99 protein-coding genes, 1 tRNA gene and 5 pseudogenes (1 of these 105 only partly in view) are annotated in these 111594 nt (G+C 70.1%); 48 read left to right on the top strand and 57 right to left on the bottom strand.

Features of this window, described 5'->3' with window-relative positions:
- From ACZ3H8_RS21885 to ACZ3H8_RS21875, 3 genes are all read right to left on the bottom strand, one after another.
- Positions 1–189, bottom strand: partial view of an SCO1664 family protein gene (locus ACZ3H8_RS21885; RefSeq protein WP_467404267.1) — the 5' end (the start) only. Its footprint begins 630 nt before the window's first position; only the first 189 of its 819 coding nucleotides appear in the window; it begins with the start codon at positions 187–189; its stop codon lies off the left edge, out of view.
- Positions 153–743: a DUF3090 domain-containing protein gene (locus ACZ3H8_RS21880; RefSeq protein ID WP_307664468.1), complete on the bottom strand. Its 591-nt coding sequence runs from the start codon at positions 741–743 to the stop codon at positions 153–155. The genes ACZ3H8_RS21885 and ACZ3H8_RS21880 overlap by 37 nt, the downstream gene beginning before the upstream one ends.
- Before the next feature lie 106 nt (positions 744–849).
- On the bottom strand, positions 850–1548 hold the full coding sequence (locus ACZ3H8_RS21875) for a histidine phosphatase family protein (protein ID WP_467404266.1): 699 nt from the start codon (positions 1546–1548) through the stop codon (positions 850–852).
- 59 nt (positions 1549–1607) lie between these two features.
- On the opposite strand from ACZ3H8_RS21875, the gene corA reads away from it, so the two are divergent.
- Positions 1608–2600 carry a magnesium/cobalt transporter CorA gene (gene corA, locus ACZ3H8_RS21870; protein ID WP_467404264.1) on the top strand — a complete coding sequence of 331 codons (993 nt, stop codon included), beginning with the start codon at positions 1608–1610 and terminating at the stop codon, positions 2598–2600.
- 15 nt (positions 2601–2615) lie between these two features.
- Here corA and ACZ3H8_RS21865 read toward each other — a convergent pair whose 3' ends face one another.
- Both ACZ3H8_RS21865 and ACZ3H8_RS21860 read right to left on the bottom strand, forming a co-directional pair.
- Complete coding sequence (locus tag ACZ3H8_RS21865; protein WP_467404778.1) at positions 2616–3401, bottom strand: ferritin-like domain-containing protein; 786 nt, start codon at positions 3399–3401, stop codon at positions 2616–2618.
- 266 nt (positions 3402–3667) lie between these two features.
- Positions 3668–4717, bottom strand: a complete 1050-nt coding sequence (locus ACZ3H8_RS21860) for an LLM class F420-dependent oxidoreductase (protein ID WP_467404262.1) — start codon at positions 4715–4717, stop codon at positions 3668–3670.
- A 130-nt stretch (positions 4718–4847) separates the two neighbouring features.
- On the opposite strand from ACZ3H8_RS21860, the gene ACZ3H8_RS21855 reads away from it, so the two are divergent.
- Both ACZ3H8_RS21855 and ACZ3H8_RS21850 read left to right on the top strand, forming a co-directional pair.
- A complete protein-coding gene (locus ACZ3H8_RS21855; RefSeq protein WP_467404261.1) occupies positions 4848–5831 on the top strand; it encodes an aldo/keto reductase in 984 nt (327 codons plus the stop codon).
- Positions 5828–8044, top strand: a complete 2217-nt coding sequence (locus ACZ3H8_RS21850; protein ID WP_467404258.1) for a helix-hairpin-helix domain-containing protein — start codon at positions 5828–5830, stop codon at positions 8042–8044. The genes ACZ3H8_RS21855 and ACZ3H8_RS21850 overlap by 4 nt, the downstream gene beginning before the upstream one ends.
- Positions 8045–8200: 156 nt before the next feature.
- Here the strand turns inward: ACZ3H8_RS21850 and ACZ3H8_RS21845 are convergent, their stop codons facing one another.
- Entirely contained in the window at positions 8201–8863 is a 663-nt protein-coding gene (locus ACZ3H8_RS21845; RefSeq protein ID WP_356230099.1) for a hypothetical protein, read from the bottom strand.
- A 47-nt stretch (positions 8864–8910) separates the two neighbouring features.
- Between ACZ3H8_RS21845 and ACZ3H8_RS21840 the strand changes: the two genes are divergently transcribed.
- Positions 8911–9099 carry a DUF5703 family protein gene (locus ACZ3H8_RS21840; RefSeq protein ID WP_005319466.1) on the top strand — a complete coding sequence of 63 codons (189 nt, stop codon included), beginning with the start codon at positions 8911–8913 and terminating at the stop codon, positions 9097–9099.
- Positions 9100–9218: 119 nt separating this feature from the next.
- Here the strand turns inward: ACZ3H8_RS21840 and ACZ3H8_RS21835 are convergent, their stop codons facing one another.
- The 3 genes from ACZ3H8_RS21835 to ACZ3H8_RS21825 all read right to left on the bottom strand — a co-directional run bounded on the left by ACZ3H8_RS21835 (position 9219) and on the right by ACZ3H8_RS21825 (position 12095).
- Complete coding sequence (locus ACZ3H8_RS21835; RefSeq protein WP_467404257.1) at positions 9219–10217, bottom strand: chaplin; 999 nt, start codon at positions 10215–10217, stop codon at positions 9219–9221.
- 143 nt (positions 10218–10360) lie between these two features.
- Positions 10361–10594, bottom strand: a complete 234-nt coding sequence (locus ACZ3H8_RS21830) for a chaplin (protein WP_467404254.1) — start codon at positions 10592–10594, stop codon at positions 10361–10363.
- A 166-nt stretch (positions 10595–10760) separates the two neighbouring features.
- Positions 10761–12095 (bottom strand): M20/M25/M40 family metallo-hydrolase, encoded by a 1335-nt coding sequence (locus ACZ3H8_RS21825; protein ID WP_467404252.1) that lies wholly within the window; start codon positions 12093–12095, stop codon positions 10761–10763.
- Between the two features lie 185 nt (positions 12096–12280).
- On the opposite strand from ACZ3H8_RS21825, the gene ACZ3H8_RS21820 reads away from it, so the two are divergent.
- Positions 12281–12368 (top strand) — tRNA-Leu (locus ACZ3H8_RS21820).
- A gap of 244 nt (positions 12369–12612) precedes the next feature.
- Positions 12613–13563: an RluA family pseudouridine synthase gene (locus ACZ3H8_RS21815; RefSeq protein ID WP_467404250.1), complete on the top strand. Its 951-nt coding sequence runs from the start codon at positions 12613–12615 to the stop codon at positions 13561–13563.
- A 19-nt stretch (positions 13564–13582) separates the two neighbouring features.
- Here the strand turns inward: ACZ3H8_RS21815 and ACZ3H8_RS21810 are convergent, their stop codons facing one another.
- Positions 13583–15046, bottom strand: coding sequence for an amino acid permease (locus tag ACZ3H8_RS21810; protein WP_467404248.1), 1464 nt, complete (start codon positions 15044–15046; stop codon positions 13583–13585).
- 223 nt (positions 15047–15269) lie between these two features.
- Entirely contained in the window at positions 15270–15971 is a 702-nt protein-coding gene (locus ACZ3H8_RS21805; RefSeq protein WP_307664454.1) for a FadR/GntR family transcriptional regulator, read from the bottom strand.
- Positions 15972–16114: 143 nt separating this feature from the next.
- Between ACZ3H8_RS21805 and ACZ3H8_RS21800 the strand changes: the two genes are divergently transcribed.
- Complete coding sequence (locus tag ACZ3H8_RS21800; RefSeq protein ID WP_467404246.1) at positions 16115–16630, top strand: gluconokinase; 516 nt, start codon at positions 16115–16117, stop codon at positions 16628–16630.
- Positions 16631–16644: 14 nt separating this feature from the next.
- Positions 16645–18042, top strand: coding sequence for a GntT/GntP/DsdX family permease (locus ACZ3H8_RS21795; protein WP_467404243.1), 1398 nt, complete (start codon positions 16645–16647; stop codon positions 18040–18042).
- A gap of 44 nt (positions 18043–18086) precedes the next feature.
- Here ACZ3H8_RS21795 and ACZ3H8_RS21790 read toward each other — a convergent pair whose 3' ends face one another.
- Together ACZ3H8_RS21790 and ACZ3H8_RS21785 are read right to left on the bottom strand one after the other, a co-directional pair.
- On the bottom strand, positions 18087–18749 hold the full coding sequence (locus ACZ3H8_RS21790) for a cytochrome b/b6 domain-containing protein (protein ID WP_467404242.1): 663 nt from the start codon (positions 18747–18749) through the stop codon (positions 18087–18089).
- On the bottom strand, positions 18691–19356 hold the full coding sequence (locus ACZ3H8_RS21785) for a molybdopterin-dependent oxidoreductase (RefSeq protein WP_467404777.1): 666 nt from the start codon (positions 19354–19356) through the stop codon (positions 18691–18693). Before ACZ3H8_RS21785 ends, ACZ3H8_RS21790 begins: the two co-directional genes overlap by 59 nt.
- Positions 19357–19501: 145 nt before the next feature.
- On the opposite strand from ACZ3H8_RS21785, the gene ACZ3H8_RS21780 reads away from it, so the two are divergent.
- A complete protein-coding gene (locus ACZ3H8_RS21780) occupies positions 19502–19924 on the top strand; it encodes an ASCH domain-containing protein (protein ID WP_467404240.1) in 423 nt (140 codons plus the stop codon).
- Between the two features lie 53 nt (positions 19925–19977).
- On the opposite strand, the gene ACZ3H8_RS21775 is transcribed toward ACZ3H8_RS21780, so the two are convergent.
- On the bottom strand, positions 19978–21633 hold the full coding sequence (locus ACZ3H8_RS21775; RefSeq protein WP_467404237.1) for an FAD-binding dehydrogenase: 1656 nt from the start codon (positions 21631–21633) through the stop codon (positions 19978–19980).
- A 97-nt stretch (positions 21634–21730) separates the two neighbouring features.
- Here ACZ3H8_RS21775 and ACZ3H8_RS21770 point away from each other — a divergent pair, with 97 nt between their 5' ends.
- The 7 genes from ACZ3H8_RS21770 (at position 21731) to ACZ3H8_RS21740 (ending at position 26831) form a co-directional block, all read left to right on the top strand.
- The gene (locus ACZ3H8_RS21770; protein ID WP_467404236.1) at positions 21731–22240 is read left to right on the top strand and encodes an NUDIX hydrolase; all 510 of its coding nucleotides are present in this window, start codon (positions 21731–21733) and stop codon (positions 22238–22240) included.
- A 48-nt stretch (positions 22241–22288) separates the two neighbouring features.
- A complete protein-coding gene (locus ACZ3H8_RS21765; RefSeq protein WP_307664447.1) occupies positions 22289–22687 on the top strand; it encodes a YidH family protein in 399 nt (132 codons plus the stop codon).
- Positions 22684–23001, top strand: coding sequence for a DUF202 domain-containing protein (locus ACZ3H8_RS21760; RefSeq protein WP_467404233.1), 318 nt, complete (start codon positions 22684–22686; stop codon positions 22999–23001). Before ACZ3H8_RS21765 ends, ACZ3H8_RS21760 begins: the two co-directional genes overlap by 4 nt.
- A gap of 71 nt (positions 23002–23072) precedes the next feature.
- Positions 23073–23369 (top strand): hypothetical protein, encoded by a 297-nt coding sequence (locus tag ACZ3H8_RS21755; protein ID WP_467404231.1) that lies wholly within the window; start codon positions 23073–23075, stop codon positions 23367–23369.
- Between the two features lie 95 nt (positions 23370–23464).
- Positions 23465–24376: an MBL fold metallo-hydrolase gene (locus ACZ3H8_RS21750; protein ID WP_467404229.1), complete on the top strand. Its 912-nt coding sequence runs from the start codon at positions 23465–23467 to the stop codon at positions 24374–24376.
- Between the two features lie 209 nt (positions 24377–24585).
- Positions 24586–25608 (top strand): phosphotransferase family protein, encoded by a 1023-nt coding sequence (locus ACZ3H8_RS21745; protein WP_467404227.1) that lies wholly within the window; start codon positions 24586–24588, stop codon positions 25606–25608.
- An 8-nt stretch (positions 25609–25616) separates the two neighbouring features.
- Entirely contained in the window at positions 25617–26831 is a 1215-nt protein-coding gene (locus tag ACZ3H8_RS21740) for an acyl-CoA dehydrogenase family protein (protein WP_467404224.1), read from the top strand.
- Positions 26832–26948: 117 nt separating this feature from the next.
- Here the strand turns inward: ACZ3H8_RS21740 and ACZ3H8_RS21735 are convergent, their stop codons facing one another.
- The 3 genes from ACZ3H8_RS21735 to ACZ3H8_RS21725 are packed head-to-tail and all read right to left on the bottom strand — an operon-like array spanning position 26949 to position 29988.
- Complete coding sequence (locus ACZ3H8_RS21735) at positions 26949–27542, bottom strand: TetR/AcrR family transcriptional regulator (RefSeq protein ID WP_307664441.1); 594 nt, start codon at positions 27540–27542, stop codon at positions 26949–26951.
- A 32-nt stretch (positions 27543–27574) separates the two neighbouring features.
- The gene (locus ACZ3H8_RS21730) at positions 27575–29245 is read right to left on the bottom strand and encodes a class I adenylate-forming enzyme family protein (RefSeq protein ID WP_467404222.1); all 1671 of its coding nucleotides are present in this window, start codon (positions 29243–29245) and stop codon (positions 27575–27577) included.
- On the bottom strand, positions 29224–29988 hold the full coding sequence (locus tag ACZ3H8_RS21725) for an SDR family oxidoreductase (RefSeq protein ID WP_467404219.1): 765 nt from the start codon (positions 29986–29988) through the stop codon (positions 29224–29226). Before ACZ3H8_RS21725 ends, ACZ3H8_RS21730 begins: the two co-directional genes overlap by 22 nt.
- A 203-nt stretch (positions 29989–30191) precedes the next feature.
- Between ACZ3H8_RS21725 and ACZ3H8_RS21720 the strand changes: the two genes are divergently transcribed.
- Both ACZ3H8_RS21720 and ACZ3H8_RS21715 read left to right on the top strand, forming a co-directional pair.
- Entirely contained in the window at positions 30192–31460 is a 1269-nt protein-coding gene (locus tag ACZ3H8_RS21720; protein ID WP_467404217.1) for an exo-beta-N-acetylmuramidase NamZ family protein, read from the top strand.
- A 178-nt stretch (positions 31461–31638) separates the two neighbouring features.
- A complete protein-coding gene (locus ACZ3H8_RS21715; RefSeq protein WP_467404214.1) occupies positions 31639–32946 on the top strand; it encodes a serine-threonine protein kinase in 1308 nt (435 codons plus the stop codon).
- Between the two features lie 458 nt (positions 32947–33404).
- Here ACZ3H8_RS21715 and ACZ3H8_RS21710 read toward each other — a convergent pair.
- Positions 33405–34614 (bottom strand): annotated as a pseudogene (locus ACZ3H8_RS21710) (penicillin acylase family protein); the annotation flags it as partial.
- Between the two features lie 312 nt (positions 34615–34926).
- Between ACZ3H8_RS21710 and ACZ3H8_RS21705 the strand changes: the two are divergent.
- From ACZ3H8_RS21705 to ACZ3H8_RS21695, 3 genes are all read left to right on the top strand, one after another.
- Positions 34927–35538 carry a hypothetical protein gene (locus tag ACZ3H8_RS21705; protein WP_307664437.1) on the top strand — a complete coding sequence of 204 codons (612 nt, stop codon included), beginning with the start codon at positions 34927–34929 and terminating at the stop codon, positions 35536–35538.
- Positions 35539–35643: 105 nt separating this feature from the next.
- Complete coding sequence (locus tag ACZ3H8_RS21700; RefSeq protein ID WP_467404774.1) at positions 35644–36405, top strand: 3-keto-5-aminohexanoate cleavage protein; 762 nt, start codon at positions 35644–35646, stop codon at positions 36403–36405.
- Positions 36406–36419: 14 nt separating this feature from the next.
- Positions 36420–37490, top strand: a complete 1071-nt coding sequence (locus ACZ3H8_RS21695) for an RNA ligase (ATP) (protein WP_467404212.1) — start codon at positions 36420–36422, stop codon at positions 37488–37490.
- A gap of 165 nt (positions 37491–37655) precedes the next feature.
- On the opposite strand, the gene soxR is transcribed toward ACZ3H8_RS21695, so the two are convergent.
- On the bottom strand, positions 37656–38135 hold the full coding sequence (gene soxR, locus ACZ3H8_RS21690; RefSeq protein ID WP_467404209.1) for a redox-sensitive transcriptional activator SoxR: 480 nt from the start codon (positions 38133–38135) through the stop codon (positions 37656–37658).
- A gap of 175 nt (positions 38136–38310) precedes the next feature.
- On the opposite strand from soxR, the gene ACZ3H8_RS21685 reads away from it, so the two are divergent.
- Entirely contained in the window at positions 38311–38772 is a 462-nt protein-coding gene (locus ACZ3H8_RS21685; protein ID WP_398989432.1) for a MaoC family dehydratase, read from the top strand.
- On the opposite strand, the gene ACZ3H8_RS21680 is transcribed toward ACZ3H8_RS21685, so the two are convergent.
- The 3 genes from ACZ3H8_RS21680 to ACZ3H8_RS21670 form a co-directional block, all read right to left on the bottom strand.
- Entirely contained in the window at positions 38760–39386 is a 627-nt protein-coding gene (locus ACZ3H8_RS21680) for a TetR/AcrR family transcriptional regulator (RefSeq protein ID WP_467404206.1), read from the bottom strand. The two genes, ACZ3H8_RS21685 and ACZ3H8_RS21680, sit on opposite strands and share 13 nt — an antisense overlap.
- 82 nt (positions 39387–39468) lie before the next feature.
- Positions 39469–39756, bottom strand: a complete 288-nt coding sequence (locus tag ACZ3H8_RS21675; protein ID WP_307664432.1) for a YiaA/YiaB family inner membrane protein — start codon at positions 39754–39756, stop codon at positions 39469–39471.
- A 93-nt stretch (positions 39757–39849) separates the two neighbouring features.
- Positions 39850–41001 (bottom strand): acyl-CoA dehydrogenase family protein, encoded by a 1152-nt coding sequence (locus ACZ3H8_RS21670; RefSeq protein ID WP_467404204.1) that lies wholly within the window; start codon positions 40999–41001, stop codon positions 39850–39852.
- A gap of 62 nt (positions 41002–41063) precedes the next feature.
- On the opposite strand from ACZ3H8_RS21670, the gene ACZ3H8_RS21665 reads away from it, so the two are divergent.
- The 3 genes from ACZ3H8_RS21665 (at position 41064) to ACZ3H8_RS21655 (ending at position 43521) form a co-directional block, all read left to right on the top strand.
- The gene (locus ACZ3H8_RS21665; protein ID WP_467404202.1) at positions 41064–41708 is read left to right on the top strand and encodes a TetR/AcrR family transcriptional regulator; all 645 of its coding nucleotides are present in this window, start codon (positions 41064–41066) and stop codon (positions 41706–41708) included.
- Between the two features lie 71 nt (positions 41709–41779).
- Positions 41780–42475: an ArsR/SmtB family transcription factor gene (locus ACZ3H8_RS21660; protein ID WP_467404201.1), complete on the top strand. Its 696-nt coding sequence runs from the start codon at positions 41780–41782 to the stop codon at positions 42473–42475.
- 32 nt (positions 42476–42507) lie between these two features.
- The gene (locus ACZ3H8_RS21655; RefSeq protein ID WP_467404199.1) at positions 42508–43521 is read left to right on the top strand and encodes a DMT family transporter; all 1014 of its coding nucleotides are present in this window, start codon (positions 42508–42510) and stop codon (positions 43519–43521) included.
- On the opposite strand, the gene ACZ3H8_RS21650 is transcribed toward ACZ3H8_RS21655, so the two are convergent.
- The 10 genes and pseudogenes from ACZ3H8_RS21650 to ACZ3H8_RS21605 all read right to left on the bottom strand — a co-directional run bounded on the left by ACZ3H8_RS21650 (position 43512) and on the right by ACZ3H8_RS21605 (position 56927).
- On the bottom strand, positions 43512–44582 hold the full coding sequence (locus ACZ3H8_RS21650; RefSeq protein ID WP_467404197.1) for an isopenicillin N synthase family dioxygenase: 1071 nt from the start codon (positions 44580–44582) through the stop codon (positions 43512–43514). The genes ACZ3H8_RS21655 and ACZ3H8_RS21650 overlap by 10 nt on opposite strands.
- Before the next feature lie 100 nt (positions 44583–44682).
- On the bottom strand, positions 44683–46023 hold the full coding sequence (locus ACZ3H8_RS21645; RefSeq protein WP_467404195.1) for an MFS transporter: 1341 nt from the start codon (positions 46021–46023) through the stop codon (positions 44683–44685).
- Positions 46024–46468: 445 nt separating this feature from the next.
- Entirely contained in the window at positions 46469–47548 is a 1080-nt protein-coding gene (locus tag ACZ3H8_RS21640; protein WP_467404194.1) for a Zn-dependent alcohol dehydrogenase, read from the bottom strand.
- A gap of 19 nt (positions 47549–47567) precedes the next feature.
- The gene (locus ACZ3H8_RS21635) at positions 47568–48962 is read right to left on the bottom strand and encodes an aldehyde dehydrogenase family protein (protein ID WP_467404191.1); all 1395 of its coding nucleotides are present in this window, start codon (positions 48960–48962) and stop codon (positions 47568–47570) included.
- Between the two features lie 95 nt (positions 48963–49057).
- Entirely contained in the window at positions 49058–50404 is a 1347-nt protein-coding gene (locus tag ACZ3H8_RS21630) for an ABC transporter ATP-binding protein (protein ID WP_467404188.1), read from the bottom strand.
- Positions 50405–50458: 54 nt separating this feature from the next.
- Positions 50459–51084, bottom strand: a pseudogene (locus tag ACZ3H8_RS21625) (hypothetical protein).
- Positions 51085–51149: 65 nt separating this feature from the next.
- Complete coding sequence (locus ACZ3H8_RS21620; protein ID WP_467404185.1) at positions 51150–52547, bottom strand: CitMHS family transporter; 1398 nt, start codon at positions 52545–52547, stop codon at positions 51150–51152.
- A 120-nt stretch (positions 52548–52667) separates the two neighbouring features.
- Positions 52668–54881, bottom strand: a complete 2214-nt coding sequence (locus ACZ3H8_RS21615) for a molybdopterin oxidoreductase family protein (protein WP_467404773.1) — start codon at positions 54879–54881, stop codon at positions 52668–52670.
- A 159-nt stretch (positions 54882–55040) separates the two neighbouring features.
- Positions 55041–55907 (bottom strand): annotated as a pseudogene (locus ACZ3H8_RS21610) (sodium:proton antiporter); the annotation flags it as partial.
- A gap of 405 nt (positions 55908–56312) precedes the next feature.
- Positions 56313–56927, bottom strand: a complete 615-nt coding sequence (locus ACZ3H8_RS21605) for a TetR/AcrR family transcriptional regulator (RefSeq protein WP_356229572.1) — start codon at positions 56925–56927, stop codon at positions 56313–56315.
- Between the two features lie 82 nt (positions 56928–57009).
- Here ACZ3H8_RS21605 and hmgA point away from each other — a divergent pair, with 82 nt between their 5' ends.
- The 3 genes from hmgA (at position 57010) to ACZ3H8_RS21590 (ending at position 60426) form a co-directional block, all read left to right on the top strand.
- A complete protein-coding gene (gene hmgA / locus ACZ3H8_RS21600) occupies positions 57010–58353 on the top strand; it encodes a homogentisate 1,2-dioxygenase (RefSeq protein WP_467404183.1) in 1344 nt (447 codons plus the stop codon).
- Positions 58354–58366: 13 nt separating this feature from the next.
- On the top strand, positions 58367–59116 hold the full coding sequence (locus ACZ3H8_RS21595) for a GntR family transcriptional regulator (RefSeq protein ID WP_467404181.1): 750 nt from the start codon (positions 58367–58369) through the stop codon (positions 59114–59116).
- Positions 59117–59265: 149 nt separating this feature from the next.
- Positions 59266–60426 (top strand): type ISP restriction/modification enzyme, encoded by a 1161-nt coding sequence (locus ACZ3H8_RS21590; RefSeq protein WP_467404179.1) that lies wholly within the window; start codon positions 59266–59268, stop codon positions 60424–60426.
- Here ACZ3H8_RS21590 and ACZ3H8_RS21585 read toward each other — a convergent pair.
- Positions 60408–62024: a N,N-dimethylformamidase beta subunit family domain-containing protein gene (locus ACZ3H8_RS21585; protein ID WP_467404177.1), complete on the bottom strand. Its 1617-nt coding sequence runs from the start codon at positions 62022–62024 to the stop codon at positions 60408–60410. The two genes, ACZ3H8_RS21590 and ACZ3H8_RS21585, sit on opposite strands and share 19 nt — an antisense overlap.
- A 168-nt stretch (positions 62025–62192) precedes the next feature.
- Here ACZ3H8_RS21585 and ACZ3H8_RS21580 point away from each other — a divergent pair, with 168 nt between their 5' ends.
- A complete protein-coding gene (locus tag ACZ3H8_RS21580; protein WP_467404175.1) occupies positions 62193–63386 on the top strand; it encodes a CaiB/BaiF CoA transferase family protein in 1194 nt (397 codons plus the stop codon).
- Between the two features lie 36 nt (positions 63387–63422).
- On the opposite strand, the gene ACZ3H8_RS21575 is transcribed toward ACZ3H8_RS21580, so the two are convergent.
- The gene (locus ACZ3H8_RS21575) at positions 63423–63686 is read right to left on the bottom strand and encodes a hypothetical protein (protein WP_398989394.1); all 264 of its coding nucleotides are present in this window, start codon (positions 63684–63686) and stop codon (positions 63423–63425) included.
- Between the two features lie 258 nt (positions 63687–63944).
- Here ACZ3H8_RS21575 and ACZ3H8_RS21570 point away from each other — a divergent pair, with 258 nt between their 5' ends.
- The 4 genes from ACZ3H8_RS21570 to ACZ3H8_RS21555 are packed head-to-tail and all read left to right on the top strand — an operon-like array spanning position 63945 to position 70157.
- Positions 63945–65480: a DUF4331 domain-containing protein gene (locus ACZ3H8_RS21570; protein ID WP_467404173.1), complete on the top strand. Its 1536-nt coding sequence runs from the start codon at positions 63945–63947 to the stop codon at positions 65478–65480.
- A 49-nt stretch (positions 65481–65529) separates the two neighbouring features.
- On the top strand, positions 65530–66882 hold the full coding sequence (locus ACZ3H8_RS21565) for a tetratricopeptide repeat protein (protein WP_467404170.1): 1353 nt from the start codon (positions 65530–65532) through the stop codon (positions 66880–66882).
- A complete protein-coding gene (locus ACZ3H8_RS21560; RefSeq protein WP_467404168.1) occupies positions 66879–68408 on the top strand; it encodes a HoxN/HupN/NixA family nickel/cobalt transporter in 1530 nt (509 codons plus the stop codon). Before ACZ3H8_RS21565 ends, ACZ3H8_RS21560 begins: the two co-directional genes overlap by 4 nt.
- Positions 68409–68450: 42 nt before the next feature.
- Positions 68451–70157, top strand: a complete 1707-nt coding sequence (locus tag ACZ3H8_RS21555; RefSeq protein ID WP_467404166.1) for a serine/threonine-protein kinase — start codon at positions 68451–68453, stop codon at positions 70155–70157.
- Here ACZ3H8_RS21555 and ACZ3H8_RS21550 read toward each other — a convergent pair.
- Complete coding sequence (locus ACZ3H8_RS21550; protein ID WP_467404163.1) at positions 70141–70950, bottom strand: SGNH/GDSL hydrolase family protein; 810 nt, start codon at positions 70948–70950, stop codon at positions 70141–70143. The two genes, ACZ3H8_RS21555 and ACZ3H8_RS21550, sit on opposite strands and share 17 nt — an antisense overlap.
- A gap of 170 nt (positions 70951–71120) precedes the next feature.
- Here ACZ3H8_RS21550 and ACZ3H8_RS21545 point away from each other — a divergent pair, with 170 nt between their 5' ends.
- From ACZ3H8_RS21545 to ACZ3H8_RS21525, 5 genes are all read left to right on the top strand, one after another.
- Entirely contained in the window at positions 71121–71564 is a 444-nt protein-coding gene (locus tag ACZ3H8_RS21545) for a hypothetical protein (RefSeq protein ID WP_467404161.1), read from the top strand.
- A 360-nt stretch (positions 71565–71924) separates the two neighbouring features.
- On the top strand, positions 71925–72854 hold the full coding sequence (locus ACZ3H8_RS21540; RefSeq protein ID WP_467404159.1) for a glycosyltransferase family 2 protein: 930 nt from the start codon (positions 71925–71927) through the stop codon (positions 72852–72854).
- Entirely contained in the window at positions 72851–73885 is a 1035-nt protein-coding gene (locus ACZ3H8_RS21535; RefSeq protein WP_467404157.1) for a glycosyltransferase family 2 protein, read from the top strand. Before ACZ3H8_RS21540 ends, ACZ3H8_RS21535 begins: the two co-directional genes overlap by 4 nt.
- Before the next feature lie 20 nt (positions 73886–73905).
- Entirely contained in the window at positions 73906–74682 is a 777-nt protein-coding gene (locus ACZ3H8_RS21530; protein WP_467404770.1) for a polysaccharide deacetylase family protein, read from the top strand.
- Between the two features lie 80 nt (positions 74683–74762).
- Positions 74763–75857 (top strand): DUF5925 domain-containing protein, encoded by a 1095-nt coding sequence (locus ACZ3H8_RS21525; protein WP_467404156.1) that lies wholly within the window; start codon positions 74763–74765, stop codon positions 75855–75857.
- A gap of 79 nt (positions 75858–75936) precedes the next feature.
- On the opposite strand, the gene ACZ3H8_RS21520 is transcribed toward ACZ3H8_RS21525, so the two are convergent.
- The gene (locus ACZ3H8_RS21520) at positions 75937–76311 is read right to left on the bottom strand and encodes a GntR family transcriptional regulator (protein ID WP_356229546.1); all 375 of its coding nucleotides are present in this window, start codon (positions 76309–76311) and stop codon (positions 75937–75939) included.
- Positions 76312–76393: 82 nt separating this feature from the next.
- Here ACZ3H8_RS21520 and ACZ3H8_RS21515 point away from each other — a divergent pair, with 82 nt between their 5' ends.
- Complete coding sequence (locus ACZ3H8_RS21515; protein ID WP_467404152.1) at positions 76394–77323, top strand: GNAT family N-acetyltransferase; 930 nt, start codon at positions 76394–76396, stop codon at positions 77321–77323.
- A complete protein-coding gene (locus tag ACZ3H8_RS21510) occupies positions 77304–77795 on the top strand; it encodes a ribonuclease FAU-1 family protein (RefSeq protein WP_467404150.1) in 492 nt (163 codons plus the stop codon). Before ACZ3H8_RS21515 ends, ACZ3H8_RS21510 begins: the two co-directional genes overlap by 20 nt.
- Before the next feature lie 24 nt (positions 77796–77819).
- Here ACZ3H8_RS21510 and ACZ3H8_RS21505 read toward each other — a convergent pair.
- From ACZ3H8_RS21505 to ACZ3H8_RS21490, 4 genes and pseudogenes are all read right to left on the bottom strand, one after another.
- A pseudogene (locus tag ACZ3H8_RS21505) lies at positions 77820–78004 on the bottom strand (GNAT family N-acetyltransferase); the annotation flags it as partial.
- Between the two features lie 47 nt (positions 78005–78051).
- Positions 78052–79548, bottom strand: a complete 1497-nt coding sequence (locus tag ACZ3H8_RS21500; RefSeq protein ID WP_467404148.1) for a tripartite tricarboxylate transporter permease — start codon at positions 79546–79548, stop codon at positions 78052–78054.
- 3 nt (positions 79549–79551) lie between these two features.
- Positions 79552–80097: a tripartite tricarboxylate transporter TctB family protein gene (locus ACZ3H8_RS21495; protein WP_307664400.1), complete on the bottom strand. Its 546-nt coding sequence runs from the start codon at positions 80095–80097 to the stop codon at positions 79552–79554.
- Positions 80094–81077: a Bug family tripartite tricarboxylate transporter substrate binding protein gene (locus ACZ3H8_RS21490; RefSeq protein ID WP_467404145.1), complete on the bottom strand. Its 984-nt coding sequence runs from the start codon at positions 81075–81077 to the stop codon at positions 80094–80096. The genes ACZ3H8_RS21495 and ACZ3H8_RS21490 overlap by 4 nt, the downstream gene beginning before the upstream one ends.
- Before the next feature lie 140 nt (positions 81078–81217).
- On the opposite strand from ACZ3H8_RS21490, the gene ACZ3H8_RS21485 reads away from it, so the two are divergent.
- Together ACZ3H8_RS21485 and ACZ3H8_RS21480 are read left to right on the top strand one after the other, a co-directional pair.
- Positions 81218–81895 (top strand): response regulator, encoded by a 678-nt coding sequence (locus ACZ3H8_RS21485; RefSeq protein WP_398989746.1) that lies wholly within the window; start codon positions 81218–81220, stop codon positions 81893–81895.
- A gap of 111 nt (positions 81896–82006) precedes the next feature.
- Positions 82007–82480 (top strand): hypothetical protein, encoded by a 474-nt coding sequence (locus ACZ3H8_RS21480; RefSeq protein WP_467404143.1) that lies wholly within the window; start codon positions 82007–82009, stop codon positions 82478–82480.
- Positions 82481–82528: 48 nt separating this feature from the next.
- Here the strand turns inward: ACZ3H8_RS21480 and ACZ3H8_RS21475 are convergent, their stop codons facing one another.
- A complete protein-coding gene (locus ACZ3H8_RS21475) occupies positions 82529–83335 on the bottom strand; it encodes a class I SAM-dependent methyltransferase (RefSeq protein ID WP_467404141.1) in 807 nt (268 codons plus the stop codon).
- A 529-nt stretch (positions 83336–83864) separates the two neighbouring features.
- Between ACZ3H8_RS21475 and ACZ3H8_RS21470 the strand changes: the two genes are divergently transcribed.
- Positions 83865–84827 (top strand): DUF6454 family protein, encoded by a 963-nt coding sequence (locus tag ACZ3H8_RS21470; RefSeq protein ID WP_467404140.1) that lies wholly within the window; start codon positions 83865–83867, stop codon positions 84825–84827.
- Between the two features lie 578 nt (positions 84828–85405).
- Positions 85406–86341: a nitroreductase/quinone reductase family protein gene (locus ACZ3H8_RS21465; protein WP_467404137.1), complete on the top strand. Its 936-nt coding sequence runs from the start codon at positions 85406–85408 to the stop codon at positions 86339–86341.
- Between the two features lie 140 nt (positions 86342–86481).
- On the opposite strand, the gene ACZ3H8_RS21460 is transcribed toward ACZ3H8_RS21465, so the two are convergent.
- Entirely contained in the window at positions 86482–86787 is a 306-nt protein-coding gene (locus ACZ3H8_RS21460) for a hypothetical protein (RefSeq protein ID WP_467404135.1), read from the bottom strand.
- A 50-nt stretch (positions 86788–86837) separates the two neighbouring features.
- Positions 86838–87506, bottom strand: a complete 669-nt coding sequence (locus tag ACZ3H8_RS21455) for a DJ-1/PfpI family protein (RefSeq protein WP_467404768.1) — start codon at positions 87504–87506, stop codon at positions 86838–86840.
- 211 nt (positions 87507–87717) lie between these two features.
- Between ACZ3H8_RS21455 and ACZ3H8_RS21450 the strand changes: the two are divergent.
- Positions 87718–87874: pseudogene (locus ACZ3H8_RS21450) on the top strand (AraC family transcriptional regulator); the annotation flags it as partial.
- A gap of 209 nt (positions 87875–88083) precedes the next feature.
- Complete coding sequence (locus ACZ3H8_RS21445) at positions 88084–89094, top strand: lytic polysaccharide monooxygenase auxiliary activity family 9 protein (protein WP_467404132.1); 1011 nt, start codon at positions 88084–88086, stop codon at positions 89092–89094.
- A gap of 69 nt (positions 89095–89163) precedes the next feature.
- Here the strand turns inward: ACZ3H8_RS21445 and ACZ3H8_RS21440 are convergent, their stop codons facing one another.
- From ACZ3H8_RS21440 to ACZ3H8_RS21410, 7 genes are all read right to left on the bottom strand, one after another.
- Positions 89164–90021: an esterase/lipase family protein gene (locus ACZ3H8_RS21440; RefSeq protein WP_467404129.1), complete on the bottom strand. Its 858-nt coding sequence runs from the start codon at positions 90019–90021 to the stop codon at positions 89164–89166.
- Positions 90022–90349: 328 nt separating this feature from the next.
- The gene (locus tag ACZ3H8_RS21435; protein ID WP_467404126.1) at positions 90350–90946 is read right to left on the bottom strand and encodes a DUF6461 domain-containing protein; all 597 of its coding nucleotides are present in this window, start codon (positions 90944–90946) and stop codon (positions 90350–90352) included.
- An 83-nt stretch (positions 90947–91029) separates the two neighbouring features.
- A complete protein-coding gene (locus ACZ3H8_RS21430; RefSeq protein WP_467404124.1) occupies positions 91030–92640 on the bottom strand; it encodes a NucA/NucB deoxyribonuclease domain-containing protein in 1611 nt (536 codons plus the stop codon).
- Positions 92641–92972: 332 nt separating this feature from the next.
- Positions 92973–93953 (bottom strand): DNA polymerase Y family protein, encoded by a 981-nt coding sequence (locus tag ACZ3H8_RS21425; RefSeq protein ID WP_467404121.1) that lies wholly within the window; start codon positions 93951–93953, stop codon positions 92973–92975.
- Positions 93950–97429: a DNA polymerase III subunit alpha gene (locus ACZ3H8_RS21420; protein WP_467404119.1), complete on the bottom strand. Its 3480-nt coding sequence runs from the start codon at positions 97427–97429 to the stop codon at positions 93950–93952. Before ACZ3H8_RS21420 ends, ACZ3H8_RS21425 begins: the two co-directional genes overlap by 4 nt.
- Before the next feature lie 222 nt (positions 97430–97651).
- A complete protein-coding gene (locus ACZ3H8_RS21415; RefSeq protein ID WP_467404766.1) occupies positions 97652–98737 on the bottom strand; it encodes a S1 family peptidase in 1086 nt (361 codons plus the stop codon).
- 222 nt (positions 98738–98959) lie between these two features.
- Entirely contained in the window at positions 98960–99772 is an 813-nt protein-coding gene (locus ACZ3H8_RS21410; protein WP_467404118.1) for a slipin family protein, read from the bottom strand.
- A 186-nt stretch (positions 99773–99958) separates the two neighbouring features.
- Between ACZ3H8_RS21410 and ACZ3H8_RS21405 the strand changes: the two genes are divergently transcribed.
- A complete protein-coding gene (locus ACZ3H8_RS21405) occupies positions 99959–100813 on the top strand; it encodes an alpha/beta fold hydrolase (protein ID WP_398989742.1) in 855 nt (284 codons plus the stop codon).
- 159 nt (positions 100814–100972) lie between these two features.
- Here ACZ3H8_RS21405 and fxsT read toward each other — a convergent pair whose 3' ends face one another.
- The 5 genes from fxsT to fxsA all read right to left on the bottom strand — a co-directional run bounded on the left by fxsT (position 100973) and on the right by fxsA (position 109501).
- On the bottom strand, positions 100973–104914 hold the full coding sequence (gene fxsT / locus ACZ3H8_RS21400; RefSeq protein ID WP_467404115.1) for an FxSxx-COOH system tetratricopeptide repeat protein: 3942 nt from the start codon (positions 104912–104914) through the stop codon (positions 100973–100975).
- Entirely contained in the window at positions 104898–106238 is a 1341-nt protein-coding gene (locus tag ACZ3H8_RS21395; protein WP_398989336.1) for a TIR-like protein FxsC, read from the bottom strand. The genes fxsT and ACZ3H8_RS21395 overlap by 17 nt, the downstream gene beginning before the upstream one ends.
- 112 nt (positions 106239–106350) lie before the next feature.
- Positions 106351–107061, bottom strand: coding sequence for an AAC(3) family N-acetyltransferase (locus tag ACZ3H8_RS21390; protein WP_467404764.1), 711 nt, complete (start codon positions 107059–107061; stop codon positions 106351–106353).
- Between the two features lie 58 nt (positions 107062–107119).
- Positions 107120–109327, bottom strand: a complete 2208-nt coding sequence (fxsBH, locus tag ACZ3H8_RS21385) for a radical SAM/SPASM protein FxsBH, inactivated beta-hydroxylase extension form (RefSeq protein WP_467404111.1) — start codon at positions 109325–109327, stop codon at positions 107120–107122.
- Between the two features lie 9 nt (positions 109328–109336).
- Positions 109337–109501, bottom strand: coding sequence for an FxSxx-COOH cyclophane-containing RiPP peptide (gene fxsA, locus ACZ3H8_RS21380; RefSeq protein ID WP_389193415.1), 165 nt, complete (start codon positions 109499–109501; stop codon positions 109337–109339).
- A 231-nt stretch (positions 109502–109732) separates the two neighbouring features.
- On the opposite strand from fxsA, the gene ACZ3H8_RS21375 reads away from it, so the two are divergent.
- Positions 109733–110635 (top strand): DUF4231 domain-containing protein, encoded by a 903-nt coding sequence (locus ACZ3H8_RS21375; RefSeq protein WP_467404108.1) that lies wholly within the window; start codon positions 109733–109735, stop codon positions 110633–110635.
- 7 nt (positions 110636–110642) lie between these two features.
- Here ACZ3H8_RS21375 and ACZ3H8_RS21370 read toward each other — a convergent pair whose 3' ends face one another.
- Complete coding sequence (locus ACZ3H8_RS21370) at positions 110643–111128, bottom strand: hypothetical protein (RefSeq protein ID WP_467404107.1); 486 nt, start codon at positions 111126–111128, stop codon at positions 110643–110645.
- A 128-nt stretch (positions 111129–111256) separates the two neighbouring features.
- A partial coding sequence (locus ACZ3H8_RS21365; RefSeq protein ID WP_467404105.1) for a S1 family peptidase occupies positions 111257–111594 on the bottom strand: 338 nt, incomplete at its 5' end.

The raw sequence follows: 111594 nt of genomic DNA, 5'->3' as shown, positions 1-111594 counted from the left end.
GTCCCACAGCGGCCGCTCACCGGCGACCGGCTTGTAGACGCAGTGGGCCTGCTCACCCTCGTACGAGACGGAGCAGTACAGGACCGCGTTGGACGCCTCGCGGACCCGTCCGCGCACGGTGAGCTCGCCCTTGGCGAGGAGATCCCGCGCCGTCAGGCTCCGCGGCGGTATCCGTTCTGGCGCGGGCATACGTGTCCTTCCGGATCGAGCGGCAGGCTGCACAGCGGGCACGGCGGCCGGCCGGCGTTCACCACGTCCAGCGCGCGCTTGGCAAAGGCCCTCGCCTGCGCCCCGGACAGCCGGACGCGCAGCATCGGCGGGCCGTTCTCCTCGTCCTGCAGCAGCCGTTCCTCGGCCTCCGCGAGGTCCTCCTCGGAGTCCGCGTCCAGCTCCACCAGCGCCTGAGCCTCGACGATCATGCGCTGTTCCTCGCCGTCCCACGCCAGCGCCATCGTGCCGACCCGGAACTCCTCCTCGACCGGAGCGTCCAGCGGTGCGGTGTCCGCGACGTCGGCGGGCGCGACGGCCGGCACCGGCGCGTTGCCCCCGGTACGGCGCACGACCTCGTCCAGCAGCTCGTCGATCCGCTCGGCGAGCGCGGCCACCTGGGTCTTCTCCAGGGCTACGCTGGTGACGCGCCCTGCGGCCGAAGCCTGCAGGAAGAACGTACGGCGTCCAGGCAGCCCGACCGTGCCGGCCACGAAACGGTCCGGCGGGTCGTAGAGGAACACCTGACGGGACACGTTCTGTCTCCCTCGGGATCGTGGGGTCGGTCGGTATCGGCTGCTGTGGACGACTGTCGAGCGGGCATACGGGTTTTCAGCCCGTCCACCCTACTGCGGGGAGCGATCACGGGGCGCCCGCGCCGCCCCCGACGACCGCGGCCCCGCCACCGTCGTTCCCGCCACCGTTCCCGCGCGGCGCGAGCGAGCCGAAGTCCCCGGTGTCACCGAGGCGCAGAAGAAATGGACGGGTGCGGGTGTAGCGGATCGCGGTCACGGAGCACGGCTCCACATGAACCCGCTGGAAGAGATCGAGATGCATGCCGAGCGCGTCCGCCACCAGGGACTTGATGATGTCGCCGTGCGAGCACATCACATACACCGCGTCCTCGCCGTGCGCCGCGTCGATGCGCGCGTTCCATTCGCGTACGGCGTCGACGGCGCGCGCCTGCATGGCCCGCATCGACTCGCCGCCGGGGAACGCCGCCGCGGACGGGTGCTGCTGCACGACCTCCATGAGCGGCTCGTCCGCGAGCTCGGCGAGCTTGCGCCCCGACCAGTCGCCGTAGTGACACTCGCCGATCCGCTCGTCCGTCTGCAGTTCAAGACCGGGCCGGGCGTCCAGCAGCGGCTGCATGGTCTGCAGACAGCGCTCCAGGGGGCTGCTGACGACGGCGGCGACCGGCACATCGGCGAGCCGCTCGGGCAGCGCGGCCGCCTGCGCGGCGCCGCGCTCGTCGAGAAAGACGCCAGGGGTCCAGCCGGCGAGCACCCCCGCGGTGTTGGCGGTGGAGCGTCCGTGGCGTACGAGGATCAGCGTGGCCATGACCGTCAGCCTAGGCGGACCCGCGCACGAGGGTGCGCCGGGGCCGTATGCAAGGAAGAATGCACGCCGTGATCGTGGACTGTGCCATCTACCGCGAGGGGCGCCGCACCAAAGGCCCCGCCGACTTCTCCGATGCCCTGGACGAGGCTCGGGCGACCGGCGACGCCTTTCTCTGGATCGGTCTTTACGAGCCGACGGAGAAGGAGTTCGATCACGTCTCGGCGGAGTTCGGGCTGCATCCGCTGGCGGTGGAGGACGCCCTCAACGCACACCAGCGCCCCAAGCTCGAGGTGTACGACGACTCGCTGTTCGTGGTTCTCAAGCCGGTGGTGTACGAGCCGGAGAGCGACGCCGTCACCACTGACGAGCTGATGGTCTTCATCGGCGACTCGTTCGTGGTGACGGTCCGGCACGGTGAGGGCGCGCCGCTCGCGGCGGTGCGCCGACGGCTCGAAGCCGAGCCCGAGGTCCTCAAGCACGGCCCCACTGCGGTTCTGTACGCCATCAGTGACGCGGTCGTCGACCACTACATCGATGTCGCCGCCGAGCTCCAGGCGGACCTGGAGGAGCTGGAGACCGATGTCTTCGCACCCGCCGGCGGCGACGCACGCCACAGCGCGGCGCGGATCTACACCTTCAAGCGGCAGGTTCTGGAGTTCCGCCGCGCCGCCGGGCCGCTGGCGGCTCCGATGGCCCGTCTTGCGAGCGCGGGCGTGCCGTTCGTCCATGAGCATGCGCAGCCGTTCTTCCGCGACGTCAGCGACCATCTGACACGAGCGAACGAGCAGGTCGAGGGGTTGGACCGGCTGCTGTCGGACGTCCTGTCCGCCCATCTCGCACAGATGGGCGTGCGGCAGAACGACGACCTGCGCAAGATCTCGGCGTGGGCGGCCATGGTCGCGGTCCCCACCATGGTCGCGGGGATCTACGGCATGAACTTCGAGCACATGCCGGAGCTGCGGTGGGTGTGGGCGTATCCGGCGGTGGTGCTGCTGATGGCCGGGGCGGTGTACGGCCTGTTCCGGCTGTTCAAGCGCCGCGGCTGGCTGTAGGCGCCCCCACCGCTCTCAGAAGGCGGGAGCGGCGGCGGGAGGCCCGTCGAGGGCGCCCCGGCGCTCGGGCATCTTCAGGCTGACCATCCGGTGCCAGCCGCCGAACCGTTCGTACGCGTACATGGCGTGGATGCCCGCGGCCAGCGTCGCGGACTTGGCCTTGGGCCAGTGCAGCAGCCGTCCCATGTGGTCCATCACAGCGAGGCTCACATCGCGGTAGACCTTGATCTCGGCGAGGGCGCTCTCGCGCAGGACCCGCTGGATCGTACGGCCGTGCCCGGCGGCGGCCAGCCGCAGCAACTCCTCGTGGCAGTAAGCCAGGTGGTTGTCCTCGTCGTTGCAGATCATGGTGATGGCCCTGCCCAGTTCGGGATGGTTCCCGAAGTACTTCACGAGCATGTCCATCTGGTCGGCGGCCCGCTGCTCGGTGACCCTGCTGTGCGAGAGGTAGACGACGATGTCCCCCTCGGTCAGCGGCTCGTCGCGGCGCAGCTTCTCGTGGGTGAGTCCGATGCCCTGCTTTTCGAGCAGCATCGTGTAGTCGGTCTCGGGCGGGACGGGGACGGGTGCCAGTCCGCGCTTCTTGAGCAGCGCGTCGAAGAGCCGTCCGTGCTTGTCCTCGTCGGCGCCGTGCCGGGTGATCTTGGGAGCGAGGGCGCGCATGCTCTCGGGCACCAGGGCGGCGATACGGCCGTTCTCCCAGCCACCCTGCGCCTCACCGCTGGCCGCGATGGAGCAGAAGAGCTGGAAGGCATCGTCGCTGTCGACGATTTCCTGGAAGAGACTCCGGGCCGAGAGCATCACTGCCACCTCCATGAAGACATCCGCAGAAGACATCCGCAAAGAACGAGTCAAATGCGCTATGGGAGGCGAGGCAACAGGTAGGTCGCACAACTCCGCCGAATGGAGGACGGCGACGCGGGTGCCGGCCGTAACCGGAGCCCGCATTTGGGCGTTGTGATGCATGACGGCCGTGGCGGGGAAGACCCCCGAGCCCCCACCACGGCCGCAGCCTTGCCCCCTTGTGAACGGGGGCTTCAGCGCAGGCAGGCCGTTCAGCGGCCGCGTTACGCGAGCCCGGCGCGCTCCAGGGCCGTCGTGCCCGCCCGCAGGGCGGTCAGCCGCTCGTCGAGCGTGAATCCGGCCGGGGCGAGGGTCAGCGTGGTGACGCCGGCCGCGGCGTACGCCGCCATCCGCTCGGCGATCCGCTCCACCGGGCCCAGCAGCGTCGTCTGGTCGATCAGCTGGTGCGGGACCGCGGCGGCCGCGCCCTCCTTGTCGCCGGACAGGTACTTGTCCTGGATCTCGGCGGCTTCCTTCTCATAACCCATGCGCTGCGCAAGCTGGTTGTAGAAGTTCTGCTTGCGGCTGCCCATGCCGCCGACGTACAGCGCGGTGTACGGACGGAACATGTCGGCAAGACCGCCCACGTCCTCGCCGACAGCGAGCGGCAGCGTCGGACAGACGTCGAAGCCCTCCATCGTCTTTCCGGCCTTCTCGCGGCCCGCCCGCAAATACTTGATCGCGGTGTCCTCGAGGTGGTCCGCGGACGGGAAGATCAGCAGCGCGCCGTCGGCGATCTCGCCGGTCTGCTCCAGGTTCTTGGGGCCGATCGCGGCGATGTACAGCGGGATGTGCTCGCGCTGCGGGTGGACGGTGAGCTTGATCGGCTTGCCCGGGCCTTCCGGCAGCGGGAGCGTCCAGTGCTCGCCCTCGTACGACAGGCGCTCGCGGGCCATCGCTTTGCGGACGATCTCGACGTACTCGCGGGTGCGGGAGAGCGGCTTGTCGAACTTGACGCCGTACCAGCCCTCGGAGACCTGCGGGCCCGAGACGCCGAGGCCGAGGCGGAAGCGGCCGCCGGAGAGGGAGTCCAGGGTGGCGGCGGTCATCGCGGTCATCGCGGGCTGGCGGGCCGGGATCTGCATGATCGCGGAGCCGACGTCGATGCGCTCGGTCTGGGCAGCGACCCAGGTGAGCACGGTGGGGGCGTCGGAGCCGTACGCCTCGGCGGCCCAGCAGACGTCGTAGCCGAGCTTGTCAGCCTCCTTGGCGACCGCGAGATTGTCGCCGTCCATCCCCGCGCCCCAGTAGCCGAGGTTGATGCCGAGCCGCATAACCGCTCCCTCTTACTGATCAGTAACGTCCCTGTTCCGGGGACTCTAGCGCGGGTTCCGGCGATCCGTCAGGGGGAGGTTGTCCACAGGCTCTCTCAGGGTGGGCCCGTGGCCAGTAATCTCAGCGCCCATGGAGCAGAGGCAACTCGGCCGTACCGGCCTGCGCGTGTCCCGGATCGGGCTCGGCACCCTCACATGGGGCCGGGACACCGATGAGCACGACGCTGCCGACCAGCTGAAGGCGTTCTGGGACGCGGGCGGGACGCTGGTCGACACCGCTGATGTGTACGGCGGTGGGGATGCCGAGTATCTGCTGGGCCAGCTCGTCGAGCGGCTCGTCCCACGGCGCGATCTGGTCATCGCGACGAAGGCGGGCAGCGTGCCCGACCCGGACCGGCGCTTCGACGGCTCGCGCGGGCATCTCCTCGCCGCGCTGGACGCGTCGCTGGAGCGGCTCGGGACGGATTACGTCGACCTGTGGCAGGTGCACGCCTTCGATCCGGACACTCCGCTGGAGGAGACGCTCCAGGCGCTGGACATAGCGGTGAGCAGCGGGCGGGCGCGGTACGCGGGCGTGTCGAACTTCTGCGGCTGGCAGCTGGCGAAGGCCGCGACCTGGCAGCTGGCCTCGCCGGGCGTGCGGACGCGGCTGGCCAGTACGCAGATGGAGTACTCACTGCTGCAGCGGGGGGTCGAGCGGGAAGTGCTGCCCGCCGCCCTGGACCTGGGGGTCGGGCTGCTGCCGTCGTCGCCGCTCGGCCGCGGGGTGCTGACCGGGAAGTACCGGCATGCGACTCCGGCGGACTCGCGGGGTGCGTCGGAGCAGCTGGCGCCCTTCGTGGAGCCGTACCTCGACGAGGCGGCGAGCAGCATCGTGGACGCGGTGACGACGGCGGCGGACGGACTGGCGGCTACGGCACTTCAGGTGGCGCTGGCGTGGGTGCGGGACCGGCCGGGGGTGGTGGCCCCGATCGTCGGAGCGCGCAATGCGCAGCAGCTCACGGCCGCATTGTCAGTGGAGGCGCTTAGTCTTCCTGACGAGATCTGCCAGGCGCTCGACGATGTGTCGGCGCCCGTGCACCGATATCCCGACCAGGACTGGAGCACGCTGTGACTGCGCCTTCCGAGGGGACGCCGCCCCCAACAGCCGCTGAGGGGCAGGCCGAACCCCCGGCCGAGGACCGCGCCCCCGCGGACGAGGCCGCTGCCCCGGCACCGGAGGCCGCCGAGCCGGACGCGCCCGAGGCCACGGACCAGGCCACCGCGGAGCCAGACACCGGGGACCAGGACACCGCGGACGCAGATACCGCGGACTCTGCCGACGAGGCCGCTGCTGGTGCAGAGGGCACCGAGAAGGCGGGCGAGCTCTCCGAGGCCGAGGCCGAGCTTGCCGCGCAGCGAGAGCTGCGGGCCCGGATCGAGCAGCGCAAGGCCGAGAAGGCGGGGTCCATCGAGGCCGGCACCAAGCTGAGCGGGACGGCCGCCGATCTGCTCGCTGCGGTACGGGCCGTGGAGAGCGGCGAGAAGTCCGGCACCGCGTTCTTCGACTCTCCGCCTCCCTCCGCTGGGGGGACCCCCACCGCGCCCACCCCGAGGCGGCCCGCGGCGGCCGAGCCGGTGCGGCCGCGGCCTCCGGAGCCCGCGCGGGCACCCGTGGCGACCGCGCCGGAGACCGTCACAGCCGTACGGGCCGTGCTCACCGAGGGCGGTGCGCCCGAAGCGCTGGCGCCGCAGGTGGCGGACGCGCTCGGGGAGCGGGCCGCGGACTTCCTGCGCCAGGACCCGTGGCAGCTGCTGTCCGTGCCCGGCGTCCGGCCCGAACAGGCCGACGGCTTCGCCCGGGCGCTGCTCGGCGCGGAGTGCGGCCCGGGCGACGAGCGCCGGACGGCGGCCCTGGTCACCTGGCAGTTGGAGCGCGCTGCGCTCCAGGGCCACACCGCGCTGGAGTCGTCCGCGGTGCGCGGGGCGCTGGCCGAGCGGTCGGTGCCCGATCCGGACGAGGCACTGCAGCAGGCCATCGCAGACGGCGCGGTGCTGGTGTTCCAGGACGGCATAGAGGAAGAGACGGCGGACGGCGAGGAGCCCGGGCAGCCTGCCGTACCGGTGCTGCTGGGGCTCGACCGGTACGCCCTCGCGGAGGAAAGCCTCGCGGACGGCCTGGCGCGGCTGGCCAAGACCGGTGCCGACGCCAGGTGGGAGGCGGCCAAGCCCACCGAGCTGGTCCGCGCGGTCGCGGCGTGTGGCCTGGTGGCGCACAGCGGCGGCGAGGCGGCGCGCGCCGAGCCGGTCGCGCTGGCCGATGCCGCCGGTGCGCTCGGGCTGCGCGCGGTCGTCGCGGTCCACAGCGAGAACGGCCGCCGGCGGCTCGGCTCCGAAGCGGTCACCGTCAGCGGGCTGCTCTCCGGCGCGGAGGGACCGGGCAGAGACGGGGACGGTGCGTTCGCGCTCGACCTCCTGGTCGTGCTGGACGCGCCGCAGCTGGACGTGGAGAGCGCCGCGATGCTGGTCGAGTCGATGCCGGACGGCAGTCGGCTGCTGCTGAGCGGCGACCCCGGTGTCCTCGGCTCGGCGGGCGCGGGCCGGGTATTCGCGGATGTGCTGGCCGCCAGGGTCTGCCCGCAGATCGCCTCCCGTACGCCGGACTCCGGTCCGATCGGAGAGCTGGTCTCAGGCATCGGCATCGGCGAACTGACCCAGGTGGAGGCGCCCGGCAAGGAGGTCGTCATCGTCCCGGTGCGGGACGCGGGCGAGGCGGTCCACCGTGCGGTGCAGCTCGTCGCCGACTCCGTGCCGCGGGCCATCGGGGTGCCGCCCGAGCAGACCCAGGTGATCACGGTGGGGCACGGCGGATCCGCGGGCACCCGCGCCCTCAACGCGGCGCTCAAGCAGCGGCTCAACCCCGGCCCGGGCCGGTTCGGCGGCTTCGACCCGGGCGACCGGGTCGCGTACGCCCCGGCGCTCGGCCGGACGCTGCCCGGGACCGTCGTCTCGGCGGACGCGGAGGGCCTCCACATCGACTGTGAGGGCACGCCCGTCGTCGTACCGCAGGAGCGCGTCGAATCGGCGGTGCGCCACGGCTGGGCGCTCACTGCACACCAGGCCACGGGAATGCGCTGGCCCGCGGCGGTCGTGGTGCTGCCAGGTGACGCGGCTCAGGGGCTGAGCCGGCCGTGGGTCTACACCGCGTTCAGCCGCGGCGAGCGCCATCTGTCCGTGGTGCACGGCGTCGACCAGGCGCTGCCGCGAGCCGTGGCGGAGATCCCGTCCCAGGACCGCACGACGCGCCTGCGGACGCTGCTCGAGGGGCTGCTCGCCTCGACACCGTGACCGAGGGCGCCGTGACCGAGGGCGCCGTGACCGAGGGCGCCGTGACCGAGGGCGCCGTGACCGAGGGCGCCGTGACCGAGGGCGCCGTGCCGACGACATGCGACAGGCCCCCGTCGCTCGGACGTGACAGGGGCCCGCGCTACGGAGCGAGTGCTGTCAGGACTCCGCTTCCTCGTCGAGGTCGTCCAGATCCTCGCTCAGCTCGTCCTCGTCGAAGACCGAGCTGACGTCGAAGCGGCACACGATCCGCTGCGGATCCGCCTGGTCGAACGGCGTGCTCAGCCACTCGCCCGGCTCCGGGATTTCGTCCGTTGCCGACACCCACAGCGTGGAGTCGCCCTCCTCCAGGCCGAACTCCTTGTGCCGGGAGGCGATTTCATCCGGTTCGTACTCCCCGAAGAGCACCCCGAGCGCGGCGTGCACACTCGTGCCGACCACCGGGGCATTCTCCGGGCGGTCGTCCTCAGGGTCCACGTCGGCGATGCGTTGTGCCTGCGCCAGCAGCCGCTGCGGCTCGACCACCGCGTAGTCCCGGCGGATCAGCACGCTGAGCGCGTTCGGCTCCTCGGGGCCCGCGTACGGCGGCAGCGAGTCGTCCGCGCCCGGGATCTCGAAGGGGGTCACCTCGTCATAGCGGTCGTAAAGGCGCTCGTCGTACGCCTCCGCCGCCGAGGCAAGGCTGTTGAACGCGGCATAGACAGCCGGGTCGTCCTCGCCCGTGCGGTTCTCGACCGCCGCGAGGTGACGGTCCAGTGCGGCTTTGACCGCCTCGGCGGCGGCACGTACCTCGGCAGCGGTGGGCTGCGCAGCATCAGACATAGTGCAGACGCTATCCGTACAGGGGCTCTGCCCGCACAATAGATGCGATGCCGGAATACGAATTTGTCGACGTGTACGTACCGCGCGGGGTCTCCCGCAAGGAAGCGACCCGTCTGCTGACCGACCATGCCGAGTACGGACACTGGGAGTTGGACCGACTGAGTTTGCATCGGGACGGCAGCCGCAGGGTGCGGCTGCGCCGACGCATCATCCGTCAGGTGCGCGCCACCTGGTGAGCGAGTAAATGGGACGGAGCGAGCCCCGCTACTGCGGGACCCGCTCCGTTTTATCCACTTTCGTACCGCTCAGCACCGCCCCGCGAGCCACACAGCCTCGTTCAGCGGTGACCGCGCGGTTACGCCCTGGCGCGGCCGCGGCGGTACAGCACCGCGCCCGCCAGCAGCAGACCCGCGCCCGCCGGGATCAGCGTGTCGAGCGGACCCGATCCGGTCTGCGCGAGCTCGTCGGTAGTCCCGGGCGAGGTGCCCGTCTGGGCACCGGGGGTGTTCGGAGCGACCGGCTCCGGGGCGCTGGGGGTAGTGGGCTCGGTCGGCTGAGCGGGAGTCTCGGGCTGACCCGGGGTGACCGGGGTGACCGGCGGCGTGACCGGGTTACCGGGCGGGGTGACCGGGGTGCCGGGCGGGGTGACCGGGGTGCCGGGCGGCGTAACCGGGGTGCCGGGCGGCGTAACCGGAGGGCCAGGCGGCGTAACCGGGGGTCCCGGCGGCGTCTCGGTCCCGGGCGTCGTGCCGTTACCGCAGTCGTTGCCCGAGACCGCGTTGCCGAGGCCGCCGATGGTGACGGCGTTCCCGCAGGCGTTCACGGGGACATGGACCGGCGCCTGGATGAGGTTGCCGGAGGCGATGCCGGGAGAGGCGCTGGTGACCCCGCCGGCCTGGGCTCCGGTGCCGGGCGAGCCGCCGTCCGACGTGTTGCCGCATTCGTTGCCGCTGGCGGGGTTGAGCAGCCCGACCACATTCACGGTGTTCCCGCAGGCGTTCACGGGGACATGGACCGGCGCCTGGATGGTGTTGCCGGAGGCGATGCCGGGAGAGTCACTGGTCTCCCCGTCGGCCTGGGCTCCGCCGCCCGGCGAGCCATTGTCGGATCCGGACGTGTTGGCGCATTCGTTGCCGCCGGCGGGGTTGAGCAGCCCGACCACATTCACGGTGTTCCCGCACGCATTGACGGGGATATGCACGGGGAGCTGGACCGAATTCCCGGACGCGATGCCCGGTGAATTCGACGCGTTTCCGGTCGCACCGGCATCCGCGTACGCATAGCTGCCGCCGAGGGCGAGTACGCCGCCCGCGGCCGCCATGGTGATCAGGCCCTTGCGAGTGACCTGTCGCATAGGTTGGTTCCTTGCCTTCACGCTTCAGGAAAACCTCCGGACTCGTGCCCGGAGGCGGAATACCCGGCGGTCCCGGAGTGCATGGCGCGCACTCCGGGACCGCCCGGGTTCAAACCCGAACCCTTGCGGGCCGAGTCACAACATCACGAGTTCTCGCAGGTGTTGCCGAAGGTGGGGTTCAGCAGCCCGATCACGGAGACCGTGTTGCCACACGCGTTCACCGGCACGTGGATGGGCGCCTGGATGACGTTGCCGGAGAGCACGCCGGGGGAGTTCACAGCGGCACCCTGGGCACCCGCGTCGGCCATGGCAACGCCCGCACCCGCGAGCACCAGACCGCCAGCGGCAGCCGCAGCAGCGACGACCTTCTTGATCATTGTTCCTCCTTGTTGGCAATGCGGTCCCAGCCGCGGACCGCATCACCTGTAACGAGGAGGAGTGAGGGGGGCTACGAGGCGATGGCCCCTTTCACCCTTTTCAGTCAAGTACGCACACACTGACGATTATTGGAGTTTCGTCTCAGCACACTTCACCCGGCGCGGCTCAGCACCGGTCCAGGAATCGGTCAAGCACCCGTACACCGAACTTCAGCCCGTCGACCGGCACTCGCTCATCCACCCCGTGGAACATTCCCGCGAAGTCCAGCTCCGGCGGCAGCTTGAGCGGCGCGAAGCCGAAGCAGCGGATGCCCAGGTCGTCGAAGGACTTGGCGTCGGTGCCGCCGGAGAGCATGTACGGCACGGCCCGGGCGATCGGGTCCTCCGCCTTGAGCGCGATCTGCATCGCGTCGACGAGGTCACCGTCGAAGCTGGTCTCCAGGGCCTTGTCGCCGTGCACGTCCTCCCGCTTGACGCGCGGGCCGAGCAGCCGGTCGAGGTCGGCCAGGAACTCGTCCTCGTACCCGGGCAGGAAGCGCCCGTCGACGTGCGCGGTCGCCTGCCCGGGGATGACGTTCACCTTGTAGCCGGCGCCGAGCATGGTGGGGGCCGCGGAGTTGCGCAGGGTCGCGCCGATCATCTTCGCGATTCCGCCGAGCTTGGCGAGCGTGGCGTCCATGTCCTCCGGGTCCAGCGGCGTGCCGAGCGCATCGGAGAGCTCGTCCAGGAAGTGCCGTACGGTCTTGGTCATCCTGACCGGCCACTTGTGGCGGCCGAGACGGCCGACTGCCTCGCAGAGCTCGGTGATGGCGTTGTCGTTGTTGGTCATCGAGCCGTGCCCTGCGGTGCCGTCGACGGTGAGGCGCATCCAGTGCATGCCCTTCTGCGCCGTCTCGACGAGATAGAGCCGCAGGTTCTCGTTGACGGTGAAGGAGAAGCCGCCGACCTCGCCGATGGCCTCGGTGACGCCCTCGAAGAGGTTCGGGTGCTTGTCGACCAGATGCCGCGCGCCGTACGTGCCGCCGGCCTCCTCGTCGGCGAGGAAGGCCAGCACGATGTCGCGAGGGGGCTTTCGGCCGGTGCGCAGCCTGTCGCGTACGACCGCGAGGGTCATCGCGTCCATGTCCTTCATGTCGACGGCGCCCCGGCCCCACACGCAGCCGTCCGCGATCTCGCCGGAGAAGGGGTGATGCGTCCAGTCGTCGGCGTTCGCCGGTACGACGTCGGTGTGCCCATGGATGAGCAGCGCGGGCCTGGACGGGTCTTCCCCCTCGATCCGGGCGACGGTGGATGCGCGTCCCTTGTGGGATTCGAAGATCTGCGGTTCGAGCCCGACCTCGGCGAGCTTCTCCGCGACGTACTCCGCGGCGGCCCGCTCCCCCGGACCCGAGTGGTCGCCGTAGTTGCTCGTGTCGATCCGGATCAGCTCACGACAGAGGTCGACGACCTCGTCCTCGCCCGTCACGGGCTTGGACTTGTCTGCCCTGTTCGACTCGCTCACGCTGTTCCTCCCGCTGTCGCTGCTGGTGGTTCCTGCTCATCCTCCCGCGAGCGGGCCCCGGACCCCAAGGGCGACTGTCCGCCGTCATACGGCCGTCACACGGACCGGGCCGTGATCGGGCACAGCCGAATGTTTGCTATGGTTTTCCACGTCGGAACGGCCTACGGCCGCGAGACATACACCTGGTCCGGGTGGCGGAATGGCAGACGCGCTAGCTTGAGGTGCTAGTGCCCTTTATCGGGCGTGGGGGTTCAAGTCCCCCCTCGGACACCAGCAAGATCCCCACTGATTCCCGTGGGGATCTTTTTGTAGCCCTGGGTGCCATGCGTCTCCAGTACGCGCGTGGCCAGGCGCAGCCGAAGCGGGCCGCCCGCTCCTGCGGCCACCAGCATTGATGAAGTGCCGCGCCCCGGCGCCGACGGGCTTCCGGCGCGTGAAGGCGGCGATGCTGGTCACCGACGTCACCCCCGGCCCCCGTTCCGCAGACATCCGATGCAGTGGGCATACAGTCACGTCGGTGAGACGCAGACGCAAGGCCCCGCCCGCGCCGCTCCCCCAGCGCGACGGCATCGACCCGGTGCGGCTGCGGCTGCCCGCCGATCCGGAGGGCGTGTGGAAGACGGTGTACGACCATCTCGCCGCGCGGTACGCCGACGCCATCGGGGCGGAGCAGGTCGACGCCATGTTCCGGGAGGGGCGCATCGTCTCCGCGGACGGTCCGGTCGCCGCCGACGAGCCCTACACCGCGGGGCGGTATCTCTGGTTCCACCGGGACTTCGCGCCCGAGGAGCGCGTCCCCTTCGAGGTCGGGATCGTCCACCGGGACGAGCGTCTGGTGATCGCGGACAAGCCCCACTTCCTCGCCACCACCCCGCGCGGCCGGCACATCACCGAGACGGCGCTGGCCCGGCTGCGCCGCGATCTGGAGCTGCCCGAGTTGCAGCCCGCGCACCGGCTGGACCGGCTGACCGCGGGGCTCGCGCTCTTTGTCGTACGCCCTGCGGACCGGGGCGCGTACCAGACGCTGTTCCGGGACCGGCTGGTGCGCAAGGAGTACGAGGCGGTGGCGGCGTACGACCCGGCGCTCGCCCTGCCCGTGACCGTACGCAGCAGGATCGTGAAGGAGCGCGGGGTGATGGCCGCCCGCGAGGAGCCGGGCGAGCCGAACAGCGAGAGCCGGATCGAACTCCTTGAGCACCGGGCCGGGTTCGGCCGGTACCGGCTGCTGCCGGCCACCGGCCGAACCCATCAGCTGCGGGTCCACATGAACAGCCTGGGGCTGCCGCTCCTGAACGACCCGGTCTATCCGGTCGTCCAGGAGCCCGGGCCCGACGACTACTCCCGTCCTCTTCAACTCCTCGCGAAAGTACTGGAGTTCACCGATCCGGTGACGGGAGAGCCGTATCGCTTCGAGAGCCGGCTGCGGCTGGCTCAGTGGCCCGGACGCCCGGCGGAGCCGCCAGTTTGATGCGGCCCACTCCTCCCACTCAGGCGTCCTGGCGCTCCGCCGCGAGAGCGTTCACCCGGCCGCGTACGACGAACCAGCCGCCGACCAGCGCCGCCGCGATCAGCGGCAGGCACATCACGGTCGTACGGCCTACGCCGCCGCCCCACCACATCAGGAAGGCCACGGAGGCGAGGAAGAACAGCGTGACGATCTGGGTGTACGGGGCCCAGGGCAGCCGGTACGAGGGGCGGGTGACCCGGCCGTCCTGCGAGCGGTGCCAGAACAGCAGCGAACAGAGCATGATCATGCCCCAGGTGCCGAGGATGCCGATCGAGGCGAAGTTCAGCACGATCTCGAAGGCCTGGCCGGGCATGAGGTAGTTGAGCCCGACGCCCAGCACTCCGAAGCCGGCGGTCAGCAGGATGCCGCCGTAGGGCACCTGGCCCTTGTTCATCCGGCCGGTGAACTTGGGCGCGGAGCCCGACAATGCCATGGAGCGCAGGATGCGGCCGGTGGAGTACAGCCCGGAGTTCAGGCTGGACAGGGCCGCGGTCAGCACCACGAGGTTCATCACGCCGGCCGCGCCCGGGACGCCGAGCTTGTCCATGACGGTGACGAAGGGGCTCTGGTCCCCGGAGTACGCCGTGTACGGGAGGATCAGCGCGAGCAGCACCACGGAGCCGACGTAGAACAGACCGACGCGCCACATGATCGAGTTGATCGCCTTGGGCATGATCTTCTCGGGGTTCTGGGTCTCGCCCGCCGTGACGCCGCACAGCTCGACGGAGGCGTACGCGAAGACGACACCCTGGATCACCAGCAGCATCGGCAGCATGCCCATCGGGAAGATGCCGCCGTTGTCAGTGATGGTGGAGAAGCCGGGGGTGTGACCGTCGACCGGGTGCTGGGTGACCACCAGGTAGATGCCGACGAGCATGAAGGCGACCAGCGCGGCGACCTTGATGATCGCGAACCAGAACTCCATCTCGCCGAAGTACTTCACCGAGATGAGGTTGGCGGTCAGGACGACCGCGAGCGCGATCAGCGCGAGGACCCACTGCGGGATGTCGCTGAACATCGCCCAGAAGTGGGCGTACGTGGCGGCCGCTGTGATGTCGGCGATCGCGGTGGTCGACCAGTTGAGGAAGTAGAGCCAGCCGGCCGCGAAGGCGCCCTTCTCGCCCATGAACTCACGCGCGTACGAGACGAAGGCGCCCGAGGACGGCCGGTAGAGGACCAGCTCGCCGAGCGCACGCACGACGAAGAATGCGAAGACGCCGCAGACGGCGTAGGCAATGGCGAGGGAGGGGCCCGCGCCCGCCATCCGGCCACCGGCGCCGAGGAACAGGCCGGTGCCTATCGCCCCGCCGATCGCGATCATGTTGATGTGGCGGGACTTGAGGTCCTTGCTGTAGCCGGCGTCGCCGGCGTCCACGTGGGGGGAGTTCGTCGCCGGTGCCCCGGCGGCGAGCGTGTCGGCCGCAGTCGTGGTGCGGTCAGTCATGGAGCTGTTCGCCTTCGTGAGGGGACGGTGGTCGGTCCCGGCCATAAGCCGGAGGGGGGTCGTCACCGTGGCATGGCCCGACGGCACATAATCAGGGCAACCCTGCGATTTTGGCAGTGGCCAACGTCACGCAGGGATAGATCTGAGGTGTTTCAGAGGTTACGGCGCAGTAAACCAAGGTCACGCCGGGACTCCCACTCAGGGTTCCGCGCCCGCCGGATTCTCAGGGCGCCAGTACGTCCAGCTCCGCGAGCGCCCCGACGGCGATCTGGCGGGTGATCTCCTCGGCCCGTGCGGCGTCCCCCTCGCGGACCGCCTCGGCCACCTGGACATGCAGGGTCACGGCCGCCGGATCGGGGTCGTCGAACATCACCTGGTGGTGCGTACGGCCCGCGAGGACCTCGGCCACCACATCGCCGAGGCGCGCGAACATCTCATTGCCCGAGGCGTTGAGCACCACGCGGTGGAAGGCGATGTCGTGCTCCAGATATCCCTCGAGCTGGTGTCCGCGCGAGGTGGCGACCATCCCCAGGGCGCACTCGGTGAGTTCGGCGCACTGCTCGGGGGTGGCATTGCGGGCGGCCAGCCCTGCCGCGACCGGCTCGATCGCGGAGCGGAGCACGGTGAGGGAGCGCAGCTGGCGCGGGCGGTCGGCACCGGCCAGCCGCCAGCGGATGACGCGCGGGTCGTAGACGTTCCACTCCTCGGTGGGGCGCACGGTCACGCCGACCCGGCGCCGGGACTCCACGAGGTGCATCGACTCGAGGACACGGACCACTTCGCGGACGACGGTGCGCGAGACGTCGAAGCGCTGTGCCACCTCGTCGGTGCGCAGAACGCTGCCCTGCGGGTACGCGCCCGCGGTGATCGCGAGACCGAGGGTGTCCAGCACATGCGTATGAAGCCCCTGGCCCTCTGTGGTCATGGGGCAAGAGTACGGGGCACGGTTCGGGAACAAAAAGTATGACGTTTATATCTCTACTTCTTGAATACGTCATACCTAATGGGCTTCAGTAGCGCGACGGCCGGAAGTCGACACCGATGTCGACGAAGACAGCGAGGTACGTAATGAGCACCCCCCACGTCGTCGTGGTGATGGGCGTGGCAGGCACCGGCAAGACCACGATCGGTCCCCTGCTCGCCGCCGCACTGGGCGTCCCGTACGCCGAGGGCGACGATTTCCATCCCCCGGCGAACATCGCCAAGATGTCCGCCGGAATCCCGCTCGACGACGCGGACCGGTGGCCATGGCTCGACGCCATAGGGCAGTGGGCGCACGGCCGGGCGGGCCTCGGCGGAGTGGTCTCCAGCTCCGCGCTCAAGCGGAGCTACCGCGACCGGCTGCGGGCCGCCGCACCGGAGGCCGTCTTCCTCCACCTCACCGGCGACCGCGCGCTCATCGAGCAGCGGATGTCGGAGCGCAAGGGCCACTTCATGCCCCCCGCGCTGCTGGACTCGCAGTTCGCCACGCTGCAGTCGCTGGGCGACGACGAGGCGGGCGTCGCCGTCGACGTGTCCGGCACCCCCGAAGAAATCACCGAACGGGCCGCCGCCGCGCTGCGCCGGCTCGACAGCGCTCGATAGCCAAGGAAGCCACCGTGACCAGTCTCAGCGTCGAGACGCTGGCAGCGGACGCCACCGAAACGATCACTTCGGCCGGCAACGCGCAGTCGGGCATAGCCGTTCTCGCGGGCATTGCCGTCATCGTCCTGCTCATAACCAAGTTCAAGGTCCACGCCTTCCTGGCGCTGACCATCGGCTCACTGGCGCTCGGCGTGTTCGCCGGCGCCCCGCTGGACAAGACCATCGTCAGCTTCACCACGGGTCTCGGCACCACGGTCGCCGGTGTGGGCGTGCTGATCGCGCTCGGTGCGATCCTCGGCAAACTGCTCGCCGACTCGGGCGGCGCGGACGAGATCGTCGACACGATCCTCGCCAAGGCCGGCGGGCGCGCGATGCCCTGGGCGATGGTGCTGATCGCCTCGGTGATCGGGCTTCCGCTCTTCTTCGAGGTCGGCATCGTGCTGCTGATCCCGGTGGTGCTGCTCGTCGCCAAGCGCGGCAACTACTCCCTGATGCGGATCGGCATCCCGGCGCTGGCCGGCCTCTCCGTGATGCACGGGCTGGTTCCGCCGCACCCCGGACCGCTGGTGGCGATCGACGCCATCGGTGCCAACCTCGGCGTCACGCTGGCGCTGGGTGTGCTGGTCGCCATCCCGACCGTGATCATCGCGGGTCCGGTCTTCTCGCGGTACGCCGCGCGCTGGGTGGACATCCCGGCGCCCGAGAAGATGATCCCCACCCGGCGCTCCGAGGACCTGGACCGGCGTCCCGGCTTCGGCGCGACCGTGGCCACCGTGCTGCTGCCCGTCGTCCTGATGCTGGTCAAGGCGCTCGTGGAGATCGTCGTCGACGACCCCGAGAGCGGCATCCAGCGCGTCACCGACGTCATCGGCTCCCCGCTCATCGCAATGCTCGCCGCGGTGATCGTCGGCATGTTCACGCTGGGCCGCGCGGCCGGCTTCACCAAGGACCGGATCTCCTCGACCGTCGAGAAGTCGCTCGCCCCGATCGCGGGCATCCTGCTGATCGTCGGCGCCGGCGGCGGCTTCAAGACGACCCTGATCGACGTCGGCGTGGGCCAGATGATCCTGGACATCTCCAAGGACTGGGCGATTCCGACGATGCTGCTGGCCTGGCTGATCGCGGTGGCCATCCGCCTCGCGACCGGCTCGGCGACCGTGGCGACGATCTCCGCAGCCGGACTTGTCGCGCCGCTCGCGGCCGACATGTCGACCTCGCACGCGGCCCTGCTGGTGCTGGCGATCGGCGCGGGCTCGCTCTTCTTCAGCCATGTCAACGACGCCGGGTTCTGGCTGGTGAAGGAGTACTTCGGGATGACGGTCGGCCAGACGATCAAGACCTGGTCGGTGATGGAGACCATCATCTCGGTCGTCGGCATCGGCTTCGTCCTGCTGCTGTCGCTCGTCCTGTAGCTACCGGGCTACGAAGCCACTTGGCTACGTAACTACTCGCCGAACTACTCGTCCTTCAGCCACAGCGGGTGCTCCCGCTCCGCCCACGGGCGCTCGACCGACCCGGTACGCATACCCCTCCGTGCCTCCGGGTCGGCGAGCGCCATTCCAATGTGTCCGAAGAGCACGATGCCGACGGCGAGCGACAGCCAGTCGTGCACAAAGGTCGCGCTCGTACGCCACACCAACGGCGCGAGCGAGGTGAACCACATCAGCAGCCCGGTCGCGAGCATCACCAGAACCGCGCCCGCGATCCATGCCGAGTAGACCTTCTGCCCGGCGTTGAACTTGCCCGCGGGACGGGACTCGGGCCGGTGGTCGCGCCGCCCGACCGCGCGCAGCCACGTCCGGTCGTGCCGCCCGAAGCGGTTCAGCCTGCGCAGATCGGCCCGGAAGGCGCGCGAGCCGAGCCCGAGCAGGAACGGCACGGGGAGCAAGAGCCCCGACCACTCGTGGACGGTGACCACCAGATAGCGGCGGCCGACGAGTTCGGCGATCTGCGGTACGTACAGGGCCGCGGCGGTCGCCACACACAGCAGCATCAGCGCAGCGGTCGTGCGGTGCACCCAACGCTCTGCGCGGCTGAACCGCCGTACACGCGCGGGCCGTTCAGACGGTGGGGGTGTCGCTGCGGCCGTTGGACCGGCCGACCCAGGCGTCGACGTCATATCCCCGCTCCTCCCAGTAGCCGGGCTGGACGTCGGAGGTGACGGTGATCCCGGAGAGCCATTTCGCCGACTTGTAGAAGTACATCGGCGCGACATACAGCCGGACCGGGCCGCCGTGCGAGTGGCTGACCGACTTGTCCTGCATCTGCAGACAGACCAGCACATCGTCGCGGCGCGCCTGCGGGAGCGTGAGGCTTTCGCTGTAGGTGCCGTCGAAGCAGGTGAAGCGGATCGCCTTGCCCTGCGGGCGTACGCCGGCGGCGTCCAGCAGCAGCGACAGCTTGACGCCCGAGAAAGGGGTGTCGGGGACGCGCCAGCCGGTGACGCACTGGACGTCGCGTACGACGCGGGTCTGCGGCAGCTTGCGCAGCGCGTCGAGGGTGTACGTCGCGGGGCGGTCCACCAGCCCGTCGACGGTCAGCCGGTAGCTCTGCTCGTCCTTGTGCGGCACGGAGGAGGCGACCGAGTAGTAGCGGAAGCCGCCGCCGTTGGGCAGCAGCCCGGTCAGCCCGGTCGGGTCCTTGTCAGAGGCCGCGCCGAGGAGGGATTCGAGCCCGCGCTGCAGATACGGAGCCCCCGCGACGCCGGCCGCGCCGAGCCCGAGCATGCCGAGCACCAAGCGGCGACCGACGGGGGCGCCCTCGGCGTCGGGGTGGTGTGTGGTCACCCCTCGATTCGAACACTCGGGGCTGCCCGACGCCAGGGAAAACGGGTGCGCGTCAGACTTCCGTCACACTTCGTACGCTGGCTCCATGGAGAACCGTGAACCGCTGAAGCCGTATCTGCTCGCCTACCCCGGGCCGCTGCGCGACCAGTTGGTGGCCGCCGTGCTGTCCGGCCAGAAGGTCTCGACGACGGGGCTCCTCGCGGAGTACGAGGCCGAGCAGGAGGAGCTGCCGCCGGTCGGCGAGCGGTCGGCGCTGATCGACTCGGACGGGCGGGAGGTCGCGGTGATCGAGCTGACGGAGGTACGGGTGCTGCGGCTCGGGGAGGTCGATCTGCAGCACGCGCTGGACGAGGGCGAGGGGTATGCGTCGGTGGCGGAGTGGCGCGCGGGGCATGAGGCGTTCTGGCAGGGGGATGAGATGCGGGAGGCGCTGGGGGAACCGGGGTTCGTGGTGGACGACGAGACGGTGGTGGTGGCGGAGAGGTTCCGGGTGGTGGAGCGGTTCTAGGGTGCCCGGTGGTTTTTCCCGGGAACAGGCCCGCCGCAGGCGCTGCGCCCGGGCTAGGCGACCGCCTTCGCCGCCGCTCGCCCCGCCGCGCGCCCCGAGAACATGCAGCCCCCCAGGAACGTCCCCTCCAACGAGCGGTACCCATGCACACCCCCGCCGCCGAACCCCGCCGCCTCGCCCGCCGCGTACAGCCCCGGCAGCGGCTCGCCGTCCTCGGACAGCACCCGCGATGAGAGGTCCGTCTCCAGGCCGCCGAGCGACTTGCGGGTGAGGATGTTCAGCCGTACGGCGATCAGCGGTCCGGCCTTGGGGTCGAGGATGCGGTGCGGCGTGGCCGTGCGGATGAGCTTGTCGCCCAGATACTTGCGGGCCCCGCGGATGGCCGTGACCTGGAGGTCCTTGGTGAACGGGTTCTTGATCTCCCGGTCCCGCGCGGTGATCTCGCGCCGCAGCTCCGCCTCGTCGATCAGCGGCTCCTTGGTGAGCGCGTTCATGCCCCGTACAAGAGCGGCGAGGTCTTTCTCGACGACGAAGTCCACGCCGTTGTCCATGAACGCCTTCACCGGTCCCGGCACTTCCGCCCTGGCGCGCCCGATCACGTCGCGGATCGACTTGCCCGTCAGGTCGGGGTTCTGCTCGGAGCCCGACAGCGCGAACTCCTTGCCGATGATCTTCTGGTCGAGCACGAACCAGGTGTAGCCGTAGCCGGACTTCATGATGTGCTCGAGCGTGCCGAGGGTGTCGAAGCCGGGGAAGAGCGGGACGGGCAGCCGCTTGCCGCGCGCGTCCAGCCAGAGCGACGACGGGCCGGGCAGGATCCGGATGCCGTGCCGGGCCCAGATCGGGTTCCAGTTCTCGATGCCTTCGGTGTAGTGCCACATCCGGTCGCGGTTGATATGGCTCGCGCCGGCCCGCTCCGCGATGCCGAGCATCAGCCCGTCGACGTGTGCGGGGACCCCGGAGAGCATCTTGTCGGGCGGGGTGCCGAGCCGGTCGGGCCACTGGGCGCGTACGAGATCGTGGTTGCCGCCGATGCCGCCCGAGGTGACGATCACCGCCTGGGCCCTGAACTCGAAGGCTCCGGCGACCTCGCGGCTGCTCGCTGTGCCTCGCTCGGCGTCGGATGGCTCAAGGACCTCGCCGCTCACTGTGTCCAGCGCACCGGCGTTGCTGCTCAGGCCGGTGACGCGGTGGCGGAACTTCAGCTGGACGAGGCCGCGCACCACCCCTTCCCGGACGCGCCGTTCGAACGGGGCGACGACGCCGGGGCCCGTCCCCCAGGTGATGTGGAAACGTGGTACGGAGTTGCCGTGGCCGGTGGCGTCGTATCCGCCGCGCTCGGCCCAGCCGACGACCGGGAAGAACCGCATCCCCTGCGCATGCAGCCAGGACCGCTTCTCGCCGGACGCGAAGTCGACGTACGCCTCGGCCCATTGGCGCGGCCACCGGTCCTCGTCGCGGTCGAAGCCCGCCGTGCCGAGCCAGTCCTGGAACGCGAGGGCCCGGCTGTCCTTTATCCGCATCCGGCGCTGCTCGGGCGAGTCGACGAAGAACAGTCCGCCGAAGGACCAGTGCGCCTGACCGCCGATCGACTGCTCCGGCTCCTGGTCGAGCAGGATGACCTTGCGCCCGGCGTCGACGAGCTCCGCGGTGGCCACCAGGCCCGCGAGACCCGCCCCGATCACGATCACATCAGCGTCGTACGCCATGGGTTCCATCCTTGTCGGGGGGGCCGGAGTGCGATGGGACCGATCTTCTGTACGGGGCAGTAACTCGTCAACCGTTCGACGGTGATTGGATTGGAGCATGACTCCCGCTGACGAAATCCTGGACATCGTCGACGAGCAGGACGAGGTGATCGGCCAGGCCCCCCGCGGCGAGGCGTACGCGCGCGGAATGCGCCACCGCTGCGCGTTCATCCTGGTCAGGGACGCGCAGGGCCGGATCTTCGTCCATCGTCGTACGCCGACGAAGCTGGTCTTTCCTTCGCTGTACGACATGTTCGTGGGCGGCGTCGTCGGCGCGGGCGAGAGCTACGACGCGGCGGCGCTGCGCGAGGCCGAGGAGGAGCTGGGGGTCTCCGGACTCCCCCAGCCCGCACCGCTGTTCAAGTTCCTCTACGAGAGCGGCGATCAGACCTGGTGGTCGGCTGTCTACGAGGTGCGCTGCGAGCTGCCGGTGAACCCGCAGGCCGAGGAGGTCGCCTGGTACGGCTTCCTGCCGCCGGAGGAACTGGAGCGGCGGCTCACCGAGTGGGAGTGGACGCCGGACGGACTCGCTGCGTACGAACGGCTGCGAGCGCACGGCGCGGGTTGAGTCGGGCACAGCGCGGCCGCTGACAAATCCGCAGGTAGGGTGCGACGCGTGAGCGACTTCGGACAGAGCCTGCGGCTGTGGTTCGCGCCCCGGCGGGTGCGTGAGGAGGGCGAGACCCCCGACTACCGGTTCTCGCTCGCCAATGAGAGGACCTTCCTCGCCTGGCTGCGTACGGCGCTCGCGCTCATCGGCGGCGGGTTCGCCGTCGATCAGTTCCTGCCGGACCTGCCCTGGGGAGTGCGGGCGGGGATGGCGCTCGGGCTGCTCGGCGCCGGAGTGCTGTGCGCGCTGCGGGCCGTCAATCACTGGGTGCGCTGCGAGCGCGCCATGCGGCGGGGTGAGGATCTGCCCGTGTCCCGGTTCCCGGTCCTGCTGAGTGTCGTGGTGGCCGTCGTGGCGGTGGCGATGGTGGTTGTCGTGCTGTTCGGCTGGGAGGGCGGCCGTTGACGGCCGTACCGGAGCGGGACCCTGGGCTGCAGCCCGAGCGGACCCGACTGGCGTGGCGCAGGACCACGCTGACATTCACCGTGGCGGCCGTGCTCGCGGCCCGGCAGGTGGCGGGCGGCGATCTGAGCGCGGCCGGGTTCGTCGCGGTGGCGCTCAGCGCGCTGGTCTGGCTGGGCTTTCTGCGGGTGGCCCACCGGCGGGTGCACGCGCTGGGCGCCCGCCCCAGGCCGCAGGTGCTGTCGGCGCGGACGGCGCTGACGGCCGTGGCCTGCACGGTCGCGCTGGCCGGGTTCGCCGTCGCGATGGTGGTGTGACGACAGGGCAGGGCGTCGAAGGCTAGCCTGGACAACGACAAATGCCGTGAATCGCATCAAAGGTGAGCATCATGGCAGGTCCCCACCAAGAACACCCCACGCACGAGCACAATCACGGACCGACCTGCGGGCATCCCGAGATCGCGCACGGCGATCACGTCGACTACGCGCACGACGGCCACCTCCACAAGGCGCACTCCGGCCACTGGGACGAGTGCGAGCCCGGCGAGCACGTCTCGCACAGCGGGCACGCCCACGAGCACGGACCCCACTGCGGCCACCCCGCCATGGAACACGGCGACCATGTCGACCACGCCCACGACGGACATCGGCACGCCGAGTACGAGGGGCCCTGGGACGACCACTGAGCCGACCCCCTGGGCCGACTCGTCCAACTTCCCCCGGGCCGGCCCGACTGGCAGTCTCCTCCTGACCGGTTCGGCCTTGACTCGGGGGAGCGCAGTTGTCCGCGACAGATCCGTACACCGTCCAGCTCACACCAGAAGTGCACGCCTACGTCCAGCCGGACGGCGGCTGGTGTCTCAACAACGCGGGATTCGTCAGCGACGGGGAATCGACCCTCCTCGTGGACACCGCCGCCACCGAGCGGCGCGCGCGGGCGCTGCGTGAAGCGATCCTCGGGGCGGGCCTGCCGCTGCCGCGCACCGTCGTCAATACGCACCACCACGGCGACCACACCTACGGCAACGGCGTATTCCCCGAAGCCATTGTGATCGGGCACGACTCCTGCCGCAGCGAAGTGCTCGCGGCCGGGCACCAGCTCCATCTCCTGTGGCCGCAGACCGACTTCGGCGACATCACGATCACCGCCCCCACCATGACGTACAACGACCGGCTCACCGTCCATGTCTCGGACGTCGAGGTGCACCTCATCCACCCCGGCGGCGTGGCGCACACCCCCGGTGACACGGTCGTACATCTGCCGGGACAGCGGGTGGTCTTCACCGGGGACCTGATCTTCCAGGGCGGCACGCCGTTCATCCCGATGGGCTCGCTGAGCGGGTCGCTGCGGGCGCTGGACGTGCTGCGCTCGCTGGACGCGACGACGGTGGTGCCCGGCCACGGCCCGATCACCGACCCGTCCGCGTACGACGCCACGGAGCGTTATCTGCGGTACGTCGCGGAGCTGGCCCAGCAGGGGCACGCCAAGGGACTCACTCCGCTGGAGACGGCGCGCGAGGCGGACCTCGGGGTCTTCGCCGAACTGCGGGAGAGCGAACGACTGGTGGCGAATCTGCACCGGGCGTACGCGGAGCTGGACGGGAAGCCGGAGGGCTCGCCGCTGGACGCCGCCGCCGTGTTCGGCGACATGGCCGAGATGAATGGCGGGGTTCCCGTGGCCTGCCACGCCTGAGCCCCGCCCCGCCGGGCCCTGCCCCGCCTGAGTCCTGCCACGCCGGGGCCTGCCCCGCCTGAGTCCCGCCCCGCCGGGTCCTGCCTGCCACGGCCGAGTGGTGTCCCGCCTGTGATCCAGGCCTGGGTTCCAGCCACGCACTGGACTACATACCGACTGGTCGGTCATCATGAGCGGGACCGGTCCACCCGCCCCCCGGAGGTGCCCCAATGAGCTCAGTCCCGCCGCCAGGCCTCGATCCCGAGCAGCTGCGCGGTTATCTCGACCGCGAGCGGCCGGGCCTGGTGAGCGGACCGCTCAGCGTCCGGCTGATCCAGGGCGGCCGCTCCAATCTCACGTACTCCGTCACCGACGGCACCGGCCGCTGGGTCGTCCGCCGGCCCCCGCTCGGGCACGTACTGGCCACCGCGCACGACATGAAGCGCGAGCACCGGGTGATCAGCGCGCTGTACCCGACCGCCGTGCCGGTGCCCGAGCCGGTGCTGCTCTGCGAGGACGAGTCGGTGATCGGATCGCCGTTCTACGTCATGGAGTTCGTGGACGGCACTCCGTACCGCACGGCCGAGGAGCTGGCCCAGCTCGGCCCCGAGCGCACCAGGGACGCGGTCCTCGGCCTGGTCGACACCCTGGTCGAACTGCACGCCGTGGACCCCGGGTCGGTGGGTCTCGGCGACTTCGGCCGGCCCGAGGGCTTCCTCGACCGGCAGCTGCGCCGCTGGGGCAAGCAGCTGGACGCCTCCCGCAACCGCGAACTTGCCGGTATCGACGAGCTGCACGCCGCGCTCGGCCGCGAGCTGCCCGCGTCCCCCGCTCCCACCGTCATCCACGGCGACTACCGCCTGGACAACGTCCTGGTGGGCCCGGACGACCGCATCAAGGCGATCCTCGACTGGGAGATGTCGACGCTCGGCGATCCGCTGACCGATCTCGGGCTGCTGGCGATGTACAGCGTCGAGCTGGAACTGCCCGACTCCCCCGTCAGCACCACCGCGGGCGCGGCCGGCCACCCGGAGGCGGCCGAGCTGATCGAGCGGTACGCCGCGCGGTCCGGCCGCGACACCTCCGCCATCGCCTGGTACACGGCCTTCGCCTGGTTCAAGCTCGCCGTGATCCTCGAGGGCATCCACTACCGCTACACCCTCGGCCAGACCGTCGGCTCCGGCTTCGACCGGATCGGCGATCTCGTGCCCCTCTTCATTGAGCACGGCCTCACCACCCTCCAAGAAGGCTGAGTACACCCATGGACTTCGCATTCGACGCGCGCACCGAGGAGCTGCGGGCCAAACTGCTCGCCTTCATGGACGAGCACATCTATCCGGCCGAGGCCGTCGAGCACGAGCAGCGCGCGAAGCTTGCCTCGCCCTGGGACACCCCGGCGATCTTCAATGAGCTCAAGGCCGAGGCACGCAAGCAGGGCCTGTGGAATCTCTTCCTGCCCGACGCGGAGTACGGGGCGGGGCTGACCAATCTCCAGTACGCGCCGCTGGCCGAAATCACCGGCCGCAGCCCGCACTTGGCACCCACCGCGCTGAACTGCGCCGCCCCCGACACCGGGAACATGGAGGTGCTCACGCAGTTCGCCACCGACGAGCAGAAGAAGCAGTGGCTGGAGCCGCTGCTCGCCGGCGAGATCCGGTCCGCCTTCGCCATGACCGAGCCGGAGGTCGCCTCGTCGGACGCGACGAACATCCAGACGCGGATCGAGCGGGACGGCGACGACTACGTCATCAACGGCCGTAAGTGGTACATCTCCGGGGCGATGAACCCCGACTGCAAGATCTTCATCGTGATGGGCAAGACCGACCCGGACGGTGCGGACGTCCGCCGCCAGCAGTCGATGATCCTGGTGCCCCGCGACGCCCCGGGCCTGGAGGTCCGGCGCGCCATGCAGGTGTACGGCTACGAGGACCACTCGCACGGCGGCCACGCGGAAGTCGTCTTCGACAACGTCCGGGTGCCTGCGTCGAACCTCATCGGCGAGGAGGGCGGCGGCTTCGCCATCGCCCAAGCGCGCCTCGGGCCGGGCCGCATCCACCACTGCATGCGGCTGATCGGTATGGCCGAGCGGGCCATTGAGCTGATGTGCAAGCGGGCCGTGTCCCGTGAGGCGTTCGGCAAGCCGATCGCCCAGCAGGGTGTCGTACAGAACTGGATCGCGGATGCCCGGGTCACGGTGGAACAGCTGCGGCTGCTTGTGCTGAAGACGGCCTGGCTGATGGACACGGTCGGCAACCGCGGTGCGCACACCGAGATCCAGGCGATCAAGATCGCCACTCCGCGTGCGGTCGTGGAAATCCTCGACAAGGCGGTGCAGGTGCACGGCGCGGGCGGTGTCAGCCAGGACTTCCCGCTGGCGGAACTGTGGTCGGCGGCACGGACGCTGAAGCTGGCCGACGGTCCGGACGAGGTGCACCAGCGGTCGCTGGCGCGGCGCGAGCTGAAGAAGTACGCCTAGGCATTCGCCGGGACTCCGCCCCGGACCCCGGTCCTCAATCGCCCCCAGACTTCGTCCGGGGGGACCCCCAACGGGCTTGAAATCAAGCCCGTTGGGCGATTGAGGACACAACGGCAACTACGGCCGCAGCGCCCGCAGCAGCATGTCCGCCAAGTGGTCCGCCACCTGTTGCGGGGTCAGCGGGCCGTCCGGCCGGTACCAGGTCGACAGGTGGTGGACCGACCCGAAGTGGTAGTCCACCACCAGGTCCGCGGGAGTGGCCGAGGAGAAGACCCCGCTCTGCTGGCCCTCTTCGACCAGCGCGCGGAACCGCTCGTGGTAGCGGCGGCGCTCGGCGCGCACTTGCTTGTGCTTCTCCGGGCTCAGATGGTGCATGGAGCGGAAGAAGATCGCGGCGTCGTCGAGGTTGTCGATGGTCGTGACGACCACATCAGCGGCCGCGCCGCGCAGCCGCCGCTCGACCGGCTCGTCGGCGTCCGCGAACGCGTCGAGCCGCTCCTGCTGGAGCCGCAGCATCCTCGCGTAGACCTCCTGGAGCAGGTCTTCCTTGGAGCCGAAGTAGTGGTACAGCGCGCCCTTGGTGACGCCGGCCGCCTCGACGATCTCCTGGACCGAGGTGCGGTCATATCCTCGCTCGGCGAAGAGCCGGGTGGCGGCGGCCAGCAGCCTCTGTGGGACGGGGGTGCCGTCCCCGTCCGTCGTCCTGGCCATTGCCGCCACCCGCCTCTCGTCAGTTCCTTGATTCACCCGGGGAAACGCAGTTCCCGCCTGAGGATCTTCCCACTTGTGGTCTTCGGCAGCTCCGGCAGGATCTCGACTTCGCGCGGGTATTTGTACGCCGCCAGTCGCTCCGCACAGTACGCCGAGATCTCAGCCGGTTCGGCGGCGGCCCCCGGGCGCAGACTCACATACGCCTTGACCGTCTCGCCGCGGTACTCGTCGGGTATGCCGACCACGGCCGCCTCGCGGACTGCCGGGTGGGTGTACAGGACGTCCTCGACCTCGCGCGGCCAGACCTTGAAGCCGGACGCGTTGATCATGTCCTTCTTGCGGTCGACGACATAGAGCCAGCCGTCCGCGTCCATGAAGCCGATGTCGCCCGTGCGCAGCTCGCCGTCCGGGAACGCCTCGGCGGTGGCGTCGGGCAGCCGCCAGTAGCCGGGCACCACCTGGGGACCGTTGACGGCGATCTCGCCGGGCTCGCCGAAGGGCACGTCCTGGCCCTTCTCGTCGACGATCCGCACCAGCGTGTCCGGTCCCGGCAGGCCGACGGAGAGGGTGCCGGAGGCCGGGTCGACGGGGGCTTCCTTCTCCGGCGGCACGGCGGCGCAGGGCGCGGTGCACTCGGTGAGGCCGTAGCCGTTGCGGAGGTAGGGGCCGAAGCCCGCACGGAACTTCTCGACCAACGCGGGCGGCACCGGGGCCCCACCGGAGGAGATCACCTGGAACGAGTCGAAGTGCTCGCGGGTGGCCGAGGGGTGCGCGGCGAGCGCCATGAAGGCGGTGGAGGGGCCGACGGTGTAAGCGGGCCGGTGCTCGGCGAAGGCGTCGAGGACGACGCCCGCGTCGAAGCGGTAGGCGAGGGCGAGGGTGCCGGCGTTGGCGATGCAGGTGGCGAGCTCGCAGACCATGCCGGTGATGTGGAAGAGGGGCGCGAGCGCGAAGTAGCAGGCGCCCTCGGGGACGGGATGGCCGGTGCGCTGGCGCTCCGCGTTGTGGACGATGCCTCGGTGCAGGTTCATGGCGCCCTTGGGGGTGCCGCTGGTGCCGGAGGTGTAGCTGATCAACGCCACGTCGGCGGAGGTGAGTTCACGATCCTGAGGCGCGGCGAGACCCCGCCGGGCCACCGTCACCAGGTCGTCGGCGTCGTCCGGCGGCGCGAGCCGCTCGAAGCCGAGGACGCGGGCGTCGTCGCGGCTCTGCAGGTCCAGTTCGCAGGCGGTGAGGGCGATGTGTACGGACGCCTCGGCGGCGCTGTCCCGCAGATACCCCTCCCAGGCGCGGTCCGTGCAGATCAGCGCGGTGACCTCGGCGTCGCTCAGTACGTGCGCGACCTCGGCCGACTTGTACATCGGGTTGAGCGGTACGACGGTGGCTCCGGCCTTCCAGGCACCGAGCAGCGCGATCACGAAGTGCGGGGTGTTCTGCAGCATGATCGCCACGCGGTCGCCGCGCTGGATGCCTCGCTCGGCGAGATGGCCCGAGACGGAGTCGGAGAGCTCGTCGGTCTCGCGGTAGCTCAGCCGCCCGTCGAAGTAGGCGAGGGCGGTGTGCTCGGGGGCCCGGTCGACGGCGGCACGGAAGGAGTGCACGACGGTCGCCGGCGGGTTGATGTCGGCCCGCTGGGCGTCAGTGAGCTGGGAGAGCCACGGCTTGGCGGCGTAGATCGAGGTCACTGGACCGTCCCTTCCCACTTCTGCTGGATATGGCTCATACCGGCCAGCCAGCGGTCGGGAATGGCGGCGCGGGCCTGGTAGTACCCGGCGACCTCGGGGTGCGGCAGGATCAGGAAGCGGTCGGCCTCGATGCCCTCGAAGAGCGCGTCGGCGACGTCCTTGGGCTCGATCGCGGTCGGCCCGAGGACCAGCTCGCCCGCCGATCCGGCCGCGGTGAGCATGTCCGTACGCACGCCCTGCGGGCAGATGGCGTGCACCTTGAGGCCGCGGTGGCGGTAGGTGAGGGAGAGCCACTCGGCGAAGGCGTACGCGCCGTGCTTGGAGACGCTGTACGGGGCCGCGCCCACCATGGTGAGCAGCCCGGCGGCGGAGACGGTGGAGATGAAACGGCCGCTGCCGCGCTCCAGCCAGTCGGGCAGCAGGGTGCGGGCGGCGCGGACGTGCGCCATGACGTTGACGTCCCAGGCTGCGGCCCAGACGTCCTCGTCGGCGAAGGCGTCACCGGGCGAGGCGAGGCCCGCATTGGCGCAGTAGACGTCGACGGTGCCGTCCAGTGCGTCACGGGCCGCCGCCACGATCTCGGAGGCATCGCCTGGCACCGCGGTCGCGCCGATCTCGTCGGCGACCGCCTTGGTCCTCGTGGGATCGATATCGTTGACCACGACGCGGGCGCCCTCCGCCGCGAACCGGCGGGCCAGTGCGGCACCAATGCCGCCGCCCGCGCCCGTGACCACCACTCCAGCGCCCTGCATCGAACTCATCAAGCTCCGCCTCTCTGCGTGCCGACCACCTGTGCAGACTAACCAGTCGGTATGTAGCGAGGGAAGGGGCAGGCAGGGGCAGGTACCGTCGATGCCGGGCCGGGGTGCCGGACGCGACCCGTGGGCGCCGGGGTCGTTCCCCGTGCCCGCCGTGCGCGCTAGCGTGCGTGGCCATGACAGACAGCGATCGCGGAGGTAACCCGATGAGCCTGTCCAGACGGGGTTTGCTGGCCGCCGGCGGCGCGGTGACTGCCGCCGGCGCGGTCGCCGCCTCCGGCGCGGTGGGAGCCGCGACCGCATCGCCCGCCTCCGCCCACTCGGGCCGCGGCCGGGTCCGCACCGGCTTCGACCGGCTGGCCGCCGACGGCTACCGGCTGCTGTCCGGCGAGCGGGTCGGAGTGGTCACCAACCCGACCGGGATCACCCAGGACGCGCGGCACATCGTGGACGTGATGCACCCGGACGACCGGGTGAACCTGGTCGCCGTCTTCGGCCCGGAGCACGGTTTCCGCGGCACGGCCCAGGCGGGCGGCTCCGAGGGCCGCTACGACGACCCGGCGACCGGGCTGCCCGTGTACGACACGTACCTCAAGAGCGGGCAGCCGCTCGCCGACATCTTCACCGCGTCGGGCGTGCAGACGATCGTCTTCGACATCCAGGACGCCGGCGCGCGTTTCTACACGTACATCTGGACGCTCTACGACTGCATGCAGGCGGCCGAGCTCGCGGGCAAGCGCTTCGTGGTGCTGGACCGGCCGAACCCGGTGACCGGGCGGGCCGCGCTCGGTCCCGTACTGGACAAGGCCTTCGCGACCTTCGTGGGCCGCGAGCCGATCGCGCAGGCGCACGGCATGACGGTCACCGAGCTGGCAGCGCTGTTCAACGGCGAATTCCTGACGCGGCCCGTGGAGCTGGAGACGGTACGGATGTCGGGCTGGCGTCGTTCGGACTTCTTCGACGCGACGGGCCTGCCGTGGGTGCCGCCGAGCCCCAATATGCCGACGCCGGACACCGCGCTGGTGTACTCGGGCACCTGCCTCTTCGAGGGCACCAACCTCTCGGAGGGGCGCGGCACGACGCGTCCGTTCGAGCTGCTGGGCGCGGAGGGCATCGACCGCCGCTGGGCTCAGGCTGCGAACGCCCTGGAGCTGCCGGGTGTCCACTTCCGCGAGGCGTACTTCGCGCCGACGTTCTCCAAGTTCCAGGGCAAGACCGTCGGCGGGGTTCAACTGCACGTCCACGACCGGGAGTCGTACGACCCGGTGCGCACGGGCGTCGCCCTCCTGGTGACGGCGAAGCGGACATGGAGCGGCTTCGCCTGGCGGCCGGACAACTGGATCGACAAGCTGACGGGCTCGGCAAAGGTCCGCACGATGATCAACGCGGGGGCGGGGACGGACGAGGTGGTGGGCGCGTGGCGGGACGAGCTGGCCGTGTTCCGAGCCGTACGGAAGAGGTATCTGCGGTACTGAAGAGGTTTCTGCGGTACTGACGGGGCACGGGGGCCTGCCCGGGTCCGCGGCGCCGACCGAGTCTGACCGTCCGGGACCGGCCGCGACCGACTGCCGCCGCAGGTATGGCCGTCTCTCCCCTTGCGCAGGATGCTGTGGCACAAGGGGCTGAAACGGGGACAACGGGGAGGGGCGGGCCATGCCGCAGATGAGTGTGCATCCGTACCGGGAAATCACCTTCGACAAGGACGGCGACGTCGACACCGCGCAGCGCGAGCGACTGGCCGAAATGGACGTCACCGATCTGGTCATGTTTGCGCATGGATGGAACAACTCGCCCGCCATCGCGAACCGGCTGTACTCGGCCTTCTTCGCGCCGTTCCCGGGGCTGCTGGCGGCCACTCCCGAGGTGCGGCTCGGATATGCGGGTGTCGTATGGCCGTCCATGAGGTTCGCTGACGAGCCGATCCCCGACTTCCAGCCGTCGGCCGCCGGCCCGCTGCCGGGCTCCGGTCTCGACAAGGCGACGCGGGACGCTCTGGTCGAGCTGTTCCCCGGGCACGACGGGACAGTGGCGCGACTGGCCCAACTGCTCGACGAACAGCCCGAGTCCGAGGAGGCGTTCGCGGAGTTCGGCGCGCTGGCACGGCAGTTGGCCGAGGCACCGCACGGCGGCCTGGAGGCCAGCTTCAGCGACGACCTGCCGTATGACGAGCAGGGCCCGCCCGCCGTGCTGTACGAGGACGCCCTGACGATGTGCCGGAGGTTCGCGCTGGCGCTGGAGGAGACCGGTGAGGTGACCGAGAAGGAGCCCGCCCTCTCGTCCTTCTCCTTCGGTGGCGGGCTCAAGAAGGTGTGGAAGGGCGCGAAGGAGCTGCTGCGACAGACGACGTACTACGCGATGAAGCGGCGCTCCGGGACGGTCGGCGAGCTGGGCCTGGGCCCGCTGCTCGGACAACTGGCCCGGTCGTCCCCCGATGTGCGGGTGCATCTGGTCGGCCACAGCCAGGGGGCGCGGCTGGTGTCGTTCGCGCTGCGCGGACTGCCCGACGGCGTACGCAACGTAAAGTCGCTGACGCTCCTTCAGGGTGCTTTCTCGCACTATGCGTTCGCGCAGAGCCTGCCGCATTCGACGCACAGCGGCGGAGCTCTGCGCGCCATGGAGCAGCGGGTCGACGGTCCCGTGGTGGCCTGCTATTCGCGGCACGACAGTGCGCTCGGGGTGATCTATCCGCTGGCGTCGAGCCTGGCCGGGGACGACGCGAGTGCGGTCGGGCTCGACAAGCGCTGGTGGGCGATGGGGCATAGCGGCATCCAGGCCGTCCGGCCGCTGGTCCGGCTCACCCTGGAGGAGGCGCTGCGGCAGGGGATTCCCGGGTCGGGGTGCGTCAGTGTGGACACGGCGTCGGTGGTGCGGCGCGGCGGGCCGCCGTCGGGTGCGCACAGCGACATCTGCCATGAGGAGCTGGCCCGGGTGGTGCTGGCCGCGGGCCGCATCGGGCGCTGAGTCGCCACTCAACGCCCCTGCGGCCCATGGCTGTTGTCACCTGTGGGACGGGAATTCGACGACCTGCTGATACGTCGGCCGGTTCTGCCAGCTGATCGCCGGGTGGGTGATGCCGCCGAGCGCACGGTGGATGATCGCGTCCGAGCACCACTGCTCCCCGGCCTTGCAGCTGTCGTCGGCGGGGTAGACCTCGGTCGCCGGCTTGGCCGTCGCCTGCTTCAGCGTGGCGAGGAGCGCGTCACGGCAGGCGGCAAGTGCGCCGCCTCCGCAGTACGTCTTCGCCAGAGGACCCGGGACCGGCTGGCCGAGCACCTGGCGCAGATCCTTGTCGGCGAAGGCCCACCAGCCGTACTGGAAGGCGGAGCCGCTGTGCGCGCCGGTCGCGCCGTGGCTCGCGGCCGGGGACTCGTCGATCGCGAGGTTTCCGGTCAGCGCGCGGTAGAGGTCGTCGCCGTGCTTGCCGCCGAGCGAGCCGGGCGCGATCACCCCGTCGTCGTACATGCCCTGGGCGGGCTTCAGAGTCGCCGGGACCCGCAGCGGGGACTTGGCGTAGCTGCCCGCCGATCCGGTTCTGTCGTAGACAAGCTGTTCGGGGACGACGGAGCCGGCGTCGGGCAGTGCGGTGCCTCGCGGGTTCGCGGGCTTGTTGGCGTACGGGAAGCTGGTGCCGTCGTGGACGGTGAGGACGGCCTCGGGGTCCTCGCGCTGCCGGAAGGACTCCCAGACCTTGGTGCCTTCCACCAGGCCGTACTTCTGCTGGGCGGCGAGGAGGGAGAGCGCGGCCTGCACTTCGCCGCCGCCTCCGCCGCCGAACTGGCCGCCGACGACCGAGGCGATGGAGATCAGGTCGGTCAGCTTGAAGGGCTGGATCTCCCCGACGTTGGTGATCGAGTCGATATGGCCGGTGAGGACGTACTCACCGGGAAAGTACCGTCCGTTCTTGGACTTCTCGCGGTAGGCGTTGATGCCGTCCACGTACGCCTGGGCATCGGCCATGGCCTGCTCGCCCCGTGCGCCCTCGGTGGCCCGGATCCGCTCGATCTGCGCCTCGTAGTCGGCCTCGGTGTACGGGGCCTGCGGCCAGAACTGCTGCTCCAGGCCCTGGTTGGCGAGGGCGCCGCCGGCGAACGGGGTGAGCTCGCCGCAGCCGATGTGCCGGAAGAGGTCCATCATCCACAGGCGGTCCTGGCCCGCGGCGAATCCGGCGCCGAACTCGGTTCCGTAGCGGGTGGTGCCCTTGATGTGCGGGACGCCGGTCTTCTTGTCGCGGGTGATCGTGACGTCGGGGCGGGGCTTGGTGACGGATTCGACCTGGTCGGCGGGGACGCCGAAGGAGGCGTCGTTGAAGAAGTCGTTGAGTCTGGCGTCGGTGAGTCCGCCGTAGCCGCCGACCAGGGAGTCGTAGCGGCCGAGTTGGTCGGAACTGTGGGCGGGACGGGTGCCGAAGACGCGGTGGGCGAGGATCTCGGCGAGGGTGGCGTTGCCGTTCTGGCCGGGCGGCAGGATGTCGGCGCACTGGCTCTGGCAGAGGTCGCCGTCGGCTGCGGTTGCGGTGGGGGCTGCGGTGTTGGCGGCCGCGGCCTGCGGCAGGGGGGCCGGCAGACCGGCGGCGAGCGCGAACACCGCGGCGGCAGTGGCAGTTTTGAGTCTTCCAGTGCGTCGACGCATGGATGCTCCTCGGGAAGGCCGATGCGCCGGACGTTACTGGCGGTAAGGCTCGCGAGTAAGGTGAACATGCGTCACCTTTTCCGAATCACGACACCTCTGTCCGTATTCGCCAACTGGCGTGCACTCAGGGCGGATGGCGTGCGTTGCGCCTGGTCACGCCGCCGAAGTGAAGATCGAACCTCTCCCCGCCACGCCCGGCACCATAGGCGAAATCCGGCTGATGGCCGCCATCGGATTTTCGATGGAGCCGGATCGGGCACACGTACGTCCATTCCATGACGCCGAAGTACGAGCGACGGAGGTGGCAGGGCGATGGCCGGTTTCCGGAGTCTTGCGAGACAGGTGCGCGACGCGCGGTGTGATCTGGCGCTCAGGCGCTATTCGCTGCGCAAATGCCTGGAGCGATTTGCCCCCTATGGGCACCGGGCGACCTGGGATCATCTGTGCGCGAGGCACAGCATCGAGCCCGAGGACCGTGCGCCCGATCCGGCGCGGCTGGTGGCCGCGCTCGAGGAACTGGAGCAGGCGCGGGCGGTCTGGCTCGCGTACGAAGAGGGTTTCGCGGACCGCCGCAAGCGCGAGAAGCACGACGGGCTGCGGCGGCCGGCGTCCATTGACGACTGGCACCGGCGGACCTGGGGCGGGAACGGCGTCGCGCGCTGCGACAGGCCGGCCGCGCATCCTTCGGCGCCGCTCGACGAGGTGCTGCGGCGGCTGATAGCGGCGCTGGAGACGGAACCGGGAGTGGCATGCCCGGTGTGCGGGGGGACGCACATCGTTTGGCGGCAGGATCTGGCGAACGAGCCGTGGTTCGGGCCGGTGTGCACGGGCTGCGGCATTGTGGTGCCGCAGCCCGTTCTGACGTCCGAGGCCATGGCCGCGGCCAAGCGGGCGGGGCGCAAGGAACTGGCGTCGGTCGCCTGAGGCGCGCGGGGGCGTCGACCCAGTCGCTGAGCCCCCGCGTTGTCAGTGGCGTCGACGGTGGCGTTGTCAGTGGCGCTGTCAGTGGCGGCTGGCACCATCGACGGCGTGATCCAGGTCTGCGTGAACGGGCCCCGTTCGGCCAGTGACGGCGCCGTCGTGCCGCTGTCGCCCGGGGCGATGGCCGAGTCGGCGGCGGAAGCCGTCGCGGCCGGCGCCGCCGAGGTGCATGTGCACCCCAAGACGCCGTGCGGCGACGACACTCTGTCGCCGCGCGCCCTGGCCGAGTTACTCATGGCGATACGGGCCGTGGTGGACGTTCCCGTCGGGGTGACCACGGGCGCCTGGGCGGAACCCGATCCCGACCGCCGGGTGGAGCGCGTCCGCTCCTGGACGGTGTTGCCCGACTACGCCTCGGTGAACTGGCACGAGCCGGGCGCGGAGTTGGTCGCGGCCGCCCTGATGGAGCGCGGCGTCGGCGTGGAGGCGGGCCTGTGGTCGGGGACGGACGGGCCGCGGCGCTTTCTGGCGTCCCCGCTGGCCCCGCGTGTGCGGCGGGTGCTCGCCGAGGTGGTGGACACCGATCCCGGCACGGCGGAGGAGTCGGCGCGCTCGCTCCTTGCCGAGCTGGGCACGGCCCATGGGATACCGCTGCTGCTGCACGGCGAGGACGGCGGGGCGTGGCCGGTGCTCCGGCTCGCGCGGAAGTGGGGTCTGGACACCCGGATCGGCCTGGAGGATGTGCTCTTCCTGCCGGACGGGCGGCGTGCCGCGTCCAACGCCGAACTGGTGCGCGCGGCCCGGGACGTCGCGGATATTCGGTGGCCGCGGGTTGGCCGTGACCCGCACAGTGGTTGCGGAAATCCGTAACCGAGGAGACGCCGATGTCCACGCTGCGTGTCACCGCAGAGCTGCTGACCGTCCACGAGCACCCGAACGCCGACGCGCTCGAGCTGGCCCAGGTGGGTCTGTACCGCGCGGTCGTCGCCAAGGGGGCCTACCGCAGTGGTGACGCGGCCGTCTACATCCCGGAACAGGCCGTGCTCCCGGCCGGGTTGATCGAGGAGCTCGGGCTGACCGGGCGGCTGGCCGGGAAGGCCTCGGACCGGGTCAAGGCGGTGCGGCTGCGCGGCGAGCTGTCGCAGGGCATCGTGTGCCGGCCGCGGGCGCTGGCGGATGTCGACCTGCTGCGGGCGGCCGCCGACGGCACGGACTTCGCCGAGCTGCTCTCGATCACCAAGTGGTCGCCGCCGATCCCGCCCACGATGGACGGGGAGGTGGAGACCGCGCCCGATCTGCTGCCGTGGGTCGACATCGAGAACATCCAGCGCTACCCCGACATCTTCACGCCCGGCGAGCCGGTGGTCCTGACCGAGAAGCTGCACGGCTCGGCCTGCCTGCTGACGTACAGCGTCGCGGACGGCGGGAAGGTCCAGGTGTCGTCGAAGGGCTTCGGAACGAAGGGCCTCGCGCTCACGGAGGACCCGCGCAATCTCTACTGGCGCGCGGTACTCGCCCATGACGTCCCGGCGGTCGCGGCACGCCTCGCCGAGAAGCTGGGAGCGAGCCGGGTCGGACTCTTCGGCGAGGTGTACGGAGCGGGGGTGCAGGACCTGGGCTATGGGGCCAACGCCCGTTCCGAGGCGCTGGGTTACGCGGTCTTCGACGTATCGGCGGAGATATCCGGCCAGGTCCGCTGGCTGGACCCGGCAGAGCTGCTGGAGGGCGAACTGCCGCTGGTGCCACGGCTGTACGAGGGTCCGTACGACATCGGCAAGGTGCTGGAGCTGGCGACCGGCCGGGAGACGGTGTCGGGGCGCGACCTGCATCTGCGCGAGGGCGTCGTGATCCGCCCCGCCGTGGAGCGCTACAGCCCGGTGGTGGGCGGCAGGGCGATCGCGAAGGCGGTGAGCCCCGCGTATCTGACCCGGAAGGGCGGCACGGAGTACGAGTGAGCCCGCCGGACTGCGCGGGCCCGCCCACGGGGGTGCGGGCCCGCGCACGATCCGCGGAAAGGGTGGGCCCGGCACGGGGGTGCGGGCCCACCTTTCACGTCGTGCGCCCGCTCTCGCCTGAGTCGCCGCCCTGCGGGCCGCCCTCGCGCGGCGCACTCTCTCGCCTCAGGCCTTGCCCTTCCCCGGCTTCCCTCCCTCCGGGAGCAGGCGGGAGCCCGTCATCCGGTCGCCGAAGATGTCGTCCGGGTTGGACAGTACGCAGGTCTCCAGCGAGAGGCAGCCGCAGCCGATGCAGTCGGTGAGGTGGTCGCGGAGGCGGCCGAGTTGCTGGATGCGTGCGTCGAGTTCCGTGCGCCATGCCTCGGACAGCCGCGCCCAGTCCTCCCGGTCCGGCGTGCGCTCGTCCGGGAGTTCGGCGAGGGCCGTCCTGATCGTCGCGAGGGGGATGCCAACGCGTTGCGCAGCGCGGACGAAGGCGACGCGGCGCAGCGCGTCCCTGCTGTAGCGGCGCTGGTTTCCGCCGGTCCGGCGGCTGCTGATCAGGCCCTTGGACTCATAGAAGTGCAGGGCGGACACCGCCGCGCCGCTGCGCGCGGACAGCTGGCCGACCGTGAGCTCGTGAATCGTCTCGGGAATCTGTGGCACTCCTCGAAGCCTACTGGTGGTTCGCCACTGGTGGTTCGCCGCTCTTCGTTCACCACAGGTCGTTCGCCACTGGCCGTTCGTACCTCGTCGTCCGTTGACAGAGCGCCCACACCCAACCATGCTGAGCAAGCGCTTAGACACTAGCTTGAACGCTTGAGAGGCAGGGACCAGGGACATGGCTGAGCCGAGGATCTTCAACTCCGCCGACGAACTGCGCGCCGGGGTCGGCGAGCAGCTGGATTACAGCGACTGGCTGGAGATCGAACAGAAGCGGATCGATCTCTTCGCCGAGGCCACGGGCGATCACCAGTGGATCCACGTGGACCCCGAGCGCGCGGCGAGCGGCCCCTTCGGCACGACGATCGCGCACGGCTATCTCACGCTTTCGCTGCTGCCGACCCTCATGCCGCAGGTCATGCGCGTCGAGGGCATGAAGATGGGCATCAACTACGGGTCCAACAAGGTCCGCTTCCCCGCCCCCGTGCCGGTGGGCTCGCGGCTGCGCGCCACCGCGGTCCTGCAGAACGTCGAGGACGCGGGCGGCGGCGTGCAGGTGACCGCCCTCGTCACGGTCGAGCGTGAGGGCGGCGACAAGCCGGTGTGCGTGGCCGAGTCGGTGTCCCGCTACTTCTTCTGAGCACCGACCATACGCAGGACGAGGTCGGCGTAGAGCGCGCCGACCTCGTCGGGCGTCCGGCGTCCCTTGGTGCTGAACCAGCGCGCCACGTCGATACAGAGCGACAGCACCGCGACCGTGGTGCCGGGAATGTCCGGGACGTCGAACTCCCCCGACTCCACACCGTCGCGCAGAATCCCGCGCACGACCGCGTCGCTCCGGCGGCGCAGCTCGAGGATCTCCGTACGGTGGTCGTCAGAGAGCGCGTCGATCTCGTACTGCACCACATGCGCGGTGTCGTGCCGCCCGGCGTGCCAGCGTACGAACGAGCTCACCGCGTCGGCGAGCCGCTCGGAGGGTGTGCCTTCGGCGTCCGCCGCCGCCGAAAGGATCTCCAGGGCCTTGTCGTGCCCGATCCGACTGATCCGGTGGAGCAGCTCTTCCTTTGTCTTGTAGTGGATGTAGAGCGCGGCGGGGCTCATCCCCGCGCGGCCCGCGATGTCCCGGGTCGTCGTCGCGTGATAGCCCCGCTCGGCGAAGGCCCCGACGGCGGCGACAAGCAGCTTCTTCGCCGCCTGGGGCGTGACCTCGTCCCACGGCATGTCCTCGCCCGCCGTGTCCTCCGCCGTACTCATCGCTCGCCCCTTCCGTTCAGCAGAAGGCACACCCTACCCCGACGGTGAGCAAGCGCTTAGCGATTGCGGTCAGAGCTTGCGGTCAGAGCTTCTGGAAGGGGTCGTGTTCGGCAAGCATCTTCTCCAGCCTGGCCTGGTCGACGCGGCTGACGATCTGCCCGGCCTCCTGACGGTCCCTGATCACCTTGGCCAGGGTGAACGCCGAGGTCGTGAGATAGAGGACGGCGATGGCGAGAAAGCCGCGCACCCAGGCGTCCGCGTCGAGATAGAGGATGCCGAGGCCGACGGCCGCCAGGGCCACGGCGAAGGAGGCGACTGACTGTCCGTAGAAGGCCGTCGTGCTCTGCTGCTTGACCGGTGTCTCACTCATGCCGCCAGGATCGGCCACTGTGGCCGGAGCCACATCCGTTCCCGTACTCACTCACCTACTCAGGGGCTCAGGGGGCTCAGGGGGCCAAGGGACTCAGAAGGCGGAGACTCCGGTCAGCGCGCGGCCGATGATCAGTTTCTGTATCTGGCTGGTGCCTTCGTAGAGGGTCATCACACGGGCGTCGCGCAGCAGCTTGCCGACCGGATACTCGTCGATGTAGCCGTAGCCGCCGAAGACCTGCAGGGCGTTGTTGGCCGCGCGCACTGCCGCCTCGGAGGCGAAGAGTTTGGCCTGTGAAGCGGCGGTGGCGAAGTCCTCGCCACGGTCGATCAGGTCGGCCACCCGCCAGGTCAGCAGGCGGGCCGCGGCCACGTCGACGGAGATGTCGCTGATCAGCTCCTGGACCAGCTGGTACGAGGCGATGGACTTGCCGAACTGCTCGCGCTCTCCCGCATAGCCGACTGCCGCGTCGAGGGCGGCCTGCGCGATGCCGACACAGCCCGCCGCGACCGACATCCGCCCCTTGGCGAGCGCGGACATGGCGATGGAGAAGCCCTTGCCCTCGGGCCCGAGCATGGTGGCGGCCGGCACCCGGACGCCGTCGAGCACCAGCTCGGCGGTGGCCTGGCCGCGCAGGCCGAGCTTTCCGTGGATGGTGCGGCGGGTCAGCCCAGGGGCGTCCGTGGGCACCAGGAAGGCGGAGACGCCTCTGTGTCCGGGCGTGTCATTGGTACGGGCGAACAGGAGCACCACATCGGCCCAGGTGCCGTTGGTGATGAACATCTTCGAGCCGTTGATGATGTAGTCGTCGCCGTCACGCACGGCCTTGGTGGTCAGATTCCCGGCGTCGGACCCGGTCCCCGGCTCGGTGAGCCCGAAACAGCCGAGTGCCTCGCCGGTCGTGAGCCGTGGCAGCCAGTGGCGCTTCTGCGTCTCGTCGCCCCAGGCCGCGACAGCCTTGGTGACCAGACCCAGCGATACGGACACGATGCCGCGCACCGATGAGTCGCCGCGTCCGAGCTCCTCGGTGACCAGGCAGTACGCGAGATGATCGCCGCCTGAACCGCCGTACTCCTCATCGATCGTGAGCCCGAGGAAGCCAAGCGCGCCCAGCTTCTTCACGATCGACCTGTCGACGCTCTCGGCACGGTCCCACTCGACGACGTTCGGGGTGATCTCGCGGTCGACGAAGTCCTTGGCCAGCTGCCGTACGGCTGCCTGCTCCTCGCTGAGCTCCAGGTTCATGCGCCACACCCACTTTTAACTATCACTGCTAGTTTCTTGTTGGCAGGCCTACTATGTGCCGCATGGCCCGCCCGCGCAAGCCCCTCCTCAGCAGAGAACGCATCGTCGAGACGGCGAGCGCGCTCGTGGACGCCGAGGGTCTCGACGCCGTCTCCACCCGACGGCTCGCGGCCGAGCTCGGCGTCAGCGGCCCCTCCCTCTACAACCACTTCCGCAACAAGGACGAGATCCTCGACGCCGTCGCCGACGCGGTCAGCGCGCAGGTCGATCTCTCGATGTTCGAGGAGGACGACGAGCGCGACTGGCGCACCGCGCTGCACGACTGGGCCGTCTCCTACCGCGCGGCCCTGACCGCCCACCCCAACACCGTCCCGGTCCTGGCCCGCGGCCCAGGACGCCGCCCGGCCGGCCTCAGGGTGGCCGACGCGGTCTTCGGCGCGATGGTCCGCGCGGGCTGGCCACCGGCCCAGGCGACGTACATCGGCGCCCTGATGCGGTACTTCATCACCGGCTCGGCGCTCGGCTCCTTCGCCCGGGGCTTCGTCGACGACGAGACGGCGTACGACCCGGCCGACTATCCGCACCTCGGCCAGGCGCATCTACTGGCCGAGCGGCAGCAGAAGGTGGACGAGGGCGCTTTCGAGACCGGGCTGCGCGCGCTCATCGACGGCCTGGCCGTGCAGTACGCGACGCTGACGCGCGCCTGATCCGCGCGGCGCACGGGATACGACGGGACTCTTCGGCCGCCGCCGAACGATGAATGGCGGATCCTGGAGACATGCAATCCAGAGACCTCGCCGCCCTGGCCGCGCTCCTCGCCGACGAGACGCGTGCCGCCTTCTGTCTCGCGCTGCTCGACGGGCGTGCCTGGACCGCCGGCGAGCTCGCGCGGCAGTCGCGCGTGGCGCCGTCGACCGCCAGCGAGCATCTGGGCAAGCTCGTCGCGGGCGGGCTGCTCGCCGAGGAGCGGCAGGGGCGGCACCGCTATGTGCGCCTCGCCGACGAACGCGTTGCGCATCTCGTCGAGGAGCTCGCCTCGTACTCCACGCCCGCGCCGGACGGGCCTGCCGGAACGCTGCGGGCGGCGAGCGCGCGCAGCGCCATGGCCCGGGGGCGTACCTGCTACGACCATCTCGCCGGGCGGCTCGGCATCGCGATCACCGAGGCGATGACGGCGCGCGGGCTGCTGCACCAGGACACGGGATTCGCGCTGACCTCCCAAGGGGTGGGCTGGTTCGGCGAGTTGGGGCTCCCGCTGGAGCGGAAGGGGCGGCGGCCGCTCGTACGGTCGTGCCTGGACTGGACCGAGCGCAAACCGCATCTCGCGGGGACCGCGGGTGCCGAGTTGTGCCGCCATGCGCTGGAGGCCGGCTGGTGCGTACGGATCGGGTCCGAGCGGGCCGTGAAGGTGACTGCGGACGGCGAGCGGGCGCTGCACGACCTGCTCGGCATCGAGCCGGGGATATTGCGGTGAGCGCCGAAGGGTCGAAGCCGTACGGTCGGCCCATGACGAACCTCTCGCCCTCCGCCGACCGTTCGCGGTGGCCCGCCCTGGCCGCCGCGGGCGTCACCGTCGTCCTGTGGGCCTCCGCCTTTGTGTCGATCCGCAGCGCCGGTGAGGCGTACTCCCCCGGCGCGCTCGCCCTTGGACGGCTGCTCGCCGGGTCCCTGGCTCTTGGCTGCGTCCTGCTGATCCGGCGCGAGGGGCTGCCGCCGCGTGCCGCCTGGCCCGGGATCGCCATATCCGGGCTGCTCTGGTTCGGCGTCTACATGGTGGTCCTCAACTGGGGCGAGCAGGAGGTCGACTCGGGCACGGCGGCGATGGTCGTGAACATCGGCCCGGTCCTGATCGCGCTGCTCGGCGCGCGGCTGCTGGGCGAGGCGCTGCCGCCGCGGCTGTTGGCCGGAATGGCGGTGTCCTTCGCGGGAGCGGTGACCGTGGGACTTTCGATGTCGGGCAAGGGCAGCGCCTCCACGCTGGGAGTGCTGCTGTGCCTCCTGGCGGCGGTGGGGTACGCGGGCGGGGTGGTGGGCCAGAAGCCGGCGCTGGCACATGCGAGCGCGCTCCAGGTGACGACGTTCGGCTGTCTGGTCGGTGCGGTGGCATGTCTGCCGTTCGTCGGGCAACTGGTCTCCGAGGCGGAGCGGGCGCCGCTGTCGGCCACGCTCAACATGGTCTACCTGGGCGTGTTCCCGACCGCGCTGGCGTTCACGACCTGGGCGTACGCCCTGGCCCGTACGACCGCGGGACGGATGGGCGCGACGACCTATGCCGTACCGGCGCTGGTCGTGCTGATGTCGTGGCTGGCGCTCGACGAGGTGCCGGGCCGGCTGACTCTGGCGGGCGGCGCGCTGTGCCTGGCCGGAGTGGCCGTCTCACGCAGCCGGTCCCGGCGAGTGGACGCCCCGGCCAACCCGGCGAACCCGGCCAACCCGGTCACACCGGTCGTCGCGCCGTCGGAGACCGCAACGAGTACGCGGGAGACCGGAGCGTCCGACGTCGGGGGCCGTCAGGGCTGATCTGCGGCCTCCCGCAGCTGGGCCAGCCTCAGCGGGCCACCCTGCTCGTGCAGGCGGAGGGTGGTGATCCGCTCCGGATAGCAACGCATGAACATACGGGTGAAGTGGGTGCCGTAGTGCAGCCGGTTGTCGTCGTCCGGCACGACCGCGGCGCCTGCGCTGTGAGCGTGCCGCAGCGGTTCCACCCAGGCCTGGAAGTTGGGCTCGTGGAAGTACGCCATGGCATAGCGCTCGCGGTCGGCGAGCCTGACCTTGTGCGGGGTGGACAGCAGATAGCCCCCGGTGAGGAGCTGGAGGATGTCGCCGGGGAAGACGGTCAGGGTGCCGGGTACCGGGTCGACGAAGGTCCAGGGCTGCTCGTTCTCGTACATCCCGGCGCTGCTCTCGTTCTCCAGCCAGTTCCGGTTGCGGTGTTCACCAGCGACCGGCGGCCGGATCCAGAGCCCGCCGACATCGTCCTGCGCGGCGATGACGAGCAGTCCGTAGTCGGTGTGGGCGCCGATACCCCGGCTGCTCGCCCGGGATTCGGCGGGGAAACGCAGGACGCGCATATGGTGCCAGCCGTCGTCGGTGAGCTTGGTGAGTGCGGCGGGGTCCTCCAGGCCCAGGCCGAGCGCCGTGAGGCTGAGCAATGTCTCGCCCAGGGAGCCCAGTTCGGTCATGAAGGCTTCCATCGACTGCTTGTACGCGTCGTCCGGCCAGGGCACCGGGCCGTGACAGGGCCAGCCGTCCACCGACCGGATGTCGTTCAGGGAGACGTCCTTGCAGACCGTGAAGATCTCCGAATAATCGGCCTCGCCCGCGGTGACCTCCTCACCGGAGGCGATGTACCCGCTGTAACTGGTGGCGCTTACGTGGCGGGCCTTGTCCTCCAGCGGTCTCGAGAAGAACTTTTTGCTCGACTCGATGGCCCAGTCGGTGATCTGCCGCCCGGCCGGGTCGGTGGCCAGGTAGAAGATTCCATGGGTCCGCCAGGCATCCACCATCGCAAGCCCCAGGGCCCGGTCCGCGGGTGATCCGGTGACGAATTCCGGCAGTTGGAAGACAGGCAGGTCGGCCATTGCGGTCCTCGCATCTCGCTCGTGAGTGAATGCGGCCGCCCCGCGGGGGAAGACGGGACGGCCGCACACAGGGGTCTCACGTGCGTGAATCGGGACCGGTTCACTCCTGGGCGACGGCCCCTTCGGCAGTCCGGGCGGCGGCCCGAGCAGCCAGAATCTTGATCGAGACGAGAGCGACGACAGCGAGGCCGATGATGTAAGCGGAGACAGCCATCGACGTGCCGGTGGCCTCCAGGAGCAGGACCATCATGAACGGGGCCAGTCCGCCGCCGAACACCGCCGCGATCTGGTAGCCGAGCGAGGCTCCCGTGTAGCGCATCTCGGCGGTGAACAGCTCGGCGAAGAGCGCGGCCTGCGGGCCGTACATGATGCTCAGGAAACAGCTGGTGACGAAGGTGCCGACACCCAGCCAGAGCAGCGACTTGGTGTCGATCAGCAGGAACATCGGGATCGCCCAGACCAGCAGGCCGACCGCGCCGAATGCATAGATGCGCAGCCGCCCGATGCGGTCGGAGAGCGCGGCCGCCGCGGGTATCAGCGCCAGTTGGGTGATGCTGACGCAGAGCGAGACGGTGAGCACGGCGCTGCGCTTCATGTCGAGTTCGCGGGTCGCGTAGTCGAGCACGCCGGTGATGATGATGTAGAAGGTCGCGGTGTTGACCGCGAACGAGCCGCCGGCCAGGAAGACAGTGCCGAGGTGCTCCCGCAGGATCGTGCGCAGCGGCGAGCGGGGTTCACTCTTCTCCTGTGCGGCGAGGGCGCGTTCGGCCTCGCGGAATGCGGGCGTCTCCTCGACCCGGGTGTGGATGAACCAGGCGAGTGCGAGCACCAGGAAGCCGACGAAGAAGGGGACGCGCCAGCCCCAGGCGGCGAAGGTGGAGTCGCTCGTGACGGCTCCGGCGACCAGGAAGACGGTGTTGGCGCTCACCACGCCGATGGGGACGCCGAGTTGGACGAGGCTGCCGTACAGCCCGCGCTTGCCCTCGGGGGCGTACTCCGTGGCCATCAGCATCGCGCCGCCCCACTGGGCGCCGACCGCGATGCCCTGGACGACGCGGAACAGCACCAGCAGGACGGGGGCGGCGATGCCGATGGTCTCGTACGTCGGGAGCAGTCCGATTCCGACGGTGGCGAGGCCCATCAGGACCAGCGCGAGGACCAGCATCGGCTTGCGGCCGCGCTTGTCGCCGAGCTGGCCCGCGATGATGCCGCCGACGGGGCGGGCGAGGAAGCCGACGGCGAAGGTGGCGAAGGCGGCGAGCACGCCGACCGACGAGCTGCCGGCGGGGAAGTACAGATCGCCGAGGACGAGAGCGGCGGCGATGCCGAAGACGAAGTAGTCGTACCACTCGACGGCGGAGGCGAGGGCGGCGGCGGTGGCCACGCGGCGGCGATTGGGATCGGTGGGGGTGGGAGCGGTGAGTGATGGGGCGGTGTCCATGTTGTGCACACTCCGGTTGGTGCGGGGACGAGGAGTGCGGGGACCATACCGACCGGTGGGTATGGGGTCAACGGTTTGCGCAGGCGGTTGGCTTTCCCCCACCCCGCCCCTTCCCGTAACCGGGGGCAAGCCCCCGGGCCCCCGGTACGCCCTTCGGGCGTTGTCCTCAAGCGCCGGACAGGCTTGGATTTCCCGCCGGCCGGCCTGAATCTTCAGGTCGGCCGGCGGGAATCCAAGCCTCGTGGGGGTCCCCCGGGACGAAGTCTGGAGGAGTTTGAGGCGCGGTCCCGGACGCGAAATTCAGCCCCGCCGGCGTTTGAGGCGCGGGGCTTGGGGCGGAGCCCCAAAACAGCCCCATGGGGGTCCCCCGGACGAAGTCCGGGGGGAGAGATTGAGGCGCGGGCTCCGGGGCGGAGCCCCGGAAATCAGCCCCGCCGAGCCCCGGTCAGAAGACGACCAGCGCCCGGCCGCCCCTGCCCGCGAGCATGTCGTCGAACGCCGCAGGAATCCCGGCGAGTCCGATCCGCGCGGTCACCAGGCCGCCCAGGTCCAGGCGGCCGGCGCGAATGTGGTCCGCCAGCACCGGCAGGTCTCGGGCCGGGTCGCTGTTGCCGTACACGCAGCCGGAGAGCGTACGGCCCCAGTGGAAGATCTCCAGCGCGTTGAAGGTGACCTGCTGGTCCTTGCCGCCGATGCCGACGACCGTGGTGCGGCCGCCGCGGCGGGTGGATTCCCAAGCGGTGCGGATGGTGGCGGCCCTGCCCACGCACTCGATCGCGACGTCCGCGCCCTGGCCGCCGGTGAGCGCCCTGATCTGCTTGGCGGTGGTGTCGGAGGCGACGACGTACTCCGTCGCGCCTGCCTGCCGCGCCAGCTCCTCCTTCTCCGGGGACACATCGACGGCGATGATCGTCGACGCGCCCGCGATCCTTGCGGACTGGAGGGTGGCGAGTCCGACGCCGCCGACGCCGAAGACCACCACCGACTCGCCCTCGCGGACGCGCGCGGAGTGGTGGATCGCGCCGTACCCGGTGAGGACCGCGCAGCCGAGCAGCGCGGCGTCGGTGAGCGGGACGCCGTCCGGGACCGGCAGGACGCAGTTCGCGCCGACGACGCTCTCCTCGGCGAAGGCCGCGACGTTCAGACCGGGGTGCAGCTCGGCGCCGTCGGCGGTGCGGGCGTAGACGCTTGCCGCGCCCGCCAGCGCGTTGGCGCACAGCCAGACCTCGCCGATCCGGCAGTGGTGGCAACTCCCGCACGAGGGGGCCCAGTTGAGGACGACCCCGTCGCCGACGGCGACATGGGTGACGCCCTCGCCGACGGAGACGACCGTACCCGCACCTTCGTGGCCCAGGACGCAGGGCGTCGGCACGCGCATCGTGCCGTTGGACAGGGACAGATCGGAGTGACAGACCCCGGCGGCGGCGAGGCGCACCCGCACCTGGCCGGGACCGGGCTCGGGCAGTTCGATGTCGGTGATCTCCAGCGGAGAGCCGACGGCGGGCAGTACGGCAGCACGGACCATGATGCGTGAGACTCCCGGCTCAGAACTGGAGGGACTTGGTCTGGAGGTACTCCGACAGACCGTGCGGGCCGAGCTCGCGGCCCACACCCGATTGCTTGTAACCGCCGAACGGGGCAAGGGGGTTGAACCGGCCGCCATTGATGTCGACCTGTCCGGTGTCCATCCGGCGGGCGAAGGCGACGGCCTCCGCCTCGTCGGCCGCCCAGACCGCGCCCGCGAGGCCGTAGACCGTGCCGTTGGCGATACGGAGCGCGTCGTCCTCGTCCGCGTACTCGATCAGGGAGACGACCGGGCCGAAAATCTCCTCCTGGGCGATGGTCATCTCCGGGGTGACATCGGCGAAGACGGTGGGGCTGACGTAGTAGCCCGTCTCGTGCGGGGCGGCGGGACCGCCCGCGACAAGGCGGGCGCCCTCGGCGACACCCTTCTCGATATAGCCGCGTACGCGCTGCTGCTGCTTTGCGTTGACCAACGGGCCGACCCGCTCGCCCGGTACGAATTTGGCGACCGCGGCAGCCGCGAGTGCCACCGCCTCCTCGTACTGGTCTTTGTGGACCAGCATCCGGGTCCACGCGCTGCACGTCTGGCCGGAGTTGGACATCACGTTGGCGATGCCGACGTTGACTGCCTTGGCCAGGTCGGCGCTCGGCAGGATGACATTGGCGGACTTGCCGCCGAGCTCCAGGGCGACCCGCTTGACGGCGGCCCCTGCCGTGGCGCCGATCTGCCGGCCGACCGCCGTGGAGCCGGTGAAGGAGACGAGATCCACGTCCTCGTGCGCGGCGAGGGCCTGTCCGGCGACCGGGCCGAGGCCCGTCACCAGGTTGAACACCCCGGCGGGCAGTCCGGCCTCGTCGACGGCCTCGGCGAAGAGCTGCGCGGTCAGCGGGGTGTCCTCGGCGGGCTTGAGTACTACGGTGCAGCCCGCCGCGAGAGCGGGGGCCACCTTGGCGACGACCTGGTGCAGCGGGTAGTTCCAGGGCGTGATGGCGCCGACCACGCCGACCGGCTCCAGCAGCACGGTGGAGTTGCCGATCTTCTCCTCGAAGGAGTACGAGGCGGCCAGCTCCGCGTACGAGCCGGCGACCAGGATCGGCACGCCCGCATGGACCGTCTGCGACAGGGCGAGCGGCGCGCCGAGCTCGGCGGTGACGGTCTCGGCGATCTCGTCCGCGCGGGCCACAAGCACATCGCGCAGTGCGGCGATCCCGGCCGCGCGCTCGGCCGGCCCGGTGGCGGCCCAGCCGGGGAACGCGGCGCGGGCCGCACGCACGGCGGCGTCGACGTCCTCTGCCGTGCCGGCCGGGACATGGCCGATGACCTGCTCGTCCGCCGGGTTCACCACGGCGATGGTGTCCGGGCCTGCGGCTGGCCGCCACTGGCCGCCGATGTACATCCCGTCGTGGGCCTTCATCGCACTCCTCCAGAACCTGCGGTAGTCGTCCACACCCCAAACTAGCGGTGTTAGTTTTTGGACGCCAGGGGTACCTGGAGCGTAGCGGGGACCCCTCAGGCGTCCAGGCCCGGGAGGTCCGTCGGAGCAGGGCAGATCCTGCGGCCGTGGTGGTCGAAGACGTACAGATGGGCGAGGTCGACGAGGAGCGGCAGCTGAGCGCCGGTACGCAGCCGCACATCGGGTCCCGTCCGCACGACCAGATCGCTCGCGGCGACGGGCGGGCGCTCGGCGGCGACGGGACGAGGCCCCGGCTCCGGGTCGTCGAGCGCCACCACGGGCCCAGAGACATGGGCGAACGCGCGCTCCTTGATCCGGGTCAGGACGCTCGGGCCGCCGCTTCTGCTTCTGCGCCTTCGCGCGGGGGCCTGCGGCCTGGGCGACTCCAGGTCGGCGACCACGGCGGGCTGCGAGCCGGTGTTGAAGTGCACCAGCGCCTCATGACCCTGGTACTCCATGTGCTCGACGATCCCGGTAAGGGCGACCTCGCCGGGGCGGGCCTGGCTCGGCGGGGCGATCCGGGTGGCTTCGGAGCGCAGGCCGACGATTATCTGCCGGCCCTGCTGGATGCGGAGCAACTGGTGGTCGGTGCTGAGGGGTTCGGGCAGCGGCAGCCGCTGTTTGCCGAGGTCGATCGACATCCGGCCGTCCAGCGGCGCGTAGACGACGGCTTGGAGCAGATTGATGCGCGGCGTGCCGATGAACGCGGCGACGAAGACGTTCTCGGGCAGGGCGTACGTATCGCGTGGGGTGCTCACCTGCTGGAGTACCCCGCCGCGCATCACGGCGACCCGGTCGCCGAGCGACATCGCCTCGGCCTGATCGTGCGTGACGTAGACGGTGGTCACCCCCAACTCGGCGGTGAGCTGGGAGATTTCGGCCCGCAGATGGTTGCGCAGCTTCGCGTCGAGGTTGGACAGCGGCTCGTCCATCAGGAAGACGGAGGGCCGCCGGGTGATGGCCCGGCCCATCGCGACCCGCTGGCGTTCGCCGCCGGAGAGCTGGCTGGGGTATCGGTCCAGGACGTCCTCGATGCCGAGCATCCGGGCGGTGGCCTCGACCTGCGGGTCGCAGTCCAGCCGGGGGTTCTCCAGCCGCAGCGGGAAGCCGATGTTCTGGCGGTTGGTCATGCTCGGGTAGAGCGCGAAGTTCTGGAACACCATCGCCATGCCGCGGTCGCGGGGCGGGATGTGGTTGGCGTACTCGCCGTCGAGCAGCAACTCCCCCTCGGTGATGTCCTCGAGACCGGCGATCATGCGCAGCACGGTCGACTTGCCGCAGCCCGAAGGGCCGAGCAGCACCACGAACTCCCCCGGCTCGATGTCGAGGGTGAAACGGTCGACGGCGCGAGCGGTGCGTTCGTACCTCTTGCTGACACTGCGAAGCGAGATGGCGCGACTCATATGGTTCCGCCGATGGGAAGAGGGGGAGCGACTGAGACGCCTGAAACTAGCCGACTACTCCCGGTCAGGGAATGACTCGCGCGCAGGTTGGGGCTGGGCTTTTTGTACGGAGCCGTCCGCACCCGGCGGGCGTGGCAACCCACCTGTCCTGGGGCCGTCAACTCCCGGACGATTCCGGCGGCTCGGCTGCCGCGTGGCCAGTCCGGCCGCTGCCAGAAGCAGTACGCCCAGCATGGCCAAGGGCCCCACCGTGCCAGCGACGCCCGCGACCAGTCCGGCGGAGGCGGGCGCGGCGACCTGGCCGAGGAGGTTTCCGGTCAGTCTCAGGGCGAGCGCGGTCGATCGTCCGTACGGCCTTCGATTCGCGCCACAACGAGGTGAAGGAGACGGCGGCGACGGCCGCCGAGACGACCAGGGCGAGTGCGCTCGTACGGGCCATGTCGCCGCCGATCACCGCGTCCGCCGCGATCGGTCCGACGAGCTGGCCGAGCGAGGCGCTGATGGTGAAGTGGCCGAAGTTGCGGTCCTGTTCGGCGGGTGCGGACTGACGGGCGACGATCGACTGCGCACCGATGACGAAACAGAGATGACCGAGGCCCTCCCCCACCGGCGATCACACCGATCGCGCGCTCGTCCGTGCCGAGGGCGAGCGCCCGGTAGGAGACGGCCGGCCGCGCCATCGACACCGCCGCCTGCGCGAAGCCGAAGGCGATGACGAGGCGCAGCAGCCAGCCGCTGGAAGGCCTCAGATGATGCCGAAGAGGATTCCGGAGCCGAGCACGATCAGCGAGGTCAACGCGGCCCACTTGACGACAAACCTTGTGTGGTCGCCGAATTCGACCTTGGCCATGCCGACCAGGACGTACACGGCGGGGACGAGCGGACTCGACATGTGCAGGACCTGGCCGGTGAGCGAGGCGCGGGCGATCTCCAGCGAGGAGACGCCGTGTGCGGAGCCGGCCTCGGCAAGGACCGGCAGGACACCGAAGTAGAAACCGTCGTTCGACATGAAGTAGGTGAGCGGGATGCTCAGGACGCCGGTGACGAGCGCCATGTGCGGGCCCATCCCCTCGGGGATGGCGCCGACGAGCCAGTCAGCCATGTGCTTGACCATGCCGGTGCCGGTGAGGACTCCGGTGAAGACAGCGGCGGCGAAGACCATACCGGCGACATTCAGGACGTTCTCGGCATGGGCGGCGATCCGCGCCCTTTGGTCGGTCATCTTCGGATAGTTGACCGTCAGGGCGAGCGCGGCGCCCAGCAGGAACAGCACCGGGATCGGCAGCCATTCCATGATCATTGCGGTGAGGAGGGTGACGGTGAGTGCCGCGTTGAACCAGTACAGCTTGGGGCGCAGGGTCGCGCGGTCCGGGTCAAGGCCCTGGAAGCCCTCGTCGTCTTCATCCTGCTGGGGAACGTCCGCATCAAAACCGGCACTTCCGGAGGTGGCTCGCCCTCCACTGTCGCCGCCACCCGCCTTGACCAGGACCGTCTCGGTCTCCGGCTCGAGCACCTCGTCGAGGGTGAGGACACCCAGGCGCTTGCGCTCGCGCCGGCCCAGCACGTAGGAGAGGACGAAGACGAAGAGCAGTCCGACACCGAGCGCCGGGATCATCGGGACGAAGATGTCGCCCGCATCCACCTTCAGCGCGGTCGCCGCACGGGCAGTGGGGCCGCCCCAGGGAAGCGTGTTCATCACACCGTTGGCCATGGCGGCGACGCCGGTCATCACGACCAGGCTCATCTTGAGGCGCTTGTAGAGCGGATACATCGCCGAGACGGTGATCATGAAGGTGGTGGAGCCGTCGCCGTCGAGCGAGACGATCGCGGCGAGCACCGCCGTACCGACCACGACGCGCAGCGGATCCGCCTTACAGAAGCGCAGAATTCCGCGGACGATCGGGTCGAACAGCCCCACGTCGATCATCACGCCGAAGTAGACGATCGCGAACATCAGCATCGCCGCGGTGGGGGCGAGCGTGCCGACCCCTTCGATGACGTAGTCGCCGAGGTTCGCGCCCTTTCCAACGAATACGCAGAAGAGGGCGGGGATGAGGACCAGAGCCGCGATCGGCGACATCTTCTTCATCATGATCAGGACCAGGAAGGTCGCAATCATGACGAAGCCGAGGATTGTCAGCATTTGGGACACCTAACGTTCACCCTTGAACTCCCACCGGAGCGGCGGTTCGGATGACGTTAGGTCGCGCCAACAGCCGTTAACAAGATGTTGACGCGTGAGCAATACGAGCAAAACCCCAGGTCATCGCGTAGGTGACAGTTCGACGGGGAAGCCGTTGAGCACGGCGGTGCCGGACAGCGGGTCGAGCCGAGAGCCGTCGAGCAGCTGATTGACATTGACTCCGGGGCGCGCGGCGGCCACCGACATCCGGGTGCCCGGCCGGCTGTGTCCCCAGCCGTGCGGCAGGCTCACCACTCCGGTCCGTACGGCGTCGGTGATCTCCACCGGCGCTTCGAGCTCCCCTCCGTCCGCCGTGATACGGGCCTGGGCGCCGTCCTCAAGACCGAGCCGGGCCGCATCGTCCGGGTGGACCTGGAGAGTGCAGCGATTGGAGCCGCCGTTGAGCGTGGCGACGTTGTGCATCCAGCTGTTGTTGGAGCGCAGATGGCGGCGGCCGACGAGGACGAGGGCGGCGGGCCGCTCTTCCAGGGCGCGCCGCAGCCTCGGCAGATCGGCGGCAATGGGCTCCGGCAGCAGCTCGACGAGTCCGCTGCGGGTCTTGAGGACCTGCGGGATCCGGGGCTGAAGCGGGCCGAGGTCGATGCCGTGCGGGTGCTCCAGGAGCTTGTCGAGGGTGAGGTCGTACGGGCCGAGGCGCAGCATCATGTCCAGTCGCCGCTCCGGCCCGCTGCGGCCGGTGAGCTGCGCGGTCAGCTCCTTCACGTCCTGGCCGTGTACCGGGGAGTACGGATCGGCGACGGCCTTGGTGAGGGTGCGCTCGATGACCATGTCGTCGACGGCGCCCGGATCCGCGCCATGCATGCCGCCGACGGCGAGCACCAGGCGGGCCTGGATCTCGCACTCGCCGAGGCGGCTCTCCTCCAGGGGAACGACCGCAGGGCTGTAGCGGGCCTGGTTGTGTACGGCGAAGGCGTTGAAGGCGAAGTCGAAGTGCGCGCTCTGGGAGGGCGGCGGCGGGGGCAGCACCACGTCCGCGTGGCGCGAGGTCTCGTTGAGGTACGGATCGACGCTGACCATGAAGTCGAGTCCGGCCAGCGCCTGGTCGAGCCGGTCACCGTCGGGCGCGGAGAGCACCGGGTTGGCGGCGAGCGAGATCACCGCGCGGATCCGTCCGTCCCCGGGGGTGTCGATCTCCTCGGCGAGCGCGGCCATGGGCAGTTCGCTCTTGGCCTCGGGGTGGCCGCTGACCCTGCTCGTCCAGCGGCCGAGGGCGAAGCCCTTGCCGGGGGCGGCGGGGCGGGGTGCGCGGTCGGTGGCGGAGAGCGGGAAGAGCGCGCCGCCGGGGCGGTCGAGGTTGCCGGTGAGCACGTTGAGGACGTCGACCAGCCAATTGGTGAGGGTGCCGTACTCCACGGTGCTGCTGCCGACACGTCCGTACACGGCGGCGGTGGGCGCGGCGGCGAGCTCGCGGGCGATCGTACGGATCTCCTCGGCGTCCATGTCGCAGGCCGCGGCGACCGCTTCGGGCGTGAACTCCCGTACCGCTTCCGCGACTTCGGCCACTCCCTCGACATGCGCTTCGAGCGCTCCGAGGTCGGTGAGCTTCTCCTCGAAGAGGGTCTGGGCGATGGCGGCGAGCAGCAGGGCGTCGGCGCCGGGCCGGATGGCGACATGCCGGTCGGCGAGCTGCGCGGTGCGGGTGCGGCGCGGGTCGACGACGGTCAGCGTGCCGCCGCGCCGGCGCAGCGCCTTGAGCTTGCCCGGGAAGTCGGCCGCGGTGCACAGGCTGCCGTTGGACTCGAAGGGGTTGGCGCCGAGGAGCAGCAGATGGTCGGTGCGGTCCAGGTCAGGGACGGGGATGGCGACGGGGTCACCGAAGAGCAGCCCGCTGGAGACATGCTTGGGCATCTGGTCCAGGGTGCTGGCGGTGAAGAGATTGCGGGTACGCAGCAGCGAGAGCAGTACGGGCGGATAGAGCGCGCCGGCCATGGTGTGAACGTTGGGATTGCCGAGGACGACGCCCACGGCATTCGGTCCGTGCTCCTCGATCAGGGGCCTGATCCGGTCCGCGATCACGTCGAAGGCCTCCTCCCAACTGGCCTCCTGGAGCTCGCTGTTCTTGCGTACGAGGGGGGCGCGCAGCCGGTCGGGGTCGGCGTCGAGCTCCCCGAAGGACGCACCCTTGGGGCAGATGAAGCCCTTGCTGAATATGTCGTCGCGGTCACCGCGGGCGCGGGTGACACGGGTGCCCTCGATGGTGAGGGTCAGTCCGCAGGTGGCCTCACAAAGGGGACAGATGCGCAATGCGGTACGGGTGGCAGCTGTGCGGGACATGGGCCCTCCCCGGGGCGACGGCGGTGGCGCGCAGTTCAGGGTCGAGCATACCGACCGGTATGCACGGAGGGGAGGGGTACGAGCGGTCTTCCCATAACTGGGCCTCCGCCCGGACCCGCGCCTCAATCTCCCCCAGACTTCGGCCCGGGCCGCCGCCTCCCCCAGGTCGGTGATGATCCCGGTCTGCACCATCGCGCCGACCATGACGAACAGCCCGGTGAAGAACGCCAGCGTCTCCCACTCCACATCGGCCACCACCTCCCTGGTGTTCAGCCGGGAGACGGCCAGGAGCACGAGGCCGCCGGAGATGGCCACGACGGAGGGTTCCAGGTGCAGCGTGGTGTGCAGGACGAAGCAGACCATCACGATCGCGATGACCACGCCGCTGACGGCCAGGAGCCGGGTGTCCGTGATGGCGTCCCGTTCACGCATCTCCATGATCTGCTTCGCGCGCTTGGGGTCGTAGTGGAACGCGGAGCGGAACATCCACCGGCTCATCACGGCGAAGACCACGATCAGCAGCGTCGTGATCGGTGCCATGTGGAGCAGGAAGTCGTTGAAGGACAGCCCGGCGCGTGAGCCGATCATGATGTTGGGCGGGTCGCCGATCAGTGTGGCGGCGCCGCCGATGTTGCAGGCCATCACCTCGGCGATCAGGTACGGGACGACCGGCACGCCGAGCCGTCGGCACACCACGATGGTGACGGGGGCGATCAGCAGCACCGTGGTGACGTTGTCCAGCCAGGCCGAGAGGAACGCCGTGGCGAGGATGAGCAGCACCATCAGCCGGTACGGCCGTCCCCGGGCCCGCTTCGCTGCCCAGATCGCCACGAACTCGAACAACCCTGTCCGCTTGAGCACCGCGACGATCAGCATCATCCCCAACAGCAGGAAGATGACGTTCCAGTCGATGCCGGTCATGTCCGAGAAGAACGCGTGCTCGGGGCTCGTTGTCCCAAGCACGAGCATGACCACCGCGCCCCCGAGCGCCGCGGTGACCCGATGCACCCGTTCGGTCGCGATCATCAGGTAGACGGTGGCGAACACCGCGACTGTCAGCCACGCCGTGACACTCACGGCGGACTCACCCCACGGTCACGGACCGAATGAACGAGTGGGCGGTAGGGATACAGATACGGGCGGGATCCTGAAACAGTCATCGGCGCGGACTCCGTTCGTGCCGTGGCCATGAACACCCAGCACGAGACGGACGCGACACTCCTCGATCCAACAGCTGGATGGAGCCGTAGGGGTGTTCCTCCACCCCACCATCACCCGCGGCACCAGCCGTGGACTATCGGGTCCAACACCCATCTTTGGCCAGGACGGGAGGCTGCGGACGGACGGCCGGGCCCGTCAGCACTCGCCGTCGTCGACCGTCGCGGCCGGCGTCGTCTGGCCGCAGGCGCCGCGCCCCACCCCGACGCCCGACTAGTCCAGGACCCGCGCGAGATACGCCCGCAACAGCTCCCGCGTCTCCGCGACGATCCCCTCGTCCCCCGCCGGCTCCACCCGAAAGGCGAGTTGCAGCAGCGCGTCCGCCGCCTCGACCGAGACCAGCACCGCCCGGCGCAGTTCCTCGTCGACGCCGCGGCCCAGATGGCCCGCAAGCAGCGCGGCGAGGCGGTCGGCCACCTGATGGTTCGCTCCGACCGCAGGCGCGCCCATCGGGATCCGGTAGCCGAAGTCGATCAGCGCGAAGCCGGGGACGGTGCGCTTCATCGCCAGGTACTCGTCCAGTACGGCATCGAGGGCGCCGCGCCAGTCGCCCGCGCCGAGCGAGGCGATACGGCCGCTGATCCGCTCGGCGTAACTGTCCAGATTGCGGTGGGCGAGAGCGTCGGCGAGGGCACGCTTATTGCCGAAGAAGCGGTAGACGGAACCGATGGGGACGCCGGCCCTGGCAGCCACCGCGCGGGTGGACAGCTCCTCGTAACCGGTCTCGTCGAGGAGTTCGGCACAGGCGTCCAGGATCCGGGCGAGCCGCTCGGCGCTGCGCTGCTGCACGGGCGTACGGCGGAGATGGGCTGGGGACACGCGGTACATCATGCCGCCCTGTTGCCGTTGACGGGGCGGTCCCGCAATCCTACGGTTATGCATAGGAATCCTTCAGCACCGGGAGCGGACGATGAGCGGCATCGAGCAGGCGCGCAAGACCGCCGAAGGCCTTGGGTACTCGCCCGGCTTCGGCAATGAGCACAGCTCGGAGGCCGTGCCGGGCGCACTTCCGCACGGGCGCAACTCACCGCAGCGGGCACCGCTCGGGCTGTACGCGGAACAGCTGAGCGGCAGCGCGTTCACCGAGCCGCGCGCCCACAACCGCCGCTCCTGGCTGTACCGGATCCGCCCGTCGGCCGCCCATCCGCCGTTCGTCCGCATCGGCAACGGCGGCGTACGCAGCGCGCCCTTCACCGAGTCCGTCCCCGACCCCAACCGGCTCCGCTGGAACCCGCTGCCGGAGCCCGCGCCCGGCACAGACTGGCTGGCCGGTCTGTGGACGCTCGGCGGCAACGGCGACGCGAGCCAGCGCACCGGCATGGCCGTGCACCTCTACCACGCCAACGCCTCCATGACGGACCGGGTGTTCAGCGACTCGGACGGCGAGCTGCTGATCGTGCCCGAGCGCGGCGGCCTGCTGCTGCGCACGGAGCTGGGGCTGCTCGCCGTCCGGCCCGGCGAGGTGGCGCTGATCCCCCGCGGGGTCCGTTTCCGGGTCGAACTGCTCGCCGCTGTGCCTGATGGCGGGCAGAGCCCGACCGCCCGCGGCTACGTCTGCGAGAACTACGGGCAGCCCTTCCAGCTGCCCGACCTCGGGCCGATCGGCGCAAACGGCCTCGCCAACGCCCGGGACTTCCTCGCGCCCTTGGCGGCGTACGAGGATGTGGAGGGCCCGGTCGAGGTCGTCAACAAGTTCTGCGGGAACCTCTGGGCCGCGACGTACGACCACTCGCCGCTCGATGTCGTCGCCTGGCACGGCAATCATGTTCCGTACGTCTACGACCTGCGCCGCTTCAATGCTATCGGGACGATCTCGTACGACCACCCGGATCCGTCGATCTTCACCGTGCTGACGTCGCCGAGCGACACCCCGGGCCTGGCCGGGGTCGACTTCGTGGTCTTCGCGCCGCGCTGGCTGGTCGGCGAGGACACCTTCCGGCCGCCGTACTTCCACCGCAATGTGATGAGCGAGTACATGGGCCTGATCGAGGGCGCGTACGACGCCAAGGCCGAAGGCTTCGTACCGGGGGGCGGTTCGCTGCACAACATGATGTCCGCGCACGGCCCCGACCGGGAGACCTTCGACCGCGCGAGCACCGCCGAGCTGAAGCCGCAGAAGATCGACGACGGGCTTGCGTTCATGTTCGAGACGCGCTGGCCGGTGACGGCGACCGCGCAGGCGGCGAACGCCGACCATCTGCAGAAGGGGTACGACGACGTGTGGCAGGGTCTTGAGCGCCACTTCCGGTCGTAGTACGGAGTACCCCGTGACCGCCTTTGCCCCCGACTCGCTGGTCCTGAACCGCAAGCTGCCGCTGTGGTACCAGGTCTCGCAGTCCCTGCGCGCCTCCATACTGGGCCGAGCGCCCGAGGCGTCGCTGCGGCTGCCGACCGAGGAGCAGCTCGCCGCGCACTACGGCGTCAGCGTGCTGACCATGCGCCAGGCGCTCAAGGAGCTGGAGGAGGAGGGCCTGATCAGCAGGCACCGGCGGCGTGGCACCTTCATCGAGCCGGGGGCGCGGCGGGGCGCGCCGAGGCGGCTGCTGGGCTCGATCGACGCGATCGTGGCCCAGCAGTCGGGCGAGCGGACGACGATCCTGGGACACGGGCCCGAGCCGGTGCGGGGCGACCTCGCTGAGTACTTCCCCGACGTGGCCGAGGTCGTGACGTACCGGCGGCTGCGTTGCGACGGCGAGAGCGGTGAGCCGACCAACTGGGCGGAGAACGCGGTGCACCCGGATGTGGCGGCGGGGCTGGACGTCGCGGATCTGGAGCGCTGGCCGATGACGAAGGTGCTGCGGGATTCGCTGGGGGTGCGGATCAGCAGGATCACGGACACGGTGGAGGCGCGGCTGGCGGACCCGCCGACGGCGGAGCTGCTGAGGGTGCCGTTGCTGAGCCCGATCCTGCATTACACGGGGGTGACGTACGACGAGGGCGGGCGGGTGGTGGACGTGGCGCGGATTCGGTACAGGGGGGACCGGTTCTCGTTCTCGGTGACGGTCGACGCGGAGTGACCGTCCGGTCGGGGGTGCGGGCCTCGGGGCACGGGCCTCCGCGGTGCGGGCGTCCGCGGTACGGGCGTCCGGGAGCGAGGCGTCCGCGGGGCGGGGCTCGGGGTGGTGGGCCCGGGGCGGGCCTCCGGGCCCCCGGTTAGCATTTCGGCATGCCGATGCTGGACGAGCTCATGCCGTGGGGCGTACCCCCATTGCGGCTGGGGCGGGCCTGGGTGATGGCCCCGGATGCGGGCTCTCTCAAGGCCCGGTGGGATGCTCTTGTGCGCGCTGAGGGCGTCGAGCGCGATGCCTTGTTCGGGTGCACTCGGGCCCGTACGCCGCGCAGTGCCGTTGCCCAGTTGCCCGGGCAGACCAGCGGGACGGGCAGGTTCGTCCGGGAGGACGGGCGGTGTCCCGCGCCGGTGCGGGTGCTGCACGGGGCCTTCGACGAGCAGTGGCTGATTCCCGACCACCGGCTCATCGACTCCGCCCGGCCCGAGTTGTGGCGGGTCGCCGATGAGCGGCAGGTGTTTGTCGTCGAGCAAGGGTGGGTGGCCGACGCGTCGGGGCCTGCCGTGGTCGCATCCGCCCTGTTGCCGGACGGGCGCTCGCCCGCGGGAAGGCCCGGGCGGATTCGTCCGCTCTACCGGCGGCCCGGTGGCGTCGAGCCCAATCTCGCGCCCGGGCTGCTGTCCGCCCTGGGGAGCCGGTACGGGCGCGAGGTCGGGACCGACGAAGTCGTTGCCTGGATCGTCGCGGCCGCCGAGACGTCGGCAGCGGGATGCGTGGTGCCGCTGCCCGCCGACCCCCACGTGTGGGTAGACGGTGTGGAGTTGGGGCGGCGGATGATGGAGGTCCAGCTGCGTGGGGCCCGGGGCGGCGAGCGGCCCCGGCTGCCGGGCGGCCGGCGGCCGTATGTGCGGGCCGCCGTGCCCGCGCGACCGGACGCGATCGCGTACGACGCCGAGGAGGAGGTGCTCAGCCTCGGAGCTGGCCGGATCTCACCCGTGCCCGCGGATGCCTGGAACTTCGAGGTGGGTGGGGTACGCGTGCTGGAGCTCTGGTTCGAGCGCCGTACCGCCGGGGCCGAGCCCGGGACGCTGGAGGCGATCCGGCCCGCGGTGTGGCCACAGGAGTGGACCTCCGAGCTGCTGGAACTGATCACCGTGCTGGCATTGCTGGGTCAACTCCGGCTCCAGAAGCAGGAGTTGAAGGGGATGGAGATCACCGAGCTCCCGGGTGTTCTGCCGCCGAGCGACGTAACCCGGCGGCCCGCCTCCGTACTCGACCATCATGAGGAAGGGCCGGAGGGTCAGTTCGCCCTGTTGTGACGGGCGTTGTGAGGGGCGAAGGAATCGGCCAGATTGTCATGGGCGGGTCTCGCGTCCCCCGCCGGCCCCTGCGCGAACGCCCGCAGGACGTTGGCCGTCACGGTACGGGTGAACTTCCCGGCCCGCTCGTCCAGTCCGTGGTTCGCCTTGCCCCCGCCCGGGCCGGTCGCCTCCAGCGCCTCGACCCAGCGCATCGTGCCCGTGGCGAAGACACCCGCCCCACCGGGCAGGGAGCAGTAGGCCATGTCGGCGTACGAGGGGCGTCCTTTGCACACCACCGGCGAATGCGCCAGGATCTCGATCGGCCGAGGCGTGGGATGAGCCGGGTTCACCCGGTCGTACTCGACGCCCACCAGGTGGGGGAAGGAATCGCCCAGCCGCGCCCCGGTGCCCTCCATAAGCCAGTGATCCGGATGGGACACCACGAACGGCGCGTCCACCGGGTAGCCGTCGTAGATGACCCCGAGCAGAGAACTCTCGGGTTCGGGTGCGGGCATCCGCCGGTAGTCGTTCGTCGGGGGGCACCCGCGCTGGAACCCGGGGTCCTTGGCGTAGTCGCCCTTGTAGCAGACCACGATCCGGTCCGCTCCCACGGCGGACGGCTCGAAGCGGACACGCCGGTAGCAGCAGTTGGCCCCGAGCACGGCCAGGTTCATACCCCCGTCGCGCGCCGAGGCCACATGCCGCCGCTGCTCGGGACTCCAGTACTCGTCGTGCCCCAGCGAGAGCATGGCCACGGCCCCGCCCAGGAAACGCGGCTCACGGGCCACGTCCACTCCCGTGGCGTACGCCAGCGGAAGCCCTATCCGCTCGGCCAGCGCGACCAACTGCGCCTCGTAGACGAAGTACTGGCCGGCCCCTTGACCGCCCGAGTAGGGACGGTCGAATGACACCGCGAGGGATCGCGAACCCTTCTTGCCGGTCGTGCCCTTGTACAGGTCGGCGCCACCCCACCGGTTGTACGCCTGCCAGGTGGCGACCGAATTGACCACCGCCATACGGCCGGCTGCGGAAGAAGACCGGACCGTGAGCGGTACGAACCTCTGCCCCCGGCCGTCCTCGGCGTCCAGCCGCAGCAGGTAGCAGCCCTCCGGCCAGCCCGAGGTGTCCACTTCCGCCGTCCGCCGCCAGTCGGCACGCGCCATCCGCGTGCCCGCATCGAGCAGCGCCGGAGGCTGAAGCACCCCCGGCAGTAGGCCCGACCTCCAGACGAGACGAGCCCTCGCTCCGCCGTACCAGCCCATCCTGTACGCCGAAACGGTGTAGGCCGCAGCCGTCGTCGACACGCGCAGCGCGACGACCTCCCCCGAGCGCACGCTGACGCGCTCGGCGAAGCCTTGAACGGCACCAGCCGCACCCGCCCGGGTGATCCGCCAGTCACGATCTCCCGGCCGGGAGTTCTCGGCACGCACATCGAGCCCGGACTCCTCCCGCACGTCCCCGGGCCGGCCACCGGGTACCGCGCCGGACTGCGCGGCCGATTCCGTACCGAGCCACGACTGCGACGAGACGAACGTGGCTGCGGCCAACCCCAGCACCCGCCTGCGCCCGAACCACTCCGGGTACCCCGCCTCGCCTGTTACCTCACGCTGCGTCATCGCATCTCCTCGGCCGAACTGGAGCCGCGTACGTTGCTGTGTCAGCCAGAAGATCACGGCATGGGCGCGATCCGATCCATCGGACACGCCCCACGTCGCTTCGCGCAGAACGGCTGGTAGGCGGTCCAGGGGGTGACAAAGGTGGTACGTACACGATAGGCACGGCTCATGAACCACCCTCTCCCCCTCGACGGGATCACGGTCGTCGCCGTCGAGCAGGCCGTCTCTGCGCCCTTCGCCACGCGCCAGCTCGCCGATCTCGGCGCCCGCGTCATCAAGATCGAGCGACCCGACGGCGGCGACTTCGCGCGCGGCTACGACACCGCCGCCCGCGGGCTCGCCTCGCATTTCGTCTGGTGCAACCGCGGCAAGGAGTCCATCGCCGTCGATCTGAAGGACCCGCGCGGCCTGGAGATCGTGCGCCAACTCGTCGCGGACGCCGATGTGTTCGTGCAGAACCTCGCTCAGGGCGCGGCCGCCCGGCTCGGTCTGGACGCGGACACTCTGTGCGCCGCGCACCGGCGGCTGATCGCCGTGGACATCTCCGGATACGGCGCGGAGGGGCCGTACGCCCACAAGCGCGCGTACGACATGCTCGTGCAGTGCGAGGCGGGCCTCGTGTCGGTGACCGGGACCGCGGAGCAGCCCGTCAAGGCGGGCATTCCGGCGGCCGACATCGCGGCGGCGATGTACGCCTTCTCGGGGGTGCTGGCGGCGCTGCTACGGCGCGGAACCACGGGCGTCGGAGGCCCTGTGGAGGTCTCGATGCTGGAGTCGCTGGCGGAGTGGATGGGGCATCCGCTGCACTACGGGATGCATGGGGGTGAGGCCCCGGCGCGCACGGGGGTCGCGCACGCCGTCATCTCGCCCTACGACGCCTACACGACGGCGGACGGCGGGCAGGTGCTGCTGTCGGTGCAGAACGACCGGGAGTGGCGGCGGCTGGCCGACCAGGTGCTCGGGCGGCCCGAGTTGGGGGTCGATCCGGTCTTCGCGACCAACACGGCCCGTACGGCGAACCGGGAGAAGACCGATGCGGTGGTGGCCGAGGCGCTGGCCCGCCTCGACACACGGGAGGCGATCGGCCGGCTGGAAGCGGCGGGCATCGCATGCGCCCGGCTCAACAGCGTGACGGACGTGGCCGGGCATCCTCAGCTCGCCTCGCGGGACCGGTGGCGGGAGGTGGACTCACCGGTCGGGCCGCTGCGGGCGCTGCTGCCGCCGATCACTCTGCCGGGCGGGCCGGAGGCGCGGATGGGCGCGGTTCCCGCACTCGGCGAGCACACCGATGCGCTGCTGAAGGCCCTGGGGATGACGGATGAGGGGACAGCGGCGCTGCGCCGGGACGGTGTGGTCGCCTGAGCGCGTTCGCGTAGGAAAGAACGTCCTGGGGGTCGGTCAGCCGCGGCTGCCGAACAGTGAGCGACGCAGCCGCCTGAGCGGCGCGAAGAGCGAGACACGCGCGCTCTTGCTCTTGCGGGTGTGCGCGACATCGCGTGAGGTGAGCTCGAGCATCAGCGACGTCGCCTCGGCCGTCTCACCCTGCGGGACGGCAGGGCCGCCGAGCACCGAGAGATGGCGGTCGAGACGCGTGCTGGTCGCACTGCTCCCACACGTGATTGCAGGCACTCGCGCCCTGCTGCGCACCGTTATCTGTTCCATGTCACTCCCCACCCGTACGAGGGCACCCGGCCCGGGCAGGTTAACCCTATCGTCCCGCGGTGACACTCGTGTATTCCGGTCACAGGATTCACCACACCCGTACGCGAGTTGACGACTACTCACCGAATCCACGTGATTCCAGGGCGAGTTGGACAGCGCGTCGGGAAAAACTTCCTGGACTCCCGACCAATCCGAACAGCCCTCCGCACCGAATGGCTGGCATCGAAGCAAGACCAGCACTCGCGAAGGACGGATTCGATGACCGCAATGAGCAGCAGCGGGCGGGGGCCCAGGAGGCTCGCCGCTCTAACCTGCGTCGCGCTGGCCGCCGGGACACTCGTGGCTTCCGGTGTGACCGGGCTGGAGCCGGGCACGGCCGAGGCTTCCAGCCACCGCGAGGCCCCACTGATCTCCGGGCAGCCGCAGTACGACAACACGGACGTGTACGCGTTCGTCAGCCCCGACAAGCCGGACACCACCACGCTCGTCGCCAACGTGCTGCCGTTCCAGGAGCCGGCCGGCGGCCCGAACTTCTTCAAGTTCGCCGACGACGCCCAGTACGACATCCACATCGACAGTGACGGCGACGCCCAGGGCGACCTGATCTACCGGTGGACCTTCAAGGACCACGTCAAGAACGGCAATACGTTCCTCTTCAACACCGGCGCCGTCACCTCCCTCGACGACCCGGACCTCAACATCACGCAGACGTACGACATCGAACTGCTGAGGCTGAAGAACCAGCGTGTGAAGCACAGCACAAAGATCGCCGACGATCTGCCGGTGGCGCCGTCGAACGTGGGCAAGGCGTCCATGCCGGACTACCAGGCCCTGCGCGACCAGGCAGTCAAGCACCTCCCCGGCGGCTCCATGGCGTTCGCGGGCCAGGCGGACGATCCCTTCTTCCTCGACCTGCGCGTCTTCGACCTGCTCTACGGCGGAAACCTCTCCGAGGTCGGCAACGACACGCTCAAGGGCTACAGCGTCAACTCCATCGCCCTGCAGGTGCCGACCGCGTACATCCAGGAGTCGGAGGAGCAGCCCATCGTCGGCATCTGGTCGACCACCCAGCGCAAGGGTGCGAGCGGTCACTGGACCCAGGTCTCCCGGCTCGGTATGCCGCTGGTCAACGAGGTCGTCATACCCGTGAAGGACAAGGACAAGTTCAACGCGTCCGCCCCCTGGAACGACGGTGACTTCCTGAACTTCGTCACCAAGCCGGAACTGCCGAAGCTGATCGAGGGCATCTACAAGATCAAGGCCCCGGCCGAACCGCGCAACGACCTGGTCTCGGTGTTCCTGACCGGGGTCGACAAGCTCAACAAGCCGCCGCATGTCCGTCCCGCGGAGATGCTGCGGCTCAACACCTCCATCCAGCCGAGTGCCGAGCCCAAGAGGCTGGGCGTGCTGGACGGCGACAACGCCGGATTCCCCAACGGGCGACGGCTGACGGACGACGTGCTGGACATCGCGCTCCAGGTCGTCGAGGGCGAACTCCTCGGTCAGAAGAACGACTTGGGCGACGCGGTCAACGAGAACGACCAGAAGTTCGGCAAGGCCTTCCCGTACGTGGCGCTCCCGACGGCCGGCTCCCGGGGGCCGCTCGCCAAGGAAGGCGGCACCAAGGACGCCCAGGGCAACCTGCTCACCGGTGGCGCTTCGTCTGCCGCCTCCGGCAGTGACGCCACCAGCACCACGCTGATCGCATCCGCGGTCGCCGCGGGCGCGGGGGTACTGCTCGTCGCCCTGGGCCTCAACTGGTGGCGGATGCGGCGACGGAATCCGTACAGCTGAGCCGTACGCATCTGGCCGTACGCATCTACGAGCGGAAAGGGCAAGACTCATGTCCCTGCGAAGGGAATCAGGGGCGGGCGCCCGGCGCTGGGGAATCCTCCTTCCCGCCGGCGTGATGGCCGTCGCGCTCACCGCGGGTGCTGTCGTGGCCGGCCGGGGGGACCAGGAGCCCCCGGCGGCCCGCACCGCAGCGCCCGTGGCGGACGCGCCGTTCGACCGGATCGGCACCGGTGACCTCGGCCGCGGGGTCACCGGCCTCCAGGCGCATCTGCGGGCGCAGCCCAAGGACGCCCGGGGGTGGGCGGCGCTGGGCGCCGCCTATGTCGAGCAGGCCAGGACCGGCGGCGACCCGACCCGGTACCCGCAGGCGGACAAGGCGTTCGCCCGCTCACTGGCTCTCCAGCCGCAGGGCAATGACGCGGCACTCGCGGGTCGTGCCGCGCTCGCGGCGGCGCGGCACGACTTCCGCGGCGCGCTGCGCGAGGCGGAGGCGGCGCTGAAGGTCAATCCGTACGGCGAGCGGGCGCTCGCCTCCCGGATCGACGCCCTCGTCGAACTGGGCAGCTATCCAAGGGCGTTGGCGGCGGCCGAGGAGGCCGACCGCCGCCGCCCCGGCATTCCCGTCTTCACGCGCTACGCGTACGTACTGGAGCTGCGCGGCGACATCGCGGGAGCCCGCCGGGTGCTCGGACGGGCGCTGGAGTCGGCCTCCTCCCCCGGTGACACGGCGTATGTGGCGACCGCTTTGGGCCAGCTGGAGTGGAGCCAGGGTGCGTACGCCCCCGCCCTGCAGCACTTTGCGACCGCGCTCAAGGCGGACCCGGCGTATCTGCCCGCGCTCGAGGGCCGTGCCCGCACGCAGGCCGCTCGCGGCGACACCAAGGCCGCCGTGTCCGGGCTCGAAGCGGTGGTGAACCGGCTGCCGCTGCCGGGACAGCTGGTGGCCCTCGGTGAGCTGTACGAGGCGGGTGGGCGCAAGGCCGATGCCCGCGCGCAGTACGAACTCATCGGCACCTGGACCGAGTTGGCCCGCGCCAATGGCGTGGACACCGACCTGGACACGGCTCTCGCCCTGGCCGACCACGGTGACCGGGCCCAGGCGCTGGACGCCGCACGCGCCGAGTGGCGCAAGCGCCGGACCGTGCACACGGCGGACGCGCTCGCCTGGGCCCTGCACGTCAACGGCCGTTCCGCGGAAGCCCTTTCGTACGTAAGGACGTCCGCACCGACCGGCTGCCGCAACGCCGTGTTCCTCTACCACCGCGGCATGATCGAACGCGCGGCGGGCAGGTCGGCGGAGGCCCGCGGTTCGCTGGCCGCCGCGCTGAAGATCAACCCCGGCTTCTCCCCCACCGGTTCACTCGCGGCACGAACCGCACTGAAGGCTCTGGAGGCGTCATGAAGAGGCGTACGACCGCCGTCGGCGCGGCGGTCCTCGTCGCCGGGGCGGCGCTCGCTGTGCTGCCCGCGGGGACGGCCGCCGCGCATCCCCTGGGGAACTTCACGGTCAACCGTTACGACGGGCTCCTCGTCTCGCCCGGCCGGCTGAGCGTCGACCATGTCGAGGATCTGGCGGAGATACCGGCCGCCCAGGCGCGTTCGAAGATCGACCGGAACGGCGACCGGGAGATGTCCACCCGTGAACTGTCCGAGTGGGCCCAGGGCCGCTGTGGTGACGCGGCGCGGGACACCGAGGTCGCGGTCGGACGCCGCGTGGTTCCGCTCACGCCCGGCGCGGGCGACGCGGAGGTACGCCCCGGGCAGGCCGGGCTGCCGACGCTGCGCGTCGAGTGCAGGCTGACGGCCGAACTGCCCGACGGGCGGCAGACGATCGCCTTCCGGGCGGCGGGCGACGGCCAGGGGCCGGGCTGGCGGGAGATCACAGCCGACGGCGACCGGATGACGCTCACCTCGTCCGACGTACCCAGGGCGTCGGCGTCCCGGCGGCTGGCGCGGTACCCGGAAGGGCAGCTCTCCTCACCGCTGGACCGCAGGACGGCCGGCCTCTCGGTAACTCCCGGCGGGGCTCCGGCGGCGGACCGGTCGGATGCGGCGGCGCCCCCGGCCTCCGTGCTGCCGCGCGGGACCGACCGCTGGACGCAGGCGCTGACCGGTCTGGTGTCCCGGCGCGAACTGACCGCGGGATTCGCCGCGCTGGCACTGGCGACGGCGGTCCTGCTCGGCGCGCTGCACGCGCTTGCGCCGGGTCACGGCAAGACCGTGATGGCGGCCGCCGCGGCGGCGGGCGGTCGCAACTCCCTGCGCGACGTCCTCTCGCTGGGCGCGTCGGTGACGATCACGCACACGCTCGGCGTGTTCGCGCTCGGCGGCCTGATCGCGCTGGGATCGGCGGCCGCACCGTCGGTGGTGGCGTGGCTGGGCGTCGCGAGCGGGGCGCTGGTGGCGGGGGCGGGGGCGGTGCTGGTACGCAGGGCGTGGAGAAACCGGGGTGATGCGCATGGGCACAGCCACGGGCATGGGCACAGCCACTCCCACGGCCACGACGACAGCCATAGCCACGGGCACGACCACGACCACGGCCACTCCCACGGCCATGCGCACCCGCACAGTCACGACCACCGCCCCCTGGGCGTCCGTTCAACCCTCCTGCTCGGCTTTGCCGGCGGACTGGTCCCCAGTCCGTCCGCCGTCGTCGTACTCGTCGGCGCCGCCGCGCTCGGGCGGGCCTGGTTCGGTCTGCTGCTCGTCATTGCGTACGGCGTCGGGCTCGCCCTCACCCTCGCCGCCGCAGGCTTCGCCGCGGTCCGCCTCGGTGATCGCGCCGCCCGCCTGCTGGCCGACCGGAGCCGTCGCAAGGGACGGGTCTTCTCCGCCGCGCAGCGCGTGATGCCGCTGGGCACGGCCTGCATAGTCCTCGCCCTCGGATGCGGATTGGCGCTCAAGGGGGCGGCAACAGCTCTTGCGTGAGCTAACTTGGGGTAGTTGCTCTGCTACCGATGGGGGCTCGCTGTGAGCGAAGTGCCGGGCGATGAGCGGCTGGTCGCGGGACGCTACCGACTGCTGAGCCCCTTGGGCGAGGGCGGGATGGGCGTGGTGTGGCGCGCCCGCGACGAACTGCTGGCCCGCGAGGTGGCGGTCAAAGAGGTGCGCGCCCCCGCCGCTCTCGGCACTACGGACGAGCAGCGGCTGTACGCGCGTCTGGAGCGGGAGGCGTGGGCCGCGGGCCGGATCTCGCACCGCAATGTGGTGACCGTCTACGACGTGGCGACCGAGGACGGCCGGCCCTGGATCGTGATGGAGCTGGTGCGCGGCCTGGCGCTCTCCGATGTGCTGGACGTGGAAGGGCCCTTGCCCCCGCAGCGCGTCGCGCACATCGGAGCGGAGATCCTCGCCGCTCTGCGCGCCGCGCACGAGGCGGGCGTACTGCACCGGGATGTGAAGCCGGGGAACGTACTCATCGCCAATGACGGCCGCATAGTGCTCACCGACTTCGGCATCGCCACGGTCGAGGGGACCTCCAACCTCACGATGACGGGCGAACTGATCGGCTCCCCCGAATTCCTCGCGCCCGAGCGGGCGCTGGGGCGTACACCAGGGCCGGAGTCGGATCTGTGGTCGCTCGGGGTGCTGCTGTACGCCGCGGTCGAGGGCAACACCCCGTTCCGCCAGAACACCCCGCTGAGCACGCTGCGGGCCGTCGTCGACGAGGAACTGCCGCCGCCGCGCAGGGCCGGTGCGCTGGCGCCGGTGATCGCGGGGCTGCTGCGCAAGGATCCGGCGGAACGACTCTCGGCGGAGGAGGCGGAACATCAACTGCGGGTCATCGGCGCGGGCGGCGGCGCGCGTACCGCTCCACCGCCGCCCGGCCCGTACAGCCCCACCGTCTCGGCCGCGTCCCCCACCCCGGCCACTCCCCCGACCCCGTTCGTGCCGCTTCCCATGTCCGGTCCGGCCACCACGGCCACGACCGGTGTACCGCCGGAACGCGCGCGGCGGGCAGCGATGGTGCTGGTCGCCGGGGTGGCCATCCTGCTGCTCGCGGTCGGCGGACTGGCCTGGGCGCTGGTCAACAAGGGCAAGGACCAGGGCGGTCGGGACGACAACGGCGGCGGCACGGTCCCTGCGTCGGGGACTTCGAGCGCAAGCACGGGCAGTACGGCGTCCGCCCCGGGCGGAGGGACGGACGGCGGCACGACCGATGGGGGCGACGGCGGGGGCGACGACGGAGGCAACGGCGCGGGCAATGGCGGTACGGTCACGCCGCCGCAGACCGTGAAGGTGTACGTCGAGACCGTGCACGGCAGTTACTCGGGCGCCTGCCCGCCACCGGAAGCGGAGGCGCCGTCCTTCCGGGCGACGATCACGGTCGGCCGCACCCCGGCGGCTGTCGACTACCGCTGGGCGACCAAGAGTGGCGAGAGCTCCGGCTCGGGCTGGAAGACGCTGCACTTCGCGGCCGGGGGCTCGAAGCAGAAACAAATCAGCCACACCGAGCTGACGTACAAGGCGAACGAGACGCACCACGACCGGATCCGGGTGGAGGTCCGGAGCCCGGTCGAGGTGCGCTCGAATTGGATCGACTTCTCGGTCACCTGCGAGCAGGAGCCCCCGACGGACGAGAGCTCCTACACACCGAACACCGCGAACACCGCGAACACACCGAGCGTCGCGAACACTGCGAGCGCGGCGAGTTCCGTGTTCAGGCGTGCGAGGTGAACACCGGCAGGTAGCCGCCGGACTGTCCGGAGGCGGTGGGGTGGTAGGACTCGCCGATGTTGAGCCAGTTGACACTGTGCAGCCAGGCCGACCCGGAGCAGATCTCGTGTCCGGTGAAGGAGGGGGTGACATCCGCGAAGTCGTAGCCGTGGTCGGCCGCGCGCTTGGCCGTGGCGGCGTTGAGGTAGTCGGCCGCGCCGTTGATCGCGGCCCGTTCGTTCTCGCTCAGCCCGGCGGCGCAGCTGCCGCTGAGCTTGTAGAAGCGTGGGTAGCCGAGGACGACGACCTGGGCCGCCGGAGCCTTGGATCTGATGGCCCAGTACACGGAGTCGAGCTTGCCGGGCAGGGTCGAATCGACGTAGCTCTTCGCCTGGTTGATGCGGTTGATGCAGGTGGACTCGGACTGCAGGACGCAGGTGGTCATGACGTCGGCGAAGCCCGCGTCATTGCCTCCGACAGTGATGGATACGAGGTCGGTCGCGGAGCTGAGGGGGGAGAGCTGACCGGCCGTGACATCACCCGTACGAGCGCCCGAGCAAGCGGTGAACGCGAAGGACGAGGGTGAATGCGAGGCCGCCCAGAGCTTGGGGAAGGCACGGTTGCTGCGCTTGCAGTTGCCGCTGCCGCTGTCGTAGCTGCCGGCCCCGACGCCCGATGAGTACGAGTCGCCGAGGGCCACATAGTCCAGCGCCAGAGCGGTGTCCGAGGCCTGTGCCTGGCCGGCTCCGGTGAGAGCGAGGACGGTGCCGAGGAGGAGTGAGGATGAGAATGCCGCGATTCGGGACAGTTTCATGGAACCTCCCTTTAGCAGGATCTCTGCCACAACTGTCGTAGCAAGGCCCATACTTCACCGGAAGTGTCCATGCCAAGAAGATTCGGTGAGGACATCTGACTTCTTGACGGAGCGTCGCCGACTGCCCAGCATTGAGACTCGGAAACCGGCACTGGGGGGCAAAGTCCGTCATGCAGATGATCAAGGACAAGCCGTCCGCAGTCCGGACGGATCTACTGCCGGCCCTCGCGGGCGTCGCGTCCGCCATCTCGGGGGCCGGAGTCGCACTGGCGCTCACCGGCGCTCAGTCGCCGCTGCGCGCGCCGTTCATCCTCTTCTTTCTGTTCGCGGGGCCGGCCGGGGGCCTGGCCACCGTGCTTCACCGGCTGGATCCGGCCGCCCGTGCCGCCGTGGCCGCAACTGGTGCGGTGGCCATCGATCTGGTCATCGCCCAATCCCTGTCGTCACCGCGGGTCCTGACGGCCAATGGCGGGATTACGACAGTCGCCGTGATCACCGCTCTCCTCTTCCTCTGGACACCGGTACGGCGTATCCGGAATGCGGAACGCATCGATCCGGCAGACCGGTTGATGAAAAGGATCAAGAGAATCCGATCGGGACGGTTCCGTATCTGACCGCCGAATCGGTATCAAAAAAGTAAAAAAGTGAGCCCCCGTTCCAGGTCTTGCCATACAGTCCTAATCATCAATACCGTCGTACATCCACCCGCAACGGTCCATCATGCAAAGCGGCTCTAGGGGAGGGCTCAGGCGTCGCGATGGATCCGGAGCGGGGCGCGGTAGGGGGGTGCCGTGCTCGGTTTTCGCGCTCAATCCGAGCCGTACGCCGCGCGGCCAGTTTTGCCAGCTCACCCAACCAAGTACGGAGTGCTGTGCCGTCATGGCCGGGGTGAGAACAACCCCCCTTTCGAACCGGAAACTCATCCGGACTGCCCGGGGGCGGGCAGTCCACCGGTAGAGAGGGAAGTCAGACTCATGAGCTCAGTCCTGCACCCGGCCGCTCCGGGGCAAGATCCGTTCATTGCACCGTCGCACCATGACAACACCGCCGAATCAACCGCGGATTCAGCCACACAATCCGCGGCCGCCCACTCAGCAGGCGCCGGACCGGAAGCGCAGGGAACCGGCCGAATAGCCGCTGCGTACCGGCCGATCTCCTCACATCTCGCGATCACTCCGCCGGTGAGCGTCGTGATCCCCGCCATGAATGAGGCGGAAAATCTTCCGTACGTCTTCAAGACCCTGCCCGACTGGATTCATGAAGTCGTCCTGGTCGACGGGAATTCCAGCGACAACACCGTTCAGGTCGCCCGCGAGCTGTGGCCGGACGTCAAGGTCGTCAAGCAGGTCGGCAAGGGCAAAGGGGACGCCCTCATCAGCGGATTCGCCGCCTGCACCGGCGACATCATCGTGATGGTCGACGCGGATGGCTCGGCGGACGGCCAGGAGATCGTGTCGTACGTCTCGGCACTCGTCTCCGGCGCCGACTTCGCCAAGGGCTCCCGCTTCGCCAACGGCGGCGGCACCGACGACATGACCCCGATCCGCAAGCTCGGCAACTGGGTCCTGTGCACCGTCGTCAACGCCAAGTTCGGGGCCCGCTACACCGACCTCTGCTACGGCTACAACGCCTTCTGGAAGCACTGCCTGGACAGGATCACCCTGGACTGCACCGGCTTCGAGATCGAGACCCTGATGAACATCAGGGTGGTCAAGGCCGGACTGCGGGTGCAGGAGGTCCCCAGCCACGAGTACCTCCGCATTCACGGCGTCAGCAACCTTCGAGCCGTACGGGACGGGTTGCGGGTCCTCAGAGTGATCCTCAAGGAGAAGGGCGTGAGCAGAGCCGCGCGTCGCCGTCCGGCGGCGCTGAGCATCCGGATCCCGCGGGGAGGGGCGTCTTGAGCGACCGGCGCTTCTCCGTGGTGATCTGCGCCTATACGGAGGACCGCTGGGAGGACATCCTCGCGGCCGTCGACTCCGTACGGCGGCAGTCGCTGCCGGCCCTGGAGACGCTGCTCGTGGTCGACCACAATCCGGCACTGCTCGACCGGCTCGCCAAGGAGTACAAGGAGTACGGCGAGCAGAGTGAGAGCGCCGCGGACGGGGAGAAGGTGCGGGTGCTCGCGAATGCGGGCCCCCGCGGCCTCTCCGCGGGCCGCAACACCGGAATCGCTGCGGCCCGCGGCCAGTTCGTGGCCTTCCTTGACGACGACGCGGTGGCCGAGCGCGACTGGCTGCGGTACTTCGCCGAGGGGTACGACGACAGGCGAGTGATGGCTGTCGGGGGGCGGACCATGGCCGCCTGGGCGTCCGGGCGCAGGCCGGTCTGGTTCCCCGAGGAGTTCGACTGGGTCGTCGGCTGTACGTACCGCGGCCTGCCGCCCGGCAAAGTGCGGGTGCGCAATGTACTTGGCGGCAACGCGTCGTTCCGGCGCAGCGCCTTCGACGCGTCGGGCGGCTTCGCTACGGGGATCGGGCGTGACGGCGACAAACGGCCGCTGGGATGCGAGGAGACCGAGCTGTGCATCCGGCTCGCCAGGGCGCTGCCCGACGCCGTGCTGCTGATCGACGACCGCGCGGTGATCCACCACAAGGTCCCGGCCGCGCGGGAACGGTTCGCGTATTTCCGCACCCGCGCGTATGCCGAGGGCCTGTCCAAGGCGCTCGTGGCCCGGAGCGTGGGCGCGGACAAGGGCCTCGAGTCGGAGCGCCGTTACACCACCCGGGTGCTCCCGGCCGGAGTCGTACGCGGGCTGCGCGACGCGTTGCTTGGCCGCCGGGGCGGCGCGGGGCGGGCGGGCGCGATCGTCACCGGCGTGGCTGCGGCAGCGGGCGGCTACGTGGTGGGGAGCGTGCGGGCGCGTGGGGGCGGGACGACGTTCTCGTCAGGACCGATCGCGGCCGCGCCGAGCACAGGAGGTACGTCCGGGTGAACCGGCCTGTCCCCATCCTGATGTATCACGCCGTCGGACACCGGCCGGCCAAGGCCGCGTACGGACTGTCCGTCTCGCCCGACGCCTTCGCCGAGCAGATGGAGCTGCTCGGCGAGCGCGGGTTCACTCCGCTGACCACCGCACAGCTGGGGGACGCCTGGCGGGCGGGCGGACGGCCGTTGCCACGGCAGCCGGTGCTGATCACGTTCGACGACGGCTACGAGGGCGTGCACCGGCACGCCCTCCCCGTCCTCGCCGAGCACGGCTTCGCGTCGACGCTCTTCGTCTCCACGGGCTGGCTGCGCGGCGCGCACGACGAGGGCGGCGCGCTCGACACCATGCTCGACTGGGACCAGGTGCGTGAACTGGCCGCCGCGGGCACGGAGATCGGCGGGCACACGCACACCCATCCGCAGCTCGACCAGCTCGACGACGACCGCCTCCGGTACGAGACGGTCCGCTGCCGGGACATCATCGCGGACGAACTGAGCGCTGTGCCCTTCTCCTTCGCGTATCCGTACGGCTACTCCAGCCGCCGGGTGCGCCACACGGTCCGGGCGGCGGGCTTCGCACAGTCGCTCGCCGTGGGAAACGGCCTCGCCGTGCCCCGGCAGGGGCCGTACGCCCTGCAGCGGGTGACCGTGCGGCGCGCCACCGGCATCGAGGAGTTCGAGCGGCTGGTCGAAGGCCGCTCGATCGCGCGGAACTTCGCCAAGGACCGTGCGCTCACCAAGGGCTACGCCCTGGTGCGCGGGGTTCGCCGGGCCGCCGGGCTGATCCGCCGGGGCGGGGGTTGACGGGCGAGCCGGTCGCGCGCCGGGCGCGTCACCGGTCAAAACACCGTGCGCGCGGCGGTCCCGTGCCGGATCATGGGCGCATGTCTGCCAAGCCTGAGGACGCTCTGCCGATCCGGCTCAACGTCGACGACAGCGATTCACCTTCGGACGTCGTCGACGCGCTGTTCCTCGGCCGTTTCGCGACGGGCGAGCAGCCGTACTCCCACAGCTCCACCATCGACCGCGTCAAGCCGGGGGCCACGCTGCTGCCGCCGGCGGCGTCCGTGCTGCGCTCCGCGCGCGACGACGACCGCAGCGCCATACTGGCCGAGGGCGAGGGCTGGACGCTGCTCGTCTCCCGCTGGAACCGCGGCGCGGACGTCACCGTCACCGCCGTCACCTCCGAGCTCGCGGAGAAGGTCCTGGGGCAGGCGACGGACGGCGCCCACGACGAGCCGGAACCGCAGCCGGAGAACGTCACCATGGGCTTCTGGTACGTGTCGCCGCGGCGCGGTCCGCATCGCACCACCCGCCAGATCGCCGCGGGGACCTGGGAGGAGGTCCGGCCCAACTACACGGCGCCGGTGGCCGATGCGATGGACCGGCTGATGAAGGTGACGCCGGACGACATCGCGGGCCGGCTGCTCCTGCTGCACGGGCCGCCCGGCACCGGGAAGACCTCGGCGCTGCGCACGCTGGCCCGCTCCTGGCGGGACTGGTGCCAGGTCGACTGCGTACTGGACCCGGAGCGGTTGTTCAACGACGTCGGCTATCTGATGGACATCGCGATCGGCGAGGACGAGGGCACGTCGAAGGGCCGCTGGCGGCTGCTTCTGCTGGAGGACTGCGACGAGCTGATCCGCGGCGAGGCCAAGCACACGGCGGGCCAGGCGCTGTCCCGGCTGCTCAACCTCACGGACGGCCTGCTGGGCCAGGGCCGCAACGTCCTGGTGGGCGTGACGACCAACGAGGACCTGGAACGCCTCCACCCCGCGGTGGTCCGCCCGGGCCGCTGCCTGGCCCGTATCGAGGTGGGCGCGCTGACCCGCAATGAGTCGGTGAACTGGCTCGGCACGGAGGAGGGCGTGGGCCGCGAGGGCGCGACACTTGCGGAGCTGTACGCCCTGCGCCGCGGCCACAGCCCGGCCTCGGTGCCGGCGCAGAACGACGGACCGGACGCGGGCCTGTACCTCTGAGAAACCCGGGAAATCAAGCCTGTCCGGCGTTTGAGGACATGCGGCCGAAGGTCGCACCCGTGGCGAAAGGCCCCAGGCGTCAGCTCCCGTACGCCGCGCGCAACGCGTCCTGCACCGCCGACAGCGCGTCGGCACGCGTGAGGCCGAGCCGATGCGCCTGCTCGGCATACGCCGCCGCGGCCGCAGCCGCCTGCCGCTCGGCCGCATCGCCCGCCGCCGCGACGAAGGTGCCGTTGCGGCCGCGCGTCTCGATCACCCCGTCCGACTCGAGCGCGCGGTACGCCTTGGCCACCGTGTTGGCCGCGAGCCCCAGCTCCTCGGCGAGCCCCCGTACCGTCGGCAACTTGTAGCCGACGGGCAGCCGGCCCGCGCGAGCCTGCGTCGAGATCTGGGCGCGCAGCTGTTCGTACGGCGCGGTCGCCGAGTCCGTGTCAATGACGATCTTCAAGGTCACGGCCCGATTGTCCCCCACCGCCCGGCGGGCCGCCGGAAAATGGGGGGCGGCCGCGCCGGACCCGCGCGTAACGTGCCGCCCCATGACCGTGATCGTCCGTGACTTCCGTGCCCATGATGCCGAGGACGCCCAAGCCGTGGCCCGGGCCCGCCGTGCCGCCATACCCTTCGAGGTGACGACCCCGGCGTCCATCCTCTTCGGCGTGCGGACCGCCAATCCCGCCAAGAAGTACCGGCTGTTGGTCGCCGAGATCGACGGCGAGATCGTCGGCACGGCCCACGTCGGCATGGCGTACGACAGCGTCGAGCCCGGCCAGTCGTACGCCACCCCCCAGATCCACCCCGACCACCGCGGCCATGGCGCGGGGTCGCTGCTGCTCCGCACCGCCGAGGAGCATCTGGCGGCCGAAGGCGCGGCGAACGTGTACGCCTGGGTGATGGACACCCCCGAGTCCCGGGCCTTCGCCGAGAAGCGCGGTTACCGGCCGACCCGCCCGGCCCACTTCCAGCGTCTTGACCTGGCGAACGGCACGCTGCCCACGCTGCCGGAGCTGCCCGCGGGCGTCGAGCTGCGTACCGCCGCGGACTTCGAGGCCGATCCGCGGCCGATGTTCCAGGCCGATGCCGAGGCCACCTCGGACGAGCCCGGCGACATCAGCACGGACTTCGACGACTACGACGACTGGATCCGCCACACCTGGAACAACCCGCTGCTGGACCGTGAGCTCACCACGGTGGTGCTGGTGGACGGCGCGGTCGCGGCCTTCACCGCCGCGCATTCGGACGGCGGCACCCGCTATATGTCCGGCATGACCGGCACGCTGCGCGCCCACCGCGGCCGGGGCTTCGCGAAGCTCGCCAAGACGGACTCGCTGCGCCGCGCCCGCGCGGCGGGCTACACGGACGCGTTCACCAGCAATGACGCCGACAATGGCCCCATGCTGGCCATCAACAAATGGTTCGGTTACGAGATCTGTGCGACGGAGGTACGTCATGTCCGCACGCTCGGTTGAGGTGGTCCTGGTCAAGGCGGGCCGGACCAAGATCCGCTACGCCGCCGAGCTGCTCGCGGACGACGGAACCCATCTGGTGGTCCGCGCGCCGTGGGCGGGCGAGGGTGCGCGCGATTTCGGCTTCGTACGCTTCGAGAGCGGCGATGTGTTCACCGAGCACTACTGGCGGGACCGCTGGTACGCGGTGAAGGAGGTCCGCGCCGAAGACGGCGCGCTCAAGGGCTGGTACTGCGACATCACCCGCCCCGCCGTCCTCGAAGGCGACAAGCTGACCGTCGAGGACCTGGACCTGGATCTGTGGGTGTCGGAGGACAGTTCGTCGGTGCTGCGCCTGGACGAGGACGAGTTCGAGGCGAGCGGCCTCCGGGAGGCGGACCCGGCGGCCGCCGGGCAGGCCGTCCAGGCCCTGGACGAGCTCGAACTCCTCGCCCAGTACGGCAAGTTGACCGAGCTGCTCGCTCACACCGGTTAGTCAGTGGTGGGCGAGCGACTTGCGGAGGCCCAGCTCCCGCGCGTGGTCATCGACGAACTCCAGCAGGCGGCGGCCACCCCGCGCCCGTGGGCGTCGGGGTGGACCGCGATCGACTCCAGGAAGAGGTGGTCCTCGTGCGGGACGAGGACCAGGACTCCCACCACCGGATCCCCGGTGACGTACACCCTCCCGGCCGCCACATCGGCGGCGACGGCTGGGGGTCCCCCCACCGAAGGTAGGGGGAGGATGTCATGCGTCATACCGACACGTTACGGCGGCGCGTGATCAGCTTCTTCAGCCAGGGCCAGGCCAGCAGGACCACGATCACGGCGTACACCGTCACCGAGAACGGCGTGTTGAACAGGCCGGTCACGCTTCCGTCGCTGATCTGGAGCGCACGGCGCAGCTGCTGTTCCGCGGCCGGGCCGAGGATGACACCGATCACCGCCGGCAGCACGGGAAGTCCGTACCGCCGCATTCCGAAGCCGATCAGACCGATGATCAGCAGGATCACCAGGTCGAGCGCCTCGCCGCCGACCGCATACGCGCCGACCGCGGCGAAGAACATGATTCCGGCGTAGAGGTACGGGCGCGGGATGCGCAGCAGCTTCGCCCAGACCGGCGCCAGCGGCAGGTTCAGCGCGAGCAGCAGCACCATGCCGACGAAGAGCGAGGCGATCAGGCCCCACACCAGGTCCGGCTCGCGCTCGAACAGCAGCGGCCCGGGCTGGATTCCGTACTGCTGGAAGGCGGCCAGCATCACGGCCGCGACGGCGGTCGTCGGCAGGCCGAGCGTGAGCATCGAGACCAGCGTGCCCGCGGCCGATGCCGAGGCCGCCGACTCCGGCCCCGCCACGCCTTCGATGGCTCCCTTGCCGAACTCCTCCTTGTGCTTGGACAGCCGCTTCTCGGTGACGTACGACAGGAACGTCGGGATCTCCGCGCCGCCGGCCGGGATCGCGCCGAACGGGAAGCCGATTGCGGGCCCGCGCAGCCAGGACTTCCAGGTGCGCCTGACGTCGGACTTGCCGAGCCACGGCCGGCCGACCGGGATGGGTTCGCCACTGCTGCGCCGCAGATGGGCCGCGACCCACAGCGCCTCGCCGATCGCGAAGAAACCGACCGCGACGATGACGACGTCGATGCCGTCGGCGAGCTGGAGCGACCCGAAGGTGAGCCGCTGCTGGCCGGTCATCTGGTCCAGGCCGACGAGCCCGAGGGTGAGCCCGATCAGCAGGGACGCCAGCCCGCGAATACGCGACGAACCAAGTACGGACGTCACCGCGATAAAGGCCAGGACCATGATCGCGAAGTAGTCGGGCGCGCCGATGTCGACGGCCAGTTCGGCGACGGTCGGGGCGAGTACGACCAGCAGAATGGTGCCGATCATGCCGCCGGCGAAGTGACCGACGGCGGCGGCCGCGAGGGCTTGTGCGCCGCGTCCGGCTTTCGCCATCGGATTGCCTTCGAGGGCGGCGACCACGGCCGCGCTCTCGCCGGGGGTGTTGAGCAGGATCGATGTGGTGGAGCCGCCGAACATCGCTCCGTAGTAGATTCCGGCGAACATGATGAACGCGCCGGTGGGTTCAAGGCCGTACGTCACCGGCAGCAGCAGCGCCACCGCCATCGCGGGGCCGATTCCGGGCAGTACGCCGATCGCGGTGCCGAGCAGCACGCCTATCGCCGCCCAGAGCAGATTGACCGGGGTCAGCGCGGTGCCGAAGCCGTCGAGGAGTGAGTTGAGAGAGTCCATCGGCTAAAGCACTCCCATCAGCGGGCCACCCGGCAGCGGAACACCGAGCAGGTTGTTGAAGACGAAGTAGGTGACCAGGGAGAGGACCGCGGCGATCAGCGGGTCGCGGTGGAGGTGGCGGCTGCCGAGTGCGAAGGCCGCGCCCCAGAAGAGCAGGGCTCCGGCGATCGGGAAGCCGACCGGGCCTATGAGCACGGCGAAGGCGAGGAAGACGCCCGCGAGGAGCAGCACCGTGCGCCAGTCGCTCGGCTCGCTGAGGTCGATGTCCTCGCCGCCCTCGGCCTCGCCGCGGCCGCCGCGCAGTACGTCGACGGCGAGCAGTACGGCGACGAGCAGCAGGCCGATGCCGACGACGACGGGTACGGTCTTGGGCCCGATGGGCCCGCGCTGGGCGATGTCGACGTCCATCGTCAGCGCGTCCGTCAGGACGAGCACGCCGATGACGAACAGCAGGGCGCTGACGCCGAGTTCGGAGTACTCGCGCAGCCATTCCTGCCAGGAGCGGCGCGGGGCGGGGGTTTCGGTCTCTGCTTCCGTCTCTGTCGTCACAGCCCGAGCTCCTTCAGCACCGAGTCCACGCTCTTGTCCTGCTCGTCGAGGAAGTCACCGAACTTGTCGCCGGTGAGGAAGGCGTCGTCCCAGCCGTTCTTCTTCAGCGACTCCTTCCACTGGGGGGAGTCGTGCAGCTTCTCGAGGAGGCCGATGAGCTTGTCGCGCTCGGCGTCGGAGAGGCCGGGCGGGGCGACGACGCCGCGCCAGTTGGTGAAGTCGGTGTCGAGTCCGGACTCGCGCAGGGTGGGGGCGTCGAGGCCCGGGACCCGCTCGGGGCCGGTGACCGCGAGCAGCCGGAGCTCGCCCGACTTGATCTGGTCGAGGTACTCGCCGACGCCGGAGACGCCGAAGGCGACCTTGTTGCCGAGGATGGAGGCGAGGAGCTCGCCGCCGCCGTCGAAGGGGATGTAGTTGACGGTCTTGGGCGCGATCCCGGCGGCCTGCGCCATCAGCATGGGCGCGAGGTGGTCGGGCCCGCCGGGCGAGGACCCGCCGCCGACCGGCAGCTTGCCGGGGTTCTTCTTCCAGGCCGCGAGCAGATCCTGGATGGTCTTGTACGGGGAGTCCTTGCTGACGACCACGATGTCCTGCTCCTCGGTGAGCCGGGCGATCGGGGTGGTGTCGGCGAGGGTCTTGGGCGACTTGTTGGTGTGTACGGCGCCGACGACGCCGAGGCCCATGGACATGGCGAGCCTGCCGTTGCCGTGCTCGCCGACGAGACGGGCCAGACCGACGGTGCCGCCGGCGCCCGGCAGGTTGAACACCTCGATGTTGTGGGTGAGCTCGGCGTCCTCGGCGTTCTTGGCGGCCGTACGGGCGGTGATGTCGTAGCCGCCGCCGGGCGTGTTGGGGACCATGAAGCGCAGGCCGGGGATCTGCGTGCCGGTGTCGGAACCGCTGCCTGCGGTGAGCAGCGGCGGCCCCACGAGCACCAGCAACGCCGCCCCGAGCAGGGCGAGGGGAGTGCGCAATCGCACGCGAGCCGCCTTTCGAAGGAGAGTAAGGAACGTGTGAAGTGGCCCACATGTTGCCTGCGCGTTAAGAAGCTGTCTCTCTTCCGGAATCAACGGACGTTGTGGTCGTTGTGGTCGCGGCCTAGCGTGGCGGCGTGACGAGTGTGCTGGTGGTGGACGACGACTTCATGGTCGCCAAGCTGCACAGCCGCTATGTGTCCGCGACGGAGGGCTTCACGGTCGTCGGGGTGGCCCACAGCGGCGCCGAAGCGCTGCGCGCGGCGGAGCGGCTTCGGCCCGATCTCGTACTGCTGGACATCTATCTGCCCGACATGGACGGGATCGGCGTCCTGCGGGAACTGCGTGCGGCAGAGGAGCGTGACGGGCGTGCTTCCGTGGACGCCCTGTTCATCACGGCCGCGCGGGACGCGGGCCTTGTGCGGGCGGCACTGCGCGCGGGCGCCCTCCACTACCTGATCAAGCCCTTCACCCAGGCGGCGCTGCAGGAGCAACTGCGCCACGTGGCCTCGCTCCGCTCCCGCTTCGACCGGCTGGGCGAGGCCCGTCAGGAGGACGTCGACCAGATCTTCGGCACCCGCCCGCCGGGGTCGCGCGAACTCCCCAAGGGCCTGGCGGCCCACACCGCGGAACTGGTGGAACGGATCCTTCGGGAGCACCCGGGCGAGGACCTGTCGGCCTCGGAGTGCGCGGAGGCGGGCTCCCTGTCCAGGGTCAGCGCGCGCCGGTACCTGGAGTACTTCGCGGAGACGGGGCGGGTGGAGGTGACGCTGCGGTACGGGGGGACGGGGCGGCCGGAGCGGCGGTACCGGCGGATCGGCTGAGGTGGCTCGGGGCGGGCCTGAGCAACCGGGTGGTCCCTCGCATCACATGCGGGAGCATGTCCATGTCCATGTCCACGCTCATGGGCAGGAAGTCTTGGAGGGGGCATCGCAGTGGCCGGGGAACTCTGGGCATCGGTCTTGTCGCTCAGTGGTGTTGTGCTCGGCAGTGGGCTGACGGCGTTCGCACAGCGCGCCACCCAGCGGTCCGCCGAGAGAACGGAAGAACGGAAGCAGGCTGCCGCCACCGCAGAGGCTCGCCGGGCAGAGCAGTTGCAGGCGATCAAGGAGTTCATCGCGTGCGCCCAGGCGGCCGAACGAGCCGCCTATCGCCGTCCCGAACCGTGGGGTGACGACGAGGAAGGCTGGATGACACAGACCCAGCCCACCATGACCGCGCTGTGGACCGCGGAGCGGACGCTCATGCTGCTCTGCGACGAGGCCGTGCAGGACCCCGTCCACGTCTACGGCCGTGCGCTCAACCAGGCAGTGTGGCGAGATATCGGCGACACCGAGGTGAACGAGCACCTCGAGACGCCCAAGGCCACCTTCATGGCGGCAGCGCGCACCAGCCTCGCCTCCCGCTGAACGGCCTGGGCGCGATCGGGTCAGGTGACACGGTCGGGCACGGTCGGGTCAGGTGATCCGGTCGGGCGCGGGGTGGCTGACCCGGAGCTTCGACTGACCGTGCGGCAGTCGCTCCCAGTCGTCCATGAAGCAGGCGACGAGACCGTGCTTCTCGGCCAGCCGGATCAGCGTCTCCGTGCGGTAGTAGAAGTCCTCGCCAAGCACCTGGTGCTCGCTGCCTTCGGTGCGGTCGTAGGTGAAGTCGAAGAAGCCGCCGGGGGCCAGCACCCGTCCGACGTGCGAGAGGCATTCGTCGATGACCTCCAGCGGTGAGTGCGAGAACACGCTGTGCGCGTGCACCACCGTGAACCAGGCATCGGGAAGGAAGTCCAGCGTCAGGTTGTCGACGGGTGTCAGGTACGGCATCTTGTCCTGGAGGCCGTACTGGACCAGGGTCTTCTTGGCCTCGATGAGGATGTCGGGCGAGATGTCGATCCCGACGTAATGGCCGGGCTCCAGATGCTCGATGAACCGCCACCCGGCCCGCAGGTTGCCGCACCCGATCTCCAGCATCCGGTCCTGCGGTTTCAGGCCGTGTCGCACCAGGTAGTCGTACTGCAGCTGTCCGATGGCCAGCCAGCGGTCGTGCGACGGCCCGCCGCCGACCGCCGCCTCCGGACTCCTCGCCGTGTCCGACGCCATCACCGCCCGGTAGTACGCGATGTGACTCCCGCGGTGCCGGAACCGGAGCCAGCCGTCCCGGCCCGCCCGTCGCAGGTACGGCAGCACGCGCTGGGGATGCCGCAGCGCGTAGCGCACCTTGTGCCCCAGCCGTGAACGGTTCCTCGCCAGGCGCGGAGTGGGTGTCTTGTGCATGACGGCCTCCCGTGCCATCCGTGGGCTGCCCCCTGCGCGGATGCTAACCAGCGGGGCATGACACGCTTCCCCGGCCGCCTGCCCCTGTACTCCTGCCCGTACTCCTGGCCGTACTCCTGCCCCTACGCCGCGTGTCCGCGCGCACGACGCCGCCCCTGGCCTGCCGGGCCCGCCCCCGGAAACCGCCGTCTCACTCGTTCGGGAAAGCCGTTCGGCCGAGTGCCGCGCCGGCCTCGTTGGCCGCGGCGACCACTCGCAGCGTGGACCGACGGCGTCTCCCTGACCGACAGCCATCTCGGCCTGGGCCTGGCCGTGCTCGGAGGCCTGTTCGCCCCGGTCTCCCCAGTGGACGCCGCCGAGACCGTCTGCGTCTTCATGCCCGTCTTCATGCCCGCCTTCATGCCAGCCGCCTTCGACCGGATATTCGGTTTCAGGTCACCCACCGGGTGGGATTACGTCACGACTCGGCTGCCCACCGACCGTAGATATGTGGAAGACGAAGTTCCCAATTGCGTCTGGAGGCCGTCCGATGAGATCCGTCAACAAGTTCCACGGCGCAGTCCTGGCCGGAGCGGTGCTGGCAGCAGCGGCGGTGGCAGTGACCACCACTCCAGCCGTAGGTACGGCCCAGTCCCCCAAGAACGCGCCGCTGGTCGAAGCGGTCTCCGAGCTGAACCGATCGACGCAGTGGAATCTGGCCGAGCGGATCAAGCTGAACTTCCCAACCCATCACCCGCAGGGCTTCGCCCGCGTCGGGGACCGGCTCTTCCTGTCCAGCGTGGAGATCACCGAGCCGCCGGTGAAGTACCCGCAGCCGGTCGACGGGTACGACCGGACGCCGGGCAAGGGCCGCGGGCATGTCTTCGTGCTCGACCTGAAGGGCAACCTGCTGAAGGACATCCTCCTCGGAGACGGAGACGCCTACCACCCTGGCGGAATCGACGCCGATGGGACGTCGCTGTGGGTTCCGGTCGCGGAGTACCGGCCGTACAGCCACTCGATCGTCTACCGGATCGACCTGGCCACCCTCGAGGTGCATGAAGAGTTCCAGGTCGCGGACCACGTCGGCGGCATCGTGCCCGACCCCAGGACCGGCAAGCTGCACGGAGTGACGTGGGGATCCCGGGAGTTCTACACCTGGAGCGGCAAGGGCAGGCAACTGGCCCACTCGGCCAACTCCAGCCACTTCGTGGACTACCAGGACTGCGCGTACACCAAGCGCGAGCTGATGCTGTGCACCGGCATCACCAACTACAAGACCTCGACCGGCAGCAACTTCGAGCTGGGGGGCATCGCCCTGCTCGACCTCAAGTCGAAGACCGTCCGGCACGAGGTACCGGTTCAGCTGTGGTCAGCCGCCGGCCATGTCGCCACCCGCAACCCGGTCTTCCTGGAGGCGGAGGGCAGCAAGCTGCGTATGTGGGCGGCTCCCGACGACGGCGAAGAGGTGTCCGGCACCGAGATCCTCATCTACGAGGCCAAGGTCGGCTGATTCGGACCGGCCCCGGAGTGCGCCGGCGTACGACTTCGGCACCTCCTTCTGATGTCAGGACCGGGCTTGCCCCCACGCAACCTTGAACAGCCTGGCCCGTCGTAGAGTCCGAGCCGCCGCAGGCCGGCGAACCGCGTCCGCGCGCGTTCTTCCGCGTTGACAGGCGACTACCGGCTGGTTGTAATGGTGCGCGTGTCGCGTGACGCCGGCCAAAGAGCAGTGGGCAGGCCGGTGATCGGGCGGACACCATTCACCAAGGGGCCATGCCATGAGTTCACACTCAGCGATCTGCGCCTGACGTAAACGCGTCCGCGCGTCGTCCCTTGTCCTCCGTGGTGCCCTGCACCACCGTGTGACGTCAGTACGCCTTGCCTCCCGAGCCTCCGACGGCCGCCGCATCCCGGCGACCGTCCACCGCTCCACGGCTCCGCGTGCTCGATCGACTATCGATGTCCGTCTCCGGGCGAGGGCTCGCGCGCGGTCACTTCGCGCTGAGCACATCACCGTCACCACCATCACCGCGGTCATTCCACGATCACCGCGGACCACGCACTCTTCACCTGGAGATTCGACACCGTATGCCCACGTCCTTCAATCAATCCGTCATCGAGGAGTTCCGAGCCAACGGAGGAAAGGTCGGTGGTCCCTTCGAGGGCGGCGACCTCCTTCTGCTGACCACCACCGGCGCGAAGTCGGGGAAGCAGCACACCACTCCCCTCGGCTACGTCCATGACGGCGACCTCCTGCTGGTCGTCGGGTCCAACCTCGGCGCGCCAAGTCATCCCGCCTGGTACCACAACCTGCTCGCCCATCCCCAGGTGCAGGTGGAGATCGGCACCGCGTCGTTCGCAGCGATCGCCGTCCCCGCCGAGGGCGCTCGCCGCGAGCGGCTGTTCGCGCACGTGGTGCGCGCGGTGCCCGGATACGGCGACTACCAGACCCAGACCAGCCGAGTACTGCCGGTCGTGGCGCTGGAGCGGGCCGAGCCCGAGGCGGGTGCACGTCCCCTCGAGGTCAACAACCTCGCCGACAAGCTGATGGAGGTCCACACCTGGCTGCGCTCGCAGCTGCGGCACGTGCGCGCCGAGGCCGACGCCCACTTCGCCGCGCAGGCGGCCCACCACGGCTCCGACGAACCGTCGGCGCCAGGGCTCGGCCTGCAGATCCGGCAGCACTGCCTCGCGTTCTGCCAGTCCCTGGAGTTCCACCACACCAGCGAGGACGGGCACTTGTTCCCCGCGATCGCGAGCTACCACCCTCACCTGCGCGACGCCATCGACCGGCTCCGCGACGAACACCGGACGGTCACCCGCGTCCAAGGCGAACTCCTCGCCCTGCTGGCCGACATCAGCACCGCTGACCCGCGGCGCTTCCGCACCGAGCTGGACTGGATGTCGCAGGAACTGACGGCGCACCTCGACTACGAGGAGGAGTCGCTTCTTCCCGTGCTGGCGGAGATCCCGTGGCCCCCGGCACCGCCGGTACCCGACACGGCGGAAAGCGCCACCACCTGACGGGTGACCACGGGAGGGCGGTGGCGGCCCCGGCACGTCACCGCGCTCCCCCACCCTGCGGGTACCGCCCGCCCGCCGGCATTCCCGCGTGACGTGGACGGTGAGGAGGAATTTCGTCATGGCGGTTTCGGGGGCTTCAGTCAGACGTCAGCGGCGCGGTGACCGGTGACCTTGGTGGAGGGCAGCCGGCCGGCCTTGGCTGTGCCGGTCAGTTCGTCGCCGTGGACAGCGACGTCGAAGGCCAGGTTGAGGCGCATCGGCTTGGTGATCGACTGCCTCCAGGTCAGCCGGTCGGCCTGGAGCGTGAGATCGGACAGCGGGACCTCCTCCGCCTCGCCCGTGGCGACGCCGCGCAGTGCGCCGTCCTCGGTGAAGAGCCGCAGTACGGCCTGCTGCTTGCCGATCGGGTTGGCGATGACGATGTTCCAGGAACCTTCAACAGACATGGGGTGCGCTTTCTCGAGTGCCCGGGAGCCGGGCGTTCAGGGGGTGGACGTCAGAAGGCGGCGGGGACCGGGCCGGTGGCGCGCCAGACGGTGCCCCGGCGCTCGTGCGCGAAGAGCTGCTCGACGGCGTGGGCGATGCGGGGGCCGAGTTCGCGCTCCAGCAGGTACAGGCCGAGGTCCAGGCCGGAGGTGACGCCCGCGCCGGTCACCAGGTCGCCGTCGTCCACGACGCGGGCGTCGATCGCGACCACACCGGTGGCGTCCAGCAGGTCCAGGCCCAGGTGGTTGGTGGTCGCGTGCCGGCCCTCGATCAGCCCGGCCATGGCGAGGATCGTGTAGCCGCCGCAGACGGTGGTCATGGTCAGGCCCGGACGGTCGAGGGCCTCCTTGAGCAGGGCCGGCAGTCCGGTCTGCAGCGTACGGCCGAGCAGGGCGGGGATGGAGTCCTCGTTCCCCGGGGCGTCGGGGTCGGAGGGGTCGCCGAGGGGGCCCACCGCTCCCGGTACGAGGACCAAGTCCGCGCGTTGCGGGTCGAGTGTGGCGGTGGCCCGCAGCGAGAGCAGTCCCGAGCCGCTGGGCACCTCGCGCGGACCCTCGGCCGAGACCAGCTCGACCTGCAGCGCGCCCGGCGCGGCCATCCCGCCGGCGAACAGCACCTCATAGGGGGCGATGACGTCCAGCGGGTCGAATCCGTCGAACAGCACGATCTGACACAGCATCGGGAAGTAGTCCCTTTCCATGGGAGAAGCGGCCCTTGGTGGGGCGCAGACACCGACGCTAGTCACAGTCGACACCGCCCAGTAGAGGCTGAATCGCCAGACCCCAACGGATTCTGGCCAACCGAGCCTGAAGGCCTCTGACCAGTGCAAAAGATGCAGAAGGCCTGATGAATCGGTTCACGAGAACCTGGCGTCCCGCTTTCGTTGAGCCATGCATCCCGTGGCTGTCCTCGCCCTGGACGGAGTCATCCCCTTCGACCTGTCCACCCCGATCGAGGTGTTCGGACGAACGCGGGTCCCCGACGGGCGCCCCCGCCTACCGCGTCCGCGTGTGCGCACCCGTCGAGGACGTCGCCGCCGCCCGCTTCCTGAGCGCCCTCTTACCCCCGCCTTAAAGCGAGCATAAGGATCGCCATCACCCCCTCCCAGCAGGCGATTTCGCGGTTGCGAGCGGCTAGCTTGCTGATCGCCGGGGCCGGTTCGAGCGGTCGGCGCTGTGGTCCTACGGGGGGCCGCGCCGCCCGATCGAGCCTGCCCCGGGACCCCCCATATGCCGCTCTTGAAGGAGTACGTCACCATGACCGCTCGCCGTAAGGTCACCTCGGTCGCCGCCCTCGGGTTCGCGCCGCTCGCGCTCGCCGGGCTGGCTGCCGCACCGGCCGTCGCGCACGGGTCGATGACGGACCCGGTCAGCCGGGTGTCCGCCTGCTTCGCCGAGGGGCCGGAGAGTCCGGATTCAGCGGCGTGCAAGGCGGCGGTCGCGGCCAGCGGTACGCAGGCCTTCTACGACTGGAACGAAGTCAACATCGCCAACGCCGCCGGAAACCACCAGCAGTTGATCCCGGACGGGAAGCTGTGCAGCGCGGGCCGCGACAAGTACAAGGGTCTCGACCTGCCCCGCGCCGACTGGCCGTCCTCCAAGCTCGCGTCCGGCAACCGCACCTTCCGCTACAAGGCGACCGCCCCGCACAAGGGTTCCTTCGAGCTGTACCTCACCAAGGACGGCTACGACCCGACCAAGCCCCTCAAGTGGTCGGACCTGGAGGAGAAGCCGTTCGCGAAGGTCACCAACCCCACGCTGCAGAACGGTGAGTACGTCTTCGACGGCGTCGTCCCCAACAAGTCCGGCCGGCACCTCATCTACTCGATCTGGCAGCGCTCGGACTCCCCCGAGGCCTTCTACACCTGCTCCGACGTGGTCTTCGGGCAGGACAACGGCGGCGGTGCGCCCGCCCCGACCGCCTCCGCGCCCTCCGAGGAGGACATCGCGGACGGTGCGGACAAGTCCACCGTCGATCACGGTGGTCACGGTGGCGATCACGCGGAGGCGACCGACGCGGCTGCGGCCGACAAGCCTGCAGAGAAGCCCGCCGACAACAGCGCCGGCAACAACGCTCCGGAAGCGAACAGCGTCGCCAAGCCCGCCGCCGCCCCGAACCCCGCCGACGACAACCTCGCCGAGACCGGCGGCGACGGCAACACCCCGTACATGGCGATCGGCGGCGCCGCCGCCCTCGCCATCGGCGCCGCGGCGATGTTCGGCACCGCCCGCCGCAGGGCGACCGCCGGCGGGCGTCACAGCCGCTGACGTATACGACGAAGAGGCAGGGCTGCGGCCCGCTCCCCCGAAAGGGAGCGGGCCGCAGTTGCGCTTTTCTCAGTCGAATACCGACGCGCACGTCGTCGGCGTCGCATGCGCCGGATCCAGCGCGTTCGTCACCTCGTGGTACGCGATCCGGTCGAACAGCCCTATCGCCACATGCTCCGACAGGTCGACCGCGCACAGGGCCTGGAGCAGCACATTCTGTACGCCCGGACCTGCCAGGTACTGCGAGCGGTACGGCGTGACCACCTCGTCGTAGCGAGTGGCGATGACCGTGTAGCGCACGCCGGGCACGGTGTCGCCGCCCGCGTTGAGCTTGCTGAGGAAGGCGGAGCCGGCCATCTGGTCGGCCAGCCCCGGAGTGGCGGCGCTGAGCAGATCCTCGGCGCCCGGGAAGTACGGCAGCAGCTTGGTAAGGCCGTTCAGCGTGGTGCCGTGGTTGTCGGGTGCGAGGCCGATCAGCGCGTTCACCTTGTCGGCCCCGCCCAGGAACTTGAGGTAGTGGCGCGGCATCATGCCGCCCTGGGAGTGGCCGACGAGGTCCACTTCGGATGCGCCGGTCGCGGCGAGCACCTTGTCGACGTACGTGTCGAGTTGCTCGGCCGACTTGTCGATCGGGCCGAGGCCGTGGAAGAAGGGCACGCCGGGAAGTTGCCCATAGTCGAGGGAGAAGACGCAGTAGCCGCGTCTGACCAGGTACGGGGCGAGGGCGAGCCAGTTGTCGACGGAGTTCCCCAAGGTTCCGTGGACGAGGACGACGGGGCGGGGGTGGGCGGCGGAGGGTTTGCAGGAGTAGTTGTTCCAGCCGCTGCGGGGCGCTGGGTCGGCGTTCGCGACGGCAGGTGTGAGGGCGACAGACACGGCCAACAGCAGGGCGGCGACCGGTCTGAGGGCACGTTTCCAGGGCAGCATCGGGCAATCTCCTTGCGGCTCAAGGGAGTAGCGATGGCTGGATTTGCGGTGCTCAAGCCAACTTACGCACGAGTAACGAAAGATTGGAAGTTACGTGTCGGTAAAAGGTCGGCTGTTCGTCGCCGAAGCGGCAGGGGCTTGCGCTATGGGCTTCACTGGCGGTGAAGCTGTGTCGGCGTTCAACCATCCTTTGCGTCGGGATGGCGGGGGCCCTTGACTGGGCTGCGCGTCGCCGCAACTCGCACGCGTGGAAACGGATGTTGCGGGAGCCGTGCCGGTGCGCGCATGGCGGCAGAGTCCATCGTGATGTCCCCGTCGACCTCGCCCTTCACCGGCCCATGGACAGGCCCCCGGCCCACGCCCCCTCGAGCATCTCCCGGGTGAAGGCCACGCCGGTCGCTGCCTGGACGGCGAGCAGCGCTGCGACGGCGGGACGGTACGGCTCGGGGACCGGGTCGTCCTCGGTGGCATAGCCCGGGGGGAAGCCAAGCGCGATGAGCGCTTCCGAAAGGCCCGTGCTGCAGTCCCCCCAGCGCCGCCCGCTGAGCGGTTCGATGCCGCAGACGGTGCCGTCGTGTTCGCGGAACAGCACGATGGTCTTGTTCGGGTCGGAGTACGCCGTAACAGCCCGGTACCCGGGTCGTGCCAGGCGTTCCAGAACCTCGGGCTGCGTGCCGACCCAACCGGTACGCCCCTCCAGCTCAAGCACCACCGACCAGTCCGCGACGCCGATGGACCGGCCGAGGAGCAGCACCGGTCCGCCCCGGCTGGGGGTGGAGCGGCCGCGGAACGCACTGCTGAGATCAGGGAAGAGCGCCGGAGTCTCCACACCCATGAGCCGCAGCGCCTCCTCGGCGGGCAGTGCGGCCAGCGTCACGCACCAGCCCTCTCCGAAGATCTGGTGCAGGTCGGCAAGCTGGTCCATGTCTGTCCGGTCCTTCGAGTCGGGGTGACGAGAGAGGGGGTGCCCGCGAGTGCCGCGGACACCCCCACAACAGATCGCTGCGCCTACGGCTGGATCTGGACGTAGAACCTGTCGTTCGTCACGTCCGGGTACGGCAGGGCGGCGTCCCAGGCGAGCATCCTGTCACCGTTGTAGTAGGCGATGAGCAGGCCGCCGGCCACGCTGTTGTCGTGCTGCGGCACAGCCTTGACCGAGAAGTCCCAGTTGGGGCTCCCCGCTCCTTCGCGGGTGGAGGCGAAGGGAAACTCGTCGCACTGCTCGGTGGTGGTGTCCGGACGCGGGTTCAGGCCGAGACCCTCGTACTGGGCGGCGTAGGGGCCCGTCCCGTAGCAGGCGCCGTCCTTGTGGTCCCGGTTCGCCTGGTACTCGGTGGGGTGCAGGGCCGGAGTGATGCGGTGCAGCCCGGGGTCGCCCAGCGCGGCCTCTTCATACGTGCCCGGGATCTGCTTGTCCCGCGGCGGCGTCTGCCCCGCGGGAACCAGCCTCGGGTACGTGGAGTTGGTGTACCACTGCGCGTAGTAGATGTGCGAAGCCACTGCGGCTTCATCTCCACTTGTGTAGTACGTCAGGAACGGAGTGGCGGTGGGGAAGATGCATGCGGCGGGCTTGTTGGTGCCGAAATCCCAGATGTACGTGGCCGAGTCGCACCGGATGAGCTGGTCCGGGGTGCTGGCGGGGGTGTCCGTGTCGTACTCGTCGGTCTCCGTGAAACCGTTGACGTGCCACTGGCTGTACATCAGCTTGTCCCGGCCGTACCCGGCTGTGGCGGGGTTGCTGATGTCCCAGTAGCCCCAGCTGGGGTTGTTGTTCCAGTTGTCCCAGAGCAGCGTGGCGGGGCTCCGCGAGGCGGCGCAGCTGACCTGGCCGTCGGTGCACACGCCGAACAGGGAGAAGGGCACGCTGGGAGCGGTCCAGATGTCGTCCCACCAGCCCCAGTCGTAGGTGACCGAGCCCTGCTTGATCTGGGCGAACACGCGCGTGCTGCGCTGGTCGTCGAAGCCCTGGGCGAAGACCTCGATGGTGGCCCGGGTGGTGCCCTGGTGCTCGACCGGCTGCCCGCTGGCGTCCTTCGTCCAGTACTCGGCGATGATCGGGAACCGCTGGCAGTGCGTGAACCGGTTCAGGATCCGGCCGTTCTGGGCGTCCGCGCCCGCGGACATGCACTCGTCCACCAGGGCCTGCGGCGGAGTCTCACCGACGGCGGCGGCAGCCACCGTGGCGGCTTCGGCGGACGCGGCCGATGGGGCCGACGGGGAGAACTGCTTGGCGTCGGCACCGGTGGCGTCAGGGCCGGTGAGCCCGGCACGCTCCACGCTGCTCTGCAGGGGAAGCGGCTGCTTGGGGGCGTCCCGCTGGACGATCTTCGTCGCCTCGACGAGGGTGAGGTCCGCCGCGTCCGCGGACTTCTTCACCGCGGGCCGCTTCGCTACCTGAAAGGGGGTCGCGGGCGCCGGGCGCGCCTTGCCCTTGGCCGCTTCGCGGCCGTGGTCCCGTACCTTCTCCAGGTCGGCTTCCGAGATCAGCACCTTGGTCTTGACGGGCTTGGCCGGCGTCGGCGCCGGCGTCGACGCCGCTGCGGCCCTGGCCCTTGACGGTGCGTCGTCTTCGGCCGCGAAGGCGTACGGGGCGGGCAACATCAGCATGGTGGCGGCCATGACTATCCATGCCCGCCGGTGAGTGGGTCTGCGGTGAAACACAACGCTCCTGTGAAGAAGCGGCTCTCGTCATGAAAGCCGCTGGTGACGTACTGCTCACGCCTCGCGCAAGCAGCAGTCAAATTACGTTCTTGATGTGGACATGGAAGATCATTTTCTGTGTGGATCTTGTGAGTTCACCAACGGTGGTGCATACCAACCAGCACGTACAGACAGATCCGTTGGAGAGGCTGAGGCATGCAGACACGCGACTGCCCCGAGACCCATCCGAGGTCTCGGGGCGCAGCGACATCTTGTACGGACCCTCTGCGCGGGCGCCGCGCAGAGCAGATCTACGCGGCGAGTGAGCCCGGAACCACCGCCCGCGGCCCGAACTTCGCCCGCGCCCGGTCCGCCACCGCCTCGATCCTGCGCGCCCGCTCGTCCGCCGGGTCGAACGTCAGCTGCCGGGCGGCCCGTTCGACCGGCGTCAGGTCCTCGGCACGCAGCGACAGGCTCCGCACCCGGGCACGCTGCAGGCCGAGCGACTCATGGATCCGGTACGCGACACCGGTGAGCGCCGCGGAGTGGGCGGTCGGCTCGCGCAGGGTGCGCGCCCGCGTGGTCGTGGACCGGTCGGCGTACCGCACGGTGAGGGTCAGGGAGCGGCACACCTGGCCCTCGGCGCGCATCCTCAGCCCCAGTTCCTCGGCGATCGAGAGCAGCGCCCTGCGGTGCCGTACGGGGTCCAACTCGTCCCGGTCGAAAGCCCGTTCGGCGGCGATCGAGCGGGCCGCGGCGTTCGGGACGACCGGCGTGCGGTCGATGCCGTGAGCCCGCTCCCACAGCTCGCGCCCGGCCCGCGCGCCGACGATCCGCTGGAGCACGGCGAGCGGCGCTTCGGCCACGCGGCCGACGCAGTCCAGGCCGTACGCGCACAGCGTGCGGGCCGTCGCCGTCCCGACGCCGTCCAGCGCGGCGACCGGCTTGCCGGCCAGGAAACCGGCCGTCTCGTCGTCCGTCACCACCAGGGTCGTCCCGGGCACTGCCTCCCGCGCCGCCATCCTGGCCAGCATCGGGCTCGGGCCCGCCCCGATCGCGCAGTCCACCCCGCAGTGCGCGAGCGCCCGCACCCGCAGCAGCGCGGCGAGCTGGGCCGCGTCCCGCCCGAAGTACCGTTCGGCGCCCCGGACATCGATGAGCGCGGCGTCGGGCGGGAGCGCCTGCACGACGGGGCTGATGTCCTCGGCCAGGCCGAGCAGCGCGGGCAGCGCCGCCTCGACCCCGCCCGCCTCATGCGCCGGGGCCAGTCGGAAGCGTACGCAGAGGATCATCCCGCGCTCCCCGGACTCTGGTGCCACAACTTCCGTCCGGTCGGGGTCCCCTCACCCGGCGGCTGGAGGTCCGCCCAGGGATTCAGCTCATAGCCCGTCGACAGCTGGATCCGGCGGCCGCTGTCGGCCGGCGCCTCGGCCGGCCCCTCCTTCTCCGGGACTTCCGCCAGCCGCGCCGCGACCGCGTCGAGCCCGCCCGTACGCCGCAGCTCCACCAGCTCCGCCAGATTCCAGGCCGCCGCGCCGACCACGCTGAGGCTGCGCGGCCCGCGCCGCTGCACCACCCCGCGTACCAGCAGCAGCCAGGAGTGGAAGACGGTATGCGCGCACGCGGCATGACTGTCGTCGAAGAAGGCGAGGTCGACCAGGCCCGTGCCGTCGTCGAGCGTGGTGAAGATGACCCGCTTGCCGAACCTGATCGGCGGTGTCTGGGTGGCCGCCTTCGCGCCCGCGACCAGCACTGTCTGCCCGTGCCGCGCCGCGCGCAGCCGCTGCGCCGAGACCACTCCGAGCTCTTTGAGGAAGGCATGGTGATCCCCCATCAGATGGCGGGACGCGTCCATGCCGAGGACACCGAGCTCGGCGCTGAGGCGTTCCGCGTCGCCGAGGTCGGGGAGTCCGACCGGGGCGGTCTTCTGCCCGTCGCCCAGGGGGAGTTGACTGCCGTACGGCCCCGAGCCCGCCCGTGAACCGGATCCCGAACCGCGCTGCCCGCGGTGGAGTTCGGCGAGGTGCAGCAGCAGGTCGCGGCGGTTCGCGCCGAAGTCGTCCAACGCGCCCACCTGGGCGAGCCGTTCGGCGACCGGACGCCGGGGACGGGCCCGCTGCCAGAAGTCCAGCAGCGAGGAGTAGGGCTGCCCGGCCTCGATCCGCGCGGTCTCGGCCTCGCTGATGCCATGGACGTCCGAGAGGGCGAGCCGCAGCCCCCACCGATCAGGAGTACCGGACACCAGTTCGATTCGATGAGTGGCCGCCGACCGGTTCACATCCAGCGGCAGTACCGGCACCCCGCGCCGCCGCGCGTCCGCCAGCAGCAGCCGCTTCGGGTACATCCCGGGGTCGTGCGTGAGCAGCCCGGCGTAGAAGGCCGCCGGGTGGTGCGCCTTGAGCCACGCCGACTGGTACGTCGGCACCGCGAAGGCCACCGCGTGCGCCTTGCAGAAGCCGTACGAGCCGAAGGCTTCGATGATCTCCCAGGTACGGGCGATCACTTCGGGTCCGTACCCCCTGGCCTCCGCGTGCTGCGCGAACCAGACCTTGATCTTCCCCTGCGACTCGGGGTGGGAGAGCCCGCGCCGCACCCGGTCGGCCTCGCCCCGGCCGCAGCCGGTCATGATGTTCACCATCTCGATGATCTGCTCATGGAAGACGACCACTCCGTACGTCTCCTTCAGCGGCCCCTCCAGATCCGGATGCGGATACCGGACGGGCGCCCGGCCGTGTCTGGCCTCGATGAACGGCCGCACCATGTCGGCGGCGACCGGCCCCGGCCTGAAGAGCGAGATGTCGACGACCAGATCACCAAAGGTGGAAGGCTGCAGCCGGCCGACCAGGTCGCGCTGGCCCGGCGACTCGATCTGGAAGCAGCCCAGCGTCTCGGTGGACTTGATGAGTTGATACGTCGCCGGGTCGTCCGGCTCCACCTGCTCCGGGTCGTCGAGGTCGAGCTCCTCCCCCGTCGCCCGCCGCAGCTCGGCGACCGCGTGTGCCATCGCCGACTGCATCCGCACCCCCAGGACGTCGAGCTTGAGCAGCCCGAGGTCCTCCACGTCGTCCTTGTCGAACTGCGACATGGGGAAGCCCTCGCCGCTGGTGGGCACCACCGGCGTACGCGCGAGGAGCGTGGCGTCCGAGAGCAGCACCCCGCACGGGTGCATGGCGACCCCGCGCGGCAGCGCGTCCAGCGCCTCGACCAGCTCCCACAGCCGTCCGTACTTGTCCCCTTCCCGCTGAAGCTCCCCTGCCAGTTGGCGCAGTTCGGGCAACTCCTCCATGGCGGCACGCGCGTCGCGGGCGCGGATGTGCGGGAAGGACTTGGCGATCCTGTCGATCTCGGCGGGGTCCATGGAGAGCGCGGCGCCCACGTCCCGTACCGCATGGCGCACCCGGTAGGTCTCGGGCATGGCGACGGTCGCGACCCGCTCCTCGCCGAAGCGGCCGATGATCGCGCGGTAGACCTCGAGCCGGCGGGCGGACTCCACATCGATGTCGATGTCGGGCAGCACGGAGCGCCGGGTGGAGAGGAAGCGCTCCATCAGCAGCCCGTGCTCGACGGGGTCGGCGTGCGCGATGCCGAGGAGATGGTTGACGAGCGAGCCGGCGCCGGAGCCGCGCGCCGCGACCCTGATGCCCATCTTCTTCACGTCGTCGACGACTTGAGCGACCGTCAGGAAGTACGAGGCGTAGCCGTAGTACGCGATGATGTCCAGCTCGTGGTGCATCCGCTCCCAGTACTCACGGCGGCCGTCGTAGCCGCGCAGCACCATCGCGGCGGCGGCGCGGGAGGCGAGCACCCGCTGCGGGGTGCGGCGCCCGGCGCCGACCAGATGCGGCTCCGGGAAGTGGACGGCGCCGATCCCCAGATCGTCCTCGGCGTCGACCAGGCACTCGGCCGCCGTCTCCTCCGTCATGGCGAGCAGCCGGTGTGCGGTGTCGCGCCGGAAGCCGGCGGCCTCGGCGACCCGCTCGGCGGTACGGGCCATCTCGGCCGGTTCCTTGAGCCAGCGCTCCCCGCTGTCGAGGCCCTTGTGCGGGTCTATGGGTACGAGCCGGCGGGCGGCGTCGAGGACGTCGGCGACCGGGCCCCGGCCCGGGTCGGCGTACCGGACGGCATTGGTGAGCACGGCCCGCACGCCCTGTTCGGCGGCGAAGCCGAGGGTGCGGGCGGCGTGCCGCAGCGAGCCGGGTCCGGTGCCCATGAGGCCGTGGTGCACGACTTCCAGGCGCAGCCGGTCGCCGTAGCGCTCCTGCCAGGGCACGAGCAGCTTCGCCGCGCGGTCGGGACGGCCGGCGGACAGCGCCCGGCCGATCTCGGAGGCGGGGCCGAGCAGCGCGGTCAGCCCCTCGCCGTGGTTGTCGTCCCAGGACAGCAGCGGGCCGCCGTCGTCCGCCGCGTGGGCGGCGGTCACCAGCCGGCAGAGCTCGGCCCAGCCCTCGCGGGACCGGGCGAGGAAGACCGTACGGGGAGCGGACTCGTCCACGAACGCGCCGCCGCGCACCGGGGTGCGCCGCCGCTCGGTGGGCCCCTCCTTGCGCGCCCGCTCACCGACAGCGAGGTCCACCCCGAACAGCGGCCGTACTCCGGCCTCGGCACAGGCCTTCGCGAAGCGGACCGTGCCCGCGACGGTGTCGCGGTCGGTCAGCGCGAGGGCGTCCATGCCTCGCTCGGCGGCGCACTCGGCAAGCCGCTCCGGGTGCGAGGCCCCGTATCGCAGGGAGAACCCGGAAACGGTGTGCAGATGCGTGAACCCGGGCACCCGCACCTCCTGGATCAGTCCGTCTCACCTCCCCCACCTCCACCATAGACCAAGTTTCGAACATTCGTGCGACACGTCGCGCATCAGCCATTCGACCCCGCCCCACCTGCATGAACACCGGACGCAAGGCTTCTTCGACGCGATCAAGGACGTAGAAAAAGAGGTCCGGCCCGCCATGGAGCTGTCCATGGCGGGCCGGACCGGAAAGAGACGAGGGAGCCGTCAGCCGATCTCGGCTCCGAACGCGCTCAGTGCTTCCGGCACCGGCTGGAAGAAGGTCTCGCCGCCCGAGGAGCAGTCACCGCTGCCGCCCGAGGTCAGACCGATCGCGGTGTCGCCCGCGAAGAGCGAGCCGCCGCTGTCGCCCGGCTCGGCGCAGACCGTGGTCTGGATGAGACCGTTGACGATGTCGCCGTTGCCGTAGTTCACGGTGGCGTCGAGCCCGGTGACCTCACCGTCGTGCACCTGGGTGGTGGAGCCACTGCGCTGCACCTGCATGCCGACAGTCGCCTCACCCGCCTTGGTGATCGCCTGCGAGCTGCCGTTGTAGAGGTTGACCTCGCTCGGGTGCTCGGTGCTGCCGCTGTACTTGACGAGCGCGAAGTCGTTCTCGGGGAACTGCGAGTCGACCATCGAGCCGATCGCCGCGCCGCCCGCCGAGTCGGACCACTCGCTGCCGGCCTGCCCGCAGTGTCCGGCAGTGATGAAGTGCGGCTCGCCGTCCTTGACCACGTTGAAGCCGAGCGAACAGCGTCCGCCGCCGGAGTGGATGGCGTCGCCGCCCGCGATCAGGGGCTTGAACTCCCCGGCGGACTTCTTCAGTTCGGCCTTGCCGCCAAGGCCCTTGACGACCTGGCTGAGCTTGTCCCACGCCGCGCCCTTGACCGTACGGTCGGCGGTGACGACGACCCTGTTGGTGACCGGGTCGACGGCCCAGGAGGTGCCGGGGATGGTCGCCTTGACGGTGAGGGTCTGCCGGGCGGTCTTCAACTCGGCGAGGGTGTTCTCCACGATTCTGGCCTTGCCGCCCGCCTTGCGCACGGTCTCGGCGGCCGTCTCGTCGACGACGTTCACCACGAGGGCCTTGGTGTCGGCGTCGTAGTACGTACCGGCCGCGTCGGTGCCCAGATCCTTGCTGAGGGTGGAAGCAAGGTTTCCGGCCGCTACCGCGGACAGCGTCTTGGCGACGAACTGGTCAGTGTCGTCACTGGCGTTCGCACTCTGGAAGGTGAGGCCCGCGGCCACCAGCGCGACGACCGCGCCGCCTGCGATCGCCGCTTTCCTTTTGGGCATGCGTCGGTGCTTCAACATCGACCTCCTGTGGGGGCCGTGTCCGGGCAAGTGGGGTGCCAGGACACGGAGGATGGGGCGCCCACTATTCCGATACCGATCGGTAGCACACAAGGTCGACTTCAGGACGCGCACACGACAACGCGGGTGCGTTCACAGTGCCTTCACAGGAAGCGTCCCCACTGGTGGGTTTCGTTTGCGAACACCGCGTGCAACCAGACCATGGGCAGCGCGTAAGGACTAGTCCTGTCCTGTTTTCGTCTCCGCGGGACGGGGTTCCGCGGGCGGCAGCGGCTGCTGGGCCCGTTCCAGGAACCGCAGCAGCTCCACCGGGAAGGGCAGCACCAGCGTCGAGTTCTTCTCCGCCGCGACGGCTACCACGGTCTGGAGCAGCCGCAGCTGAAGCGCAGCGGGCTGCTCCGACATCACCCCGGCCGCCTCCGCCAGCTTCTTGGATGCCTGCAACTCCGCGTCCGCGTTGATGACCCGGGCCCGCCGCTCACGGTCCGCCTCCGCCTGCCGCGCCATCGACCGCTTCATCGTCTCGGGCAGCGAGACGTCCTTGATCTCCACCCGGTCGATCTGCACGCCCCAGCCGATCGCCGGACTGTCGATCATCAACTCCAGCCCCTGATTGAGCTTTTCGCGGTTCGACAGCAGATCGTCCAGATCGCTCTTGCCGATGATCGACCGCAACGACGTCTGTGCCATCTGCGAGACCGCGAACCGGTAGTCCTCCACCTGTACGACGGCATCGGCGGCGTCGACGACCTTGAAATAGATCACCGCGTCGACCCGCACCGTCACGTTGTCCCGCGTGATGCCGTCCTGCGCGGGCACCGGCATGGTCACGATCTGCATATTGACCTTACGCAGCCGGTCCACGAAGGGCACGATCAGAGTGAAACCCGGGCCGCGTACCGAGGACTTGAGCCTTCCGAGCCGGAAGACCACACCCCGCTCGTACTGCTTGACCACCCGGGCCGCCGCCATCACATAGACGACGCCCGCGGACGCTACGGCCACGCCGGCCGTCACCAGTGCCTCAACCATCACGGCCCCCTGGGGTGCGATGTGGACGCGCCTGCACGTACCTCTTCGACGGTAACCCCCAAATGACTACAAAGGCAGTCCCGGTCAGGGCCTTGATGGGTAATCATCGAATCGGTGGGGAATGCCAAGGCTCACATGCCTGCACGGGGCACTTACGGCGAAGGGGGCTCGGGAGTGCGACGTCGGATGCGCGTGGCGGACGGGCGGCATCTGATGGTGGAACGGCTGGGCGATCCGCGCGGCAGACCGGTGTTCCTGCTGCACGGCACCCCCGGCAGCAGGCTGGGCCCGGCGCCGCGCGGCATGGTGCTGTACCAGCGCGGCACACAGCTGATCGCGTACGACCGCCCCGGCTACGGCGGTTCGGACCGGCTGGCGGGACGCAGCGTCGCCGATGTCGCCCAGGACGTACGGGCGATCGCCGACGAGCTCGACCTGGAGCGGTTCGCCGTGGTGGGCCGCTCGGGCGGCGCACCGCACGCGCTGGCCTGCGCGGCCCTCATGCCGGAGCGGATCACCCGTACCGCCGCTCTGGTGACGCTCGCGCCCAGGGACGCCGACGGACTCGACTGGTTCGAGGGCATGGCCGCGTCCAATGTCCTGGAGTACACCAGCGCGTCGGACGACCCGGCAGGGCTGACCGAGCGGTTCATCCTGCGCTCCGCCGAGATCAGGAAGGACCCGGTCCGGCTGCTCGACGATCTGCGCAGGGAGCTGACCGAATCCGACCGGATGGTGGTGTCGGACGCGGGCGTCAGGTCCATGCTGCTTCGCAACTACCAGGAGGCGCTGCGTACTTCCGCGTACGGCTGGATCGACGACGCACTCGCCTTCTGCAGCCCCTGGGGCTTCGACCCCGCCGACATCAAGGGCCCGGTGATGCTCTGGCACGGCGAGAAGGACGTCTTCTCACCCGTGGGCCACTCCCGCTGGCTGGCGCAGCGCATCCCCGGCGCGACGGCCGTACTCGAACCGACCGCCGCGCACTTCGACGCGCTGCATGCGCTGCCGCGGATCCTGACGTGGCTGCTGGAGAGGTGACCGGGGGACCGGGGCCGTCCGGTAGCCGGTTCGTCCTCAATCGCCGGACGGGCTTGAATTTCAAGCCCGTCCGGCGATTGAGGACCCGGGTCTGGGGCGGAGCCCCAGAATTCAGCCCCGCCGGCGTTTGAGGCGCGGGCCCGGGGCGGAGCCCCAGGGTCAGACGGAAAGCGGCTCCAGATCGCGGTGCACCCTGCGCTCGTCCCGCGCGATCCTTGTCAGCGCATGCTCCTCACCCAGCAGTCGCTGCAACTCCACCACAGTCTCCGCCCGCACATGCGCCGCCTCGTCCTTGCGGCCGAGCAGGCCGAGTGTGACGGACATGTTGGAGACGATGCCGAGCACCTCGGGATGGTGCGAGCCCAGCACCTCGCGCAGTCGGCTCACGGTCCGCTGCTCGATTTCCAGCGCCTCCTCCAGACCGCCCAGATCCGCAAGCGCGTTGGCGAGGTTGATGGTGCTGTACAGGGCGTGCGGATGGTTCTCGCCCAGGACCTCCCGCATCGTCCTGGACGCCTTCACCAGCAGCTGTTCCGAGGCCTCCGGAGCGCCACAGCCCCACTGGAAGATGCCCAGGTTGTTGACGGCGGCGAGGGTGTACGGGTGCCGCTCCCCCGGCACCCTCATGTACTGGTCGACGACTTCCTGCGCCAGATCCCGCGCCGCGACCGGCTCCCCCGCCGCGAACAGGTCGGCCGCCAGATTCAGATCGCAGGCGAGCAGGTCCGGGTTGGCCGATGTGTACTTGGCGCGATAGCGGTTGCGGGTGGCAGTCGTCAGCCGCCGCGCGTCCTCGATCCGCCCGGCCCTGCGCAGCGAGACGGCGAGGCTCTTGGCCGCCGCCAGCGTGCCCGGGAAGGCGCGGCCGAGCTGCTCCTTGTAGAGGTCGTACGTCCGGCTGAGCAGCGCGACCGAGTCCTCATACCGTCCGACCTCCCGCAGGTCACGGGAGAGGTTCATGGCCGAGGAGAGGGTGTACGGATGCTCCGGGCCGAGTACTTCGGTGCGCCGGTCGAAGACCTCCTGGTCGATCTCGCGGGCTCGCGCGTACTGGCCGACCATGCGCAGATTCAGCGCCAGGTTGTTGGCTGCCGCGAGCGTACGCGGATGGGACTCGTGGAAGATCTGGCTGAATCCCTCGTGCGCCTCGGTCGCCAGCTCCATCGCCCTGCCGTACTGGCCGAGGGTGCCCAGGTCCATCGCGAGACCGCTGGTGGTCATGTACGTATGCGGATGGGAGGTACCCAGCACCGCCTGCTGACGCTCCAGGGTCACCTCGTCCAGCTCCTTGGCCTCCACATAACGGCCTTGCGAGCGAAGGATGTTGGAGAGGTGGAAGCGGAGATAGAGATACTGCAGATCGTCATTGCCCAGCATCTCGCGCCAGATCTCGCGCAGTTCGTCGGCGAGCGTGTACGCCGCGTTCAGGTCGCCGCGCTTCCACAGATAGCGCACCCGGTCGATCATCAGCCGGCGTGTCTCGGGCTCCTTGCAGAACCTGGCCTCGGAGGTGCCGAGGTGCGGCCAGATGCTGGCGAACCGCGGCCAGGTCTCGGGGTTGTCGATCGGCTCGTCGTCGTCGGGCCGCGCGCCCGCGAGGACCCGGTGGACGGCGTGCCGCGCGTCCTGCTGCTCCTGTTCGGTCAGCTGGGCCCGGATGACCGCCTGTACCAGTCGGTGCACCTGGATGCTGTTGGAGACCTGGTCGACCTTGGCCAGCGCGAACCGGCCGATCTCCCGGATGACCCGGCCGAGCACCAGCTTCTCCTGCAGCGAGGCGTCGTACGGCTTGAGCGCGTCGATCATCTCCTTGCTGTAGAGGAGGTTCGCGGAAATCGGCTCGGGGGCGAAGAAGGCGCAGAGCTGGAGGAGGCGCACCGCGGCGGGCGAGCGCTCCTTGAGCCGTTCGATGGAGACGTTCCAGGTCGCGGCGACCGGCTCGGGATAGCCGGGGGGCTGGTTGAGCGCGAGGACGCTTGCGGCCTGTTCCTTGAGCTGTTCCAGATACGCGGCGACGGGTGTGGCGGTCTCCGCGATCCAGGCCGCGGCCTGTTCGACGGCGAGCGGCAGGTCGCCGACGGCGGTGGCGACCTGGTCGGCGTCCTCGATGCTCAGCCCGCGGGCCCGCCGCTGGAGGTGCTCGATGGACTCCTCGCGCAGGAATACGTCGACGGGCAGCGCGTCCCCGTACTGCGACCAGGTCTGGTTCCTGGAGGTGACCAGGATGTGCCCGGGCCCCTGCGGCGGGAAGAACCGCTTGAGCTGCTCGGGGTCGTCGGCGTTGTCGAAGACCAGCAGCCAGCGGGAGGACGGCACTCCGCGCCGAAGCAGGTCGATGGCCTCCTGCGAGGCGGCCGCCATGTCCTCGCTGCCCTGGGCGCCGAGCCGGACGGCGAGTTCGGCGAGTCCGGCGACCACGTCGTCGGGCTGCTCGGAGGAGATCCACCACACCAGGTCGTAGTCGGCCATGAAGCGGTGGACGTACTCCAGGGCGACCTGGGTCTTGCCGACGCCGCCGAGTCCGTACAGGGTCTGCGGCTGGGGCAGCACCGCGGCCACCGCCATTCCGCCGCCGAGCTGGTCGCGCATCCGCTCCAGCACCACCGAGCGTCCGGTGAAACCGGGGTTGCGGGGCGGTGCGTTCCAGATCTTCGGCACGGTCCCGGGGAAGCGCGGCCCCGGCGAGGCGCTGTCGGAGAGTTGGACCGGGCGGTCCAGCGCGCGCAGCAGCGCGGTGGTGGCGTGCACCTCGTCGAGCCGGAAGAGGTCCACCGGGTTGCGGTCGATGTACGGGGTGGTGAGCCGGACGTCGCCGACCCGGATCGGCAGCAGATGGTGCCTGCCGCCGCCGGGGTCCTCGGCCGCGGCCCGCGACCAGAGCTCCACAGCCCGGGCGGACTTGAGATATGCGGTGGACAGCAGCACCACGGTCCGGGCGGCGTTCTCCGCGGCGAGTTCGTCCGGGTCGGCCGGGTCCCGTTCGACCGAGACGTCGCGCGGCACGACCCGGAAGCCGGCCCTGGTGAGCAAAGACTCCACCCAGTCGGCCCACATGCGGTTCTCGGCGACATAGCTGAGGAAGAGGTCGGCGGGCAGGGCGGGCCGGCGGCGGGTGAAGGCATCCCTGATCCGGAGCCTGACCTCTTCGCCGATGGCGGGCATCGAGGTGATCCGCTGGTTGGTGATGACGGCGGTGAGCCGTTCGAAGGCGGAGAGCAGGGAGTTGGTCAGGCCCGCCTCGTCGCCGAAGGTGGCGAGGGTCTCCTCGTAGGCGTAGTAGGGCCGGTACGGAATCTCCACCGCGCCCCAGTAGGCGGTGAGGTCCTCCCCGGCGAGGCCGGTGGGGAAGCGGTCGAACTTCAGCCGGGCCAGCGCGCGTCCGGCATCGGCCTTCTCCTTCTCGCCCTCGTCGATCCGCATCGGGACCGGGAAGATCCGGATACCCCGGCCGCCGTACCGCTCGTCAATCTGCCGGGCCACCGCGGCGGCGCCGTCGATGGACTGGTCGCTGAGGGTGAAGCAGTCGACGAGGATGTCGGGCAGATGGACGGTGCAGATGTCGGCGATGTCGCTCAGGCCGGTACGGCTGTCGATGAGGACGTAGTCGTAGTTGGCCTTCATGTCCTCGCGCAGCGCGTCGAAGAAATGGCCGCCGCCGAGCCGGTCGTAGAAGTTGTCCCAGTCGAAGGTGGAGACGGTCGCCGAATACTCGCGGTTCTGCTTGCCCGCGGAGACGAAGTCGAGTGTGCCGCCGTCGGGGAACTCCCAGCCGAGGCTCTCCGGGGTGAGGGAGACGGCGTGCGGCTGGATGCGCGCGTAGTCGAGATGCCAGTCGTCGCGGCGCGGCTCGGGGCTGGTCGCCGCCCAGGCGTACTCGGTGATCAGATCGATGACCCCGGTGGTGGCGCCGAGCGTGGAGGGGTCGAGGAAGGGGTGGAAGAAGCGGTGCAGGCCGGGCGCTTCCAGGTCCCAGTCGACCGCCAGGACCCGCTTGCCGTTCGCGGCGAGTATCCAGGCCGTGTTGGCCAGGGCCATCGTGCGGCCCGTACCTCCCTTGTACGAATAGAAGGTGACGATGCGTCCGTCACGACTGGCCGTCATCCGTGTCCTCCGCATCGGGGGCGATGTCACGCGTGTTCGGGACGTAGTGGGTGGTGCCGTACTCGGCCATCGGGCCGCGGAGCCTGGGCCGTTCGGAAGAGCGGGCTCCGGGAGGCGGCGGCGCCGCGGGCGGGAAGACCTCGGCGTGCCGCAGATACTCCTGGGCAGCCGACTCCACCACTTGGGGCAGGATCTGGCCGAACGCCTCCATGCTGAGCACGCCTCTGGCGGCGGCCCGGCACGCGGCCCGGCCCTGGCGCATCTGGTGGGGCATCGTGCGCTCCAGCTTCTGGACCAGCTCGGCCTCGGACACCCGGCTCTGCGGGTCGTCGCGGTTCCATGGGACGACGACGCTCACCCAGGGGCGCGGCTCCGCGTCGAAGGCGGCGAGCCGCTCGCGCCGGTCCTCGTCCTCCAGCGCCCAGCGATCGACGAGAAGTATCTCGGGCCGGGTGGGCGGCTGGCTCAGGTCGGGCGGCGACTCATGGTCGAACGAGGAGACCGTCGCCTGGTAGTTGAGCGAGCGCACCAGGTCCTGGGCCACGTACGCCAACGGCCGTGCCGAGTCCGGGTGGTACGGATTCCAGTCCTGGGACTGCTTGCCGTAGTAGTCGGGTGTGCGGCCTTCGGGCAGCTCGTGACTGGTGGGCGCAGCGACGGTCACATGCATCGGGCGGGGGCCGCCGGTGGGCTTGCCGAAGGCGCTGGGCGCCTGCCGGTAGTCGACGGGACTGCCCGAGCCGACGCGCGTAGTGTCGGCGACGCTGACAATGCGTTTGGCGAGTTCATAGACGGCGGCCTCGTACTCCTCGGCGAATATCCGGAGTTTGATCAGCCCATAGAGGCCGTCGGTGACGTAGCGGTCGCCGAAGGCCCGGTGGTTGAACTGCAACCGCTCGGCAGGCCCCGGCAGTTGCTCCGGCGGCATCGGCACCCACAGCGCGGGCACGATCGCCTCCGCGGGCCTGTTGCTCTTGGCCTGGTGGTAGATCGCCCGCTGGGCGAAGGCGTACCACTCCTTGCCGCACATCTCGCTGGCGAAGTACCGCGGCGAGAACAGCGGCACGAACACCCGGCAGGTGGCCAGTACTTCACCCAGGCGCTCCGACCAGCCCTCCCCCGAGCGGATCTCCCGGTCCATGAACCCGGCCGGCGCACCGGCCGGCAGATCGGTCATGGCCATCACATGGCCGCACAGATCGCGGAAGAGCCGCTCCACCCACATGTCCGGGTCAGGGCCCCCGGCCCCGTACCGCGGCGTGTGCGCGTAACTCAGAAAGAAGTACGGCCTATGGTCCGCCGCTCGCTGCGCTAAATCTGCCACACGACCCCCGTCCTGCGCGAACGCCCGCCCCGACACCCAGCATCGATGAGAGATGCGAGCGAATTAATCATTCCGGAGCCCGACACACTCCATCTCCCCGACGTTCAGTCAGTCAACACCGCTTTTCGGTCATCCAGCTCTCCGCATGGTCGACCGCGTCCTTGATCGAGAACAACCTTGCGGACCTTCCTCCCAGTTGTCCCTTCTGTTCCATGCCCCAAGTGAAGGCGGCGCCGATCGCGTCGAAATCGCTGTCGTCCAGATCGACGTCCTCGTACTCCGTCCATTTCTTACCCCCGCCGGGTCGCTGCACCACACAACGGTAGGTGCGCAGAGGCGATCCGGTGCGATATTCGGCGAGATGGAATGCGGTGCAGACGGCGAAATCCACATTGATCATCAACACCTGGGCCCGTGCCCGGTAGAGAGCTCCGAGCGGTGAGTCCTCGCCGAGATGGGAAGTCAGCGGATGCGGGGAGAGGAGTTCCGCGGCCCGCCGCCCCAGCGCTGTGAAAGAAGTCTGCGGATGGGCGCTGCGCACGGCCCCCTCGGCGGTGCGCACGGACTCGGCCAACCGGCCCATCCCCTGACTCGGGCTGGCCGCGGCTTCGAAGGCCGGCATTTCCGCCCGGAAGGCCGCCGCCTGCTCGGGTGTCATCCCGCGCACCCGGGCCAGGTACGAGTGGGACGTGTCGGAGTTCTCCATGGTGAACGCGGGCACCACCAGCGTGCCGTCCGCGCCCAGCACGTCCAGCAGCACGTCACGGACGGTGTCCGCGCGCAGCCCGGTGGCGCGCAGGGAGGCATGGACGAGCAGCGTCATGCCGTCCTGTACGCCCAGCCCGCGCAGCGTTTGGGCCAGCCCGCGTCCGAGCCCGCCCTCAGCCACGGCCGGCCTCTTTCCGGAGCTCGTCCAGCAGGCGCCGCCCGCTGACGGTCAGCTCCGCCGCGCGCTCCAGGGTTTCCAGGGCGCGCTCGACCTGGTCGGCACCGGCCGGTTCGAAGGCCGCGAGGCCCACTCGTTCGTACGCCCCGGCCAGCAGCTCGGACGCCGCAACGGGCTCGTCCTGCCAGGGCGCCGGGTGGCGCCACCAGCCGTCCTGTGCATAGAGATCCGTGACCTCGACCAGCGCGTGCAGCTTCGCCCGCCTGAATCCGCGCAGCAGCGCGGGCGCCAGCTCTTCGGGGCTGTCGGGCAGCGCGATTCCCAGCGCACCGTAGCCGTGCCGGCCCAGGGACGGCTCTCCCGAGACCAGCGGCGTCAGGGTGGTCAGACAGTCCGCGGCCTCCGTGGCCTGTTCGGGTGCGGCCTGCCGCAGCAGCTCCCAGGCCCCGGCCAGCCGCTCGCTCCAGTCGGCCACTTCGCCCGCGCCGAGCCGCTCCCGCACGGGGGCGCCGAAGCAGTTGCGGTACGGGTCGAGGTCGTCGAGCCGCAGTGCGGGCGCCCCGTCGCCGCCGAGCGTGCGCACGGGCCGCCAGCCGTCGCTCTCCTCGTCGGTGCGTACGTACACCGGCGCACGTCCGTCCACCCGCACCTGGAAGCCCTTCTCGGCCAGGCGCACCTCGGCCTCGCCCGGCTCCCCGGGACCGGTCAGCCGCAGTTCGCCGAGCGTGGGAAGCCAGAGCCTGCCGTCCCGGTACGGCATCCGGACGGGGAGGTCGAGCCCGCCTCGTACGACCGCCGCGGCGAGGTACGACGCCAGCCGGAGCGCGAGTGGGACCGCCTCCGGCAGCCCCGTCCGCAGCGCGGCCAGCGTGTCCTGCAGCCAGGTGCAGGTGTACGGATGGCCGTACACCGCGTCGAGCACATCGGCGTGCCCTTCCAGGGCGCCTGCCAGCTGCCAGACCTCGTCCCACTTCTCGCCGCCCCGCCCGTCGAGCTCCTGATGGAGTTCGGCGAGCAGTGTGCGGGTCAGGTCCTGGTGTTCGGCCATCAGCACGCCCGGGTCCGTGACCGCCGGCGACACCGTGGAGGCGGCCGTGCGCTGCTCGATGCCCCGGATCAGCGCCTCGAGGTCGGTGCAGTAGACGGAGGTGTTGTCGAAGCCGTTGCCGGAGCTGTAGCGGTGGGTGTAGAGCCCGCCGCCGCACGACCGTACGACCGGACACTGCCGGCACGTCTCGCTGACTCCCGCGAGGCCCAGCTGGCGCGCCCTGACGCCGGGATGGGCGGCGACGTCGTCGAAGGGGTGCGTGAAGACGTCGAATCCGGTGGCTGCCGCGCCTTCGTAGGCGCTTTTGAGCGAGTCGACCTGCTCCAGGGTGCCGTCGGTCTCGACGACGACGAGGTCGGTGGGGGCGAGGCCGAGGGATTCGGTGAGGCTGGGGCCGCCGCCGAGCGTGGAGAGCACGGAATCGAAGAGCCGTACCGGCACGTTTCTGCCCTGCGACTCCCAGCGGTCGAAGACGGCGAGGATCCAGTCGGCGTACGCGGTGGGTGATCCGTCGGGGCGGGCCGGCGGGTCGTCCCAGGTGGCGTGCGGGAGCAGGAAGTCGATGAGGGGAGGCTCCAGCTCGGTGAGCGCGTCATACACGGCGATCGGGTCGTTGGCCACGTCGATCGTGCAGAGAAGGCCGAGATAGAGGTGGCGGTAGCGCTCCTGCCGGAGCAGTTCGACGGCCCTGAGGACCAGCGGATGGCTGGTGCGTCCGTCTGCGAAGCGGCGATGACGGTCGTTCGCACTTCGGTCGCCGTCGAGGGAGATCCCGACCCGGACGTTGTACTCGCTGAAGAGGTCCAGGTAGCGCGCGGAGAGCTGTAAGCCGTTCGTATGGATCCGGAGGTCGAGCTCGGCTACTCCGTCGAGGGCTGCGGTCAGCTCCTCGCAGATACGTCGCAGTCGTGCGGGTCCCGCCAGAAGAGGCTCCCCTCCGTGCAGGATCACTGACACGGAGGGCAGGGCATGACTCTTGGCATGCTCGGCCAGTCGCAGAGCTGTCCAGGAAATCGCATCGTCAGAGATTGCCTTTGGGCGGGTACGCCAGCTCTGATCAGCGTGTTCATAGATATAGCAATGGTCACATGCAAGATCACATCTGCTGTGAACCTTCAATACGATCTCGCGGAATGGGACCAGGGGTCCAGTCATTCCGCCAGTCTAGAGCGCCGAGTTGAACGTGGAAGCACGCAGAGTGCGGCCGGCGGCGGCCGGAAGGACGCGGGCCAGCTTCCTGGCGGTATCGGTGCTACGCACATCGATCTGTGCCAGCGGAACGCGGTTCTTCTTCGCAGCCGCGAAGGACGCGGAGGTCTGAAACGTCATGGGGGCCGTCCTTGATGTTGTGTCCAGCACAGATACCACGCACCGTTGCGATGCCGGCGGCACGACTTTACTCTCATGGCCACTCGCAGCAACTCAGCACGTGGAGACGGAACAAAAGAGTTGCATCGCATTCTCGCAGGAGAGTACGGAACAAGCCATTCCGCCTAAAGAGTGAAGACAAAACTGCAGACAGGGGTGCGCATGACCGTGTTTCCCGGCCCACTGCAAAGCATGGTCTTCAGAAACACTGATCTGCCGGTTCTCTTCCACCACACGGACGCGATAGCCATCTCGCGCCAGCGCGAGGCCGTCGGCGCCACCCGCTACCAGCTGCTGCTACTGATCGCCGGCGCGGCCCTGGCGGCGCTGCCGTCGTCACTGAAGCTCGGCGACACCTTCCAACTCCCCGGCGCACTCAGCGTGTTGGCGTACGCCGGGGTGCTGATCCTCAGCTACCGCTCATCGAGGCGCAGAGCAAAGTCGCAATGGCAACTCAACCGCTCCGCAGCGGAGTTCATCAAGTCGATGTGCTGGCGCTACGCGGTCCATGGAGCACCCTTCGACTCCAACTCCACTGATGCGGACGAGCTGTTCACCGTGCGGATGGAGGAAGGGCTGCGGGAACTGACCAAGGTCGGCTGGCAGGACCCGCGCCCGAGCGTGCCGGAGGTGGCGGCCGGGGAGCTGATCACCACACCCATGCGGCGGCTGCGTGCCAAGGCCTTCAGCGTCCGCAAGGAGACGTATGTCAGGGACCGGCTGATCGAGCAGCGCAACTGGTACCACCGCCGCAAGGAGATATCCCGCCGCGCGACCGTCCTGTGGTCCGCCTCGATCGGGCTGCTCACCCTGCTCGCGCTGTTCTTCGCGCTGCTGCGTACCTTCTCGCTCGCCGAATCCGTCGAGATGGCAGGCCTGTTGTCCTCGGCGGCGGCCGCGTGTCTGGCGTGGAGCGAGATACGCCGCCATCAACCTCTCATCGCGGCCCACTCGCTGGTGGAGGAGGACCTCGCGGCGATGCATACGGCGATGGAGACCACCGTGAGCGATGTGGAGTGGCCGTCAGCGGTGTACGAGACCGAGCGCATCGTCTCGCCTCAGCACACCGACTGGCTGGTCAGACACCGGAGTTGATGGGCGATCAGATCCAGTGGCGCTCAAGGCCGTCGCGCCAGATGACCGTCACGGGCTTTCCGAGATCGCGTGCGTAGCGGACGATGTCGGCCGTGCCGCCGTAGCCGCGGGCGGGACGGCCGTCCCAGACCGCGAGAAGGCGGTCGCAGTTGTCGGCGATGTAGGCGCCTGCCGCGTAGTAGGCCTCGTCGGTGGAGTACGGGAAGGCGAGCTTGATCTCCCGGGTGGCGCGGCCCTTGAGGCGCTGGTAGCGGGCCAGCTCGTCGGGGGCCGTGAAGCCGTCCTCGTAGTCCCCGCTGGGGATGACCACGGTCAGTTCCGCGCCACAGGCCAGGGCGATGTCCGCGAAGAGCTGATCGGCTCCGGCCGCGAGGCTGGACAGTGCCTCCATCGAGCCGTCGTGGCCGCAGAGCACGGCATGCATTCCGGCGCGGATGTGGGCGTAGGCCTCGGGAGGGATTCCTCGGTGGCCGGTCACTCCAATGCGTTTCACTGACCGCAACTTCCCCGTCCCTCCATGCCCGACCGCTCTGACATCCTCTCAAAAGGGGACGCGACGTCGAGCCCCCGTCCTGTCATACGGACGAGGGCTCGACTGCTGCCGACCGTGAAGGTGGTGCGTCAGTAGACGCTGACTCCATAGGCGCTGAGCGCCTCGGTGACCGGCTGGAAGAACGTCGTGCCGCCGGAGGAGCAGTTGCCGCTGCCGCCGGAGGTCAGACCGATGGCCCTGCTGCCGGAGTAGAGCGGGCCGCCGCTGTCGCCGGGCTCGGCGCAGACGTTGGTGCGGATCATGCCGTAGACGATGTCGCCGCCACCGTAGTTGACCGTGGCGTTGAGGCCGGTGACGGAGCCGCTGTGGGTGCCCGTGGTGGAGCCGCGGCGGGTGACGGACATGCCGACCGTGGCGTTGGCCGCGCTGGTGATGTCCTGGCCGCCGACGGTGCCCGGGTGGGACA

It is taken from the genome of Streptomyces sp. NPDC002868 (assembly GCF_055563295.1).
Note: the sequence above shows the minus strand (reverse complement) of the source record. Positions and strands in the feature narration are given on the sequence as shown.

Bases quoted from the DNA above. Each gene is read 5' to 3' on its own strand.
- ACZ3H8_RS21875 (WP_467404266.1), bottom strand. From the start codon at position 1,548: ATGGCCACGCTGATCCTCGTACGCCACGGACGCTCCACCGCCAACACC.
- corA (WP_467404264.1), top strand. From the start codon at position 1,608: ATGCACGCCGTGATCGTGGACTGTGCCATCTACCGCGAGGGGCGCCGC.
- ACZ3H8_RS21865 (WP_467404778.1), bottom strand. From the start codon at position 3,401: ATGCTCTCGGCCCGGAGTCTCTTCCAGGAAATCGTCGACAGCGACGAT.
- ACZ3H8_RS21860 (WP_467404262.1), bottom strand. From the start codon at position 4,717: ATGCGGCTCGGCATCAACCTCGGCTACTGGGGCGCGGGGATGGACGGC.
- ACZ3H8_RS21855 (WP_467404261.1), top strand. From the start codon at position 4,848: ATGGAGCAGAGGCAACTCGGCCGTACCGGCCTGCGCGTGTCCCGGATC.
- ACZ3H8_RS21845 (WP_356230099.1), bottom strand. From the start codon at position 8,863: ATGTCTGATGCTGCGCAGCCCACCGCTGCCGAGGTACGTGCCGCCGCC.
- ACZ3H8_RS21840 (WP_005319466.1), top strand. From the start codon at position 8,911: ATGCCGGAATACGAATTTGTCGACGTGTACGTACCGCGCGGGGTCTCC.
- ACZ3H8_RS21835 (WP_467404257.1), bottom strand. From the start codon at position 10,217: ATGCGACAGGTCACTCGCAAGGGCCTGATCACCATGGCGGCCGCGGGC.
- ACZ3H8_RS21830 (WP_467404254.1), bottom strand. From the start codon at position 10,594: ATGATCAAGAAGGTCGTCGCTGCTGCGGCTGCCGCTGGCGGTCTGGTG.
- ACZ3H8_RS21810 (WP_467404248.1), bottom strand. From the start codon at position 15,046: ATGACTGACCGCACCACGACTGCGGCCGACACGCTCGCCGCCGGGGCA.
- ACZ3H8_RS21805 (WP_307664454.1), bottom strand. From the start codon at position 15,971: ATGACCACAGAGGGCCAGGGGCTTCATACGCATGTGCTGGACACCCTC.
- ACZ3H8_RS21800 (WP_467404246.1), top strand. From the start codon at position 16,115: ATGAGCACCCCCCACGTCGTCGTGGTGATGGGCGTGGCAGGCACCGGC.
- ACZ3H8_RS21790 (WP_467404242.1), bottom strand. From the start codon at position 18,749: ATGACGTCGACGCCTGGGTCGGCCGGTCCAACGGCCGCAGCGACACCC.
- ACZ3H8_RS21785 (WP_467404777.1), bottom strand. From the start codon at position 19,356: ATGCTCGGGCTCGGCGCGGCCGGCGTCGCGGGGGCTCCGTATCTGCAG.
- ACZ3H8_RS21780 (WP_467404240.1), top strand. From the start codon at position 19,502: ATGGAGAACCGTGAACCGCTGAAGCCGTATCTGCTCGCCTACCCCGGG.
- ACZ3H8_RS21775 (WP_467404237.1), bottom strand. From the start codon at position 21,633: ATGGCGTACGACGCTGATGTGATCGTGATCGGGGCGGGTCTCGCGGGC.
- ACZ3H8_RS21770 (WP_467404236.1), top strand. From the start codon at position 21,731: ATGACTCCCGCTGACGAAATCCTGGACATCGTCGACGAGCAGGACGAG.
- ACZ3H8_RS21755 (WP_467404231.1), top strand. From the start codon at position 23,073: ATGGCAGGTCCCCACCAAGAACACCCCACGCACGAGCACAATCACGGA.
- ACZ3H8_RS21745 (WP_467404227.1), top strand. From the start codon at position 24,586: ATGAGCTCAGTCCCGCCGCCAGGCCTCGATCCCGAGCAGCTGCGCGGT.
- ACZ3H8_RS21740 (WP_467404224.1), top strand. From the start codon at position 25,617: ATGGACTTCGCATTCGACGCGCGCACCGAGGAGCTGCGGGCCAAACTG.
- ACZ3H8_RS21735 (WP_307664441.1), bottom strand. From the start codon at position 27,542: ATGGCCAGGACGACGGACGGGGACGGCACCCCCGTCCCACAGAGGCTG.
- ACZ3H8_RS21725 (WP_467404219.1), bottom strand. From the start codon at position 29,988: ATGAGTTCGATGCAGGGCGCTGGAGTGGTGGTCACGGGCGCGGGCGGC.
- ACZ3H8_RS21720 (WP_467404217.1), top strand. From the start codon at position 30,192: ATGAGCCTGTCCAGACGGGGTTTGCTGGCCGCCGGCGGCGCGGTGACT.
- ACZ3H8_RS21715 (WP_467404214.1), top strand. From the start codon at position 31,639: ATGCCGCAGATGAGTGTGCATCCGTACCGGGAAATCACCTTCGACAAG.
- ACZ3H8_RS21705 (WP_307664437.1), top strand. From the start codon at position 34,927: ATGGCCGGTTTCCGGAGTCTTGCGAGACAGGTGCGCGACGCGCGGTGT.
- ACZ3H8_RS21695 (WP_467404212.1), top strand. From the start codon at position 36,420: ATGTCCACGCTGCGTGTCACCGCAGAGCTGCTGACCGTCCACGAGCAC.
- ACZ3H8_RS21685 (WP_398989432.1), top strand. From the start codon at position 38,311: ATGGCTGAGCCGAGGATCTTCAACTCCGCCGACGAACTGCGCGCCGGG.
- ACZ3H8_RS21680 (WP_467404206.1), bottom strand. From the start codon at position 39,386: ATGAGTACGGCGGAGGACACGGCGGGCGAGGACATGCCGTGGGACGAG.
- ACZ3H8_RS21675 (WP_307664432.1), bottom strand. From the start codon at position 39,756: ATGAGTGAGACACCGGTCAAGCAGCAGAGCACGACGGCCTTCTACGGA.
- ACZ3H8_RS21670 (WP_467404204.1), bottom strand. From the start codon at position 41,001: ATGAACCTGGAGCTCAGCGAGGAGCAGGCAGCCGTACGGCAGCTGGCC.
- ACZ3H8_RS21665 (WP_467404202.1), top strand. From the start codon at position 41,064: ATGGCCCGCCCGCGCAAGCCCCTCCTCAGCAGAGAACGCATCGTCGAG.
- ACZ3H8_RS21660 (WP_467404201.1), top strand. From the start codon at position 41,780: ATGCAATCCAGAGACCTCGCCGCCCTGGCCGCGCTCCTCGCCGACGAG.
- ACZ3H8_RS21655 (WP_467404199.1), top strand. From the start codon at position 42,508: ATGACGAACCTCTCGCCCTCCGCCGACCGTTCGCGGTGGCCCGCCCTG.
- ACZ3H8_RS21650 (WP_467404197.1), bottom strand. From the start codon at position 44,582: ATGGCCGACCTGCCTGTCTTCCAACTGCCGGAATTCGTCACCGGATCA.
- ACZ3H8_RS21645 (WP_467404195.1), bottom strand. From the start codon at position 46,023: ATGGACACCGCCCCATCACTCACCGCTCCCACCCCCACCGATCCCAAT.
- ACZ3H8_RS21640 (WP_467404194.1), bottom strand. From the start codon at position 47,548: ATGGTCCGTGCTGCCGTACTGCCCGCCGTCGGCTCTCCGCTGGAGATC.
- ACZ3H8_RS21635 (WP_467404191.1), bottom strand. From the start codon at position 48,962: ATGAAGGCCCACGACGGGATGTACATCGGCGGCCAGTGGCGGCCAGCC.
- ACZ3H8_RS21630 (WP_467404188.1), bottom strand. From the start codon at position 50,404: ATGAGTCGCGCCATCTCGCTTCGCAGTGTCAGCAAGAGGTACGAACGC.
- ACZ3H8_RS21620 (WP_467404185.1), bottom strand. From the start codon at position 52,547: ATGCTGACAATCCTCGGCTTCGTCATGATTGCGACCTTCCTGGTCCTG.
- ACZ3H8_RS21615 (WP_467404773.1), bottom strand. From the start codon at position 54,881: ATGTCCCGCACAGCTGCCACCCGTACCGCATTGCGCATCTGTCCCCTT.
- ACZ3H8_RS21605 (WP_356229572.1), bottom strand. From the start codon at position 56,927: ATGTACCGCGTGTCCCCAGCCCATCTCCGCCGTACGCCCGTGCAGCAG.
- hmgA (WP_467404183.1), top strand. From the start codon at position 57,010: ATGAGCGGCATCGAGCAGGCGCGCAAGACCGCCGAAGGCCTTGGGTAC.
- ACZ3H8_RS21590 (WP_467404179.1), top strand. From the start codon at position 59,266: ATGCCGATGCTGGACGAGCTCATGCCGTGGGGCGTACCCCCATTGCGG.
- ACZ3H8_RS21585 (WP_467404177.1), bottom strand. From the start codon at position 62,024: ATGACGCAGCGTGAGGTAACAGGCGAGGCGGGGTACCCGGAGTGGTTC.
- ACZ3H8_RS21580 (WP_467404175.1), top strand. From the start codon at position 62,193: ATGAACCACCCTCTCCCCCTCGACGGGATCACGGTCGTCGCCGTCGAG.
- ACZ3H8_RS21575 (WP_398989394.1), bottom strand. From the start codon at position 63,686: ATGGAACAGATAACGGTGCGCAGCAGGGCGCGAGTGCCTGCAATCACG.
- ACZ3H8_RS21570 (WP_467404173.1), top strand. From the start codon at position 63,945: ATGACCGCAATGAGCAGCAGCGGGCGGGGGCCCAGGAGGCTCGCCGCT.
- ACZ3H8_RS21565 (WP_467404170.1), top strand. From the start codon at position 65,530: ATGTCCCTGCGAAGGGAATCAGGGGCGGGCGCCCGGCGCTGGGGAATC.
- ACZ3H8_RS21560 (WP_467404168.1), top strand. From the start codon at position 66,879: ATGAAGAGGCGTACGACCGCCGTCGGCGCGGCGGTCCTCGTCGCCGGG.
- ACZ3H8_RS21550 (WP_467404163.1), bottom strand. From the start codon at position 70,950: ATGAAACTGTCCCGAATCGCGGCATTCTCATCCTCACTCCTCCTCGGC.
- ACZ3H8_RS21545 (WP_467404161.1), top strand. From the start codon at position 71,121: ATGCAGATGATCAAGGACAAGCCGTCCGCAGTCCGGACGGATCTACTG.
- ACZ3H8_RS21540 (WP_467404159.1), top strand. From the start codon at position 71,925: ATGAGCTCAGTCCTGCACCCGGCCGCTCCGGGGCAAGATCCGTTCATT.
- ACZ3H8_RS21530 (WP_467404770.1), top strand. From the start codon at position 73,906: ATGTATCACGCCGTCGGACACCGGCCGGCCAAGGCCGCGTACGGACTG.
- ACZ3H8_RS21525 (WP_467404156.1), top strand. From the start codon at position 74,763: ATGTCTGCCAAGCCTGAGGACGCTCTGCCGATCCGGCTCAACGTCGAC.
- ACZ3H8_RS21515 (WP_467404152.1), top strand. From the start codon at position 76,394: ATGACCGTGATCGTCCGTGACTTCCGTGCCCATGATGCCGAGGACGCC.
- ACZ3H8_RS21510 (WP_467404150.1), top strand. From the start codon at position 77,304: ATGTCCGCACGCTCGGTTGAGGTGGTCCTGGTCAAGGCGGGCCGGACC.
- ACZ3H8_RS21500 (WP_467404148.1), bottom strand. From the start codon at position 79,548: ATGGACTCTCTCAACTCACTCCTCGACGGCTTCGGCACCGCGCTGACC.
- ACZ3H8_RS21475 (WP_467404141.1), bottom strand. From the start codon at position 83,335: ATGCACAAGACACCCACTCCGCGCCTGGCGAGGAACCGTTCACGGCTG.
- ACZ3H8_RS21470 (WP_467404140.1), top strand. From the start codon at position 83,865: ATGAGATCCGTCAACAAGTTCCACGGCGCAGTCCTGGCCGGAGCGGTG.
- ACZ3H8_RS21465 (WP_467404137.1), top strand. From the start codon at position 85,406: ATGCCCACGTCCTTCAATCAATCCGTCATCGAGGAGTTCCGAGCCAAC.
- ACZ3H8_RS21460 (WP_467404135.1), bottom strand. From the start codon at position 86,787: ATGTCTGTTGAAGGTTCCTGGAACATCGTCATCGCCAACCCGATCGGC.
- ACZ3H8_RS21455 (WP_467404768.1), bottom strand. From the start codon at position 87,506: ATGCTGTGTCAGATCGTGCTGTTCGACGGATTCGACCCGCTGGACGTC.
- ACZ3H8_RS21445 (WP_467404132.1), top strand. From the start codon at position 88,084: ATGACCGCTCGCCGTAAGGTCACCTCGGTCGCCGCCCTCGGGTTCGCG.
- ACZ3H8_RS21440 (WP_467404129.1), bottom strand. From the start codon at position 90,021: ATGCTGCCCTGGAAACGTGCCCTCAGACCGGTCGCCGCCCTGCTGTTG.
- ACZ3H8_RS21435 (WP_467404126.1), bottom strand. From the start codon at position 90,946: ATGGACCAGCTTGCCGACCTGCACCAGATCTTCGGAGAGGGCTGGTGC.
- ACZ3H8_RS21430 (WP_467404124.1), bottom strand. From the start codon at position 92,640: ATGGCCGCCACCATGCTGATGTTGCCCGCCCCGTACGCCTTCGCGGCC.
- ACZ3H8_RS21425 (WP_467404121.1), bottom strand. From the start codon at position 93,953: ATGATCCTCTGCGTACGCTTCCGACTGGCCCCGGCGCATGAGGCGGGC.
- ACZ3H8_RS21410 (WP_467404118.1), bottom strand. From the start codon at position 99,772: ATGGTTGAGGCACTGGTGACGGCCGGCGTGGCCGTAGCGTCCGCGGGC.
- ACZ3H8_RS21405 (WP_398989742.1), top strand. From the start codon at position 99,959: ATGCGCGTGGCGGACGGGCGGCATCTGATGGTGGAACGGCTGGGCGAT.
- fxsT (WP_467404115.1), bottom strand. From the start codon at position 104,914: ATGACGGCCAGTCGTGACGGACGCATCGTCACCTTCTATTCGTACAAG.
- ACZ3H8_RS21390 (WP_467404764.1), bottom strand. From the start codon at position 107,061: ATGACGCTGCTCGTCCATGCCTCCCTGCGCGCCACCGGGCTGCGCGCG.
- fxsBH (WP_467404111.1), bottom strand. From the start codon at position 109,327: ATGACTGGACCCCTGGTCCCATTCCGCGAGATCGTATTGAAGGTTCAC.
- fxsA (WP_389193415.1), bottom strand. From the start codon at position 109,501: ATGACGTTTCAGACCTCCGCGTCCTTCGCGGCTGCGAAGAAGAACCGC.
- ACZ3H8_RS21375 (WP_467404108.1), top strand. From the start codon at position 109,733: ATGGTCTTCAGAAACACTGATCTGCCGGTTCTCTTCCACCACACGGAC.